Origin of the sequence: Robertmurraya kyonggiensis (assembly GCF_005116465.1) — a bacterium.
Taxonomy (GTDB): domain Bacteria; phylum Bacillota; class Bacilli; order Bacillales; family Cytobacillaceae; genus Robertmurraya; species Robertmurraya kyonggiensis.
Window position 1 is genome coordinate 1 of the sequence record NZ_SWBM01000009.1, and the last position, 115,343, is coordinate 115,343.

Annotated in this window: 94 protein-coding genes, 1 tRNA gene, 1 rRNA gene, 2 pseudogenes and 3 riboswitches (1 of these 101 running past the window's edge); of the genes and pseudogenes, 23 read left to right on the forward strand and 75 right to left on the reverse strand. The window is 37.2% G+C overall.

Features of this window, described 5'->3' with window-relative positions; translation table 11 throughout:
- From FA727_RS21525 to FA727_RS21570, 10 genes are all read right to left on the reverse strand, one after another.
- A 16S ribosomal RNA gene (locus FA727_RS21525) occupies positions 1-196 on the reverse strand; the annotation flags it as partial.
- 410 nt (positions 197-606) lie between these two features.
- Positions 607-2,634, reverse strand: a complete 2,028-nt coding sequence (gene ptsG, locus FA727_RS21530) for a glucose-specific PTS transporter subunit IIBC (RefSeq protein ID WP_136833548.1) — start codon at positions 2,632-2,634, stop codon at positions 607-609.
- A gap of 222 nt (positions 2,635-2,856) precedes the next feature.
- Positions 2,857-3,699 (reverse strand): glucose PTS transporter transcription antiterminator GlcT, encoded by an 843-nt coding sequence (gene glcT / locus FA727_RS21535; RefSeq protein WP_136833549.1) that lies wholly within the window; start codon positions 3,697-3,699, stop codon positions 2,857-2,859.
- Between the two features lie 108 nt (positions 3,700-3,807).
- Positions 3,808-5,112, reverse strand: a complete 1,305-nt coding sequence (locus FA727_RS21540) for an NCS2 family permease (protein WP_136833550.1) — start codon at positions 5,110-5,112, stop codon at positions 3,808-3,810.
- A gap of 147 nt (positions 5,113-5,259) precedes the next feature.
- Positions 5,260-5,361: riboswitch (purine riboswitch) on the reverse strand.
- Positions 5,362-5,642: 281 nt separating this feature from the next.
- Entirely contained in the window at positions 5,643-6,881 is a 1,239-nt protein-coding gene (locus tag FA727_RS21545) for a helix-turn-helix domain-containing protein (RefSeq protein ID WP_136833551.1), read from the reverse strand.
- A gap of 196 nt (positions 6,882-7,077) precedes the next feature.
- Positions 7,078-8,274, reverse strand: coding sequence for a S8 family peptidase (locus FA727_RS21550; protein ID WP_136833552.1), 1,197 nt, complete (start codon positions 8,272-8,274; stop codon positions 7,078-7,080).
- 302 nt (positions 8,275-8,576) lie between these two features.
- Positions 8,577-10,127 carry a glutamine-hydrolyzing GMP synthase gene (gene guaA / locus FA727_RS21555; RefSeq protein ID WP_136833553.1) on the reverse strand — a complete coding sequence of 517 codons (1,551 nt, stop codon included), beginning with the start codon at positions 10,125-10,127 and terminating at the stop codon, positions 8,577-8,579.
- Positions 10,128-10,276: 149 nt separating this feature from the next.
- Positions 10,277-10,378: riboswitch (purine riboswitch) on the reverse strand.
- A gap of 58 nt (positions 10,379-10,436) precedes the next feature.
- Positions 10,437-12,647, reverse strand: coding sequence for a DUF4129 domain-containing transglutaminase family protein (locus tag FA727_RS21560; protein WP_136833554.1), 2,211 nt, complete (start codon positions 12,645-12,647; stop codon positions 10,437-10,439).
- The gene (locus FA727_RS21565) at positions 12,644-13,861 is read right to left on the reverse strand and encodes a DUF58 domain-containing protein (protein ID WP_136833555.1); all 1,218 of its coding nucleotides are present in this window, start codon (positions 13,859-13,861) and stop codon (positions 12,644-12,646) included. The genes FA727_RS21560 and FA727_RS21565 overlap by 4 nt, the downstream gene beginning before the upstream one ends.
- A gap of 1 nt (position 13,862) precedes the next feature.
- On the reverse strand, positions 13,863-14,819 hold the full coding sequence (locus FA727_RS21570; protein ID WP_136833556.1) for an AAA family ATPase: 957 nt from the start codon (positions 14,817-14,819) through the stop codon (positions 13,863-13,865).
- A gap of 485 nt (positions 14,820-15,304) precedes the next feature.
- Between FA727_RS21570 and FA727_RS21575 the strand changes: the two genes are divergently transcribed.
- A tRNA-Arg gene (locus tag FA727_RS21575) sits at positions 15,305-15,378 on the forward strand.
- 674 nt (positions 15,379-16,052) lie between these two features.
- Here FA727_RS21575 and FA727_RS21580 read toward each other — a convergent pair.
- From FA727_RS21580 to FA727_RS21595, 4 genes and pseudogenes are all read right to left on the reverse strand, one after another.
- The gene (locus tag FA727_RS21580; RefSeq protein WP_136833557.1) at positions 16,053-16,361 is read right to left on the reverse strand and encodes a hypothetical protein; all 309 of its coding nucleotides are present in this window, start codon (positions 16,359-16,361) and stop codon (positions 16,053-16,055) included.
- 136 nt (positions 16,362-16,497) lie between these two features.
- Positions 16,498-16,842 carry a DUF6173 family protein gene (locus FA727_RS21585; RefSeq protein WP_136833558.1) on the reverse strand — a complete coding sequence of 115 codons (345 nt, stop codon included), beginning with the start codon at positions 16,840-16,842 and terminating at the stop codon, positions 16,498-16,500.
- 179 nt (positions 16,843-17,021) lie between these two features.
- Entirely contained in the window at positions 17,022-18,071 is a 1,050-nt protein-coding gene (locus FA727_RS21590; protein WP_136833559.1) for an RES family NAD+ phosphorylase, read from the reverse strand.
- A gap of 477 nt (positions 18,072-18,548) precedes the next feature.
- Positions 18,549-19,356, reverse strand: a pseudogene (locus tag FA727_RS21595) (DNA adenine methylase).
- 97 nt (positions 19,357-19,453) lie between these two features.
- Between FA727_RS21595 and FA727_RS21600 the strand changes: the two are divergent.
- From FA727_RS21600 to FA727_RS21620, 5 genes are all read left to right on the forward strand, one after another.
- On the forward strand, positions 19,454-19,669 hold the full coding sequence (locus FA727_RS21600; RefSeq protein ID WP_136833560.1) for a hypothetical protein: 216 nt from the start codon (positions 19,454-19,456) through the stop codon (positions 19,667-19,669).
- Positions 19,670-20,003: 334 nt separating this feature from the next.
- Positions 20,004-21,230: a type I restriction endonuclease gene (locus FA727_RS21605; RefSeq protein WP_136833561.1), complete on the forward strand. Its 1,227-nt coding sequence runs from the start codon at positions 20,004-20,006 to the stop codon at positions 21,228-21,230.
- A 249-nt stretch (positions 21,231-21,479) separates the two neighbouring features.
- Positions 21,480-21,941: a YrvL family regulatory protein gene (locus FA727_RS21610; RefSeq protein WP_136833562.1), complete on the forward strand. Its 462-nt coding sequence runs from the start codon at positions 21,480-21,482 to the stop codon at positions 21,939-21,941.
- Positions 21,942-22,101: 160 nt separating this feature from the next.
- Positions 22,102-22,431, forward strand: a complete 330-nt coding sequence (locus FA727_RS21615; protein WP_136833563.1) for a hypothetical protein — start codon at positions 22,102-22,104, stop codon at positions 22,429-22,431.
- A gap of 347 nt (positions 22,432-22,778) precedes the next feature.
- On the forward strand, positions 22,779-23,636 hold the full coding sequence (locus tag FA727_RS21620) for a manganese catalase family protein (RefSeq protein ID WP_136833564.1): 858 nt from the start codon (positions 22,779-22,781) through the stop codon (positions 23,634-23,636).
- A gap of 190 nt (positions 23,637-23,826) precedes the next feature.
- On the opposite strand, the gene FA727_RS21625 is transcribed toward FA727_RS21620, so the two are convergent.
- Positions 23,827-24,798, reverse strand: a complete 972-nt coding sequence (locus FA727_RS21625; RefSeq protein ID WP_136833565.1) for an N-acetylmuramoyl-L-alanine amidase — start codon at positions 24,796-24,798, stop codon at positions 23,827-23,829.
- Between the two features lie 325 nt (positions 24,799-25,123).
- Here FA727_RS21625 and FA727_RS21630 point away from each other — a divergent pair, with 325 nt between their 5' ends.
- The 5 genes from FA727_RS21630 (at position 25,124) to FA727_RS21650 (ending at position 32,786) form a co-directional block, all read left to right on the forward strand.
- The gene (locus FA727_RS21630; protein ID WP_136833566.1) at positions 25,124-25,630 is read left to right on the forward strand and encodes a hypothetical protein; all 507 of its coding nucleotides are present in this window, start codon (positions 25,124-25,126) and stop codon (positions 25,628-25,630) included.
- A gap of 296 nt (positions 25,631-25,926) precedes the next feature.
- Positions 25,927-27,090, forward strand: coding sequence for a site-specific integrase (locus tag FA727_RS21635; RefSeq protein ID WP_246042010.1), 1,164 nt, complete (start codon positions 25,927-25,929; stop codon positions 27,088-27,090).
- A 9-nt stretch (positions 27,091-27,099) separates the two neighbouring features.
- Entirely contained in the window at positions 27,100-30,453 is a 3,354-nt protein-coding gene (locus FA727_RS21640) for a helix-turn-helix domain-containing protein (protein ID WP_136833568.1), read from the forward strand.
- A gap of 19 nt (positions 30,454-30,472) precedes the next feature.
- Complete coding sequence (locus FA727_RS21645) at positions 30,473-32,092, forward strand: site-specific integrase (protein WP_136833569.1); 1,620 nt, start codon at positions 30,473-30,475, stop codon at positions 32,090-32,092.
- Positions 32,085-32,786: a hypothetical protein gene (locus FA727_RS21650; RefSeq protein WP_136833570.1), complete on the forward strand. Its 702-nt coding sequence runs from the start codon at positions 32,085-32,087 to the stop codon at positions 32,784-32,786. Before FA727_RS21645 ends, FA727_RS21650 begins: the two co-directional genes overlap by 8 nt.
- Positions 32,787-33,023: 237 nt before the next feature.
- Here the strand turns inward: FA727_RS21650 and FA727_RS21655 are convergent, their stop codons facing one another.
- Positions 33,024-33,380 (reverse strand): helix-turn-helix domain-containing protein, encoded by a 357-nt coding sequence (locus tag FA727_RS21655; protein WP_136833571.1) that lies wholly within the window; start codon positions 33,378-33,380, stop codon positions 33,024-33,026.
- A gap of 143 nt (positions 33,381-33,523) precedes the next feature.
- On the opposite strand from FA727_RS21655, the gene FA727_RS21660 reads away from it, so the two are divergent.
- A complete protein-coding gene (locus FA727_RS21660) occupies positions 33,524-34,516 on the forward strand; it encodes a DGQHR domain-containing protein (RefSeq protein ID WP_136833572.1) in 993 nt (330 codons plus the stop codon).
- 159 nt (positions 34,517-34,675) lie between these two features.
- Positions 34,676-34,948: a hypothetical protein gene (locus tag FA727_RS21665; RefSeq protein ID WP_136833573.1), complete on the forward strand. Its 273-nt coding sequence runs from the start codon at positions 34,676-34,678 to the stop codon at positions 34,946-34,948.
- A gap of 213 nt (positions 34,949-35,161) precedes the next feature.
- Here FA727_RS21665 and FA727_RS21670 read toward each other — a convergent pair whose 3' ends face one another.
- The 7 genes from FA727_RS21670 to FA727_RS21700 form a co-directional block, all read right to left on the reverse strand.
- A complete protein-coding gene (locus FA727_RS21670; RefSeq protein ID WP_246042011.1) occupies positions 35,162-36,643 on the reverse strand; it encodes an ATP-binding protein in 1,482 nt (493 codons plus the stop codon).
- 272 nt (positions 36,644-36,915) lie between these two features.
- Positions 36,916-37,362: a hypothetical protein gene (locus FA727_RS21675; RefSeq protein ID WP_136833575.1), complete on the reverse strand. Its 447-nt coding sequence runs from the start codon at positions 37,360-37,362 to the stop codon at positions 36,916-36,918.
- On the reverse strand, positions 37,337-37,987 hold the full coding sequence (locus tag FA727_RS21680) for a helix-turn-helix domain-containing protein (protein ID WP_158318946.1): 651 nt from the start codon (positions 37,985-37,987) through the stop codon (positions 37,337-37,339). The genes FA727_RS21675 and FA727_RS21680 overlap by 26 nt, the downstream gene beginning before the upstream one ends.
- 555 nt (positions 37,988-38,542) lie before the next feature.
- Complete coding sequence (locus tag FA727_RS21685) at positions 38,543-39,430, reverse strand: bacteriophage abortive infection AbiH family protein (RefSeq protein WP_281280937.1); 888 nt, start codon at positions 39,428-39,430, stop codon at positions 38,543-38,545.
- Positions 39,431-39,518: 88 nt separating this feature from the next.
- Entirely contained in the window at positions 39,519-40,124 is a 606-nt protein-coding gene (locus tag FA727_RS21690) for a hypothetical protein (RefSeq protein WP_136833578.1), read from the reverse strand.
- A gap of 164 nt (positions 40,125-40,288) precedes the next feature.
- Positions 40,289-40,858 (reverse strand): nucleotidyltransferase domain-containing protein, encoded by a 570-nt coding sequence (locus tag FA727_RS21695; protein ID WP_136833579.1) that lies wholly within the window; start codon positions 40,856-40,858, stop codon positions 40,289-40,291.
- A gap of 300 nt (positions 40,859-41,158) precedes the next feature.
- Entirely contained in the window at positions 41,159-42,097 is a 939-nt protein-coding gene (locus FA727_RS21700; RefSeq protein WP_194138557.1) for a DNA/RNA non-specific endonuclease, read from the reverse strand.
- A 571-nt stretch (positions 42,098-42,668) separates the two neighbouring features.
- Between FA727_RS21700 and FA727_RS21705 the strand changes: the two genes are divergently transcribed.
- From FA727_RS21705 to FA727_RS21715, 3 genes are all read left to right on the forward strand, one after another.
- A complete protein-coding gene (locus tag FA727_RS21705) occupies positions 42,669-43,721 on the forward strand; it encodes a three-Cys-motif partner protein TcmP (RefSeq protein ID WP_158318948.1) in 1,053 nt (350 codons plus the stop codon).
- 65 nt (positions 43,722-43,786) lie between these two features.
- Positions 43,787-44,512: a DUF5131 family protein gene (locus FA727_RS21710; RefSeq protein ID WP_136833581.1), complete on the forward strand. Its 726-nt coding sequence runs from the start codon at positions 43,787-43,789 to the stop codon at positions 44,510-44,512.
- A 252-nt stretch (positions 44,513-44,764) separates the two neighbouring features.
- Positions 44,765-45,373, forward strand: a complete 609-nt coding sequence (locus FA727_RS21715; RefSeq protein WP_246042016.1) for a thermonuclease family protein — start codon at positions 44,765-44,767, stop codon at positions 45,371-45,373.
- 193 nt (positions 45,374-45,566) lie between these two features.
- Here FA727_RS21715 and FA727_RS21720 read toward each other — a convergent pair whose 3' ends face one another.
- From FA727_RS21720 to FA727_RS21730, 3 genes are all read right to left on the reverse strand, one after another.
- A complete protein-coding gene (locus tag FA727_RS21720) occupies positions 45,567-45,977 on the reverse strand; it encodes an RbsD/FucU family protein (protein WP_136833583.1) in 411 nt (136 codons plus the stop codon).
- Between the two features lie 155 nt (positions 45,978-46,132).
- Positions 46,133-46,705 (reverse strand): CBO0543 family protein, encoded by a 573-nt coding sequence (locus tag FA727_RS21725; protein WP_136833584.1) that lies wholly within the window; start codon positions 46,703-46,705, stop codon positions 46,133-46,135.
- 109 nt (positions 46,706-46,814) lie between these two features.
- Positions 46,815-47,432: a nitroreductase family protein gene (locus FA727_RS21730; protein WP_136833585.1), complete on the reverse strand. Its 618-nt coding sequence runs from the start codon at positions 47,430-47,432 to the stop codon at positions 46,815-46,817.
- Positions 47,433-47,548: 116 nt separating this feature from the next.
- Here FA727_RS21730 and FA727_RS21735 point away from each other — a divergent pair, with 116 nt between their 5' ends.
- Entirely contained in the window at positions 47,549-47,914 is a 366-nt protein-coding gene (locus tag FA727_RS21735) for a winged helix-turn-helix transcriptional regulator (protein WP_136833586.1), read from the forward strand.
- 64 nt (positions 47,915-47,978) lie between these two features.
- Here FA727_RS21735 and FA727_RS21740 read toward each other — a convergent pair whose 3' ends face one another.
- Complete coding sequence (locus tag FA727_RS21740) at positions 47,979-48,368, reverse strand: hypothetical protein (RefSeq protein WP_246042012.1); 390 nt, start codon at positions 48,366-48,368, stop codon at positions 47,979-47,981.
- 176 nt (positions 48,369-48,544) lie between these two features.
- Between FA727_RS21740 and FA727_RS21745 the strand changes: the two genes are divergently transcribed.
- On the forward strand, positions 48,545-49,252 hold the full coding sequence (locus FA727_RS21745) for an Rv1352/Rv1906c domain-containing protein (protein ID WP_136833587.1): 708 nt from the start codon (positions 48,545-48,547) through the stop codon (positions 49,250-49,252).
- Positions 49,253-49,293: 41 nt separating this feature from the next.
- On the opposite strand, the gene FA727_RS21750 is transcribed toward FA727_RS21745, so the two are convergent.
- On the reverse strand, positions 49,294-51,117 hold the full coding sequence (locus tag FA727_RS21750; RefSeq protein WP_136833588.1) for a methyl-accepting chemotaxis protein: 1,824 nt from the start codon (positions 51,115-51,117) through the stop codon (positions 49,294-49,296).
- Positions 51,118-51,405: 288 nt separating this feature from the next.
- Between FA727_RS21750 and FA727_RS21755 the strand changes: the two genes are divergently transcribed.
- Both FA727_RS21755 and clpP read left to right on the forward strand, forming a co-directional pair.
- Entirely contained in the window at positions 51,406-52,044 is a 639-nt protein-coding gene (locus tag FA727_RS21755; protein WP_136833589.1) for a sigma-70 family RNA polymerase sigma factor, read from the forward strand.
- A 17-nt stretch (positions 52,045-52,061) separates the two neighbouring features.
- Complete coding sequence (gene clpP, locus FA727_RS21760) at positions 52,062-52,643, forward strand: ATP-dependent Clp endopeptidase proteolytic subunit ClpP (RefSeq protein WP_136833590.1); 582 nt, start codon at positions 52,062-52,064, stop codon at positions 52,641-52,643.
- Between the two features lie 548 nt (positions 52,644-53,191).
- Here the strand turns inward: clpP and FA727_RS21765 are convergent.
- The 46 genes and pseudogenes from FA727_RS21765 to FA727_RS21990 all read right to left on the reverse strand — a co-directional run bounded on the left by FA727_RS21765 (position 53,192) and on the right by FA727_RS21990 (position 110,049).
- On the reverse strand, positions 53,192-53,386 hold the full coding sequence (locus FA727_RS21765; protein ID WP_136833591.1) for a hypothetical protein: 195 nt from the start codon (positions 53,384-53,386) through the stop codon (positions 53,192-53,194).
- A 152-nt stretch (positions 53,387-53,538) separates the two neighbouring features.
- Entirely contained in the window at positions 53,539-54,531 is a 993-nt protein-coding gene (locus tag FA727_RS21770) for a tripartite tricarboxylate transporter substrate binding protein (protein WP_246042013.1), read from the reverse strand.
- Positions 54,532-54,554: 23 nt separating this feature from the next.
- On the reverse strand, positions 54,555-56,069 hold the full coding sequence (locus tag FA727_RS21775; RefSeq protein ID WP_136833592.1) for a tripartite tricarboxylate transporter permease: 1,515 nt from the start codon (positions 56,067-56,069) through the stop codon (positions 54,555-54,557).
- Between the two features lie 17 nt (positions 56,070-56,086).
- Positions 56,087-56,536 (reverse strand): tripartite tricarboxylate transporter TctB family protein, encoded by a 450-nt coding sequence (locus FA727_RS21780; RefSeq protein ID WP_136833593.1) that lies wholly within the window; start codon positions 56,534-56,536, stop codon positions 56,087-56,089.
- Positions 56,537-57,169: 633 nt separating this feature from the next.
- Entirely contained in the window at positions 57,170-57,607 is a 438-nt protein-coding gene (locus FA727_RS21785) for a CotD family spore coat protein (RefSeq protein ID WP_246042014.1), read from the reverse strand.
- Positions 57,608-57,734: 127 nt separating this feature from the next.
- Positions 57,735-58,277 carry a cupin domain-containing protein gene (locus FA727_RS21790; protein ID WP_136833594.1) on the reverse strand — a complete coding sequence of 181 codons (543 nt, stop codon included), beginning with the start codon at positions 58,275-58,277 and terminating at the stop codon, positions 57,735-57,737.
- A 227-nt stretch (positions 58,278-58,504) separates the two neighbouring features.
- A complete protein-coding gene (locus tag FA727_RS21795; RefSeq protein WP_136833595.1) occupies positions 58,505-59,728 on the reverse strand; it encodes a threonine synthase in 1,224 nt (407 codons plus the stop codon).
- A 184-nt stretch (positions 59,729-59,912) separates the two neighbouring features.
- Complete coding sequence (locus FA727_RS21800) at positions 59,913-60,257, reverse strand: hypothetical protein (protein WP_136833596.1); 345 nt, start codon at positions 60,255-60,257, stop codon at positions 59,913-59,915.
- A 296-nt stretch (positions 60,258-60,553) separates the two neighbouring features.
- A pseudogene (locus tag FA727_RS21805) lies at positions 60,554-60,625 on the reverse strand (AbrB/MazE/SpoVT family DNA-binding domain-containing protein); the annotation flags it as partial.
- Positions 60,626-61,593: 968 nt separating this feature from the next.
- Positions 61,594-62,925: a 6-phospho-beta-glucosidase gene (locus tag FA727_RS21810; RefSeq protein WP_136833597.1), complete on the reverse strand. Its 1,332-nt coding sequence runs from the start codon at positions 62,923-62,925 to the stop codon at positions 61,594-61,596.
- A gap of 33 nt (positions 62,926-62,958) precedes the next feature.
- Entirely contained in the window at positions 62,959-64,392 is a 1,434-nt protein-coding gene (locus FA727_RS21815) for a glycoside hydrolase family 1 protein (RefSeq protein WP_136833598.1), read from the reverse strand.
- 5 nt (positions 64,393-64,397) lie between these two features.
- A complete protein-coding gene (locus tag FA727_RS21820) occupies positions 64,398-65,303 on the reverse strand; it encodes an ROK family protein (RefSeq protein ID WP_136833599.1) in 906 nt (301 codons plus the stop codon).
- Between the two features lie 270 nt (positions 65,304-65,573).
- Positions 65,574-65,807, reverse strand: a complete 234-nt coding sequence (locus tag FA727_RS21825) for a hypothetical protein (RefSeq protein ID WP_136833600.1) — start codon at positions 65,805-65,807, stop codon at positions 65,574-65,576.
- Between the two features lie 15 nt (positions 65,808-65,822).
- A complete protein-coding gene (locus FA727_RS21830; protein ID WP_136833601.1) occupies positions 65,823-67,175 on the reverse strand; it encodes a PTS sugar transporter subunit IIC in 1,353 nt (450 codons plus the stop codon).
- Between the two features lie 36 nt (positions 67,176-67,211).
- Positions 67,212-67,517, reverse strand: a complete 306-nt coding sequence (locus tag FA727_RS21835) for a PTS sugar transporter subunit IIB (protein WP_126410343.1) — start codon at positions 67,515-67,517, stop codon at positions 67,212-67,214.
- Between the two features lie 116 nt (positions 67,518-67,633).
- Positions 67,634-67,963: a PTS sugar transporter subunit IIA gene (locus FA727_RS21840; protein ID WP_438646641.1), complete on the reverse strand. Its 330-nt coding sequence runs from the start codon at positions 67,961-67,963 to the stop codon at positions 67,634-67,636.
- Positions 67,956-68,720, reverse strand: a complete 765-nt coding sequence (gene chbG / locus FA727_RS21845) for a chitin disaccharide deacetylase (protein WP_438646642.1) — start codon at positions 68,718-68,720, stop codon at positions 67,956-67,958. The genes FA727_RS21840 and chbG overlap by 8 nt, the downstream gene beginning before the upstream one ends.
- A gap of 181 nt (positions 68,721-68,901) precedes the next feature.
- Positions 68,902-70,821 (reverse strand): BglG family transcription antiterminator, encoded by a 1,920-nt coding sequence (locus FA727_RS21850; RefSeq protein WP_136833604.1) that lies wholly within the window; start codon positions 70,819-70,821, stop codon positions 68,902-68,904.
- 67 nt (positions 70,822-70,888) lie between these two features.
- Positions 70,889-72,355, reverse strand: coding sequence for a 6-phospho-beta-glucosidase (locus tag FA727_RS21855; protein WP_136833605.1), 1,467 nt, complete (start codon positions 72,353-72,355; stop codon positions 70,889-70,891).
- A 137-nt stretch (positions 72,356-72,492) separates the two neighbouring features.
- Positions 72,493-73,236, reverse strand: coding sequence for a MurR/RpiR family transcriptional regulator (locus tag FA727_RS21860; RefSeq protein WP_136833606.1), 744 nt, complete (start codon positions 73,234-73,236; stop codon positions 72,493-72,495).
- 563 nt (positions 73,237-73,799) lie between these two features.
- Positions 73,800-75,545 (reverse strand): methyl-accepting chemotaxis protein, encoded by a 1,746-nt coding sequence (locus tag FA727_RS21865; protein WP_136833607.1) that lies wholly within the window; start codon positions 75,543-75,545, stop codon positions 73,800-73,802.
- A gap of 34 nt (positions 75,546-75,579) precedes the next feature.
- On the reverse strand, positions 75,580-77,217 hold the full coding sequence (locus FA727_RS21870) for a pyridoxal phosphate-dependent decarboxylase family protein (protein WP_136833648.1): 1,638 nt from the start codon (positions 77,215-77,217) through the stop codon (positions 75,580-75,582).
- 21 nt (positions 77,218-77,238) lie between these two features.
- Positions 77,239-78,609, reverse strand: a complete 1,371-nt coding sequence (locus tag FA727_RS21875) for a sodium-dependent transporter (protein ID WP_136833608.1) — start codon at positions 78,607-78,609, stop codon at positions 77,239-77,241.
- A 124-nt stretch (positions 78,610-78,733) separates the two neighbouring features.
- A riboswitch (cyclic di-GMP riboswitch) is annotated at positions 78,734-78,818 on the reverse strand.
- A gap of 481 nt (positions 78,819-79,299) precedes the next feature.
- On the reverse strand, positions 79,300-80,721 hold the full coding sequence (locus FA727_RS21880) for an aldehyde dehydrogenase family protein (RefSeq protein WP_136833609.1): 1,422 nt from the start codon (positions 80,719-80,721) through the stop codon (positions 79,300-79,302).
- Positions 80,722-80,928: 207 nt separating this feature from the next.
- Complete coding sequence (locus FA727_RS21885) at positions 80,929-81,420, reverse strand: PTS sugar transporter subunit IIA (protein ID WP_136833610.1); 492 nt, start codon at positions 81,418-81,420, stop codon at positions 80,929-80,931.
- A gap of 265 nt (positions 81,421-81,685) precedes the next feature.
- Positions 81,686-83,011 (reverse strand): 6-phospho-alpha-glucosidase, encoded by a 1,326-nt coding sequence (locus FA727_RS21890; protein ID WP_170209301.1) that lies wholly within the window; start codon positions 83,009-83,011, stop codon positions 81,686-81,688.
- A 32-nt stretch (positions 83,012-83,043) separates the two neighbouring features.
- Positions 83,044-84,636, reverse strand: a complete 1,593-nt coding sequence (locus FA727_RS21895; protein WP_136833612.1) for a PTS transporter subunit EIIC — start codon at positions 84,634-84,636, stop codon at positions 83,044-83,046.
- Between the two features lie 121 nt (positions 84,637-84,757).
- Positions 84,758-85,522 (reverse strand): MurR/RpiR family transcriptional regulator, encoded by a 765-nt coding sequence (locus FA727_RS21900; protein WP_136833613.1) that lies wholly within the window; start codon positions 85,520-85,522, stop codon positions 84,758-84,760.
- A 144-nt stretch (positions 85,523-85,666) separates the two neighbouring features.
- Positions 85,667-86,242: a signal peptidase I SipW gene (sipW, locus tag FA727_RS21905; RefSeq protein WP_136833614.1), complete on the reverse strand. Its 576-nt coding sequence runs from the start codon at positions 86,240-86,242 to the stop codon at positions 85,667-85,669.
- Between the two features lie 63 nt (positions 86,243-86,305).
- On the reverse strand, positions 86,306-87,025 hold the full coding sequence (tapA, locus tag FA727_RS21910; RefSeq protein WP_158318949.1) for an amyloid fiber anchoring/assembly protein TapA: 720 nt from the start codon (positions 87,023-87,025) through the stop codon (positions 86,306-86,308).
- A 126-nt stretch (positions 87,026-87,151) separates the two neighbouring features.
- The gene (locus tag FA727_RS21915) at positions 87,152-87,754 is read right to left on the reverse strand and encodes a TasA family protein (protein ID WP_136833616.1); all 603 of its coding nucleotides are present in this window, start codon (positions 87,752-87,754) and stop codon (positions 87,152-87,154) included.
- Positions 87,755-87,930: 176 nt separating this feature from the next.
- Positions 87,931-88,251, reverse strand: coding sequence for a hypothetical protein (locus tag FA727_RS21920; RefSeq protein ID WP_136833617.1), 321 nt, complete (start codon positions 88,249-88,251; stop codon positions 87,931-87,933).
- A 78-nt stretch (positions 88,252-88,329) separates the two neighbouring features.
- The gene (locus tag FA727_RS21925; RefSeq protein WP_136833618.1) at positions 88,330-92,667 is read right to left on the reverse strand and encodes a S8 family peptidase; all 4,338 of its coding nucleotides are present in this window, start codon (positions 92,665-92,667) and stop codon (positions 88,330-88,332) included.
- A 496-nt stretch (positions 92,668-93,163) separates the two neighbouring features.
- Positions 93,164-93,985, reverse strand: coding sequence for a carbohydrate ABC transporter permease (locus tag FA727_RS21930; RefSeq protein WP_136833619.1), 822 nt, complete (start codon positions 93,983-93,985; stop codon positions 93,164-93,166).
- Positions 93,986-94,870 carry a carbohydrate ABC transporter permease gene (locus FA727_RS21935; protein ID WP_438646643.1) on the reverse strand — a complete coding sequence of 295 codons (885 nt, stop codon included), beginning with the start codon at positions 94,868-94,870 and terminating at the stop codon, positions 93,986-93,988.
- Positions 94,871-95,058: 188 nt separating this feature from the next.
- Entirely contained in the window at positions 95,059-96,354 is a 1,296-nt protein-coding gene (locus FA727_RS21940) for an ABC transporter substrate-binding protein (protein WP_136833621.1), read from the reverse strand.
- Positions 96,355-96,468: 114 nt separating this feature from the next.
- The gene (locus tag FA727_RS21945) at positions 96,469-97,881 is read right to left on the reverse strand and encodes a response regulator (protein ID WP_136833622.1); all 1,413 of its coding nucleotides are present in this window, start codon (positions 97,879-97,881) and stop codon (positions 96,469-96,471) included.
- Positions 97,856-99,301 carry a sensor histidine kinase gene (locus FA727_RS21950; RefSeq protein WP_136833623.1) on the reverse strand — a complete coding sequence of 482 codons (1,446 nt, stop codon included), beginning with the start codon at positions 99,299-99,301 and terminating at the stop codon, positions 97,856-97,858. Before FA727_RS21950 ends, FA727_RS21945 begins: the two co-directional genes overlap by 26 nt.
- Complete coding sequence (locus FA727_RS21955) at positions 99,282-100,184, reverse strand: sugar-binding protein (RefSeq protein WP_246042015.1); 903 nt, start codon at positions 100,182-100,184, stop codon at positions 99,282-99,284. Before FA727_RS21955 ends, FA727_RS21950 begins: the two co-directional genes overlap by 20 nt.
- Before the next feature lie 264 nt (positions 100,185-100,448).
- Complete coding sequence (locus FA727_RS21960; RefSeq protein WP_136833625.1) at positions 100,449-101,573, reverse strand: 3D domain-containing protein; 1,125 nt, start codon at positions 101,571-101,573, stop codon at positions 100,449-100,451.
- A gap of 486 nt (positions 101,574-102,059) precedes the next feature.
- Positions 102,060-103,079, reverse strand: a complete 1,020-nt coding sequence (locus tag FA727_RS21965) for a LacI family DNA-binding transcriptional regulator (RefSeq protein ID WP_136833626.1) — start codon at positions 103,077-103,079, stop codon at positions 102,060-102,062.
- A gap of 30 nt (positions 103,080-103,109) precedes the next feature.
- Positions 103,110-105,440, reverse strand: a complete 2,331-nt coding sequence (locus FA727_RS21970) for a glycoside hydrolase family 31 protein (protein WP_136833627.1) — start codon at positions 105,438-105,440, stop codon at positions 103,110-103,112.
- Between the two features lie 53 nt (positions 105,441-105,493).
- Positions 105,494-106,336 (reverse strand): DUF1189 family protein, encoded by an 843-nt coding sequence (locus tag FA727_RS21975; RefSeq protein WP_136833628.1) that lies wholly within the window; start codon positions 106,334-106,336, stop codon positions 105,494-105,496.
- A gap of 39 nt (positions 106,337-106,375) precedes the next feature.
- Positions 106,376-107,227, reverse strand: coding sequence for a sugar ABC transporter permease (locus tag FA727_RS21980; RefSeq protein WP_136833629.1), 852 nt, complete (start codon positions 107,225-107,227; stop codon positions 106,376-106,378).
- Between the two features lie 2 nt (positions 107,228-107,229).
- On the reverse strand, positions 107,230-108,504 hold the full coding sequence (locus FA727_RS21985; RefSeq protein WP_136833649.1) for a sugar ABC transporter permease: 1,275 nt from the start codon (positions 108,502-108,504) through the stop codon (positions 107,230-107,232).
- A gap of 285 nt (positions 108,505-108,789) precedes the next feature.
- Positions 108,790-110,049 (reverse strand): extracellular solute-binding protein, encoded by a 1,260-nt coding sequence (locus FA727_RS21990; RefSeq protein ID WP_136833630.1) that lies wholly within the window; start codon positions 110,047-110,049, stop codon positions 108,790-108,792.
- Positions 110,050-110,537: 488 nt separating this feature from the next.
- On the opposite strand from FA727_RS21990, the gene FA727_RS21995 reads away from it, so the two are divergent.
- The 3 genes from FA727_RS21995 (at position 110,538) to FA727_RS22005 (ending at position 114,013) form a co-directional block, all read left to right on the forward strand.
- On the forward strand, positions 110,538-112,313 hold the full coding sequence (locus FA727_RS21995; protein ID WP_136833631.1) for a glycoside hydrolase family 13 protein: 1,776 nt from the start codon (positions 110,538-110,540) through the stop codon (positions 112,311-112,313).
- Between the two features lie 339 nt (positions 112,314-112,652).
- Complete coding sequence (locus tag FA727_RS22000) at positions 112,653-113,171, forward strand: RNA polymerase sigma factor (protein WP_136833632.1); 519 nt, start codon at positions 112,653-112,655, stop codon at positions 113,169-113,171.
- Positions 113,168-114,013, forward strand: coding sequence for a hypothetical protein (locus tag FA727_RS22005; RefSeq protein WP_136833633.1), 846 nt, complete (start codon positions 113,168-113,170; stop codon positions 114,011-114,013). Before FA727_RS22000 ends, FA727_RS22005 begins: the two co-directional genes overlap by 4 nt.
- Positions 114,014-114,105: 92 nt before the next feature.
- On the opposite strand, the gene groL is transcribed toward FA727_RS22005, so the two are convergent.
- Positions 114,106-115,343, reverse strand: partial view of a chaperonin GroEL gene (groL, locus tag FA727_RS22010; protein WP_136833634.1) — the 3' portion only. 394 nt of this gene lie beyond the right edge of the window; the window shows 1,238 of its 1,632 coding nt (coding positions 395-1,632); its start codon lies off the right edge, out of view; it ends in the stop codon at positions 114,106-114,108.

Below are 115,343 nucleotides of genomic sequence, written 5' to 3' on the forward strand. Positions count from 1 at the left end.
ACATGAGTTCAAAAGCATTATCCGGTATTAGCTCCGGTTTCCCGAAGTTATCCCAGTCTTACAGGCAGGTTGCCCACGTGTTACTCACCCGTCCGCCGCTAATCTTTGGGAGCAAGCTCCCTCAGATTCGCTCGACTTGCATGTATTAGGCACGCCGCCAGCGTTCGTCCTGAGCCAGGATCAAACTCTCCAATAAAGAGTAAGAATTAGCTCTAAAATTTTTCGCGTTAGCGAAAATATTTTTCATTAAAATAAAACTAACGTTGACGTATGATTTGTTTAGTTTTCAAAGTACAATAGTGATTTTTCTCAAAGAGAAAATATCATTCATTTGATTTCCTTATTTAGAAATTCTTCGTTATCGCTTCAGCAGCAACTATATTAGAATAACATTCTGTTGAAACAATGTCAACAACTATTTTTGAAAATCTTTTTTCTAAAACGTTGTTGGCTTATCTTGTCATCTGCTCGAGACGACTTCCTTATAGTATCACCTATACAACCGAAGATCAACACCTTTTATGCAGGTAAAATTATACAATTGCACACAAAAAGAAATCGACCTCCAAAATACATGGAGGTCGACCGAGTTTCTTCTTATATATATTACGCTTTTGTAATAGCTACGATATTTTCTTCACCTTTATCTACATTTCCCTGTTTTTGAATCACAACTTGCTCACCTTCAGCAAGATTTGTGAAAACAACCGGAGTCATAATAGAAGGAACTTTTGTTTTGATTGCTTCAAGATCCACTTTTAATAAAGGTTGTCCCTTTTTAACAGTGTCGTTCTCACTTACAAGAGCTTCAAAACCTTCACCCTTAAGGTTAACTGTATCGATACCTACGTGAATTAGAATTTCACGACCAGAGTCAGATAAAATACCTACAGCGTGCTTAGTTGGGAAGAAGTTTACGATTTTACCATCAACAGGAGATACAATTGTTCCATCAACAGGAAGAATCGCAAAACCGTCACCCATCATTTTTCCAGAGAACACTGCATCTGGAACTTCAGTAATTGGCTTGATTTCCCCTTTAATAGGAGAAACAAAATCATCTGCACCTTGAACTGCAGTTGGTTGTGCTACAGCTTTTTCAGCTACAACACGTGGTCTTTTACCTTCCATAATATCCTTCATTTGACCCTTAATTGTTTCTGAACGAGGACCAAAGATCGCTTGGATACTATTCCCTACTTCAAGAACACCTGATGCACCAAGCTTTTTCAAGCGGTTTTTGTCGACGTTTTTCGCATCATTTACCGATACACGTAGACGAGTAATACAAGCATCTAAATGAGAGATGTTTTCTTTTCCGCCCATTGCTTCAAGAATTTCGTATGGAAGGTCAGAAGTTTTACCTTGAACAGCACCTTCTTCTTCGTCCACTTCAACTTCACGACCGGGAGTTTTAAGATTGAACTTACGGATTGCAAAACGGAATCCGAAGTAGTAAATAACCGCAAATACTAGACCAACCGGAATGACTAACCAAGCATTTGTTTGTGGGTTAATTAGACCGAAAAGAATGTAGTCAATTAGACCACCAGAGAATGTCATACCGATTTTTACATTTAAAATATGCATTGTCATAAATGAAAGACCTGCGAAAATCGCATGAATTCCGAATAACACTGGAGCTACGAATAAGAATGAGAATTCGATTGGCTCAGTGATACCTGTTAAGAAAGAAGTAAGGGCAGCAGATGCCATTAATCCCCCAACGAAAACTTTTCTTTCAGGACGAGCTTCATGATAAATCGCTAATGCCGCAGCCGGTAAACCGAACATCATGAATGGGAATTTACCAGTCATGAACGTACCTGCAGTTAAGTTCTGTACGTTATCTAAAATTTGTGCCATGAAAATACGTTGGTCACCACGAACTGTATCTCCAGCAGCAGTTACATATTCTCCAAACTCATACCAGAATGGAGAGTAGAAAATGTGATGTAAACCGAAAGGAATTAATGCACGTTCAATTACACCGAAAATGAACGCTGAAACTGTTAAGTTTGCATGTACCATGTTTTGAGAGAAGGCATTCAATCCATCTTGAATTGGAGGCCAGATGATTAACATTAATAGACCTAAAAGAACTGAAACACCTGCTGTAATGATTGGAACGAAACGCTTACCTGCAAAGAATCCTAAGTAAGAAGGTAATTCAATTTCATAAAACTTGTTATAAAGAGCAGAAGCAATAATACCGACGATAATACCACCAAATACCCCTGTTTGAAGCGTTGGAACACCTAAAATGCTAGCGTAGTTTAAGCCGTTAACATCTTCTGCTGTAATTCCAAGAGCTGTACCCATTGTTACATTCATGATTAAGTAACCGATGATAGCAGCCAGTCCAGCAACTCCATCTCCACCTGCTAATCCAACTGCAACACCAACCGCAAAGAGAACCGGCAAGTTCCCGAAGACAATGTCTCCAGCTTTTTGCATAATGGATGCAACCATTTCAACACCAGAATTGTCTAAGAACGGAGCAATTTCTAGTAATGTTGGGTTAAGAAGCGCAGCACCCAATGCTAATAGAATCCCCGCGGCTGGTAATAAAGCAACCGGTAACATTAAAGCTTTACCGACTTTTTGTAAAACACCAAATGCTTTTTTAAACATAAGGAAAACCTCCTGAAAATATTATTGAACTCATTAAGCGTTTTCAAAAGAACAACAAAAAAGGCATGAGGAAAATAACTGAATAGAGCTATTTGGGTATAGACTACCCCTAATAGGTCATTTCAATTAATTTTTCACTCATGCCTGATCGAATCAGTAACACGTGAACGCTTCAAAGAATTCGTTTTCATTTGAAGCAAAAAATATATTATAATAACTTTTTTATTTAACTTTATTTTGAAGTCTTTGTAAATGCATCGTTAGATAAACGGCTTCTGCATTGTACACAGGCTTCTTTAATTCTTGTTGCATAACCTTAATGAGTTTCCACGACAAATTGTAGCATACAGGATATTCTTCTTTCAAGAGTAAAGTTATTTTTTTTGGTTCTTCTACTTTTTCCCCTGTACGCACGCGCTCAATTGTAAATCGAATATGACGAACAAGCCTCATGTAGTCAATACTTTCTTTGTCTAGAATAATTTCTAATCGTTCTTCAATCATATTGACTAGCTTTGTAACGAGTTGGGAATGCTGATTTACCTCAGATAAGCTTTTATTCATAACCGCACTATGAATGTGAAGTGCAACAAATCCTACTTCCCCTTCCGGAAGTTCGATATCCGTTTTTTCTTTTATCAGCCCTACAACCTCGCGTGCAATTTCGTATTCAAATGGATAAAGCGCCTTTGTTTCGATCAAAAAAGGATTTCTCATTTCCATTCCTTTTGAAAGACGTGTGATCGCAAACATCAAGTGATCGGTCAAAGCCACATGAATATGTTCATTCAACACGGCATTGCTTCTTGTTTTGATTAGCTCAATGCAAGAAATGATTAATTCTTGAAGATCATTGTCCAAAAAGGGAAGAAGCTTCAAATAGTTCTCTTTCTCCTTATTGTCTTTTAGCACGAAAAATTTTTCCGCTAATGAAGGATCAACCACTTCCCCTTGTTTTCGATTGAAGCTAATCCCTTTCCCAATCAAGACTACTTCCCCGTACTCGTCATGCTCCCCAATTAAAACATTATTATTAAGCGTTTTCTTTATCTGCAATTGCCCCATAACTTGCTCCTCTTTCAACAAACCCTAATATTGTCTTATCATATAAATTCTTTTATGAGAAGTCAAAAGAAAAAGGAGCCACACCTAAGTGTGACTCTTCGAAAATGATTAGTTTAAGAAAATGAAATAGAGAACAAAGATGGCGAATAGAACATACATGATTGGGTGTATTTCTTTTGCACGACCCTTTGTCATCATGGAGATTGGATAGAAAATGAAGCCAATCGCAATCCCTGTTGCAATGCTATATGTGAGTGGCATCATAAGTACTGTGAAAAATGCTGGTACTGCCACTTCGAATTTATCCCACTCAATAAATTTAAGCTGAACCGCCATTAATACCCCAACAATAATTAACGCAGGTGCTGTTACTTGGTTTGTTACAATCGCAAGTAACGGCGAGAAGAAAAGAGCTAACAAGAAACAAATTGATGTTACAACTGCTGTAAAACCAGAGCGTCCACCTGCTCCAACCCCTGCGGAAGATTCCACATAAGAAGTTGTGCTTGATGTTCCAAGAATCGCACCAATGACTGTACCTGATGAATCCGATGCTAATGCTCTTCCTGCACGTGGTAACTTACCATCCTTCATGATTCCAGCTTGAGAAGCAACAGCCACAAGTGTACCTGCTGTATCAAAGAAATCGACAAACATGAATGTAAGAATAACAACAAGCATATCAAGAGTAAAGATATCCCCTAAGTGAAGGAATGCTTTTCCGAAAGTCGGTTCAATGCTCGGTACTGAACCTACGATATCGCTAAGACCAGTCGGTACTGGAACTTGGTTAAAAATCATTCCCACAACTGCTGTAATAATCATTCCGTAGAAAACGCCCGCTTTTACACCGCGAGTTAGTAAAATAACTGTTACAATCAAACCAAAAATCGCTAATAATACAGGACCTGATAAGATATCACCGATTGCTACAGTCGTAGCTTCGCTTGGCACTACAATACCAGCATTAATTAGGCCGATAAAAGCAATGAATAATCCGATACCAGCACCAACTGCATTTTTCAAGTTTGCTGGAATCGCGTTAATGATGATTTCGCGAATACCTGTTAATGTTAATAAAACAAGGATTAGACCTGAAACTAATACACCTGCTAAAGCTGTTTCCCATGCAATTCCATAACCAAGAACTACAGTATAGGTAAAGAATGCGTTCAATCCCATACCCGGCGCAAGTGCTACTGGATATTTTGCGATAACACCCATAACCATTGTTCCAAGAGCAGCTGCTAGAGCAGTAGCTGTAAAGACAGCACCCTTGTCCATTCCAGCTCCTTCTAAAACTGTTGGATTGACGAATAGGATGTAAGCCATCGCTAAGAAAGTTGTAACACCTGCAATAATTTCCGTTCTGAAGTTAGTCTTTAATTCTGCGAACTGAAAATAATTCTTCATTCTTTTTTCCCCCTAAAAAAATTTTCTATTCGTAAGACGACTTTTGCCGAGAAAAATAAAAAACACTCCTGCATGCATACCAGGAGCGTTGACAACAAGTTCGTGAAATAAACGAGGAAAGAGAATGAAAAATGATAGCAAGATCCGTTCGTTTATCACTTACTTCGTAGTCAAGCTATTTACGGTAGCCTGGTAGAAACTTTTGGGCCCTATTCCCAACGTTATACGACGTAATACGACAATATTTAATTCCTTTCTCATTTTAACAAGCACATAGTGGTTCGTCAATAAAAAACGAACATTTTTTTAATTATACATTTTATTGTTCGTATATTGTATGTTTTTAGAACATAAAAAGATGGCTATTAAGCAAGCCACCTTTAAATAATGAACTCTTCAAATTGGAGGTCTTATAGGGTCAGGCGTTCCTGTTACACCCTCTGCAGTACTAATTTCTTTCGTCTCATAAAAGCTAACCACAGACCCAAATGATAAAAACGAGACAACAGTAAAGAGAACAAATAATTTTTTCACAGAAATCTTTCCTCCTTCTTATTAAGTAATCCGTAAAAAAATAATGCCTTTTCTTTATTTTTATCAGAGTAATACTCTGCTAAATACCTAACATATTTAATAAAATCTTTCATAAGATTTTTCTTCTCTAAATAGGGTATCACCTGATTCTCTAACCATTTAATTGCCTTCTTTTCTTTTTGCTCCAATTTAAGGAGATGGAATGTGAAAATTAAATTATATTTCTTTAAAGGTTCAGTTCCTGTATTGCTAATGATCTCTCTGATATGATTCAACGCTTCTCGTTTCTCATCTAAAATTAAAAGAATTTCAGTATAACTAGACAAGCTTACATAATATTTCTCACTAGATTGAAATCCTTCCATCGCCATACGAAAATAGTTCATAGCCTGATCATATTCCTTCATATTGGATAGAAGAATGGCGTAATTATGGTAAATAGTTGGAAGAAGTTGTACTTCGCCTATAAGAGGCGCATTCCTTAACATATGTTCAAAATGTTGCTCTGCATCTGAATACAATCCTATCTCAGTTTTATGTATCGATAACAAAAGCTGTGTATGTATTTGTCTTATATAGTTACATGCTTTGCTATATTCCTGGAATGCTTTCTCTGCATAAACTACACACATACTACTGTTCTCTAGATAGCTATAGGTGAGAGAAAGATAATAAAATACTTCTCCTTGCATTTTTATCGACAGAGAATTGTCTTCAGCATAACACGTTAATATTTCTAAAGAATCAGAATATTTAGCTTGATATAAATATAATAGCGCATTCAAATATTTAAATAAATTACTTTCATGTTGGGAAAAAACACTTGTAAATTGACTTAAAAAGGTCTTTATTTGCTGCGCTCTCTCTAAATCTTCGATAAGTAGGTAATATCGATATTTATATAAATGATAAGAAAATGTTAAATCCGTACTAGTAAGTAATGGCTCAAGCTCTAATAATTCAGTATAAATTCGATTAGCTTTATTCTTTTCATAATAAATCATTGATTGTAAAAACTTTTCAAGTAATTTCAAGTAAGAATCATAGGATTCCTCTATGTATAATTTACTCAGTTCCAATCTTTCAAGTAGTAATTCTAGTGTATGTCCGTCCACTTCTTTATTATTATTCTCGATCTTACTTAAATGAGAAACTGAGCAGATGCCATTACATAACTCTGACTGGGTCATTGATCGTAGTGTTCTATGGTATTTAATAATGCTGCCAATATTCAAATTATTACCCCCAAAACAATAGCACCATTAATATATATTAGGTTCCTAAGTAGCCTAAGCTAGAGTATTTATTGTAAGCATTCCATCTTGCTAATCCTAAGTAGAAAAATTGATCAAATAAGAGGCTGTCGAAAAGGTTTTCGACAGCCTAAACGGCAGATAAAACCGGTCTCTCTCAATCTATTTATCTATTAATTTAGTATCTAACAGCGTCATTTGAATTAATTCTTCCATATCGTGAATAACTTCCAGTTCCTTGGACTGAATCAGCCGTTAGTTCGATCGCTTGGCGAACCTGTGCATTGGTGCGCCCTTGACCTTTTAAAAGAGCCGCGAGTCCTGCCACATAAGGAGAGGCCATCGAAGTCCCATCCATATAAACGTATTGGTTACCTGGATAAGTAGATGCAATGCTCACTCCTGGAGCTACCACATCTACCCACGTACCATAATTAGAGAAACTAGCTTTTCGATCACTATTGTTCACTGCTCCAACAGCAATGACATTTGTATAGGAAGCAGGTTCGAATGTAACACTCGTATTATCATTTCCTGCAGCAGCAACTACAACTACACCCTTGTTCCATGCATAATTAACAGCGTTCTCAAGTGCAACAGTATTACAATCACAACCAAGAGACATATTAATTACCTCTGCACCAGAGTCAGCAGCATATCTTATACCTGCAGCAATATCGTCTAAAGTACCGCTTCCCTCTGCATCAAGAACACGAACAGCTAAAACCTTTGTATTAGGAGCAGTACCAGAAATTCCAGCTCCATTATTTGTTTCCGCGGCAGCAATACCGGCTACATGAGTACCATGACCATTTGCATCCATTGGAGCATTATCATTATCAACAAAATCGTAGCCTAAAATGACTTTCCCATCTAAATCAGGATGTGTATAATCAACACCCGTATCAAGAACCGCAATCTCCTGGCTACTGCTGCCTCTTGCGACATCCCAGGCTAAGTTGGTTTGGGTCGTTTGCAGACCATATTGATAACCACTATAATACGTATCGTTTGGTGTCCATTGGGCAGTAAATATATAATTCGGTTCAGCATATTCTATGTTTGAGTTATTTTCTAACTTTTGAATAGCCTTTTCTACATCCTTAACCTTCAATACCTTAAATTCAGATTTCACATGACCTTCAGGCTGAACGGCAGCACCAATACTATTTAATGTTTGTTCTTCTACAGATGAATCTACACTATCTTTAAATTTAATGATAAGTTCCCCACTTTTATACTTGTTTTTTTCCATTTTCACCTTCTCAATAGAAACTGTTTTAGGTTTCTCGAACGGAGCTGCAGATACATTAAATACCGGCAGGAACATAAGAGATAAGGCAATTGCGATTGCGAGAATTTTTTTAACCTTCATGAAAGAACCCTCCTTATTTTTTATCACCTTAATATATCAGTGAAATAGAATTAAAATGATTGGGAAAATTCGCAGAAACAACGGTGGTTAAACAGGAGTTATAAAACAAAAAGATTAAGGTTAAAACGAAGTGGATATTCATTTGAATGTTGGGAAAAAAATGATAAAAGGTATTCATAAACTTCATGAAAGTTTATAAAAATCTAATTGAAATGAGCAGAACCTTCAGTAATCCAGGATATCTTTAACAACAAAAAAATCCTAGAAACCTTATTATCTAAAGGTTTCTAGGATTAAAATATCTATTCCCATTCAATCGTAGCAGGTGGCTTGCTTGTAATATCATACACCACGCGATTGACATGGCTTACTTCGTTCACGATACGTGTTGAAATGACTTCTAATACATCCCAAGGGATTCTTGCCCAGTCAGATGTCATCCCGTCAATGGATGTTACCGCACGGATTCCGATCGTGTAATCATACGTACGAGCATCTCCCATTACCCCAACACTGCGAATGTCAGGTAATACCGTGAAATACTGCCAAATGTCGCGATCCAATCCAGCATTTTTGATTTCTTCTCGTAAAATCCAATCTGATTCACGAACGATCTCTAGCTTGTCCTCAGAAATTTCACCAAGTACGCGGATTCCTAGTCCAGGACCTGGGAATGGCTGTCTCCAAACGATCTCATCCGGAATGCCAAGCTCCGTTCCTACTGCACGAACCTCATCCTTGAATAAAGTATTTAACGGTTCAATCAGTTGGAATTGCATATCCTCTGGTAATCCACCAACATTGTGGTGAGATTTGATGGTTTGCGCTGTCGCTGTACCACTCTCGATAATATCTGTGTAAAGCGTTCCTTGAGCTAGATAGTCAATACCCTTAAGCTTCGTTGCTTCATCATCGAACACATAGATAAACTCATTCCCGATGATTTTACGTTTTTGTTCAGGGTCACTCACCCCTTTTAGCTTGCTTAAGAAACGTTCCTTCGCATCCACTTTGATAACATTCATGTTGAAGCCGTCAGCAAAGGTCTTCATAACACTGTCCGCTTCCCCTTTGCGCAATAGACCGTGATCAACGAAAATACATGTTAATTGATCGCCAATCGCTTTATGGATAAGAACCGCAACAACGGATGAATCCACTCCACCACTTAGCGCACAAAGCACTTGTTTATCGCCAACAGTCTGACGGATTTTTTCCATTTCAATTTCAATGAAGTTCTCCATCGACCAACTATTTTCACATTCACAAACGTTGAAAACAAAGTTCTTCAATAGGTCATTCCCGTATTCAGAATGACGAACCTCTGGATGGAATTGAACAGCATAAAGATTACGAGACTCATCGCTCATCGCGGAAATCGGACAAGACGGACTTGTTGCATCAATCGTGAAGCCTTCAGGCGCCTCAACAACTAAGTCACCATGGCTCATCCACACGATTTGCTCTTGTGGAAGCTGACCAAACAATCTTGTCTCATTTTGAACATTTAGAGCTGCTTTTCCATACTCACGGTGTGTAGCAGGCTCTACTTTTCCTTTAAAATGAGTCGTCATCAGCTGCATGCCGTAGCAAATTCCTAAAATCGGAAGGCCCAATTCAAAAATCGCTTCGTCTGCACGGAAAGAATTTTCATCGTAAACACTATTTGGGCCACCAGAAAAAATGATCCCTTTCGCATTCATATTTTTAATTTCTTCAGCTGTAATCGTATGTGGATGAAGTTCACTATAAACCCCGAACTCACGAATTCTTCTTGTAATTAATTGATTATATTGACTCCCAAAATCCAAAACAACAATCTTTTCTTGACCTTGTAAACCTTCGCTCGTCATTGCCTTCACCTCGTCAAAGTAGTGGATAAAAATAGTTTGTGTATTAAATACTGGAAATATAAGAAAAGCGTACTAAAGCTAACAAAAAAACTAGAACTCCCCTTCAAAAAAATCTTTGAAGGCAGAATTCTAGTTTCATAGATAGAAAGATAGACTGATCCTGCCTTCATAGTCAGGTCGTTTAAGGTGACCCGGTAGAGACTCTCGGTCCATATTACCGAGGATATATGAAGGTTCATGTATGTAATTGTCTAAGCTTATTTAATTTACTCAAGCTAGACATATTGTAACAACATGATGATCAACCGGTCAAGATGTAGTCTTTTTGATTAAATTTTCCCACAATTCCCTTGTCTGCTCCCAGCTACCTTCTTCCAGCTTTCCTTTATATAAAAATCGTTCGTAATTCGCTGTTAAGGCACCCATTTCTTTTGAAGAGAAGTACTCGTCGATATATTCGGAGTAATCTCTCAGCGTCTGCGCTTCCTTTCTCTTTAATCCATAGCGATTCAACTGATTCAACAAGGCAAAGTACGCGTCAGGAAAATCTTCGTCCTTCTTCCTCCATCTAAATCGGAACACAAGGTAATGCGGTAACCATTTGATCCGCGTTTCATATAACAAATAAGCAATTGCCACAAGACTTAAAAACGCCCCGAGAATCCAACCCCAATGCTTATTAAAGAAATCCTTCGTTCCTTCCCAAAGCTTTTTCCAAGTGAACTCCGATTTCTTCGGTTGCGTTGTAGCTTCTTTTGCTTCTGGTTTTTCAGGTTTTGGTGCTACCGGTGCTTCCAACTCATCCTTTTTATCAGTTTCCGTTGAAACATCATCATACGTGAATTGAGCATTATTCGAATAACCCTTTGTCGGCTCAAATGGTACCCAACCTACCTCTGGGAAAAATACTTCGACCCAAGAGTGAGCATTGTTATTTGTAATCACATAAGTACGTTGGTCATTCTCGCTCAAACCACGAAAGGCTCCTTCTGTATAACCCTTAACCCATCTCGCCGGGATGCCTAATGAACGCATCAGCACAACCATCGAAGTTGAGAAGTTATCACAATACCCTCTTTGCGTATCAAACAAAAACTGATCGACATAATCTTCTGTACGTCCTGGAGTCGCAACATTTTTTTGATCATACTGAAAATCGGTCCGGTCGAAGTAATTTTCAACAGCTTTCGCTTTGTCGTACCAATTCGTTTGATCCTTTGTAATTTCTACCGCTAAATCTTTTACACGTTGCGGCAATGACTCTGGCAGTTGCGTGTACTGCGCCAGAAATTCTTCAGTCAATACTGGATTCGAGGTATCCACAGTGTTCTTCATCGCTTGCACGCTAAACTTCGGTGTATCGTACTCAACAACGTACTCTCCCATTCCAGAAGCAGCGTTATCCACAAGGTAAATTTTTTCTAAATTCTCTTCAATCTCAAACGTACTAGCTGAATTATCTTTCACGGAAGTTAATCCTAATGGGTAAATCAAATGAGGATAATCAACCTGTGGTTTGATAATGCCCGTACGTTTGGTCACTTCCATTTCAGGATCCAAATAATTTGTAAACGGGTACGTATCTTCTTGCGTGAAAGGAGTCCGTAAACCATTCTCGACTGAAGCAACCCAGCCTTTTCCCGTATACTCATCCTTCGTTTCAACCTTCCAGTATTGTCGCGCGTCCACTTCCGTCTCGTAGACAACTGTGTCATCTGGATTGAAAGGTCCGCCAAGCTTCGTATCATCCGTTCCATAACCGACTGTACTCCGCCCACCAGGTCCATTGTTATCCACTTTTTCCGAATAGGAAGTGATGTACGGAACCGGGTCCGGCCAGATTGGGCTTGCTTTTGGGGCAGCATATCCAATCAACACACTGGCGCAGACCATAACCACTAAAGGCGTGAGCCATTTTCGCACAAATCCAGGTTGCCTTTGCCATTTTTCCCGATCCATAATCCGATAGAATGTCAAAATCCCCATCAAGGCAAAGCCAAGGATAATGATTCGAACAATCGCATAGGTCGCATCATATGGTGTAAATGTATCTAACACCGTGATATAGACAAGGGTCATGAAAAAGAATATAAAAATCTGTTTTCGATGAACGAGCCAGTACCGCAGCAAATACGTCATCAGCACAAGTAATAAGTAGAAAAGAAGACTTCTGAACGAATCCGATAAAGCCGTCCACTCTCCACCAAATACTAGTTTCATATTTTCAACTAAATCACTAGTCAAAATGCCCATCCATTTGAATTGAAAAAACGGTCCCACGTAATACAAGAAATTAATCGTATATATCACATATAACAAGCGAATCCCTGAGCGTGCGAGGATGTGCACTTGAAAATAGCTCAAAACAAGTGAAAGGACCAAAAAACCAATAAAGACACCAACATTGTTTGTATCTGTGAGCTGTTTTAACGGCCTCAACCATTCCCACAAAAGAAGGAATCCACATAAATATAACCATAGTGTTAACGCGTCTGACTTCATTTTTTCCTTTCTCGTCATCTCGTCACCCCCGAGAAGGCTTCTGAAAAGCGGCCATCATGAACCATAACTACTTGTATTCCTCGTGCTTGCGCCTCTGCTTTTAAGGCTAATTCCTCTGCACTTGCAGCCTCTTTTTCTTCTTTTATGAGAAAAATGGTGATGACTCCTTTTTTAGAAGAATAATAGCCTGCTTTTTCCACTAATTTTTTCGTTAACTGGGCGGTCACGAGCATCAACGTCGCATTCTGCCAAGCCGCAAAACCTTCTCCCTCTAACACCAAATCCAATTTAACCGGACATTTATCCTTCACCTTTACTAGGTGATAAAAGATTTGCTGCTGGTGGGTCTCCCCACTCCGAATTGGAATCGCTATCCGATCATCGCTTGCAGAAAGAAAACCGACTTGGGCTCCTTTTCGCAGAATCGCTCTGACTAATGAAGCAGAAAAGGAGACGACTGCCTCAAATCGTTTTTCCGGCGCACAGTCCATACAAATGAATACATCATGCGATTTGCGTTGTTCGAATTCCTTCGTCATAATGTCATTTCTTTTCGCCGTAGCTTTCCAGTTAATCCAAGAAAAACGGTCCCCTGGCTGATATTCTCTAATCCCAATGGCCATCGAAGTATCACGTTGGACCCGCTCTTTCGATGCCGTCATCCCTTGTTCGTAATGATTATCCATCGTTCGATAAATGATATCTTCATAGGCAGGATATACAACGATTTTGTCGTCTACCGTTGGAAAATGAAATTGCTTTTCGATCAGGCCTAGTGGGTCCCCGAGACGAATTTCAATCCCGCTAAAATGATGCTCTCCACGAGGGAGTTTCTCAATTTCATATTCGAATTCTAGGGTCTTGCGAAAATGAGGATAGACAAACGTTTTCGCGATATTTTTTTGCGTTGACTGGCCTAATTCGTCGCCAATCCGGTCTTCCATAATCATATAAAAAAGTGGAAAGGAAGAAGGTCTAGTCAATCGGATCTTCACTTTGAGCTTTTCTCCAGCATTGAATTCAGTTTTAGCGAACTCCCGCTGTAGCTCTATGTCTTTTACTTTATATAGCCCTAACGCCAGGCTGTATAAGGCAAACGGAAGGAAACTATAAAACAAGAACCAGCTTACAAAGCCACCTTGGAACATGGCATAGGAAAAGGTCAATAGAATCAAAAAGATGAGTACGACCAGCTTCCATATTGGTTTGATTCGAGCAAAAAAACGTCTCATCTTACTTCACTAACCTTTGAACAGGAACAGGCACCCGATCTAATACGCGAAGCACGACATCTTCTGCGGTAATCCCCTCAAATTTCGCCTCAGATTTTAAAATAATTCGATGAGCAAACACATTTGGAGCCAAGTATTTCACGTCATCTGGCAACACATAATCTCTTCCATACATGTAAGCATAGGCTTGAGCTGCTTTCATGAGAGCAATTGATCCACGTGGACTAGCACCAAGATAGACACTTGTGCTAGTTCTCGTCCAGTTGGCAATGTCGACGATATAACGTTTAATTGTGTCGTCTACAGTTACCCTTTTGATTGCCTGCTGTAATTCTCGAAGTTCCGCAAGGTCAATGACTGCTTCAAGTTCTTCAATCGGCGCAAGTACTTGAGCACGGTTTAAAACTTCCATTTCTTCTTCAATTTCAGGGTAGCCCATTTTCATTTTTAAAAGGAAACGGTCTAACTGAGCTTCAGGTAGAGGATAGGTTCCTTCATATTCAATTGGGTTTTGTGTTGCCATAACGAAAAATGGTTTTTCTAATTTGTGTGTGACACCATCAATCGTGACGCTGCTTTCTTCCATACCTTCTAGTAGAGCAGATTGAGTTTTCGGAGAAGTACGATTGATTTCGTCTGCTAAAATAATGTTGCCCATGATTGGTCCTGGTCTGAATTGGAATTCCATTTCTCTTGGATTGTAGATGGAAACGCCTGTTACGTCAGATGGTAGGAGATCTGGGGTAAATTGAATGCGGCGGAAGTTGGCATTGACGGATTTCGCGAGTGCTCTAACCATCATGGTTTTTCCGACGCCAGGTACGTCTTCAAGAAGAACATGTCCTTCTGCTAATAGTGCGACTAGGCTTAATTCGGCAACATTTCGTTTGCCGATCATAACTCTTTCTATATTTTGTAGAATTTTTTCAATGGTTGGATTCATTTTTTCTTGTACCATGTTTTCCCTCCCGGTTTTTACGTTCGAAGTTTTTCTGTTTCTTTATATTTCGATACTTTTCAGCAATATTCCTGTTATTAGGATAAATTTTACACAGAAATTAAAATCTGGCGATTCTTTACCTTTTGGTGTCTCTACCCTTAAAAAGTGTCCTAATAACATGGATAAGGGTTGGAGCTTTGATTGTTGATTTCCGCTCCAGGCCAATCATCAATCTGGATCAGGGCTATCCTTGGTAATAAAATGAATGTAGTTTCTCCCAAAAGAATTCTCTAACTTCCACAATCTCACTTATTTTTGGAATTTATCCTTTTTAAAAGCAAAAAATCTCCCTCTCAAATGGACGTTTCACTTTGGGAAAAGTTTCATTTGAGAGGGAGATTTCAGGAATGTTATCATAGAACCTGTAATACTTGAATTTTTTCGAGAATAAACTATAATAATGTATGCTTGTATTCTGGTGGGATTTACTAATTTAAAATCATGTCCCAGTAGCTCAGCAGGATAGAGCAACAGTTTCCTAAACTGTAGGTCGGGGGTTCGAATCCCTTCTGGGACGCTTAAAGAAATCCTTTATATCAAGGGTTTCTTTTTATTTTTCAAATTATTGTTTTTGTGATTGTTTGGACCTATGGGGCAGGATTGGGGCAGAATTGAATTTTATCCTATTCTTATCTTTATTTTTTTGCTATTTTCCTGTGTACTTTCTAATCTTTTGATAGAATTTAGAAATTTAGTAAAGGACTCAGATTGAAAAACTTGTGCTCTGACAAAATTAATACATGCGGAAATGGTTTACTCATTATCTCGCTCTCATATAATTCCACATACCTATCCATCTTCTCTTTCATCTGCTTCTCAGAATAAATGCTTTTCTGGACCTCTAGATAAAAATTGTGGTTCTAAGCTTCTAATACGCATCAGGTTCAGCCACTCCCTTCTTCCCGTATTTAGGCTTAACTTTGAAAGTTTCAATATGGCCGTGTTTTCTTATTTCTCTATATGTGCTGAGAATCGCAAGGAAATGATTTATTTTTTGTGACTTCTTATTTAATTGAGATTCTGCCCCAAAATATACATATGGAACAAATGAAGTAGACCTTTGGATAAAAGAAAAAAGCACCCAAAAGTATGGTGCTTTCTTAAACCTATTAATTAATAATGAACTCTACCTTGCTAATTCTAATGGATTATTTTGTTATAAAAGCATTCCCTAAGGAATGCCATATAACATTAATAATTGGCCGTTGCATTCTTACTTCCCTTAGCTGCATCCACCATGAGAATAATTGCAGATATAATATGTAGTATCATACCAACGAAAGGAATCCATGCAATTAGTGACGTCACTAAACCAAGGATACTTCCATGTTTGTTCTCATTCTCTTTAGCTGAAAAAACAATAGTAACAATATGTAAGATTGCCATTATAATTAAAGGTGTCCAAGCAAGACCAAGTACAATTGTTCCGCCCAAAACCGGAATACCAAGAAGTGCTTCAAGTCCACCGGATACCCATTTTAGTATAGTTGATACTTTCATAATAACCCCTCCTTTCATTTTTATAAGTCTATAATACTACAAATATCGATATTTTTTTACAATTTTTCATGATAATGTAAATTTATCAGATTTTAATATATTTGAAGCACTCCCGAAGGAATACTTTCTTTATTAGTTAACTCGTAATAAAGCCTATATTCTTTTTTGGTTCTTCTGGGTTCTCTCTAGGCAATGAAATCAACAAGAAATTTAATTGACTGACATGTTGTAGTAATTCAACAGGAGATCCACCATCAACTAGAAATCCTGTAAACTTTATTAGTTTACTTCCCTGATACCCAATTCCAGTAATATTTACAGTGATTGTTTGCCCAAATGAAGCCAACATTACACCAACTTCATGATTATCATCCAATTCTAAATTGAATTTGGTAACCGCAATAATTAAATCTTCTGCAATTGTATTTGCATCGTCTTTAAATTTAATGTTTGCAAGTTGCTTACCTACATCCATATACATAACTTCATCCCTCCTTTTATCTACTAATTTCGACAAAAGGAGATAATTTCCTGCAGAGAAAAGAGCACCTCATATGGGATGCCCTTCAAAGGAGGGAATGCTAGTGCTTACCAATTCACCGCATACTATCATATTAACTTCAATAATCGATTATGCTCTGCCAAAATTCTCCCGTCTTTTTAAAGTATTGATACAGGGTTCATATTATAATCTATGCCTTCTATATTGAATAAAAACGATTCTACGAAATCTATATTATATTGATTAAATAAAACCATGTTATTTCCTGTACTCATGGAACTTTTATATCTAATACCCGCAAAAGCATTATTCCTGATAAATTCACTAAGATATTGTGTTGGTAGATATTCTAAATCTGATTCATTTGGATCAATAGGTTTTGAAAGTTCATAACTTAACCACTTTCCTAATTCATTCATACCAATTCTTGTCTCAAAATTTATAATGGAATCAAAAAAAGAATGGAATATTGAACTATTAAGATCAACAACTCTTATCGGATCATTAATTTTAAACTTACCTACACTTACTTTTGCACCCACCCAAGGGCGAACCTCAGCAACTGCTGTATCATATTTATCTGCCAAATAGAGATATGGTATCCCTCGTGGATTAGCTCTACCAATACTAGCTATTTTATGCGGTGGCATTCCAAGGTTTTCTATATTTTTGAATGGTGCGATCACATTATTATACTTATCTGTTTCCCCACCTATTCTTGCTCTATAAAAGACGGCATCTCTATTTATTAATGTTGACCTATTTGAAATTAGTTGTTCCATTATTGCTTTAAGCTCATCTTGCATTTCTAAATTGAATCTTCTTTTATACGATATTTCAAAACTAAAATCCCAAAACATTTGCCTAAATTTTTCATATTTTGGTTGTAAAGTATAGTACGCATCAACATCTAATCCTGGAGTATTTTTGATTATGTCTTGAGCTAAATCCAAAACTTTTGGACTCTCCTTTGAAAAGATAGACCATTCAATTAGTAATAAATCTAATATTTTTGCACTATGTCTGACTGGATTCACTGAGTAGATTTCATTAAAGAATGAAAAAATAGTTTTAAATTCATCGTGATTCACTTCTATGCATTTTAATTCCCTACTACCGCAATAGTCACAGTTATTAACTTCCCCTAAATCTTCAAATAGAAATTTGATAATTGAATCCTCAAAGCAGTTAGAACAACACTTTTTCAAGCCCAAGACCTCCGATTCATATAAATTTAACAGTATTACTTTTATTTTAAATTAAGAAAATTAAGATTTAAATATCAATTACACATATCTTGTAGTGCGTACATCAATCCATTCAAAACAAAAAGAGCACCTCATAAGAGATGTCCTTTCAATCTTCTGGAACTTCATTTATTGAATCAACATCTTCGAGACCCGCAACAGAAGCATTGTATGCCAATTTCGCGTCTTCCTTGTCCTCTGCTTTTATCGGTGAGATTTTAAAAACTCCCTTGTACTCTAATCTAAAGTAAATAGTATAGACAATGTTAAAACCTTAAAAATAAACTGAGTTTTGGCGGGTTCTGCAACTTTTGAAGGATGCAGGGCTCGCTAAAATAAATTAAGTTAATGTAGTGTAAGCGCAGTATCTCTGAGAAGAGAACTGCATTTTTTATTATTGTATCAACGCTTTGTGACATAATAAAAATTAATCAAATACTAGAACAGTGACTCTTGATAAAAACCTGTTTCAGCTGTCATCGGGTTAATCCAAAGAACTTCTTGCCGTTTTGCTCCTACTTCTGCTGCTACATCCATCGTTTCCCTACGCCAGTGCTTTAGTAAATCGTCATATATTGGATGTGCATATCTGGAAAGAAGCACTGGGCCCGAGTGCTGTTCTAAGGCTTCGAGCAATTCCACATGGTCATCAATTGTCATTTCGTGCTTGTAATGTCTTTTAGTCCGTGAAACTCGATGATATAAGGTGGATCAGCATATACAAGAACCTCTTTTCTTTTGTACCGTTCCAAAAGTTTCACAGCTGGTTGATGTTCTATCTGTGCTTCTTATAAGCGTTCTGCATCCTTCATAATTTTTCTAGGAAGCGTACCCCATTCCTTTGCTTTATCAGGATCACTTGAAGTTATTAAGCTTCTCCATCCAGTTCTATCACTTGTTTTTGCTCCAATTGCTTACCAACATCGAGCTAAATATCTGAGAGCGTCTCAATTTCATTTCCTGTCTCAAATTCATAGGAAGTGTAATATTCTTCTCTGGATAAGGGAGTCCAATGAATACCAGCTGCCAGTTCTGTTGGGTTATCTCTAATTACCTTGAATAAATTAACTACGCTACTATCCAAATCATTTATAGTCTCAATTTGGGAAGGCCCTTTATTGAAAAAGACTGCTCCGGATCCAAAGAATGGTTCAAGATATGTTTTATGTTCTGGTATATGGCCGATAATCCAACTGGCCATGCTCCATTTACTACCGGGATAATGTAAAATTCGTGGTATTGCCAGTTCGGGATCCTCCAATCTAGTAAACTTAATAATTCTTTTATTAACCCTATACTTTCTAAATCCGAAATTGTAAAATATTACAAAAGGGGTGAATTATTTGAGTAAAATACTTGGTTTTTCTTTATTAGCTCTTATGGCTATTTTTTTCTTCATTGGTAAAAAAGATCTAGGATTAATAATTTGCTATGCTGCCATTTTTATTTATAACGCTGACAAGGCTGTTATTTATTTTAAAGATAAAAAACGGTTATTTACTGTAATGCACCTGGTGTTGTCTATTGGATTTCTTGATTTATTTGTTACAGCATTTTAAGAAACATATTAATAATTTTTTCATATACAATCTTATCCTCAAATTTCAAATAATAGATATGCCTTAATTTTTTCTATCCTATATTTGAGATTCTATTCTTTTTTTAACTTTTTTCAAAAAACAGGAGTTATTTCTTTTTTCTCGTATAATGTAAGTGCAAGTGCGGGAGGCTACTCCCTTTTTAACTTCGATACTCCAATTAGCTCTCATAGTTCAAAGCCAATAATTTACCTCTTGTATCAACTTTAATAAGAATTCTTCTAAGAGCTCTTTTTCAACAAAGCTGTTATCATTTTTACTTTGTATGAAATAAATAATAGAGGAGTGTTTCTAGATGAATCTCAAAGAGACTTTGGAGATGTTGAATAAAGTTCTCGGTGATAATGCTGATCTGATCAGAAATGAAGAGTCTACTAAACAATTTTTGATTTTGCCGCTGCTAAGAGGACTTGGATATGATACATACAGCCCCCAAGAAGTTACCCCTGAATTTACTGCCGATTTCCACAAAAAGAATGAAAAAGTCGATTACGCTATTTCGATTAATGGAGATCCTAAAATCTTTGTTGAAGCAAAAACGATGAACAAACCAATCAATAAGAGTGCTCCTCAATTAAGTCGATATTTTAGTACATTCCCAAGTGTTAGATTAGGAATTTTAACAAATGGTATTGAGTATCATTTCTTTACTGATTTAAAAGATGCCAACATCATGGACTCAAAACCCTTTTTCATTTTTAACATAACCAATTACAATGAAGAAGATTTTAACTATTTGATAAAATTCTCTAAAAATCTATATGACTACGATAGTATCAAAGCTCTTGCAGAATCATTAATGTACTACCAATCATTTAAAACAGTTATTAAAGAAATATTTGAAAACCCTAGCGATGACTTCATTAGATTCGTTGTAAAAGAACGTTTCAAATTCAAAGTCACCCAACAGTTTATCAATACATCCCGGCCACTCATTCAAAAAAGCATCCAAGAAGCTTTAACTGATATCATCAGCGAAAATTTCGACATCTCCATGCGAGATCAACCTATTCAAGAAGCAGCTCCAACTGTTGAAAAACAACCAGAAGAGAAAAAGGTTTATTACACTCAAGCAGAAATCGATTCATTAGGTACATTTGAAGAGTTTGAAGGCGTCAAAGTAGTCCTTCCTAAGGCAGAATCCTATCAGAAATTACTAAAGTGTTCCTCTGACGATTACTCTGTAGAAAAAGGAAATCCATTAAGTGATTTCTTTGTTTCATCCGTTCTTATGCAAGGAAGTTCCATCGTTGGATATTTGATTGGACAATATTACAACAATCAAAACGACACGACACTATACACAGTAAAAGCTAATGAAATAGCCGAATTCTTAAAAAAGAATCCAATTGTTGAGACAACTGGTTTCATCAATGCCCGTCTCGGATACCGTTCTAATAAGACATCAAACGAAAAGATATTTTACTTAAAAAGCTGCATCCCAAATCTTTCATTCAAAGACATTCCGAACCTTGTGTCTAAAATTAATGATGTGGATGAATTTTTTAAGAGCATCCAGTGATATCCCGAAGAAATAACCTTACCTTTTTTATAAGAGTGAGTGATTTTTTCTCTCATATGAATATTTATCTCCACCCCAGGTTATCTTATTTAGCCCGAGCAACCTCCTCCATTTTGCACACCACGCCCCTTGCTCGGGGAGCATTGCTCATTGTATTGCTCAATTTACACGATTAAAATGACTTGCCTGAATCTTATTTCAGCCTGTGGCGTATATATATAAAAGGCGCTGAGAGCTGGGGTGGTCCAAATGAATGAAAAAGAGGATAAACCATTCAAAGAAGAACCAATTGGTACAAAAATATTTATCATAACCACGATATCTTTACTTTTAATTGGCGCAATTGCCTTCGCTATAGCCATTTATTACTTTGGCATCCTCGGTTTATTCAACCTTTTAGGTGTTAGATACGACTCGTTTGGCTCATTATTATGGTTCGTTCTTTTATATTTTCTGGTAGGAATTATTTTTGAGATCATTGTAAAAGCGATGCATAAGCTGATGATCCTTGCCAAAATATTTCGCAAAGATCAATTAAAGATAGGAATTTTCGCTTTATCCTTCTTAGGCAACTGGGCAGTCATCTCTTTATTAAGTAACCTCATGCATACAATCGAAATCAAAGCATTAACCCAAATTGTTATCTCCGTAATTTTGGCGATAATAGAAATAGCGATTGATGACGATCCAAAAGGCAATTCAACTGACTGATTTTTCCTTATAGTTAATACATTCATAACTACTCTACCCCCGCCATTCGCAAAGCAGTACTTCATAACAATTTGTAATAATATGTCATAAACAATTTATTTTACAACATATGAAACTGGTTTATAATTGTATCTATACTCAAAAAGGAGGCGGTCAATCTTTGAATAGGCTCTTTGCGTTCTTTTTGATATTACTAATCTCGATTTTTTCGTATTATCAATTTGACGGTCATATCGACGGCTTGAAAGTCTATACTGAACAAGAAAAGGTTACGTTTAAGTTCTCCTCTGAAAATAATGAGTTGCCTCTTGATGATTCAGACAAACAGACCTCCTATGATACTTTCTCATATGTTCCATTTGTCGCATCTTTAGTCATTACCATCGCATGTTTAAGTTACATGTTCATAGTATTTTTAAGGTGCTTAGCGTTACTTACACCTGTTCGTTTCAAATCGAATTATGTGGATTTCCCTCTTTTGAATAATTAGCAATACATTCAAAGGAGGAAAATAGTTATGTGGATTCGTTTTTTATTGATAGGCTTTTTCTCGTTAACATCATTAACATTGATTGCTTATCAAGGAATTGAAATTTTCCAAGCTTATATGGAATATTTCAAAGAAAAGTAGTCTTTAGCCCATCCTTTTTAAGGATGGGTTTTTTTAGGGTATGAAATCTGCTCTAGGCTTTTTTCAGTTTTACCAAATTCAAACCTATGCATATAGAAAAATCCATTGCTCTTGATACGTTTACACTTCAAATTGCTACCTCATTAAGAATATTAAGAACTAGGTTGGATAATCTAAAAACAGCTTAAGCGAAATGAGGATGAAAAATGTATTTTTACAAAGAAGATCTAATAAACATGATCGTTCCTGATAAACCCGATCCAGTAGCAGCCAAAGTTCTTCAAGAAGCACTTGGAGGGCAATTCGGAGAAATGCGTACACTAATGCAATTTTCTTTCCAAAGTGCTAATTTCAGAGGAAAAGCTAAAAAGTACCGAGACTTAATTAGAGGTGTATTCATTGAAGAACTTAGTCATGTAGAACTCGTTCAAACAACAATTAACCAACTTTTAAATGGATCTGGTGGTGACATGCCTGGCAACCAAGCAAGTGACAGTGCACCTTTAAATGATGTGATCGAAAACGGTGTAAATCCTCATCATTACATCATGGGAGCAAAGGCTTCTCTACCTGTTGACGCTGCAGGAAATCCGTGGAATGGCTCATGGGTATACGACCATGGGAATTTGGCTGCTAATTTACTAAATAACGTTATTTTAGAATCAACCGGGGTCCTTCAAAAATCAAGGATCTATGAAATGAGTAACAATAAGACCCTTCGCGAAACCATTGCCTTTCTAATTGTAAGAGATAACGCTCATCAAAATGCATTTGCAAAAGCACTTGAGACATTAGGGGTAGATTGGGGAAAGATTTTTCCTATTCCTAACTATGATTTAAATAAGTACCCTGAATGTCGAAAATATGTTGATATGGGATTCCACAATGCACAATTCAATTTTAGACTTGACGAAACTTTAATAGGGGAAGTATTTACAGGTACAACTCCTAGTCGTAATGGTGGAGAGCTTTCTGTAATCGAACCACCTAAAGGATATCCAGTACCAGAAATGCCAGATATGCCAAATGAACATGCACCTGGACTATATGATTTAAACAATTAAGCCTACAATGGATCTTTTCATTTGAATAGGAATCAAATACGCGTGATATAAAATAATAAGAGTGAACGCTATGTATGAATAGAAGTTTTTATCAATCCCACATTATGCAAAAAACCGCCAAATGAATCTAACATCTGGCGGTCTATTTTAGTTAGTGAGCAATTGTTTAGAGGAAATGTAAGGAGGATATTTATTGTGCAACTAGTTTTTCCATTGTATTCTTACCAACAATGCCATCTTGCGTGAGTTTTCTGTCCTTTTGAAAAGCAAGCACAGCATCTCTTGTGTTTTCTCCAAAAATCCCATCAAGACCATCAGGACTATATCCAAAACCGTACAGCAATCCTTGAATGATATAGGGAAGATTTCCTCGGTCACCTTTATCTACCGACCGGAAAGCTGCTTCCGTTTTCGGCCCCCATTCTCCATCCACAGCTAAACCAGCTTTATATTGCTTGTTAAGTTCAGTTTGAATTCCCTTTACAGCCGCAGCTCTTGTTTTAGGTCCCGCAAGTCCATCCACTGCTAAACCTGTTCTGTAGGTGTCATTTAGCCATTGCTGGAAAGTAGCAATTGGATTTGTTGGTCTGGAAGCTGATTTAGGCGGAGTTGGCTGTGTTGCTGTTTTTTTCTTCAATCCAAACGCCTTAACAAGACCGTCAACGTGTCCCTTTGCCACATTATTTAAAAAGGCATCTGACTTTAGTCTACTTGCATCTGATGCATTATCTATAAACCCGTTTTCTGTTAAAATTGCAGGCATCGTAGTTTCTCGTAAAACTGCATAGTTTGCACTCTTCTGACCCCGATCTCTTAGGTCAATGGAGCTTACAATAGCAGGATGAATGACGTCTTGATAGCTAACGGATGCACTGCTGGCACGGGTATGAATATATGTTTCAAAGCCCGTTCCCCCACTCGCATTAATGTGGATAGACATAAAGTAATCGGCTCCCCAATCATTTGCCATCTCCGCACGTCCATTGAGTGATATAAATATATCTGTATCGCGACTTAATCGTACTTGAGTATTTTCATAGTTTGCTAACAGGTCGCGTACTTTCTTAGCAATCGTCAAGGTAAGGTCCTTCTCCCTTAAGCCATTACCCACAGCACCAGAGTCTGAACCGCCATGACCTGGATCAATAAATAATTTCACCATTTTAAATTCACCTCTGATCATTTTATGCCTATAACCGCCAATCGCATGGGCATGTTATTATTTACCAATATCATTCATGAGTCACAGCTGAAGATCAACCATTCATGAGACTATACACGATTTGACGCTGAATTATACCTCCAATATAGAAAAAATCCGCCATAATCCCTTTGAACATTGCAGAGCATAAAGAGAGCTTTGCTAATTTTCCCAGAACAAAGCGTCTATGATTCTTTCAAAAACAATTGTAAAATAATTGGAAAACACTATTTCTATTGTTACAATCTATGTTAGAGCTTTTTTCAAATAGAGGGGGAAATTAGAAGTGAAAAAGATCGGATTGTTTCTCATAATCCTTATAACGATTGCACTAATATTCAATATTATAACTACACAAGTTGCATGGATTGGAATTCTAATCACCCTATACGGTGTCTTTCAATTACGTCAGCAAAAAAGAGGAAAAGGTTCCTTCATAAAACCAAAAACTACTATTACCATCGGTATTATCTTAAGCATCTTTTTAGGAATAGCTTTTTCCGAGCCCACTGAAACGGCTACTCCAGATGAAAAGGTTGCCTCTGAAAAGGAAGAAACAGCTGCTGAAAAAGAGAAGGCTGAAGCAGAGCAAAAGAAAAAAGAAGAAGCTGAAAGAAAGGCGCAGGAAGAAGCTACAGCCGCAGCAAAATTAAAAGCCGAAGAAGAAGCGGCGGCACAAAAGGCAGCTGAAGAAGCCGCACAAAAAGCGGAGGAAGAAAAACAAGCTACCGCTCAAACACTAGGGTTAATCGCCGCTACTGTTTCTCGAGTCGTTGACGGGTTATCACCATAAATATGCATATAATAATATTGTACATAATTAAATAAGGGTTTTGTTGATATAGAGCTATCAGGCTCTTTTTTTTATTGGAAATACTTGTACATAATTATTCACAATAGTAATATAGAACTTAGTTATATCAGAAAATTTAAAATTATTTTTTTGTACATATTTACTGATTTAAGGGGGAGATAACGATTAATCATTCTAACAAAAATAATATTGTAAATATCAATGCGAAAAACAACTATGAGTTCATCACTGTCCCCATATGGATTGATTGGGGAAAAACAAAGGACAATAAGATATTGAAAAAGCAAACAATGGCTATTGGACTTCGTGATAAGAATACAGGAATACATATTATACATCCAATCAGTAGCTTTATTCTTAGCTGGAGATGGAGGGCAAGTGAATATAATACAAAAAGAAAACATGCCACCAACATCGTTAAGTTTCTTAATTATTTGTCGCAAGAGAAAATGCATAAAATAAAAAGTCTGGCTGATCTTGATATAGAAACAGGAACTGATTACCTCAATAGTCTAACAAATGATTATAGAAAAAGAGACACCATTACAGATGCTGCAAGAACCTTAACTTCCTTTTATGTATGGCTTAGTCAAAATGACTGTTTGCCCAATGTAGGTGATAACTATATTGAGAGTAAAAAGAAAAAGAATCCTCACAATGATCGTACATATTATGAGTCTCTCTTTAATCCAACACTACCTCAGCGTACTAGATCAAATCGTAAGCATTTATTCCCAATTAAATATATTCCTTTATTAATAGAAATTAGTATATTAGTTGCTCACCCAATAGCATTAGGCCTTTATTTGCAAATTTTCGGGGGGGTGCGGGCCGGAGAAGTCGTTAATTTAAAACGAACTCAATTTAGAAAAAGACTTAATAGTGCTGACTTCTTGTTAAACATAAAAGAGCAACAGCTCAGGACTGATATAAAAGATAGCTCTGGTTCTAACTATGTTAAAAAAATCAGAAAACAACAAATCCTTCAAATTAAGGATTGGGGAAATATCATGTTTAAAGACCATGTTGAGTTTTATAAAGACAAAGACATAAATGGTACAGGAGCGTTGTTTATTAATAGAGATGGATTGCCTATGTCAGGGAAAAGCTATAGTCAGTATTTTTTTAAAGTTAAAGATAAATTCCTAAAATTTTTAATAGATTATGGAACTGTAGAAGATAAAGTCATAGCTACTGATTTACGTCTTGCTGATTGGGGGACGCATATTGGGCGTGGAACTTTTACAAATTTAATAGCGGAGGAAATCGAAAATCCCGCTGAATTGATGTTTCTTCGTGGTGATAGTCATTTATTATCCTGTCTCCCCTACTTAGAAAAAACAGAACGTGTTCGAAAGAAAGTTGAAGAAAGAATGAATCATATGCATACGGATTATATCCCCCGTCTTATCAATCGACAAAATGAAATTGAAGAGTAGGTGAAACAATTGCCTGAGAATCAAGATCAAGAAAAAATGTTATCGATTAAGGAAACTGCAGAATTTTTAGGAATGGGAGAAAGTACCTTATCAAAAAAACTACATTCATTTTCGGCAAAAGGAATTGTGAATGATAATAAGAGAGTTTGGATTCCTTTATCTTCAATACCAGAATTAAAAAAATCACTTAATTATAATGACGAATTTGACAAAGGAACATATTATTCTACTGCCGAAGTTGCAATAAAATTTAACGAAAATGGTCTTAAGGTAAAAAGAACTGATGTCAGTAATTGGATAAAAAAAAGAAAAGTAAAAACAATTATGCATATGGGTTACCGATATATTAATGAAAATGATTTAGACCAATTCATCGAAAATATTATAAGTGAACGAACTATTCCAGAAGGATTTTGTACTCTTGAAGAAGCAGCAAACATTTTAGAAATGCATCCTCAAACTATCAGAGATTGGGCTTTAAATGGAGACATTGAATCTATGCGTGTTATTGTAAATGATTACTGGCAAACACTTGTCAAAAGAGATTCATTGCAAGCAATTAAAAAGAAAAAGCGTATCAGTAGTCTTAAGAATTTTGCCCATGTTGATATTGCTTCATTATCCAAAAAAAATGAGACAAAAAATAACAATAAAAACCATAACCCCAATAATATAGAATCTTTAGAGGGATATCTTGATGTTAAGTTTGCATCCACAATACTTGGGATTAAAGCTAATTCTTTGGCAGTTTTCTTAAGAAATGGAAAATTCCCATCTGCTATTAAAGTAAAAAACAGATGGTATATCCCAATAGAAGATATTCAATCATATGAAAAAAAGATAAAAAACAGGAATAAAACCCCCTCAAAAGACACCAAAGAAATACCCCCACTTGATGGACATTTTACAACATCAGAAGTTTCTAATCGAATTAATTTAAGTATCTCTAGAGTTATCGGACTTATTAATCAAGGACTATTTCCTAATGCTATAAAAGCTAATAATAAGTGGTTTATTCCCAAAGAAGACATCTTAACTTTTCTATTAAATAAAAAGGTTGACCCGGGAATCTATTATTCATTGGATGGGTATCTAACGATAGCTGATGTGGTTAATCGATATAGTTTAAGCCATTCCCAAATTTTAATTCTAATAAAAAAAAATCTACTTCCAAATGCTATGAAAATTAATCAAGAATGGTTTATTCCTATAAAAGATATTTTATTTTACCAAGAAGAAATAACTCGACAAACGAAGCAAGATATTATGAAGAATCTATCATTAGACGGTCATTTGTCAGTTTCAGAAATAGTTAATCGCTTCAATTTAGGTCGTAACATAATCTACTATGATATTCATAATGGAGTATTTCCAAATGCTAAAAAAACTGGCGGGGAATGGTATATACCTGAAGAAGAACTCAACTATTATTTTGATAGGAAAAATAACCAGGCGCATGACAGTAATTTCATACCTCCTCAAGGATATTTAACTACGAAAGAAGTAGCAAAAAAGTTAGGTATTTCTGTTTCAAATGTTTTCGCTTTAAAAAACACAGGAAAATTTGATGGTATAAAAAAAATTAATAAATATTGGCTAATTCCAGAACCAAGTGTAGAAGATTATAAAAACCAAAAAGAAAAAAATCAAATTAGTATAACAAAGCCCGATATGATTAATGAACTAAAACAATATATCAATAACGTTCAAGATAAAAAACACCTTAAAGAAACAATTAGACTTTACTCTGATTTTTCAACAACGAGATTAAATGCAACAAATGGCAGAATCAATAATATCCGAAGAGTATTTAATCATCTTAAAAATCTCTTTTCTGAAATTATAAGCAATTTAGATACTGAAATTTACAAATTGCCAAATAAAGACATTGAAGCAGTAATGAAAAATAGATCCTATTCTAGTCCCATTAGAGAGTTATTCTTAAAATTTTTGAAAGATACGTTCTTAATTAAGGAGAAAAAGTTAGATATAGAATATGTTCTATCCAGGAAGGCTGTGAAAACTGATAAAGATATAGATTCAGAGAGATATTCTCCTGATGTTTATTATTTATTTGAGCTGCATTCCAAAGATATAGAAAAACATTTAGTCCCCGCTATTAACAGTAGACACTATGCAAATATGTGGGTCTTGACAGCAATGTTACTGACAAACGCTTGGAGGCCAAGCGATATAATCTTTGAAATGCCCCATATTGATATTGAGATTATCAATATATCGGAGCTTGATTGGTTTATAAAGAACCGATTATCTTTAGAGCAATGTCAGTTAGTAGTAAACCAGCTATATCTAAAACTTAATAATGCTGAGGTCAGTAAAACTAATGCTGATCTTCATTTCTTAGTGGCCCCTGATATGGTTAAATGCCTTGCTTATGCTTGCGTCATTTCTGAGCTGCATTGTCGAAAATTACATGATGATGAATTAAGTTTCGAAAAAGAAAGTTTATTATTAGGTTCATTTATTACCGGAATAACAGAAAATGCAGCAACTTCAGGTTCTAACACGCACAAAAAATTTTTTAAAGATGAGCCTAAATTAACCCCTTTTAGCAGCAAAAAGCTACACAACAGTACTATGACTTATTTATTTCTTGATATTTCAGAGGACGAAGATGAATCTGAATTAGCCCTTGAAGTAATAAAGTGGGCAAGATCTCATGAAGATATAAATGTTACCGCTGGATATATAAAACTTACGAATAGAGACGGTACTTTAGAGCGTGTTTCAATAAACTTATTTAAAAGGGGTCATTTTGGTTGGCTATATAACTTTATGGTACAACTTGCTCTTTCAGATACAGGCTCTCCCCAATCCCTTGAGGAAAGGACCCAAACTATAGAAGAATTAAAAAAGGAATATACACCGATACAACTTGAGGCGTGGGCTAAAACTTTATTAGATTACAAGAACCGGAAAGAGTCCATTGTTACGACACTATATAAAATGAGTACGGAACAATTAAAAAAAATTCTTATAAAAGTATACAAAGGGCAAATGCCATCCCGCGATGGGTGTGGTCAATGCTTGAGCTTTCCCAACTGCCACTTTCCAAACAGGAAACCCTGCATCGGATGTATTAATTTTATCCCTCAACTTCAACAGGTCTTGATTGAAGCCAAAGAAGAGTTTTATAGACTTATTGATTCTATTAAAAATTGCTATACCGATACAATTCTCAAAAGAGATTCAGTATTTCTATTTAATGTTTTGCTATTATTTAACGAGGCTGCGGAGACATTCGGAAACGATATTGTTGATGGATTTCTGTCATCCAAAGATAGAAAAAATGCGATATATAGTGTTGCAGATAAATTACAATTACCCGCAGTTAACAATTAGCATTTGGAGTTGAAAAAATTTGGAGTTAATAAGAAATATAGATAGCCGTGGAATAAGTAAAGTATACGTAAAAGAAAAGGTATTTTTTAATGAAAATGATTTGGAAAAATACATTGATATCTTCGAAGAACTAAAGGATGATGGATTCATTATTGCTTCATCATATGAAGATATAAAGTGGAGGCTTCCATGCACTTCAACCAATCAATATATCCCTTTAAAATTCGATATCGATATGTATAAAGAAATAAAACAAGCTTTAAAAATTTATTCTCTTATATTAATAGCAAAAGGAAAATCTGCTAGTTGGGTAAGAAATATTATAGAAATACTAAAAAAAGCTGTTTTAGTAACAAATGGCTTAAAACAAACCTTACAACTAGATAATTTTCTCCACAGCGAAAATAGATCGTATTTTGCCGCAAGAGCAGTACTAGGTTTTACTGATTTCTATTTTATTCCAAATGCAAATGAAATTAGAACAATATGTGAGGCTGTACAGTCAGAGGAACGTAGAAACAGAGAACTTCCACCATTCTTAGATATTTTCATTTTTGATGAAATCGTCAATGATTTCTTTAGAAAAGCGAGTACGGGAGAACTCCTTCGATATAAAGCGATTCAATTATGGTGGGCAATAACAAACATAATCCCTATGCGTCCGACTGATTTTTTAAAGTTGAAGAGTAATTGTGTTTGGAATGACGACAATGGTCGATATTGGATTACTCTTTCTCGTTCTAAAAAAGTAAAACAATCCGTTAGGGATACCCCTCCCCTGCAGACTATTCAGATTAATAAAGATATTTTCAATTTAGTTAATAACTTTAAACTACACTTATTTCAGATTGGGATAAAATCAGATTATCTTCTACCACAATCTTTATACCAAATTATTAACTGGGGAAAAGGTAGAAAAAAAAATGTAGTAGAAGATCGTTGGAGTATTGAACAGTTTAGTTCTCTTTTAAAGCACTTTCACCAAAAAATCATCAAAGATTTATATCAAGAAGATTATACCATGGAGCTCTTACCTTCACATACAAGACACTTGGCAATAACAAATTTATTCTTGCAAGGATTCAATATGCTATCAATTGCAAAAATGGCTGGTCATGATGAACTAAACTCACAAAGCAATTATTATAGTCACGCAGAAAACTTTATTGATTCATATGTATATACTCTCGTAAAATCCGGCCTTTCTAATAGAATCGGAAGTAAAATGGGCGATGGATTTATTGGTTGGAGACGTGAAACCATAGATAAAGGTAAAAGGTATTCATATGAGGAGGCTAAAGAACAATTCCTCAATGCTAAATATGGTTTTTGTAAAGATAAAGATAACTTTCCAATCAACTGTGGAAAAGATTGCCGACCTTGTTCCTTCTACATTTTTAAACCAAGCATAAACGAGTATGATAAAGGTATTAAATGGCTTGAAATGTATTCAGAAGATATTGGAACTGAAATTAAAAATGTAGTTCAAATAATGATTTCAACAAGTAAAGCATTATCTAGTTCATATCGCCCCGATTTAGATGAATCCTTAAAGTCAAGATCCCATCAATTACAACAATTAATGGATCATAAATCTATGGTGGAATATAAATTATTGGAGGATCATTTTAATGAGTAATAGAACTAATATGACACCAGTAGGCAAAAAACGTGGTCCAAAAGTAAAAGTTAGCGATGAGCAAATGAAAGAGCTTGCTTTAAAAGTCAAAAAAAAGTACAAACAACAACAACTAACTTATTTAATGCTCGAAAAAGATACAGGTATTGGACGTAATACTTGGAAAAGGAGAATAGAAGACTTTATTCATGAGTTAAATCGGCCAATATTAAGAGACTTTGGTTATACTGATAGTGATGAAATTTACTTCCCAAATATCGAAAGTATCTTTGAAGCATACGGAGATGATACACAAAAAATTATAAATGAACTGCATCATTTTGAGTTACTTTTTCAAGAATTATATGAGGAAAGAACCAACCTTAAAGAAAAGCTGGCCAGGCTAGAAAGTTTCAAGGATAAAATTGAAGAGTATACAATGGCAATATCTAATTTACAAAAAGAAGTCAAACACTATAAAACTTTATACGAGCAAATAGTCGTTTCAAGTACAGAAACTCATCTTAGGGATGAAATTGGTTTAAAAGATAATCTACTAGATTTCAATACCAATTTTAATAAAAACATTTCATTAAATAATCTTCAACATCATTTTCCTGAAATTCTGGAAGATGTTGTGGATAATGATGAAACTATTAGAGTTAAAAATATGGAAAAGTTAAAGAATCAATTTAATAACTTATTTAAAGAGTAAGAGGATTTAACTATTTGATAGAAATAAAATATTGCCCTTAATGATGTGTCATTATCCTTAGATTTTTTAATAAAAAAATGCTATTTTAAACCTAAATAAAAACATGTCTATGTTTCTATTTAGGTTTCTTTAATAAAATCAAAACTTTTTTCATAATCGTCCCACCAATTCAATATTTTTAAGAAAAGCGAGCGAAATATAACACCAAACCTAACAACTCTATATAAGGTTTCTCTATCATTTCTTATCAATCTTATAAGTCTCAAATATCTCCTTAGTTAATTTATATATAAGTTTGGTCTCTTCAATATTCCTTTCAACTAATAAATTCATTAACAACTCTATTACTTCTTTTTTACTAAAATGTTCTTCCGGATCTACATTATTAAAACTAAATACAGTTCGCGCATCTACTTCTAATCCTGATAAAATTTTCTCTAATGTCTCCAGAGTAATGTTTCTTTCACCTCGTTCAACACCTGCCAAATAGGAGGTTTGCAATCCAGACTTTTCTGATAATTCCTCTTGAGTTAATTTATGCATTTTTCTTATTTCACGAATGTTTATACCAACTAATTTTACTAAGTTTCCCATTTTCTCACCTCTACTTAAGAGTAGGTGAGAAAATAACCCTCATAAAGATACATATGATATAACTTCCATTGATTTTTGTACTTATAAGTACTATTATTTATTTTTAAATACTAATAATAAATTCATTCAAGAGGTGTATAGATATGCGGGATTTTTTACCATCAAATATAGTAATTGAAAATGTTCTTCAATTCAAAATGAGAGGGCGAGTTGCCTACCAAGGTTTCGTATCTTCTCAAGTTGCAATTAATTTTTCTTATTCAAAGCCATATAATGATCCTTCAGGAAAAGGGTATCAAAGACCAATCAATAAACGGAGAAGCATTGAGTTCGCAGATTACTTGTCTCAAGGAGAAGACTCTCTATATACTCCAATATTGTTAAACGCTGCAGGTAATTGGGAATTCCATGCTTACAATAAAGAACGCCCTTTGTTTGGTAGGCTAATATTAAAGAAAAAAGCTTCTCTTATGGATGGTCAACATAGATTGTCAGGAATAGAAGAATATGTAAAAAAAACTGATACAACCTTAAATGTTCCATTCTTGACTTTCCATTACTTAGATGAGGATGAAGAAATTAAGTTATTTGACATTATTAATACGAAAGCTAAAGGTATCGGTACCTCTCTGAGTAGATATCTTAATCGAAATAATGATGACATAAGTTGGGTTGCCACTAATTTAATCCTTAGACCTGAAAGTCCTTTTTTTAGCAAAGGAACGCTCATTGGTAAAAGAAATAAGGAAAAACATATAACCTTACAAAACCTTTATAACATTATACTTTTGCTCATAAAAAAATCCGACCTAGAAGACCTTTCTAAAGAAAAAATTCTGAGTATTGCTTTATTCTATTTTAATACTATAAAAGAAACACTCCCTAATGAATGGGAAGACTTTAAGTCTTATAGATTAACTCATATTATATCTTTAAATGCATTAGCAATTGCAGGTAATGAAATTATTAACGAAAATTTCTTATGCAAAAGCCAACAACCAAATTCAAGCAAAATACAATCCCTCCTCAAAAATTTAAAACAAATTGATTGGTCTTCTAATGGTGATTTAAGATATTTAAAAGGGGTCAGTGGTTCTAGATTTCTGGCACAAGATATTATCAATTGTATGAGTTAGTATTGAAGGAATGACATGTTAAAACTGTCGAATTAAGAATACTTTTCCCAATTATTGAATCTTAATTAAAGCATCTGTGATATTGTCACAGTTTGTTCAAAAGGAAATACCATTTTTAAATCGAATTATTATACCAAACGATAATAGGGGTTGATATAGATGAAATACTTTGTATTATATTACTCCACAGGCGATTGCGTTAAAGGTGAAATTTATTTAAAGGGGAAATCAAAAAGACATATGGAGGAGCGTATTGAACATTACTCAAACGGTGCCTTAAGTACAAGTAAGAATTCTTTAATAACTTCCAATCTTAGTTCAGCTTTTCTTAGAGAAATAGATTTAATAGAATATCCTCATCTAAAGAAGACAGATTTTGCTCAAATAAATGAATTCCGAAGTTGGAGCACTACTGATATTATAACTAAATGACTTATCTTAATTAAACTTTGGACTCTGATAATGTGGAGAAAACATAAAATCACAGCCCAAATAACATACGTTTTCGTAACATAAATAACAATTGAATTAACAACATAATTCAATAACAAGAAACTCGAGATATCCCAAGCTTCTTGTTATTGAATATGTTGTTCTTATTGAATTAAAGTACATCTTTTAGTTGAAGAAAACTCTGTAATTATACTAAGACAATTGCTTTTTTTTGTTATTCAATGCATCAATGAGTTTAGTCATGAATTCTGGATTATTTACAATAAGCAACATGATTTGTTTTCTTGCACGGGTAACAGATTGATAAAACATGCGTTCTGGATCATAGTGATTTTTTCCTCTCACAGCAAGACCTCCATCTTCACCATAGTAAAAAGTAGAGCCTACTAAAACAAGAACCTTATCAAACTCTTGCCCCAGAACACCATGCGCATTTAATCCTCTGTATAGTCTCATCTTTTCGATTAAATGCCCATTCCAATTTTCTCCTGTATAGTCGATAACTTGCCATCCTTCTATTTCCAAGCCTTCTGCAAATCCTCTAGCTCGATTAATATCATTAAAGTAGTGAATAGATATATTATCGGTATTATTGCAATACTTCATATGATTTAAGTTAAATAAACCTTTAATAAAAGCACCAAGCTCTTTATTTGTTCTAATCTTTTTACTTAATTTATATACTTCAATGTCTTCCAAGGTCATGAGTTTACGTTTATTATCGTAATTCCATTCTTGAAGAGAGAGAATTTGCCTTGGATCAATCGAGAAAATACAGAAGATATCATTTTCTATTACATATCTAATAAGATAATCAAGTTGTGAAGGTCTCATTCTTTGAGTCTCATCAACAAAAATAAGTTGTGGTTTTATTTGCTCAATCCTTTTACACTCTTTAATAGGAATGATGTTCCATTTATATTGTTGATTCAATATCAAATGCCCCGTATTCAAGGTTCCTGTGTGAATAATTACAATATCATGACTCTTATTGAATTCTTTTGCTAAATCGTAGAGCAATAATGTCTTTCCGGTTCCAGGCAGACCCTCTATAATTGTAAATGTTGCGGAACTACTTATTATAGCATCCTTAAACTCCTGTTGTTGCTTAGTCAAAAAGTAAGAACCACTATTGAACCTTTCACTGTCATTGAAGGGGGAGACTAGATAATCAGATGGATTAAATAAGTCATCTAAATTCGAATGGTGCTCCAACTTTTGACTAGTCAAAAGTTTTTCAAATACATCAAATTCTATTTGTTCAAAGTTTTCATCATCATCTAGTTGATAAAGACTGTTATGTTCTGCGACATAGGTAAATGACTTTATTTTCTTGCCTAATGAAGCTAAATAATATCTATTCTTAATAAGTTGTTCCTTTGCAGTATCTACTTTTAAGATAGATTTTATTTCGACGTTTAAGATATAGTTTTTTCCAAATCTAAGTAAATCAAATTCTTTGTCTATTTGAGGTATCTTGTAACCCAAATAAAAGTACCCAAAATATTTATTATCAATTGTTAAATTATCTATAAACTTTGAAATCTGTTCAATTTCATCTTTTCTTAAATCAAAATCGAAAAATCTCAGAAGTTCATTAAAAGTCTCTTTTGATAAAAAGTTATAACTGCTTACTAAAGAGTTTAAATCCATTGGTTTTTTCAAAAATCTCACCCGCACATTTTTTAATTTAATAAGTAAATATTACCATATAACTATATAATTAATAGTGCGGCTTATGTAATTTATACTAAAGTGTTGGAGAAGTACACTTTGTAGAACTCACTCTTGTGGATAATAAAAAAAGCTTTCCTGAAAGAGAAAGCTTTTCTTCAACTAAATAATTGATTTTCTTGCTCCTTGTTCAACTAAAGCCCCCGTTAAAATTGTAAAAAATATACAAGACAAATAAAAAAGAAAGTTGGTTTTGTTCCTTAACCAACTTTCTACTTTTTAGAGCGTTTCAATCGAAGTATGTGTGGTAGCACATGTTCTTCAAGAACATCGTCAATGGTGTAGCCTACCTTGCCTGGTACTCGTTGACCATCTTTCTCTTTTTCATCTTTAGGCACATGCCAATGCCAAGGATCAAACTTTTTTACTTCCTCGGGTGTATCATTTGGATGATAATGTGCGTGAAATTTTTGAAGTATGGTATCGTTGCCGGCATACCAATCATAATAATATTCCACCAAATCATTTTTATCGAAGATTTCTCTACATTGTAGATAACAAGTATCATCAAAAAATTTAATCTTTGCTAGTACTTCTCTACCCTTTTTATGATCTAATTGTCCTTGCGGTGTTTCAGAAAATGATACGCTATAAATTTGTTCATAACGTACTTCAAGGTTGCTAAAGATTGTTTTAGTTATTCCTAGCATTTTTGGCACTTTCCAACCTCACTTTATACGACAACCAAACCGAAGCATCTGTATCTTCTTCGGTTAATTCCAAAATAGTTTTATCGCCAAAAACTTCTTCGAAAGTTTTACCATCGTATTTTTCTTCTAATTCTTTTATTGAGTGCTCTAAATAAGTTATTTCATTTACTTCAGGTTCTTGGTTTTCAGCTTCCCAATTAGCTTTTAAAGTAGCAATTGTAAATCGTTTTCCGTTCGATAGAATAACTTCAGCATCTTCAGGTATTTTAGACCACTTACTTCCATCCTTTTCAACACCTTTAATTTTCCCATCACGTATCCAAGCATTAATTGTTTGTTGTGATACACCAATAAACTTAGCAACTTCACTTGTTGAGTATGTTACTGTACTTTCTTCTATAGACTCCGTTGAAATGTGTACTAATAACTGATTTAAATATTCAACAAGCTTCTCCCTATTAGATAAGTTAGCCTCATTCCATTCGTTTCGATACTGCTCAGCACCTTTTACTGTGAATAATAAGTGCTTAACCAATGTAGCAGTAACTATTAGGTCTGTCTCGACCATCTTTTTCGTATAATCGTGAGCAGCAGATCCAGTTAAAATCTCTCTTTCAATTACTGTAGGACGCATAATCATCTCACCTCTCACCTCCATTATACCGTTGGACTTTCAGTTCGTCAATAAACTGAAAGTAAACTGAAAGTACTTTTAAAGTTTATTGTTGACATTTTTCTATACAAATTATACAAGTCAACGCAAAAAAAGAACCTTCCTAGTACAGGAAGGTTCTTTTTCTTTTATTTTTCATTTTCACTGTTACTTATCATATTTAAATCAGAGCCATCCTGAGGTCCTTCTGGCTCGTCTAGGAAAGTGATCTCACTTTCCGTACTTTTGAATAGGAAGAGCTATCTTCTATCGTACTCTAGTGCATTCTTAACTTAAACTGCTCCATTAGTACAATAACTTCAACAAAATAGGGCACTTCTCCTTCTTAAAGGATAGCCCCGTTAGCCATCCATGAAGCAGAACTTCACCACAGAAAATGTAAGAAAATTGCGTTCTTACATGGTAGTTTAAGTAATAACATTCAAAATTTTTCAAAGAAATTCCATTCCATAGCTTACTCATCTTACTAACGCTACAAAACAAGCATATGTATTCTAGAAAATTTATTTTATATATTTATAAATCAGAGAGCCTAAAGAAAGAAACTTTGTGATCAGAGATTGAGCATTTTTCTAGATTCCTTCTATGACTTGCTATCTCACCTGCACTATAGTAACTCACATACCAGCGTGTATTTTTATGACACAGATTTGTCGTTATCTGTTGAAAATATGGTAAATCAACATCCGACAAGCTATGTCCCATAATAATAATCTCATTGTATTTATCAGGTGAGTTAAAAAAAGACTGATTTTTTGCAATCACAGAAGCTGTTGACTTGTGTGTAGTTGCATAATACTGCCTAATCAAATCATACGCCTCGTCAAGCCTAACATCTCCATAACCCAAATCCAAATCACTTGGTGGCTTTCCTACAGCATGACCAAGAATGATTTCAGAACCTTCATGAACAACTCTATTGTGTATATGAAGAACCTTCTCATCATCAATTCCATACAAGCTTTGTAAAGTTGCTGTATAGTTGAAATTCAAGTAATGAGAATCCTTAATCTCGGAAAAACATTTAGCAATCCCTTCACTCATTTTAGTTGGCATATCAATACTGCATATCCAATTAACAAATTGCGATATTAACTCATAGCTCATATTTGAAGTATCTTGTTCGATAAAATACTGAAATTCATGATGATACATGTCGCTCCAATTGTCATCTGCATACGAGACTAAACTGTCAGAGTAATAATCATACATTAATTGAACATCGATATTTGCCAGATTTGCTTCAAAATCCGACCATAAATCCTCTTGGAACATATTGAACATCTCCATCGTACTTAATATTTCTGTCCCAGTTTCCAAGAGGTAATTCCTGAAATTCCAGTAACTTGTTTTCATACCATGGTGAAGATCAAACCCATTTCCAATTATAAAAAGTCTTTTCATAATATACCTACTTTTCACACGTTAGTGGTACTTCTATTAACCACATGCTTAAAGCTCATTTCAATATAAATACATACTTATTTTAATTTCACTTAAGGTTTAACATTTGGTTTTTAAAAGTAGAATGGTCACTCCATTGTAAAACCTTAAAAACAACAGTTTCCCCTTGGTTTTTTGTTAAGTCAAAGGTAATAGAAAGGTCTTTCTCCAATAATTGAAAACACTTTTTTATCTGCTCACTTGGTTTTCCATCTTCATAGTGCAATGATTGATTCCTAGCTATGCGTATAACTTTACTTAGTGCCTGGGTCCCAACTAACTGAGAAGATGGCCATACTGAAGGATCCCCATAAGCATATGACAGTCCTTGTTTCGCTACTTGTAAAATCGATCCAGATAATTGATTGACACTTTCTTTTTGGATATCTAATTTTTCCTTAATGGCTTTAGTTTCTAGGCTGTCACTGTACCCCTTTGCTTTCATTCCATGGAAATGGTCGATATAACCATAAGGTAAGTTATCATATGGATCCCAATCTCCTAGAGATAGGTGCTGTTCGGCAACCAATACCTTACGAATTGCCTCACTTAACTGTTGATTGGTTTTTGTAATTTCTAATTTATAGTGTTGTATACTGTCGTAATAACTTCGTAATGCGAAATCAACACTTTCTAAGTAATCAATCATTTTCATAACCAGTTTCCCCTTAGCTTAAATAGTTATAATTACCATTTAGTTTTGATTATATTACTTATCCAATTATCCTTCTTACACTAAACTCCTCGTTAGTTTAATAACTTCAACAATAATAAGCGATAATCCTTCTTGGACTATCGCCCCCGTTAGTTAAACAAACTTTAGATTAAAAATTGAAGCCACTTATGTTTTGGTTCGTGTATTTCTAAAGCATTTCGAAGCCATTTTTTCTTCCTTTTATCAAGATAATCCTTTATGGCGATAAAGTCTTGATGGTCTTTTTCTCTCGTGGTTTTCGCCTTATATAAAAGTACAATTTCTGGATTTAGGTATGGAATACCTGTTTTAGTAATACTCCAAATAGAATTGAGTGGATAAGAAATCCTTAAATCTCTTCTAAATATCCAATCATTTTCTTTCGTTTCATTAAGAAGAATTTCTATTTTGTCACCGTTTAACATATTCGAAGCGTGTATTTCGTGAATTGGTAACTCTAAAAACTCATTTCCCCAAATATGGAACTTACCTTTAATAACCTTTTTAAACTCCCATTCTTTGAGATAATCCTTTAGATATAATTGGTCTTTTCGAAAAACAGCAAGCTCTATATCTTTATGCTCCCTTGTTTCTTTACCAATAAAAAGGTCAATTGCCCATCCTCCAGCAAAAAACCACGTTCTATCAAAGCCTGACATTAATGAATTAATACTCTGACATTCTTCAAATGACATATAAATCCCCCGAAGAAAAAATTTTCTAATATCTATTCTCTTTTTGAACTCTAATTTCCTTTGCATTCTTCAACTCTCCTGCTCCGTTAGTACAATATCTTCAACAAATATAAGCGATAATCCTTCTTGGATTATCGCTACCCGTTAGTAAAAAATAATATATTTTCACCATACAAATTTAATGATATGACCATTAACTTCAGTTGTTCCTATACAGACAACATTTTTCCTAATTTTTATCAATCGTCCAACGAAGTAAATGTTCTTTCATTTATTTATTTTGCCTCAAAGTCTAGGCGATTACTCACCTACCATACCGTCATTATCATTATCGCGCATATAGGGGTATAACCAATGATCGCTCGTTATTGGCATACTGAAACCTGCTTCTTTTGCTTCTTTAATCGTCACCTCTCCATTACCGTTTGTATCAACACTAGAAATGTCACCGTTAGAGTTTGAACTAGTCGAATAGGAAGACTCGCTGCCTGTTAAACCGATTGATGCGTTTACTTCATCAGGGTTCACATTGTCAAATGTATCAACTACCTCGCTACCCATTAAAGTATAGGTATATTGATAACTTGAAGGAATCTGAGTTTCCGTATTCGGATATGTGATAATTGCTTCAAAATTAGTAGCTCCACCTGCCTTGCGGATCACTTCCTCCATGTAAGCTTGATCACCATGTCGGTTGAGCGTACTATCTTGTGGGGTAATATTATAAGCATTCGATACCCCTCCGAGAGAATCAGCAATGATATGTCCTTCATCTAAAACGTCACTTTCAACACCAGGAACCTTTGCCTCATCAGAGTAGTATCTGCCAGATGATAATACAGGTTCATTAAGGTCATCTTGTATAATGATTTCGTCAGCAATAACACGTACTAGTTGCCCGTATTCATTAGTAAATGCCCAATATTCACGGTCCCCATAACCAATGTCAACGACGACGTTAGGTTCACGATATCCAGACAAATCACCACCATCAACTTTAATAAGTTTGTATCCTAAGAACAGTTCATTATTTGGTTGAGTTGATGTTTCCTCTACTACTGTTTCATCAACAACCTCAGTAATTGTTGCCTCTTTTTCACTATTTTTATTTGTATTAATTGTGGTTTCTTCTTGTGAATCTGTTTCTCCATCTGTAATGGATACATCTTCTACGTTGGTACAACCAACTATAAAGATGGTCGTTAAAAGTAAGATAAAATAGTTCATTTTCTTTTTCACTTTAGGACGCTCCTATAATAGTTTCATATTGTTTATTCTAATTTTATAAAGTACTTTGATACAAGTTCATAAGCCGTCAATTCTGTTAGTAAATTTATATCATAGGCACGAAGATCAAGTACTAATGAGGCTTCTTTTTAATTCCCTTTTGATAAATACTTGTTTTCAAATCCCTTTACGATTTCTTTTACTTTATCAATTATTATTGGTTCTACTGATATTGTAATAACATTATCTCCACACGCTATTTTATTACTTATTCAATTCTATCACTTAAATGATCCTTCCTGAAATATTATTTCCAAAAAATAGATAACGCTTTTCTTTTGATTTTCTTCTGAGATTCAAAAATTGCGGGAAATTGAGCATACATTATGTAATCTAACTTCAAACAAATCCAGTTAGAAGGTTTGAGATAAATCTATCAATTTCTACTTTGTTTGGATATTTTGCTTAGTATGGATTTAAGAAATTCACTCCGCAAAAATATGAAAATAAAAACAATTCAATCTATTTATCACGAGAATGTAATATAATAGAAGAAAAACAAAGTCCTATAGGGGTGAAAAAATTGAGTTGGGAAATAAAGGAGCATACAAAAGCAAAACACAAAATTTTAAAAAATTATTTAGGGGCATGGTTTCCAATAATGGCTTTTACGAATCCAAAAATTATATATATTGATGGTTTTGCAGGTCCTGGCCGTTATAAAAATGGAGAAGATGGATCACCAATATATGCTCTAAAAATAGCAAAAGAAATATATGAAGCTCATTTAAATAGACTTGAAAATAAAGAGTTCGTATTTTTCTTTATTGAGGCAAATAAATCTAACTATAAATCCCTCCAACATGAAATTAGCCAATTAAGTCTCCCCAAAAACTTTAAAATCATCACAAAAAACGAAGAATTTAGTGAAACAATGGAAAAACTTTTCTCTTTCTTTGACACAACAGGGAAAGGCTTAGCACCTACTTTTGCATTTATAGATCCATTCGGAACCAAGTACGTTCCTTTCGAGATAGTTAAAAAAATAATGTCATATACCAAATGTGAAGTTTTCTTTAATCATATGTACTCAGGAGTTTTAAGATCAAAAGATGTAACTGACCACACTCAACTTTATGGTACAGATAAGTGGAAATATTGCTTAAACAAACCTGAAAAGTTAACAGAACTATATGCTTTTCAACTTCAAGATCAAGCGGGCGTTTTATATACAAGGAGCTTTAACGTTAGGAATAGAAAGAATGCCCATATTTTCGATCTTATATATGCTACAAACAATACATTAGGTTTGGAAAAAATGAAAGAAGCCATGTGGAAAGCCGATCCATTAGGAAACTTTCAATTTAGAGATATCACAATACCTGGTCAAATAGTGTTATTTGAATTAGAACCCGATCTTTCATTATTAAAAAAGTTTTTATTAAATGAATTTAAAGGGAAACAAGTATCTATTTCAGAAATAGAAAATTTCGTCTTACTAAAAACTCCCTATTTAAAAGGTCACATAAAAAATAAAACTTTAGTTCCTATGCTTAAAGATGATTTGATTTCTGTGCTTAGACCAACTGGTAGCAAGTCTGGATTTAAGGAAGGTACATTAATAACTTTCCATTAAAAAGGAACATTTGTTCCATTCGGGTTATTATGGTATAATTTGGTGAAAAAGGTGGTGAAACTATAATGACTGGTAATTCAAGTATTGAGTGGACAGAAATTACTTGGAACCCTGTAACTGGTTGCAATAAAGTGTCCGATGGCTGCAAACACTGTTATGCTGAAAGAATGGCTAAACGATTGAAAGCGATGGGAAATCCTAGATACGAAAATGGATTTGAAGTTACTTTACATCCAGATTTAATAAATGCACCAAAAAAATGGAAATCTCCAAGAAAGATTTTTGTGAATTCTATGTCAGATTTATTTCACGAAAAAGTTCCTCTCGATTTTATTAAATCTGTATTTGAAACCATGAATGAAACACCTCATCATACATACCAAATTTTGACCAAAAGGCCCGAAAGAGTAGCACAATTATCTGAAAGCTTAAATTTCACTCCAAATATATGGATGGGGACCAGTATTGAAAGTATTAAAGTAATTAATAGACTTGATTCTTTAAAAAAGATACCTGCTCAAATAAGATTTTTATCTTGTGAGCCTTTACTTGGACCTCTTCAAAATCTTGAGTTAGATGATATACATTGGGTAATTGTTGGTGGTGAGTCAGGACCAGGAGCAAGACCCATGGATCCTAATTGGGTCCGTTCAATAAGAGACCAATGTCATAATCAAAATGTAGCCTTTTTCTTTAAACAATGGGGCGGAGTTCAAAAACATCGCTTTGGAAGAGAGTTAGACAATAAAACTTATGATGAATATCCAAATAAAGCCTTTGCAAAAATGTAAAGGTTTTCTGTTTTTTTCCGACAGGAGTCTATATAAAATATCGTAAAATATACAAATTTCTTTGAATTATGTACATAGGGTTACTCCAGGTTACATAAATATGTACAGTAATTTAAATGTGTACAACATTAAATCAACCCTTTTTCTATAATTATCAACTAATATGATAATTTTATTAAATATGTACACCATAATTTATAGCGATAAGACGGTGATACCATCGAATTATCAGATGGTAGCAAAGTTCGTCTAATCGGGGTCAACACGCCCGAATCTACAACTAGAACCGAGGAATATGGGAAGCAAGCAAGTAGTTACACTAAATCCATTTTAGAAGGAAAAAACGTTTGGCTTCAAAAAGATGTATCCGAGGCCGATCGATATGGACGCTTACTTAGAATTGTTTGGTTAGACATCCCGACAAATGATATGGATGACAAAGAAATCAGAACAAAAATGTTTAATGCTCACCTTGTCCTAAATGGTTATGCTGAGCCTTCAACTTACAATCCGGACGTGAAATACAGCGAGTACTTTGTGAAATATGCTCGTGAAGCTAGAGAAGCAAACACTGGATTATGGGCTTATGGAGAAAATGGAACTACAAAGGGTGACTTAGATCCGAAAACGACTGCCTCCATCAACTCAAGCTCTAGCACGTCAAAATCTAGTACCAGTTCCAGCAGCAATAGCAATTCGAATAACGAAAGCTCTAATAACACTTCCTCTTCTGGCACAAGTGAATTTTTCCAGAATTGTACGGAGTTACGTACGAAATATCCAAATGGCGTACCATCCGATCATCCAGCTTATCAAGCCAAGATGGACAGAGACAAAGACAACTACGCTTGCGAACGATAAAAAATGGTCTGCAAAACTTGATTTCCATAAGGCAAAAAGAAAGGCTGTTAGTATGTTCACCCATACTAACAGCCTTCTTTTTTATAGGTTCTTTTCTCAAATAAAAAAATAAATTAACCTGTTTTTTCAATGAGAAAAGAGCAAGTCTTTCTCAAATCCTCTATTAATCATCCTTTTCCAATCATCTTGATTACTACCTCACGCCAACCGTGAGCATGATGTTTGCAAAAGTCCGAGTTTCTCCTGTATTAATACCAAGAATAATATTTTTAGCTTGAGCAGCTTCATAAAACTCATAACGACCTAACTTTTGCAATTCATTAATATCTAGTATACGAAGGAATTCTTTATATATCTCAGGTTCTGCTCCACTCTCTGGATCCATTACTTCCGCCTTTTCGAAATTCATCGCACTGTTTAACGATTTTAGAACGTCCGTTACAGTCGGTAAATCCGGGCTCAAACCTAGAAAAACCTTCGCTGTATTCTCGTTTGTTGCTGAATTTAGAGGGTAATTCCCATCTGCTATTAAAATCTTGTCTCCATGTCCACATGAAGCAATTACTTCTAATATTTTTGGATGTATGCAATCGATGGTTAACACGACAATATTCCTCCTCTTAAATGAAAATCGCGCTTATAGTAATCATTTACTATTAGACGATAAAACGTTTTTACACTGGTGTCAATCAAACTTTTTAAAATATACTGAAAAAAGTAATCGTTTGCTTTTTCCTTATTAAAAAAACAAAAAGAGCCCTAATAGGACTCCTTACCTTTCTGCATTCGAAGAAAAATATTCGTAATCACCTTCGAAACGATGAATAGGCCCACATAAAATAAGAATAGATAAAAATAATTCCATCCCTTATACATATGAAAAAGGTCATTTGCGACGAGAATAGGTTTCATGATAAAAGCAAGGACCGCTGACAACAGAAATGAATAGAGATAGTAGTTCCTGTTCCTATTAAGAGTCCATTGATATACCAAAATATAGCAGACTGGAACTAATGATGCATCTAAGGCGAAGCTAGGAAGGACGGGCAAAATTTCATAAGGATATTCGCAATACCCCATGCGAATGGCAATGGAATTCGTGTATGCAAACCAAATATGATAATTTAATCCGTAAAAGCCTAATAGCAACATTTTATCCCGATCAATTTTCCACCACAATATAATTAACGGAATGACCAACATTAAGATCACTACCCAAAATTTCAGGTCATTAAAACTTGAAAATTCCTTCCAATATTCCGTGCTTAATTTTGAAAGACTTGCATTCATATCCCGCATTTTTTCTAATAGTTCTAGTTGTTTTTCACTCACTAAACTCACACCTTTTGTTTAATCCTGTACCCCCTATTTTGTCTTTAATTGAAAAGTTTATCCAAATTAAAAAAAGCCAACACGAATGTTGACTTTTTTCTAAACTATTCTATTCATAAAAAGTAGTGAAAGCTTCAATCGGCAAACGTGATGTACCGAATGCTGGAGCAAGCGCTTTTCCTAGTGCAATTAATGTAATAGGGAAAACATTTTCTGGGAGCTCAAAACGTTCTGCAAATTTCTCCTTGTCAAAGCCACCCATTGTAACCGTATCGTAGCCACGGTCTTTTGCAAGCAACGCGAATTGCATCGCAAATGCACCAGCATCATAAGCAGCACCTTGTTTACGTTTTTCAATTGGCATAGATGGGTAATAGGATAATGTTCTTTCAATCGAGAGGTTCGCAATTTCTTGTGAAACATGGCCTTCCTCTACATTTTGATTGAAGATTCTCTCGACATTTTTGTGTGCTTCAGTATCACCTAAAATGGCAATAATAGCAGACGATTCTTCAATTTGTGCTTGATTGTTTCCGATTGCACGTAGTTCTTTTTGCAACTCTTTATTTTGAATCACGATTACACGCCATGGTTGTAAATTATTTCCTGATGGAGCTCTTGAAGCAAGGCTTAATAAATTTTCAATTTCCTCTTTTGGAATCGTAAAGTTCGGGTCATAAACACGAACAGCTTTACGTTGTTGTACAATTTGCTCAAGATGTGACATAGAGATTCCTCCTAAACTTACTAAAAGTTAGTTTCTTACGATAACTTATCATTCGTAAGTTAATTAGTCAAGAAAAATGGTATAATGGGATTATCATGTCGATGGGAGGATGATGGATGACAACATCTCCAAACAGTGGTCAACCGCAACCTCGTTGTGGAGCCCCTAACAGTATCTGTATCAATTACCAAAAAACAATTGAATTTATTGGCCAAAAATGGGTTGGGATTATCATCTTTTCTTTGCTCGATGGACCAAAAAGATATTACGAATTGATGGAAATGATTGAAGGAATTTCAGACAGGCTCCTTGCTGAGAGATTAAATGAGTTAGTAAAAGAAGGACTTGTAAAAAAGATCTACTTAGAAGGTTCCTTAAAAAAAGTACAATATGAATTAACACCACGAGGAGAAGGTTTGAAGGATATTATTTTTGCTATCCGCAATTGGGTCGAGCAGAAAGCTCAGGTAGAGAAAGAGTGAGGTTAGTGGCTGCCGAATGTGGCAGCCGTTTTTTTGAATTCCTATTAATTAGGACTCTTCTCTATTAACCATTGATCACTTTCATACCAGACAAAATCGTTTTCGCATCACTATTCAGATAGGCAACAGCTTCTTCTTTTAAAAATAACTGCGCATGATCTCTTAATACAACTTTGATTCCTCGTAAATCAAATTGATATGCGTATGCATTGATTGAATTGATGACGGCTAAATCTGCTCTGGAAATGGGCAGTACTCCAGACTTTACTTGCTCCGATAAAAACTTAAGGATTTCGCGGGCATTACTCTTTAAATAAAGCCTTTTTGCCTCTAAAACCTCTAGATTTTCTTCAATAAACTTACTAGCTCTAACATAATCGAATTCGTCTACACTACGATTAATTTTTTCAATCAGATCTTCGACCTTCATCCGTTCTTCACATCCTACCTTCATCTGAACTCTCATAATTCTATAAATAACTATAAACAATTGTGAAGAAACTTGTAAACAGCATTCGTCGATTTTTGTCGAAAAAAGAGAGCATAGTTTTCGACGCAATGGGTAATTTGGCGTAGTTTTGACCATAATAGGTGATGCTAATTTAATTCAACACCTAAGGAGGACAAAAAATGACGCATGAACGGGTGAAGAAACCTTTTTATAAAAGATGGTGGGTTTGGCTACTAGCTCTTATTGTCATTATTGCTTTAACACAATGTGGCGATGACGAAACGATTGAACCGGCTAATGAAACGAAAACAGAAGATACAACCTTGAGCAATCAGACCGAGGAACAAGACGAGGCAACAAATGAGACCTCCGATGAAGAGGAACAGCAAGTTGAGGAAGAGGACGAAGACACACAAATCAAGGCTGGTACTTATAAAATAGGAACGGACCTTCCGGCTGGGGAGTACCTCGTATTTGCCGATTCGACTGCGTATATCGAAAGTGCTTCCGATAGCACCGGAGAATTAGATAGCATCCTATTTAATGATAATTTACCGAATGGGGCTCATTCCTATGTGACCTTAAATGAAGGAGAATATTTCAAATTACAGGGTGGCCATATGTATCCAGTGGATTCTGCTCCATCTGTCGTTCCTGATGATGGCTTATATGAGAATGGCATGTACAAGGTAGGACAGGATATTCCTGCAGGTGAATACAAGGTTATTTTAGACAGCACGGTAGGAATGGGTTATTTAGAAGTGGCAAAAGACAGCCGCCATCAAATCGATAGCATCGTCACCAATGAAAATGTCCAAGCAGACATGTACATCACCATCAGCGAAGGGCAATACATCAAACTCCAAGATGTTAAGATTCAAAAATGAACAAGTCCCAAAAGCATTTGCTTTTGGGACTCCGTTTTGTATTAGATCTTAAATTTCGCAATTTCTTTTTGTAACGCTTCAGACACTTCGCTTAGAGACTTAGCAGAAGCAGAAATCTCTTCCATAGAAGCAAGCTGCTCATGAGAAGCCGTAGCAATCGTGTTAGCTCCCTCAGAACTTTCCGTTGAAATCGTTTGAACCTCTTGAACGGATGCCGAAACTTCTTCAGAGTTCGCAGACATTTGCTCAGAAATAGCAGATACCTCATGAATTTGTTCTGCAACGCGAATTTCAGCTTCTAAAATCTGTTTAAATGCTTCACCCGCTTCGTTTACATCGAGCGTACCCGCTTGTACTTCAGCCACTACATTGACCATAGCTTGAATAGAATGCTCAGTATCAGCCTGAATGTTGCGGATAATTTCAGAAATTTTACCTGCAGAGTTCTGTGACTGTTCAGCTAGTTTTCTAACTTCATCTGCCACAACCGCAAATCCTTTTCCATGCTCACCAGCTCTAGCTGCTTCGATCGCTGCATTGAGCGCTAATAAGTTCGTTTGGCTTGAAATCTCCGTAATCGCTGTAACAATCGCACCGATTTCTTTTGATCTTTCGCCTAATTGCTTGATTACCGTAGATGTTGATTCCACAGATTCAGAAATCTTATTCATTTGCCCTACAGCTCTCTCAATCTTTTCATTACCACTTTTCGCAATTTCAGTAGATTGTTGTGCCATACTCGCTACTTCCGATGAAGATTCGGCAATGCGCTGAACACCAACGCTCACTTCATCCATCGCTTGAGCACTATGAGTGGCAACCTCTGCAGAAACCTCTGCACCCTTCGCCACTTCATTAATAAGATTGACGACATGCTCGGTTGCTTCCGTCGTTTGTTCAGCACTAGCAGATAATTCTTCAGAAGAAGCCGCTACCTGCTCTGCCACATGTTGAACACTTTCAACCAAGCCTTTTAGACTTGATGTCATGGCGTTAACGGAATTGCTCAATTGACCAATTTCGTCCTTGGACTTCGTCGTTAACTCTTCTCCTGTAAAATCACCCTCAGCGATTTTGTCCATTTTTGCCACAACTCTGTGTACAGGCTTGACGATATAATTCGCTAGTATAAATGCAACCACAACACCAATCGCTATCGCCGCAATCGTTAAAATGATAACGATACTGTTAACTGCCATTCCTCGTTTCACCAGTTCGCTGCCACTTTGCTCAACCATTTTTTCCTTCTCGTCTACCCGTTTATTAAAGGATTCCATCAATTGTTCGCCGATAGGACCTACTTGATCATTGACAATTTTTAAAGCTAGCTCCTTGTCCCCTTTATCATAGGAACCAAAAACGCGTTCTTGAATGAGTTTTCCCCAGTTCTTACTAGCAAAAATCATTTGTTCAAGCTCGTTCGAATTATCCAACTTCACAAGCTTCTCTTCAATTTCTTTGCTACTCTTTGTATATTCATCAAAACGTTCCTTCTGTGCTGCATCGCCGAATAATAAATATGCGCGCGTAGCTGAGATTCTTTCAGCTAGGCTAAAGCTCAATTCAGATTCATATGTAAGCTGTTCCACATCTTTTTGAATCGTTTTTTCAATTTGATTATTCAGACTTTGGATGTTAAAAATAACACTGATCCCTAAAATGATAAGCAGTAATAGTACTACTCCATAACCCATTAAGATCTTCGTGCGCAGGCTTTGCATATTTAGGCCCTTTTTATCAGACCCCTTTAATTTAAACCCTTTTAGTTTAAATCCTTTGAAATTAAAACTTTTCAAACGAAAGTTTTTGACCCTGGAATTCTGTTTATTTACATCTTTTAGATTCAAGCGTAAACGTTTCTTCATTAGGCATCCTCCTCTTAGTTAGTCCTATGTTTACTTTATCGGCAAGCTAATTCTAATTTTTCAATTAGTTTGCTTTTTCACAATAATGAAGCATATGAGTAAATTCTACCGTTTAATAAGAACTATTTCCATAAAATATTTCGCTCTCCTTAAATTCGGAATATTTTAATTTTATTTCGAGCAGCTATTCGCATAAAATAAGATCAAATAAAAATATTTTTAACCAGTATCTTTTTCCTCCCCTATTTCCGTTATAGAGGGTGAGAGGTATAAAGGAGTTGAACACAGATGTCATCAAACAGTAGGCCAAAAGAGGAGACGCTTGAAAAATTAGAGGAGTTTTATCACGGCTTGCAGCAATATTGCCGATTCCTAGCTCGAAACCAATGGGATGGTGATGATCTAGCACAGGAATCATTTTTTCGGGCTGTTCAGCGTTATCCTGAATCCGATATTAGTCCTGCCTTGCTTAAAAAAATCGCCTACCACTATTGGATTGATACGTTGCGCAAGAAGAAGGATGAATGCACCGGCATGCCATTCGAATTGCTTTCAGCAGAAAAGCAATTGTCACCTGATGAATTGATGAATACTGTTCAAAAATTAATGGAGTTGACGCCGAAACAAGCAGTAATCTTTTTACTAAAAGAAGCATTTTCATATCGTTCAAAGGAAATTGCGGAAGTGCTTGGTACGACGGAAATGGCTGTGAAAGCCACTCTACACAGAGCAAGAAAACGACTCGATAAGGGGGATTCTTTTACTATAGAAGATACTTGGACGGAAGAAAGCGATCATGAGTTGCTTTCCCAACTGATGTATCAATCGGTGCAGGAAGAAGACCCGAAGGTACTGATTGATCGGCTCACAGAAATTTTCTCCAAAACTCCTGGTACACCTCTCAACATGTACAGCATAGCAGCTTAAAAAAGGGAGGAAATAAGATGGCCACTATACCTTACGTCATTGAACAATCAAGTCGCGGAGAACGTTCCTATGATATTTATTCGAGATTATTGAAGGACCGAATCATTATGATTGGTGATGAAATTGACGACCAGCTCGCCAATAGTGTTATTGCTCAGTTACTTTTTTTAGAATCGGAAAATCCAGATAAGGATATTTCCATTTATATTAACAGTCCGGGAGGTTCGATCACAGCAGGCTTCGCCATATTTGATACAATGCAGTTGATTAAGCCTGATATCAGCACGATTTGCATTGGGATGGCGGCATCTTTTGGTGCGATGCTCCTTCTCGCTGGGACAAAAGGAAAACGCTATGCACTGCCGAACAGCGAAGTGATGATTCATCAACCACTTGGCGGGGCAAAAGGGCAAGCCACAGAACTCGAAATTTCCGCTCGTAGAATTCTAAAACTTCGAGAACACATCAATTCGATTGTCGCTGAACGCACAGGCCAGCCAATTGAAAAAGTAGCAAAGGATTCCGACCGGGATTATTTCATGAATGCCCAGGAGGCTCTGGATTACGGGATTATAGATAAAATCATTAGCAAGAAGTAGTGAATTGAATTTACTCCCTGAATAGGGAGTTTTTTTGTGATTTCGTCTTCATGAAGACAATCTTTCTTTGTTTCTTGTGAATAGTGTCTTTATGAATGGGACATGCGGACACTGTTTGCGGAATCCTTGCAATAGTTGTCTTCATGAGCCTTTCATGCGGACACTATTCGTAAGATCCTAGCAATAGTTGTCTTCATGGGCACTCCATGCGGACACTATTCGTGGGCTCCTTGCAATAGTTGTCTTCATGAGCCTTTCATGCGGACACTATTCGTTGAATCCTTGCAATAGTCGTCTTCATGAGCCTTTCATGCGGACACTATTCGTGGGATCCTTGCAATAGTTGTCTTCATGAGCCTTTCATGCGGACACTATTCGTGGGATCCTTGCAATAGTTGTCTTCATGAGCCTTTCATGCGGACACTATGACCTTCTTTCCCTAAAATAATGTCTTCATGCACTCCTCAAAAAAGAAAAAAGCCCTCCCAAGTGCGTAAAATACACGCTCTTGGAACAGCTCCCTTAACTTACTCTTTCATCCCCAACCCTTAACTCGATTTTGCCCGAATAAAGGTCGAGGAGGAGTAGTCCTTTACTAATTTTTGTAGACTTCGATGGCTTTCTCGAAGCTTAATAGACTCTTCAAGGATTCTTTGAAATCCTTCAATATCCTTATCATTGGCATTGAGAATCGACTTCGTAATATTTTCGGCAATTTGCTGCAAGGTTATCTCGGAACTCATCAACGATCACACCTTTCACTATTGTCTACTAATACTATTTTAGATAGAGATGTTGATTTCCTGCCCCGAGCGAGAAAAACAAATCTACAATTCTCCCCACGATCCTCAAAGAATGGGAAAAATCCTTCCCAATCAAACAAGAGCCGACAGCTTTATTTGCGGATTCCCGTCGTTTCCGCTAATTTTGTATATCGTTCCGTTTCTTCTTTTACGGCCTGTGTAAAATCTTCAGAATTTAAATAGGATGGTTCTAGTTTAATTTTCTCCAACTCTTTTATAAAAGCTTTATCCTGCTCCATTTCGGCGATAGCCTCATCCCATTTTTCCACAATCTCATCGGGAACATCTGCGGCAAAGGATAATCCAGTCCACCACTTCACCGTTAAGCCCGTAAAACCTTCCTCTTCAACTGTTGGCACATCTGGATATAGCGGGCTCCGTTCGGATGATTGCACTGCAAGGATTTTGATTTTTCCAGACTCCGCTAAAGAATACACTTCTCCAACATTGTGTACAGCGAGAATAACATGGCCTCCCGCAACCTTGGCCGTCGAATCACTCGCTCCTTCTGATGAAACCATACTCGTATTTTTATAATCGACTCCAATGGAATCAAGCCATTCAGCAACACCAAAGGAAGAAAATCCCGCTGGTCCAACACTGGCCCATGTCAGTTCTTCAGGGTTTGCCTTGACCCAATCACTGAACTCTTTGAAGCTCTCCCACTCCGCATCTTCTTTAACAGCATAAGTCAAAGATGCTTCTGCAATTCGAGAAACGAATTTATTGTCTTTTGACGTAATGGTAGGATTCGACGTACCTGCTTCATACATTGTTGTCGAGGAGTTATTATTTACTAAAACGGTGTAGCCATCTGGCTTCGCTTCCTTTAAAGCATACTGAGCCCCAACAATTCCGCCTCCACCCGTTTTGTTCGTGACAACGATGGATTGCCCCCATTCCTTGCTCAAATATTCAGCCACTGCTCGCGCGGCCAAATCAACTCCACCACCAGCCGCAAAGGGAACGACGAGTTCAATTTGCCTTTCCGGATAAGAAGCATTGTCCGACGAACCTGAATCATTCGAACAGCCGGCAATCAGCATCCCCAAGAGAATCAACACAGCTAAACAGAACTTTTTCACCTGAATACCCCCAATTTAAGTTGTCAAAATTCCATGTGCTCCCCTGTCTCCTGTTTGATTCTTTTTTTCGTTCGATTAGTTAGAAAGATAGAAACGATGATTAAGACAGCAGCTAATAGGAGAAGGGTTAACGAAATCGGCCTTTGGAAAAAAATCAACCAGTTACCTGACGATATTTCTAACGATTGAATAAAGGAGCTTTCCATTTTAGGACCAAGAACGAGACACAAGACAAAAGGAATAATCGGCCATTGATATTTATGAAAAAAATAACCGAATATACCAAAAATAATCGCAACAACGACATCGAACATACTGTTACGGACCGAATAGGCACCTAATATACTCACCATTAAAATGATTGGTCCTAGAATTCCAAACGGCACTTCCGTCAGCTTTGCCCATAGTCCGATTAAAGGAAGATTTAAGATTAGGAGAATAATATTGCCTATAAACATACTCGCAATGACGGTCCACACCATTTGGCTATTTTGTTCAAATAGAACTGGCCCTGGAGTTAATCCATAAATCATTAAAGCCGCTAGTAAAATAGCGAGTGGCGGTGATGCCGGTATTCCTAAGGCCAATAAAGGAATGAAACCGCCTGAGCTTGTTGCGTTATTTGCCGACTCTGGACCTGCCACCCCTTCAATAGCTCCTTTCCCAAATTGCTCAGGGGTCTTTGAGATCTTTTTTTCCACATCATAGGAAAGGAATGACGTAATCGTGGCCGATACGCCTGGTAAAATGCCGAGAAAAAAACCAAGTAGGCTTCCTCTTAAAATCGGAAACATACTTTTTTTCATATCTTTTTTATCGGGATAGACATTTTTAATTTTCTCATGCTTGATACGAACCCGATTTTCTTCGAGTCCTTTTAATACTTCGGTGATGGCAAATAAACCGATAATGATGCTGATCATTTCAAATCCACCAAGTAGCGCATCAAATCCAAAATGAAACCTCGGAGATCCACTTGAAATCCCAATTCCCACAAGCGAAATTAGGAATCCAAACAAGCCCATAATAATCGACTTTGCCAGCGAGTAGCCGGTTAAATTGAATAATATCAGCAAGGCAATCAGCATTAACGTAAAGTATTCGGGTGGCCCGAACTTCAATGCTTGGTCAGCGAGAATCGGTGCGAAGAGAACAAGGCCAATCAATCCAATAATTCCTGCGAGAAAGGATCCAATCGCTGCAACGCCAAGAGCCGCTCCACCCTTCCCCATTTTGGCCAATGGATAACCATCTAATGTCGTCGGCACAGACGAGGACTCACCAGGAATATTCATTAATATTGCTGTCGTGGAGCCTCCATACATCGAGCCATAATAGATGCCCGCCATCATCATAATCCCTTGAGTTGGATCGAGAATCGTCGTCATTGGTAAAAGAATTGCTATCGCGGAAGTTGGACCAAGCCCTGGAAGTACTCCAACAACAGTTCCAAGAAGCGAGCCCAATAGGACAATTAATAGATTGAAAGGGGTCAGAACTTCACTAAAACCCTGTAAAAGGTAGAGGATTGATTCCATTTGTTTGCTTCCCCCTTTTAAAATAGTAGACTGGGAAACGGTGTTTTCAGTAGGACAATGAATAATAAATAGAGAGCTGTTGTGAGGACGGTCGCTATCACGATAGAAAAAATCCAGCTATAGTTTCCAATAATCTTAATTAAGAAGAGAAATGCAAGGACGGTACTGAAAAAATAACCGATATATTTGATTGAAAGGCTATAGATTATGAGACTCCCGATAGAAGCAATCATCATAAAAGCTGTTCTACCCTTGGGGAGGACCACCTCATCCTTTTTTCGCTCGAATAAAAGCATGCCGCCTGCAAGGATTAAAAGGACTCCGATCATTCCCGGAAACGTGTGGTCTCCAGTCAGGAGGTTATTGCCATAAGGATAAAGTCTAATCGCTTCAAAAATGGACAACCCACCTAAAATAATCGCAACGAACGCGCCGATACGGTTAGGAGAAATAACCTTGATCCCCAATTAGTCCTCTCCTTTCTTAATGCTCGATTTGCCAGGGATGCCCCTTCGTGTTGAGTAGATATAATCTGTAATTACTGCACTGTTTCGGTGGAACATGAATCCCTATTTCTAATCTTTCTTAGAACGCCCCAGTTACCTAGGAAAAAAACTACGACTCATTTGTTCGGCTACCCTTGATTTCTGATAGCAAAAGCCTTGCACGCTTAAAAGCAGAGCAAGGCCTATGATTATCAGTTAAGAAGAATCTTATGAAATCAATTATTGGGTTATGTTTGAACAAGGTAATACATTTATAAGTATATGATCACGCGATGCAAAAAATGAAAAAAGGTCTCCTGACGAATCGGAGACCAAATTATATATAAGTGGAATGGACGTGCTGTGGAACTAGCCTTTTTCGACATAAGGAGAAAATAGGCAAGCCTTTTTCGACATAAGGAGAAAATAGGCAAGGCTTTTTCGACATAAGGAGAAAATAGGCAAGGCTTTTTCGACATAAGGAGAAAATAGGCAAGGCTTTTTCGACGTAAGGCGAAAAAGACAATGGTTAACGCAAGAAGCTTATTGTTTAATGTGACATCTATGCTACTTCGGATCATGCCTCATCGACATTAGGAGGAAAATTATTCACTATTAAAGACTAAATAAACCTCCTCCACCGCCATTTCTTCGGCAGTTTGGATTGTTCAAATCACTACCACAATCAAAGTTTTCTTCGACTGTTTCATTCACGGTCCTTTGTGTTACCGGATAAAAGTTTTCATTTCTGACAACCGTTCTGTTTACATTAATCACTTCAACTGGATGAATGCGTCTGACTGTGCGTGTTTTTGTTCTTGTATTCACGACTGTTCGAGTAGGGCTTACAATTTCTTCAACTCGATTGTTTTTGCAGCAACGGCCCCTATTATTGTTGCTCACTCCCATTACATCGTTATTGCTAGATCTATTTGAATTTCTTGCACCCATGACATTGTTACAGTCGTGGTTATCACTCACACCCATGACGTTGTTGTTATTACCCTTGTTATAACCAGCTCCCCTCACTTCGTTATTATTTCTATATCCCATTAAGCTCACCCCCTTATCATGAGATGATATATTTTATGCAAAGGGACATTGCTTGTCCTAGACCAAGCCACCAGTTCGACAAAAACGATCGCATAACTACGAAAAGCACCCCGAAGGATGCTTTTCTTTAGTACCATTGATAGCTTCGTTCTGCAGTCAGAGCGTCTTTTTTCGTTTTATGCACTGTACCAAATGGATGATGGGGAGGTGCATATATGGAGTAAAGCCTCAATGGCATTCTCCCTGTATTCGTTACATTATGCCAAGTACCCGCTGGGATCATAATAGCAGAATCTTCATGAACTCTAGCTGCAAAGGTCAAATTATTTCTGCTATTCCCCATTTGCACAATGCCATCGCCTTGTTCCACACGTAGAAATTGGTCTGTGTCTGGATGAATTTCTAATCCAATATCCTCACCTGGCCGAATACTCATCAAAGTCACCTGCAAATGGTTTCCTGTCCATAAAGCAGTACGATAAGTAGTATTTTGTTCCGTTGCCTCTTCTATATCCACAACATATGGATACGGTCCATAATCTTTTATTTCAATCCTTCTTTGTAGTTGGCGATTTTCATTTGGTCCATAATATGGATGTATTCCATAAGGATACATTGGGACATTCGTATAATATGGAAATTGCGGGTACATCTTAGGAAACTGATACATTGGCTCAACACCTTCCTATATTTGCTAAATTATCCTATGCTCTTAGCAAGGTGGATGTACTCGGTTCTCCTATAAAATCCCATTCCAAAAATCTATGTTCAACTTATTCATACAGACTTTAGCTTAGTAAAAATTATTCTGTGCGAACATTTGAATACGTGCAAAATAAAAAACCTACCACAAGTCACAGCGAACTTGCGAGAGGCTCTAACAATTTTCCACAGCAACTAACCATTCAAGATTTCTTGCCCAGGTTGAAGAATATCTACATTTTCAATTTCAACTGTTTCAGGATACTTAATCCCTGCTCCTGTATTAAGACACACAACATGCTCATTTTCTTGAATCCAACCTTGCTCTCGCAGGATTCTAGCCGCTGCAAAGGTTGCTGCTCCTTCTGGACAAATGAAGTTTCCTTCGAAGGTAGCTACCTGCTTTTGCGCCTGTAATAAATCCTCTTCGGAAATAGCAATTGCACAGCCATCTGTTGCATAAAGGCTTTCTAAAACCAAGAAATCACCCAAAGCTTTCGGGACATTAATCCCAAACGCAGATGTCGTAGAATTTTCAAAGAATGTTGATTCCTTGTCACCCTTTTTCCAAGCTTCAACAATCGGCGCACACCCTTCTGCTTGTACGGCTACTAATCGTGGGAGCTTTCCTTCCTCAATCCAGCCTAATTGCTGCAGTTCAAGTAATGCTTTATAAATCCCGATGATTCCTACACCGCCACCGGTTGGATACAAGATTACATCCGGAACCTTCCATCCGAATTGCTCGACAATCTCGTAGCCCATGGTTTTTTTACCCTCAATCCGATAAGGTTCTTTCAGCGTAGAGGCATCGTATACACCATGGTTTTGAACTAGACTAGCCACGACCTTTCCTGCATCACTAATCAAGCCGTTAATTAAATGCAAATCTCCTCCAGCGACACAGACTTCTTTTCGAGTAATTTTCGGAGCATCCAAAGGCATTACAATCGTCGCTTTAATTTTTGCCTTTGCTGCATAGAGCGCCCAAGCAGCTCCAGCATTCCCGTTCGTCGGCATCGCTAACTGCTGCACACCTAGCTCTTTTGCCTTTGAAATTCCTACACTCGCTCCTCTTGTTTTAAAAGAACCAGTTGGAATAATCCCCTCATCTTTCATATATAAATGTTGCAGTCCATATTCCGCTCCGAGCGATGGAAGTTTTTCCAACGGTGTCATTCCTTCCCCCAGCGTTACAACATTTTCCTCTTTTTGCACAGGAAGTAATTCATGATAGCGCCATAAACTATTTGTTCGATTAGAAATATCCTCACGTGATACATTTTCTTTTACTTTCTTTAAATCATATCGAACCAATAACGGAGAGCCACATTTACATAATTGCTGCACATTATTCTCTTCATATTTTTCACTGCACTTCGGACACTCTAAATGTGAGATATAACTGTAATTTGTCATTTTACTCCCCCTAAAAAAATGAAGACCACAATTAAACTCGTTACGAAACATGAGCAAAATCGTAGTCTTTGGTTGTCCAATCGACTGATACGCTATTAAGCTATTAATATGGTAATCTTATTTTTCAGATTATTCAACTATGAACTAAAGGTATTGAAATAACAATTGATTGGAAGATCCTTTTTTATAAGGTAAAATTCTTTGTGATGTCCAATAGAAATCTGCCGTCTTTTTGTTTGGACTGTACCTCGACCAAAATCGTACCCATTGTGCCTAAGAACGTACTATCCAATCCTTCAAAAATAACTTGTCTCTCTGTAATTCTTAATTTTTCATTATAATATTTCATATACACATCTCTTTTACCAACGAATTTATTGTATAAAGACATCGAGACTCTATCCCCACTCTTTATTTTTTTGAAAGTTGGTTCTTTCGCCTCGTATCCATCAAATGTGATTGTAATATTCTCTAACGTCACTCCTGAATTATTATCCACATAAACAGTTGGTAAAGTTTGTATCATCACTTTTACTTCCCCCTTTTTTATGTAACAGGTTTACTTCTTATTACCACCTTATCATTTTCTACCAAAATGTTCCATATATACAATTATGAATAAACCAAACCTTATTCAACTAAGCTGCCAATTAATTAAAAAAAAGAAGCCTCCCAAATTCATAGACTTGTAGAAAGCTTCTTAGTATATTTCAGTTATTATTTGTGTTAGCGCTTAGCAAGATTCCTTAATGTATTATCGTATCTTTCAATTAAGTCCTCTATTCCCTTTATAAAGTCCGGGTCTAATTCTTTTCCTACCAGCTCGCCAAAATCAATCTCATCATGACGATTTTCAGGTGTTATCCTTTTTAATAATTCCTCTAAAGTTGGCTTTTTAACTTGGGAGTCTTTACTATCCATGTGATGCACCACCGATGTGTTTTCTTCATCATACCAAGGAACCGATCTAGTTTCAAAGATATATTTCGTGTCACTCAGCATAAATCCACTCAAGTAATATGGTACATCCCCATTCGAACCCTTCAGAACCCCTATTCGGAACCGAATTATTTTAGAAAAGGATAAATAGTTACGTCAATCAAACGTTTGATCTAATTTACTACGCCAGTTATGGGCTCGCTCGTTCAACTCCAAAGTTAATTTTTCTAATTATTATCGTAAGATAGGATCTTGGTAAAAATAGCTGTTACAGCATCCTTGTTATTGTAAGAAAGCAAAATTGCTCCTGCCAATCAAACGTTTGATCTAATACGGCACGTCACTTATGGGCTGGCTCGTTCAACTCTAAAGTTAATTTTTTGAGTTACTTTCGTGAGATAGAAATTAAGGGAGAAATGACCAAAATCAGCCCTTTTAGCTATCTCATTATTGCAGGAAAACAAAAACTGACCTGTCAATCAAACGTTTGATCTAATTTGTCACGCCACTTATGGGCCCACTCGTTCAACTCCAAAGTTAATTTTTTGAGTTGTTATTGCGAGATAGGAATAATAGCGAATTTGAGGAAAAACACCTTAAATAACGTCACATTATCCTAGGAAAGCAAAAATCGATCTGCCAATCAAACGTTTGATCTAATTTGCCACGCCACTTATGGGCTGGCTAGTTCAACTCCAAAGTTAATTTTTTGAGTTGTTTTCGTGAGATAGGTTTTCGGGTGTTTTTCGTAGAAAAATCGGACAATATGCAAAAAATCCACAATTTTTAAAGCGAAATTCCTTGTAGGGGGTTCCGAAAGAATTATCATTCTCGTGTATGTTTGCCCCATTCATGATTCCTTACAAAAAGCAAAAGCCATCCCATTGCGCAGTTAAACGCTTCTGGGACAGCTCCTCTAATAAACTCTATTTTCCTTGCACTAATTCACCTTTAAAAAACTGTGGCAAATATTCTTTGTGGGCTTCCATCATTTCATCCACAATTTCTTTTGCCAATTTATCTGATGCAACCAACGGATTAATCGTTAATGCTAGTACAGCTAAGTCGTAGTCACCGGTGACAGCCGCTTCAGCAGCAACTCGTTCAAATGATTTGATTTGCTGCACAAGTCCTCTCACAGCTACAGGCAGGTCTCCAATCGCGATTGGCTTTGGACCCTCTTTAGTAATCACACAGCTGATTTCAACGGCCGAATCATTAGGAATGCTTGCAATAGCGCCATTATTAATGGTGTTTACCGGTTGAATATCTCGCTTATCATTATGAATACTTGAGATTAAACGGACAGCAGCATCAGAGTAATAAGCCCCTCCCCTTTTCTCTAGTTGTGGAGGCTTAATATCCAATTCTGGAGCCTTGTAGAGCTCGAATAAATCTGTTTCTAATGCTTTTACTACTTCTGCACGAGTACCTTTTGTTTCCGCATCATGCTTTGTCTTTTCAAACAATTCTCGTGTTTTGTAATAGTAATTATGGTAAGGACATGGAATCGCATTTAAGGCTTTCAAAAATGCCGGTTCCCATGCAATCCCTTGAATGTTTTTAACAAAGCTACTGTCATCAAGCTCTGTAACCATTTTAATGACTTTGTCCTTGACACTCTTACCATCTAAATACACTTCTAAACCATAGACCATATGATTTAGACCTGCAAAGTCGATACGAATGCGAGAGTGTTCAACTTCTAATAAATGAGCAACAGCCATTTCCATTCCAATTGGTACATTACAGAGCCCAACCACTTTTTTGATATTGGAATAACGGAGCACAGCTTCTGTAATCATACCAGCAGGATTTGCAAAGTTAATGAGCCAAGCATCTGGGCATAACTCCTCCATGTCTTTACAAATATCTAGAATCACTGGTATTGTTCTTAAGCCTTTGAATAATCCCCCTGGTCCATTTGTTTCCTGACCTAATACGCCATATTTCAATGGAATGCTTTCATCTTTTGCTCGTGCATCGAGCAAACCAACACGGAATTGTGTTGTGACAAAATCAGCATCCTTTAACGCTTCTTTTCGATCTAACGTTAAACGAACCTCAATTGGAAGACCTGCTTTTTCGACCATCCGTTTCGCAAGATTCCCGACAATTTCTAGCTTTTCTTTTCCTGCTTCAACATCTACTAGCCAAATTTCCGATACAGGCAATTCTTCATACCGTTTAATAAATCCTTCAATCAATTCTGGAGTATAGCTTGAACCTCCACCAATCGTTGCAATTTTTAATCCCATTACAAACGCCTCCTCGATATTTTAAAATAGGTATTACACATTGCCATTCTTACTAATTAAATCCTGATACCAATAGAAACTTTTCTTCTTCATTCTACGTAAATCCTTATCTCCATCTTCATCCTGATTCACGTAGACTAGGCCATAGCGTTTTTGGAATCCATTAAGCCAGCTAAGCAGATCAGTAAATGACCAGACACAGTACCCTACAACATCCACACCATCCGTTACAGCTTCTCTGATTGCTCGAATATGAGCATGAATATACTCGATTCGGTAATCGTCGTTAATCTCGCCATCTTCTACGGTGTCGTATTCCCCTAAACCATTCTCTGAGATTAAAATCGGCAAGCGATATCTGCTTTCAATTCTGCGCAGAGCAACTCTTAATCCAGTTGGATCAATCGCCCAGTCCCAATTCGTCGTTTCTACATATGGGTTTTTAATAGATTTATAGAGACCTGGAATGCCTCGAGCTTCCGTCGTTCCTTTTTTACCCGTAGTATTAAAATGACCTGACTCGGTAACGCCATCCAACGGGTTATGCTCCACTGCACCTGTTTGATAGTAGTTCAAGCCCATAAAATCTGGCTTACCCTCTTTTAACAAATCCAGATCTCCAGCTTCTAACTTTGGCGCGAGGCCTTTTCCCTCAAGATAGTTCCAGGCAGCCTTTGGATATTCTCCCCAAGCATATACATCCATCCACCAATGCGCATTAAACGCTTCGATGTTTTCAAATGCCAATATATCCTCGGGCTTGGACGAATACGGATAGGCAGGACCATACGCGAAACTTGGACCGATTTTTCCATCAGGAACATAATTGCGGAAGGCTTTAATCGCACTTGCATTCGCTAAATTAGCATGATGGTTCACCTGATAGAATAATTTATCATCCTTCACACCTGGTGGATGGGACGCCAGCTTGTAGCCATGTGAAGTAAACACGTTTTGCTCATTTAAGGAGACCCAATATTTCACCCGATCGCCAAACCTTTTGTATAAAAGTACACCGTAATTTGTAAAGTCTTCGACGATTTGACGTGATTCCCAACCGCCATATTCATCCTGTAGTGCTTGTGGCAAATCCCAATGGTAGATTGTTAAAATCGGCTCAATTTGATTCTTAATGAGTTCATTGATGAGCTTGTCGTAAAACTCTAGACCCGCTTCATTGACTTCTCCTTTGCCATTTGGCAAAACACGAGCCCACGCAACCGAAAAACGATAAGCTTTCAGGCCCATTTCTTTCATTAATTGAACGTCTTCTTCAAATCGGTGATAATGGTCAACCGCTACATCCCCATTTGTGCCTTTGAAGGTTTTCCCTGGAATGCGAACAAATTGATCCCAGTTGGATAATCCCTTTCCATCTTCATTCCATGCCCCTTCAACTTGATAGGCTGCGGATGCTGCTCCCCATAAAAAATCATTCGAGAAATTTGCTAGTTTCGTATGAATCATCTTTTTCAACTCCTTCTATTCGCTGGATCTTCTGCATGTATGTTTATGAAATGATAAAATGCTCCTAACATCCCCGCGTCATTACGAAACTTACATGGTTCAACAGGAATCTTGAAATACGGCCAAAGAGCATGCTCTTCTAGCTGTCGATGAATTTCTTCAAATAAGTAGCTTTGAGTACTAACGCCACCGCCAATTACGATTTTTTCCGGATTAAAGGTGGTCGCAAGATTATAGATCCCTCTACTAATCTGGTTAATCCAATCGTCTAAGATTTCCTTAACAGCTGGGTCCGACTCTGCTTCTGTAAAAATGTCTTTCCCATCTATTTGGCCGTCTAACTTTTTATAATCCTCGTATGCCTTAATAAGGGCAGACATTGAAGCTGTTTCATGCATATCCTTACGCTCACCATTCTCAAAGACAGTGAACATCCCACCATACTCTCCGGCACGATAGCTATGGCCACGATAAATATCACCGTTTAAAAAAATGCCACCACCTACACCAGTACCAATCGTCATACAGATAAAATGCTCACACCCTTGGGCATTCCCACTAACACGTTCAGCTAGCGCCGCACAATTTCCGTCATTTTCTATTTCAACCGGAAGACCAATACTCTCTTCCAATAGGATTTTTAAATTCTGTCCATGAAGTGCCGATATTGCCCCTGCCAACTCTGAATATCCGGTCATAACATCGATATAACCAGGCAAACTTATCGCAATCCCGCTTACTTCACCGTTTTCTCTATAATCGTTTATTGTGTCTAACATATCTTTTAGAAAAATATCTAAAGAATTTCTTTCGGTTGGATATTCGGACTTTGTAACAAACTCTCCATTCTTTTTGATGAGAGCATGCTTCACTTTCATGCCACCTACGTCGAAGGTAATATATTTTTCCATACGATTCTCCTTCTCAAACGATTAATCGAGATGATAAGAAAAGCGCAAGGCGCCCGACTATCGGCGACAAGCACAAGACGAGCCGGCAGAAAGGTTGCTTTTTAACCTTTTGGACGGATTGGCTTGTGACCAAGGAAAAAGTGTATTGTCTTTTTCACTCGAGCCGATGGCGCCTGGAGCTAGACAATTCTCAAAGTAGAAAGCGATGCTTTCTTATTTTTTAACAAGGATGGGAGGCCTGATAATCAGGACTCCCATTCTCCAAAATCATTATTGTAATTTCACGGAAAAATGCAGTGCACTTCCCATTGGAGAATTTTTCAACAGATCTTTCAAATACTTGACCGTTTCTTCTCCCGATAATTCTGTTTCTACAGTGACGTTCATGTCAATTTTATTCAATTGCTCAACATTTACTTTCACTGTTTCATCACTAAAATTGTCGATAAATTCATGTAAAAATTTGATTTGCCCACAAAAAACGTTTACTCTATGTTGATTCATTGTAAATCATCCCTTTCAGGCGTTTAGCTCTGAACTTTTTGTAGTCGTAATATTATCAGATTCAATTGCAGCAGCTTTATTTGCCGCCATAACAAATGGCATATAGATGATTGTAGAGACAGCTAAACAAACAAACCCAAGAATCAAGGCCCACCAGTTCCCACCTGTTCCTAAGAAGGCTAATATTGGTCCAGGTGTTGTCCATGGTACAGAATAAGCAATTGGTGGAATCCACTCAAAGTGAATCGCTGTCCATCCAATGATAATGTTTATTGCTGGAACTAAGATAAATGGAATAATCAAGATTGGATTTAATACAACCGGCAAGCCGAAAATGATTGGTTCATTGATATTGAATAAACCTGGTGCGATTGATAGTTTACCGATATCTCGGTAATCCTTTCTTTTTGAAACTAGGAAAATCGCGATTAGCAAACCTAATGTCATCCCTGATCCACCATAGTTCGCAAATGCATCGTTGATTGCCCATGTTGTTGGATAAGGAGCTCCCCAAGCTGTACCATTCGCTGCAACAAAGTTTAAGTTTTCAATACCAGCTTCAGCAAACATCCCTTCACGAATCGCAGCAATTGTGTTTGGACCATGGATACCGAAGATCCATAATAAGTTTGAAACAACGGCTAAAATGACTAATGAAATAACACTATCACCTATGTTTTTCAACGGAGTCTGTAACACCGTATAAATGAATTGGTGCAAACCATCTTCATAAAGTGCATTGATGATCGCGTTACCAATCGCAAAAATCAAAGTAATGATAATGATCGGGAATAATACCTTAAATGTTCTTGCTACTGCCGGCGGTACAGATGCAGGCATTTTAACTTGAAGTTTTTCAGATTTGGATAGTCTACTAAAGAGCTCTCCAACTAATAAACCGACGATAATGGCAACGAATAACCCTTGTGCGCCTACCCATTGTGTAGAAAGATAGTTTGCACCTTCCACGTTTAAATATTGAGGATAGATAATAAAGAAAGTAGATAGACCGGTAATCCCACTCAATAATTCATCCGCTTTTAATGCAATGGCTATATTCCTGGCAATCAGGAACACGATAAACATCGAGAGAATATTTGTCGAACCATTTAGTACTGGAGTGAATACTTGTTGATAATCAGCTAAATTAGGAAACAGTTTATGCAAGAATAATATTTTTGCAAGGAAACCGTCTGGTGCTAAAATCGCAAAGTTTAATAGTAAAACTAATGAACCCGCCATAGTGATTGGAAATGCTAAAATGAATGCATCACGAATGGCAACAACATGTCTTTGTGAATTTAATTTTGCTGCAATAGGAACAAGAACTTTTTCCATTCCTCTTTCAAAGCCAGCCATAAACCCCATAGTTTTTCGCTCCTTTTTATCTAGGTTTTTACCTAATTATTCTCCAATGAGTTCAAATGCTCTGTTTAGAACCTTTTCTCCATCCATCGTTCCATAGGCACGCATTTCGATTACTTCTACAGGAACACGTCCTTTTACCATAGAATCAACCTGTGCTTTTTGAAATCTCACTTGTGGTCCTAATAGTACGACATCTACTTCGTCAATCACTGAGCTTGATTCTGAAATTGGAAGTGCAAAAATATCGATTTCTTCTCCTCGTTTGTTTGCAGCATCCTTCATTTTGTTAACCAGTAGGCTCGTTGACATTCCTGCAGCACATACTAATAGAATTTTTTTCATCGTTAACTCCCCCTTGATAATTTCTACGGCGTAAGAAAGCGGTTACAAAACAGATAAATTTTTTTCACTTTTTTTTAGGTGAACCACTCCTTTCAAAAGTTTTCTTTAATACTCTATCAACCTTGTTTCGAAATAGCTTTATACATATCTACAAATTCTCGAGCTAAGTCTTTTACTGTAATTGAAGTCATCAAATGATCTTGTGCATGCACCATCAGTAGGGATACTGTCGCATTGTTCCCCCTAACTTCTTCCTGGATAAGAGAAGTTTGAATGTGATGTGCCTGGTTAATGGCTGCTTCAGCGTCTTTTAATTTGGCTTCAGCACCTTCAATATCTCCGCTTTTGGCTAACGCAATTGCTTCCATGGCATGACTCTTTCCATCGCCACCGTGAAGAATGATTTGGAAAATAGTCTCTTCAGAAATTGTTGTCATTTTATTCATTCCTTCCACTCTTAATCTGATTTGCGAAATCTTTGTAGTTGATGAGCTGAATGTTTTTTTCTTCAAAAAATGAAGCAATTGACGGGTCTGTTAATATATCTAGTTCATTAAGGCGTTCCTTACTATACGAACTACCCGCTGATAAAGCATTATCAATAAATGCCGGATGACTCATAATTTCGACAGTCTCAAAATCTAATAAACTTTCAAAAAGAGTTAAAGTGTTTTCTACAGTTAAATGACTTCCATAGAAATCTGCACACATATACTCAATTGGATGTAACTTCCGATCTGCATTCCCTGCACTTCTAATCGGCAGTTGATATTTTTCGGCTAACTCTTTCACAATTGGATAAAATGATTTCATTGTATGAATATGATGATGTGAATCAAGATGAGTAGGTGTCAAACCAAGAGAATAAAATAATTCGATTTGACTGGTCAGTTCTTTTTTCACATCCTCAAGAGATGCATGCTTCTCGATATCCGATAAATTGTGGAAGGTTCCTTCACTATTCACCAAAGATGGGACATCATCTCTTACTGGACTTCCGCAGGTTAATACTAAATGAATACCCACACCTAGCTCTTTACACTCTTTTGCAAGTTGAGCTGCGTGAAAGGCTCCCGGCATATTTGCCATTAAAGTCGCTGATGTAACGATTCCGTATTTATGGGCATCCAGAATTCCATAATTAACTGCCTTTGAATAACCAAAATCATCAGCGTTTACTACCCATTTTCTCAAGCGTATCATCCCCGGTTCGTGAACTGTAGTTGCGATTTGAACTGAAATATTATAAAGGATCCTATAATATTAGTTTAACATGTAAGCGCTTCACTTTAAGTTTTTGTTTTTCCGTTGCTCAACGGAAAAACTTAGGACAATTTTCTCATTATTTATTTTATTCAGAACACAAGTGTGGAAGAACTCACTTCTATTTCTCTTTTAACAAGCTTATTACTTCGTTCTGGTTTTTGCTTTCGATCAGTCTTTGAATCAGCATTCGATTGTCTAAAATGGCAATCATGTTTTGATACATTTGATCAAGGTCACTGTTTGGACCTTTTCTAATATTAAGTAAGCAAACAAATTGGACCATTTGATCGTCGTGCCATTGAATTGGCTTTTTTAATGTACAAATTGTCCAGAATGTTTCCTCTGTGACAGGCGTCATAGGATGTGGAATGGCTACTAGATCCCCAAAACAAGTTGGTGCCAAAGATTCCCTTTCTAACACAAGGTTTACGTAATCAGCGGGAACAAGCCCCTGGTTATATAGCTCATTACATAGAAACTCGATAACACTTTCCTTATCCTGCAAATCCTGCTGTAAAAAGATTCTTGATGAATTCAAATAAGATTCGACTTGATATGAACTCTTCTTTAAAAAACCATTGATTTTTTGTATATCCTTATCGTCTAAAAATGGATTTACGACTAGTACTGGAATCCGCAAAGTTTCTAGAATTGGAATGGTGCTAATGATTAAATCAACGGATGCAAGATTATAGGAAACTAAATTATAGTAATTAATCGTATCCACGATTTCGATACAATGATCAAAATGGTTTTTCAAACGATAGTAAAGAAGCCTTGCGCTTCCTACGCCAGAAGCGCAAACCACAAGCACTTTTTTCAGCTCGCTTTTTCTTGTTTTCATTCTTTCTAGGGCAACACCGATATGAAGGGCAATATAAGCAATCTCATGCTCAACAATTTCTAGCTTTAAGTACTCTTCAATACACTTACTGGCAATTACTGCCCCGTCAAAAGCAATCGGATATTTTGTTTTAATATCATTGAGCAATGGATTTCTAATATTCATTTTGTATTTCAAGCGATTCATAGCAGGGCGAATATGAAGCGTTAGGGCTTGAATAAACTCGATATCATCCCTAAAATCCCAATTCAATTCTACTTTGAGCCTTTCGAGAATGAGATTGACAATTTTTCCAACCTCATCGTGATCATTGATCTCCTGTAATTCTTTTTCATTAAGTAATTTCGTTCCTAATAAATGAATAATGATGTAGTCTATCTCTGATGTAGGAAACGTAAGTCCAGTAAAACGCTCCACCTCCGCAATGATTTCCTTTGCTACCATCTGTTCAAATGGATATTGTTGAATAATCCAATCTTCAAGATGCTCAATGATCCAGCCTTCCTCAATCCTTTTACAAGCAATCGTGATATGGGTAACCAAATTGGTTAAGGAAATATCCGAAATATCAATTTTGTAGGTGATCAGTTTATCTATCAAAATCTTTTTTACGTTTTCATATACTTCTTGATCCAGTAGTTGAAAAGAATCACTGTCCACAAAAGGGTCTTGCTTACGATTCAAGACAGAATTGGACAGGCATTGCCTTTTCATATACTCGTCACCTTCTACTTTTGTTCCATAGTAAGGTCGAGTCGTCAATGTTAAATTGTATTTCTTTAAAATCGAGCGCACGATTTTCAGATCGTTTTGAACGGTTGAAATCGATACAAACAGTTCATCGGAGAACTTTTCAATCTTTATAAAATCTTTTACTAACAATAACCTCGTCAGCATATAGAGAACACGGTTTTCCTGATCAGCATAGTTCACTGTGACCGTATCCGTTTCATCTGACACTTGGCCAACGGCTGATGCAAACAGCTGTTGGTCCAATACTTTCATCGAGTACCCCTTACCCCTATAGGATTCTATTATGATCCCAAATGAGGCAGATTTTTGCTGGATTAGCTTAATCTCATTTCGAACAGTCCGATCACTGACACCTATTTCTTTTGCAATCCATTCTGAGGTAATCGATTCATTTACCTTCGATAATACTGAAAATATATCCTTTTGACGTTTGGAAAACATAGAATGTATTCCTCCTTCTTCGGATGCCCTTCAAAATAAACTGAAAGACTGTCGACACGCATTTATTTCAGTAATTTATTAACGAGAAAAGACTTTGTCTTTTAAGACATAATTCTTTGCCATTGGTTGCAATTACCTGTTTGTACCATTCAAATGATTTTTTCCTTTTTCTCTCTAAGCTCCCATGTCCATTGTTATCTTTATCCACATAGATGAAACCATAGCGCTTTTCCATTTCACCTGTTCCAAAGCTGACGATATCTATACATCCCCAAGGGGTGTACCCGAGTAACTCTACACCATCAATATTTATCGCCTTTTCCATCTCTACAATATGCTGTTTTAAATATTGGATACGATAGTCATCTTGAATCGAACCGTCTGCTTCAATCACATCTCTTGCCCCAAAACCATTTTCAACGATGAATAATGGTTTTTGATATCTTTCATAGACGACACTTAATGTGTATCTGAGCCCAACCGGATCGATTTGCCAGCCCCATTCACTAGCCTGAACATGTGGATTTCGAACGAGATGCTTGAACTCACCCGAACGACTGCCCTCGATTTTTCGAGAACTGACAACACCCGACATATAATAACTAAAGCCAATATAATCAACAGTTCCTTCTTTTAGAGCAGCTTCATCTGCCTCTGTATATTCGATATCGTAGCCATTACGCTCCCAATATTTCTTAATATACGAAGGGATTTCTCCTCGTGCATGAATATCACTAAAGAACCATCTGTTTCGCATCGCGATCACCGATTCCATCATATCTTCAGGATGACAAGAATAAGGGTATATCGGAACGTAAGCCATCATGCAGCCAATTTGAAAATCCGGGTTAATTTCGTGACCAAGCTTCACTACTTTTGCACTTGCGATTAACTCATATAGTGCTGCTTGATACATCGTTTCTTCCCTGTTCTCCCCTTCTTGAAAAAGAATTCCGGAGTTCGTGAAAATATGTAAATCATGTGTTGTATCCGATTGATTATTAATTTCGTTAAACGTCATCCAATACTTCACTTTATGTTTGTATCGTTTCATCACTGTTTCAGCATATGTAACAAAGAAATCGATTAACTTTCGATTTCTGAACCCGCCATATTTTTTTACAAGATGATACGGCATTTCAAAATGAGAAAGCGTAATAACGGGTTCGATATCATATTTTAATAGTTCATCAAATAAGTCATCATAGAATTGCAAGCCCGCTTCATTCGGCTGGTCATCATCCCCATTCGGGAAAATTCTTGACCAAGCTATGGAAGTACGAAAACTCTTAAATCCCATTTCTGCAAATAGTTTAATATCTTCTTTATATCTAGAATAAAAGTCGATTGCTTCATGATTGGGATAATTGTAGCCTTCCACTACTCCATCTGTGATTTGGCGTGGAACACCATGTCTACCTGCAGTCATCACATCCGCAATACTTGCACCTTTTCCATCCTTATTCCAACCGCCTTCAAGTTGATGAGCTGCTACCGCTCCACCCCATAAGAAATCTTTTGGAAAACCTACCATTTATGTTTCCTCCTACATGCTCGATTGCGAAACCGCTTTCGTATATTGTAGAAAGAAAAAATACAAGAGTCACTAGGCTGTATGGCGAAAAAAACTTGTTACGGCGTTTAAAAAATGTTACATAAAAAAAACAAGCGTTATTTGGTGCTTCCTTGTTCTAATAACCTTTGAACCTTTCTTCCGATCATTTCTAAAATGAACACTACCGGGACCTGGGAAGTAATATTGTATTCATTTTTCACTTTCATAAATTGCATATAATAGGCAATGTTCAAATCAGATAGCTTTGCTAATGTACATGTTTCATAATTGGTAATGCTAATAATGGCTGAAGACATACTTTTAAAGCGACTTACTTGCTTTAACGTCTCCTCGGTTTCTCCGGATACAGACAGGACAATTGTAACGGAGGAATCATAATAACCATCAGGTACTGGATAAAAAGGGTCATCCAAATGCTGGGCAAACTTGCCGACGTTGGATAGAAATCTTGCCCCGTATTTGCCGAGGGCTCCACTCGAACCGATCCCTAAAAAAATCACTTTGTTATTTTTGACGATCATTTCAGCAGCCTGATTTAACAGACTGTCGAATTCTTCATTGTTAATCTTCTTAAAGAAATCGATCATGTGGGAAGCATCTTCAGTCGGAAAAGATTGCTCTTGGCTTTCTTTATACATTTTGAGTTTGAATTTAAATTCCGTAAATCCATCCGTATTCATCTTTTTACAAAAACGGAGAATCGTCGTAGTCGAGACATGCGTTGCCTCGGATAATTCACGAATGCTCATATGATTGACTTTTTCAATATTGGAGATGACGTAATTATAAACAGCCAGTTCAAGCTCATTTAAACTACGAATTTCTTGTAGAGAAAACATGCGATCAATCCCTTTTCGTTTTTTGCTTTTAAGGTATTATCTCATTTTTTTGACGACTTGTAATTTCCTAGCTAATTACACTAGAATTTGTCATGGAATGTCGGAGAAATGAGAGGTGGTTTTATGATGAAATTGGGGCTTGTGGACAATAATCGTGGGATTTTAAGAAAGATGTCCTCATGCATCGAGCATGAGGACATAGATTACAGGGTTCATATAATAATGTCTCTATGAACTGGTCATGAAGACATTGATTAGTGGATTAATAGGAATAGTGTCCGCATGAAGTAGGCATGAAGACACTATTCCTTGGATTCTTAGTCATAGCGTTCTCATGAAGCGTCCATGAAGACACTATTCTCCGGATTCCAGTCAATAACATCCTCATGAAGCAATCATGAAGACACTATTCACCGGATTCTTATAAATAGCGTCCTCATGAAGCAGTCATGAAGACACTATTCACTGGATCCATATAAATAGTGTCCCCATGAAACAACCATAGGGACACCAAGTCCTAGATTCATAATAAAGTCGTCTCTATGAACCAGTCTGCCAAAATATTAAGCTTTAAATCTCGTCACCATTGACTGTAGCTCGTTTGCTAGTTTGTTTAACTCTTGAGCTGCATCAGACAATTGGCTAATGGATTCCATTTGTTCCTGCGTGCTTGCTTCAATCTCTAGTGTGAACTCAGAGTTGTTGCTTGCAATCGCCGTTAATTCCTTAGAAGTCGCAGAAACTTCTTCTGCCCCAGCTGAGATTTCCTGTGAAGAAGCAGAAATACTTTCGATTTTAGAAGAGATTTGGTCCGTGTACGCTTTAATCTTCTCAAAAAGTTGACCAGTAGCATGTGCGTACTCTGTTCCTTTTTGTGTTTCCTTCGTACCGACTACCATTGCGGATACCGCTTTGCTTGTCTCTACTTGAATCTCCTCAATAATCTTAGAAATTCTTTCCGTTGATTTGGATGATTCCTCAGCCAACTTTCGAACCTCTTGCGCGACAACTGCAAATCCTTTTCCATGCTCACCTGCGCGAGCTGCTTCAATCGCTGCATTTAGAGCAAGTAGGTTGGTCTGAGCTGAAATTCCTGTAATAACATCTAGAATGCTACTAATTTCATCAGAACGCTCTTGTAATGAGCTTACAACCTGACTTGATTTTTCAACCGTCTCGTTAATCGTGTCCATTTGCGTAACTACATTGCGAATGGACGATAAACCATCATAAGCAAATGATTCCATATCCTTTGATACTTGAGCAATATCTTGAGAGAAACTTGCGATTTCACCAATTCCAATTGCCATTTGTTCAATCGCTGCAGATGATTCCATGACAGACGTTTCAAGGACCTGAGTTTCATTTGTCATTTGCTTAATGTTATCACTCACTTGAGTGGATGCATCCATCGATTGATCTGTTACTTGTTTTACAAGACCTGATGATTGTAAAACAGTTGTAGATGTTTCACTAATTTTGCTAATCATTCTTTTCAAATCTAAAGCCATATCGTTGAAGGCTTGATTCATTTTACCAAGATCATCTTCACGAGTTGGCAATTGGATATCCAAGTTTCCATTGCTCATTTCCGTAATCCCAGCACTCAAATGCTTTAGCGGCTGTGCATTTTTACGAATCACAAAAATTTGCACTAACACAAACACAATCAGTAAAGGAATCAAGATTAAAAGGGAATTCATTAAGAATCGACTTGTTCCTTCCGTTACCATGCTTGCATCCACATCAACACCAAAATAAGCATACACTTCACCTGATTTATTGGTAATCGGATAAAGTACGGTAATCCACGTTCCAAAATCATCCTCATATACTTCTGTTGATGTTGGTTTCTTTGTTTCAATAAGCTTTTGGATTTCATCCACAATTAACGGTGGCTGTTCATAAAGATCCCCAATATGTATATCGAATTCAGCTAACGCATCAATCATATGACGCGGTGTTGAAATAATGACCGATTGGTTGCCTTCTTGAAGATCAGTTCCAAGGACATACCCTTGTGCAACCATTGGGTTATTTTCAGAAATAGAATCAAAAAACTCGATTAGTTTCTTCTGATCAGGGCCATTCGTATTCGGGTTTGCAGCTGATTTTTCGACTAGATCAAACTTAATCTTTTCTCCCCATTGATTCGCGATAGTCATCGCTTGCTTTTCCATTTCATTCTCTAATACGCTTTTTTGAATCTCGATACTGCTAACAAGTAGAATCACGCCAATAAGTAGCATTAATATGGACGTTAAAAGAATCGTTTTTAGCGTAAAAGATAGCTGTTTTAACTTTTTCATCACTTATCCCTCTTCCCTTTCTAGTCTTTAGTCCTTATACAAGCACTTGTTCTCGAGTTTTCAGGAAAAATTCTAGATGTTCTCTTAAGAAACCAACGTAGCGGTCGACTTCTTCCATTGTTGTGTATGGCGAAATCGAGAAAAATTTGTGCGCATAAACAGATATTTGTTGGCTCGAATTTGCTGCTGCGACAATACGTTGTTTTTTTGTATTTCCAAAAAAGACAGTATCGCGCTCAGCACCAATGACTTCTGCAAAGTCATCATTAAATTGGTTAATCTCCATTATTTCTTCAGCTGTTATAAGGCCATTCAATTCGTCATTCCATTTCACCGTTTCCGGATAAAAACGGAATGTGGTAATCGGAGAAACTTCGTTCGTGATGGCTACACTCGGCACAGCTTCAGTTAACTTCTCTCTAAAGGCCATATTAACGCGAATGTAGTTCGCTAAAAGTTCTTGATAACCTTCCACACCAAATGCCAATAGTGAAGCATAAATCGACATAGCACTACCCATTCGAGAACACTCAAGTGTGTAGCCCGTATGATAGCTACCATAGCCACGATTTCCAACATACGGCGTTTCATCCGCATCTAAATCCACATACTTCAGGTTTTCTCTATTTTTGATTAAAAATAGACTTGTAATATAAGGAGTCTGTCCAAGCTTATGGAAATCGAATACCATACTATCTGCAAGATTTATATATTTGAACTTCTGCTGATACGTTTTTAATACGTCGAAAACGCTGCCCTCTAGACTTAAAGGATTTCTTTCAAAATCATACTCATTAAAGAAGGTATACATCCCACCCATAGCCGTGTCAGCATGGATATAGACTGGATCTAAGCCGTGTTTTCGTTCCAGTTCCTCCGTTAAGTGCTTGATACCCGCAAGATCATCAATTCCAAAGGTATCAGTTGTCCCCATTGTCGCAAGGACATAGAGTGGCACACCGCCTTTAGCAATAACAAGCTCCATTTTTTCCTTCAAATCTTCTAGATTCATCGAATGATCGTCATTGACCTTGACGCGAATCATATGGTCGACACCAATTCCAGTCGCCTCAACAGATTTATACAGACTGTAGTGTGAAAGCTCTGAGCAGAAGCAATAGAGATTTTCAGGCACACCCGTTTGATTAGAAGATGGCGCATATCGAGCAATCGCAAGGCGTAAAGAGTTAAAGACAGCCCCTTGTCCACCCCAAGTTGTGTAACCTGTGCTGATATTCTCGTCGTAGCCGATCATTTTAGAAAGCATACTTGTTACTTCGACTTCTGCTGTTGCAGCAGCTGGGCCTTCTACATCCCATAGTCCATTCCCGTTAACGAGCACCATTACTAGATTTCCAATAATACTTGCAATATTCGGTAGTGGAGCTGCATTCGCTACATAGTTTCGATTGACATAACGATGTCCTTCTACTAATTTAAGAAGCTCTTCAATGACTTCCTCCATTGGCACGCCCATTTTCGGGACATTCGCTTTTTGAATCACACGATCATAGTAATCTTCCGTGTACTCCGGCATTTTTCCTAACGTTAATTTATTCGGATCCTTCAATTCATCGATTTTCGTTAAAATCGTTTTAAAGTGGGACAATACGTCCGCTCTTTGATCGTCATTTCCGTCCATGCTAGGAAACAATTTTTGTATATCATTCATTGATGTCATGTTTATTCCCTCCTAGATGTTAAATAGAGCTAAAATCCAATCGGATACTCCTGCTGCGTCGATAAAGACAACGATGATCGCAATTGGTACGATGTATTTTAAGGAAAAGTAACAGATTGAAAAGAACGCGTATCCGACGTTCGAGCCTTTTTTTAATTCTGCAAATAGTTCTGCTTTTGGTATTTTTCTTGATACAAAAATTGAAATTAATAATGCACCTAATGGCATTAGAATATTACTTACTGCATAATCCATTAGATCAAATATCGTCTTATCAAATAGTTTGGCATCTGATAACAGACCATAAGATAGACATGACGGGATTCCGACGATGAAAATAAGAATTCCAATTATCCAAGTTGTTTTTTTACGCTTACTCACATCATTTTTCGTAACAGCTGCCACTATGATTTCGATCATCGAGAATGCCGATGTTAAGGCAGCAAATAAGAATAAGATTAAGAATGCTAAGAAGAACAGCATCCCAAAAGGCATTTGGCTAAATACTGCTGGTAAAACTGAGAAAATTAACACAGGTCCTGCATTTGGTTCGAGTCCAAACGAGAATACACCTGGAAAAATGGCCAAACCTGCTAATAAAGCAATAACAACATTTAAGATAATGATAGAAATACCAGATTGAGGTAGGTTTTGCGTCTTTGGTAAGTAAGATGCATATGTAAGCATGACCGAAACCCCTAGTGATAAGGTAAAAAATGCTTGTCCTAGAGCAAATAAAATACTCTCAGATGTCAGTTTTGAAAAATCAGGCACAAGCAGGAATTTCACACCCTCCATCGCACCATCTAAGCTTAACGAGCGAATCACTAATGCAATAAAGAGAATAAGTAATGCTGGCATCATCACTTTGCTTGCAAGCTCGATTCCTTTTTGAACCCCTTGGGCAACGACAAAAATCGTAATAAGCATGAATGCAAGCTGTGCAAGAATCGTTGAATATGGTTCAGAAATTATTTCACCAAATAGCTGTCCATACTGGTCTTGCGATAATCCCGCTAACCCACCGCTCAAAATTTTGATGATATAGAGAATAATCCAACCGCCGACGACACTATAAAATGATAAGAGCACAAAGCTAGTAAACACACCGATTTTACCGATAAAGTTCCATTTCGGATTCGATGCTAGTTTGCTATAGGTTTGAATCGGATCGCTTTGACCCATTCTTCCAATCATGAATTCTCCTAATAATAAAGGCATCCCTAAAACGAGAGTAAATACTAAGAAAATAAGGAAGAAAGCTCCTCCTCCACCCGTTCCAGCTACATAAGGGAATTTCCAGATGGCTCCTAAGCCAATTGCTGACCCCGCTGCTGCTAACACGAAGCCGATTTTTGATTTCCATTGTTCTTGCTGTGACATTTCTACTTCCTTTCCTTTTGAATACCGCTCCTTCTAGTTGCTAGACAATTTTCGACAAAAAAAGCCCACACTAGGTGGACATAAAAAGGCAAAAAACAGCCTCATCAAGTAACTATCCAACCTTTTCGGCAACCCGGCTGCCATAGAATGGTCTCTTTAGGCCCGCAGCTTTGCGTCCCCATCTTTCAATGGGTTTGCTATTATCGAAGGAGTATTACAAAAATATAATTATTATTCGATTTTCATCCCTACAGAATTCACCTATCCGGGTAAAACATAGGAATAAAGTGTTATAAAAAGATGTTTACTTTTTCTACAACAGTATTATTTTACCATTATTATTATACTAATAAAAGAGTGAATATTTTCCTATATAATTTTTGATGGTTTCAATTAATTGTTTTTATGCTTTCACGCTACAGAACAAAAGCGCAAGCGCCTTGCTCAGCCCCGACAAGCGCTGGAGGACCAGATGATGAAGTTTGTTCTTCAACTTCATCATCTGGTCTGAAGCGACCTCGAGGGGCTAGGCGCTGGAGCTAAACGTAGATACACTTTATAACAAACTTATCCACAACAGCGAAATCCTAATTTACTATAAAAAAAAAACTTGGAGGGTATCCAAGTCTTAATTCGAATTTATTTTATAGAGAATCCAATTGTTTACCCTTAAATAACTTGAGGCACTTCTTAGTTTTGATTCCAAACAACGAGCTTTGTTTCGGTCATTTCATGGATCGCATATTTAAGTCCTTCTTTACCTGTTCCGCTCTCTTTCACGCCGCCATATGGCATTTGGTCGACTCGATAAGTTGGAATATCATTAATCATGACACCGCCGACTTCTAACTCTTTTGAAGCTTTGAAGGCTGTTTGAATATCATTCGTGAAGATCCCTGCTTGGAGGCCATAATTGGAATCATTAATGGCTGCAATTCCTTCTTCTACAGAAGAAATTCTGTTGACGACTACAATCGGAGCAAAAACTTCCTGACATGAAACCTTTAACGTCGCATCTACATTTGTTAAAATCGTTGGCATAAAGACGCCAGCGGCGATATTGCCACCTGCTACAACCTCAGCACCATTTTCAATTGCCTCTTGGACCCAGCTAAGCGCTCGATCTTGTTCATCACGATTAATCATCGCTGAGATATCTGTAGCTTCATCAAGTGGACTACCAACGACTAACTGCTTAGTGGCAGCGGTAAATTGTTCAACGAATGCATCAAAAAGTTCGTCCATGACATAGGTACGTTGTAACGAAATGCAGACTTGCCCTTGATTTGAAAAAGCCCCTGTCACACATTTCGGAACGATTTGTGCTAAATCTACATTTTTATCAATAATTAAGCCAGCGTTTGATCCAAGCTCAAGAGCCACTTTTTTCAAACCAGCCTTGTTGCGAATATCAATTCCTACACCAGGGCTACCTGTAAATGTAATCATTTTGACTTTGTCACTTGTCACCAACGCATCCCCAACTATTCGACCACTACCTGTAACGACGTTAAAAGCTCCTTTCGGCAAGGCAGTTTGGTCAATTAATTCAGCTAAAAATAGAGCTGAAAGTGGCGTTTGGGAAGCAGGCTTCAGAACGATAGTATTCCCAGCTGCAATAGCAGGTCCTACTTTATGCGCTACTAAGTTTTGCGGGAAATTAAATGGCGTAATCGCTCCAATCACTCCGAGTGGTTGCTCAATTGTGTATCCAAAGCGATTTGCTCCGTTTTTCGCAGCGTCCATCGGAATCATTTCACCGGTTAAACGTTTTGCTTCTTCCGCAGCAAATTTATACGTTTCAATTGTACGATCGATTTCTCCTAATGCGAATTTCATTGGTTTCGCTGCTTCTAACGAGATAATTTCAGCTGCTTTTTGACGGTTTTCCATGAATAGTTGTGCAATATTTTCTAAAATCGCAGCACGTTCATAGGCAGTCAGTTCTGCCATTTGCTTTCTTGCCTTGTAGGCAATGTCAATTACTTGGCCAACTTCTTCAAGAGTTGCTTGTGGAATTTGAGCGATGACTTCTTTAGAATAAGGGGAGTAGAGATCTGCATATTTCTCCGCAGCCTTCCATTCACCATTTACATAATATTGCTTTTTCATATTCATACCCTCTTTTGCATTTTAGGTGGTTTCTTTTCATCTATATTTTAACAAAGTATTCTTAATCAATAAAATCTTTCGACTTTTATTCCTTATGCACGGTGCAGGTCCAGTATTTCCGTTCAAGATAACTCACTTAACTCTTCATTAATAATAAAGGCTTTCCACAAGTTTTTGAATAACTCATGAGAAGCCTCTTTAATTAATCTATTTCACTTTCACCTGTAGCAAAACGGATTTGCCGAATGTTACTAGGTTTGCTTCTGTTTTGGTTAAGGATTCTACCGATTCAGAGTTGGTGATGACAATTGGTGATATTGTGCTTTCTGCTTTTTCTTTCACAAGGTCCAAATCAAAGGTAACAAGTGTGTCGCCTGCTTTCACTATGTCACCTTGTTTCACATGGCCTGTGAATCCTTCTCCACCCATGGCGACCGTTTCCATCCCAATATGAATTAAGACTTCTAACCCATCTTTGGTGCGAATCCCAACAGCATGATTCGTCGGAAAGATTTGTGCAATCTCTCCATCTACAGGAGCAACGACTACCCCTTCAACAGGTTCAATCGCGATGCCATCCCCAATCATTTTTTGACTAAACACTTGGTCTGGAACATCTTCAATTTTAACTACATTTCCCGTAATAGGTGCAACCAGATCCACTAAAATCTCTTTTTTTCCAAACAGTTTCTTAAACATACTATTATTCTCCCTTTGATTAAGGCTGTTTCCTTATATTTATTTTTTTCGTAAAAACCCAACTGCCGGTTTTTACTTCTAAAATACGAGATAGCGATACTTATATCGTATACAAGGACCCTTTTTTCTTTCTATTTAGGGTGCCTTCCATGCGACAATTATTTAGTTATGTTTAGTTCTATTCAAAAGAAAATACTTTGAAAAAAGAGCCTTGAAAAAGGCGAAAAAGCACTATGCATTTTTCGCCCTTTCTCTCTATCTACTATTATTTTAATTCTGGCCAGTACCCTTTGTTTGCTTCGATTAAATCATCTAATAGATCTTTCGCCACTTTTGCACTTGACACTGTTTTAGATAATGTTAATGCCTGCCATAGCTTTTGGTAACTGCCTTCAATATACGCTTGAACAACTAGTTTCTCAACCGTAACCTGCTGGTACATGAGGGCACGTTGGAATTCAGGAATCTTGCCTTGACTTAATGGTTCTGGACCGTCAGTACCAACGATACAAGGAACTTCTACCATTGCATCATCATCAAAGTTCGCAATCGCTCCATTGTTTTCAACAATCAACAGCATTCTTTCATGTGTGTTAAAAGCAATCGCGCGTGCTAGGTCGACAACAAAGGTAGCATGTGCGCCCATTTCGAATTCAGAGCCTTCTGCTGTTCCTTTTTCCACAATCGCTTTTGCAGTTGAGAAAACTGTTTTTTCACGACCATCGATGACCTCATTAGCTCTTGAATAGCTCGGATTTGAATGTTCAACTACATAATCAGGATACAAATAGTATTTTAAATACGTATTTGGTAAGAATCTTGGATCAACTGCAAGTAAATCCTTCGCCTTTTTATGCGTTTCTTGCCAGCTAGCATCCATATGCTGCGTATCTACTTCTTTTTGTGTTAGGTAGCCATTTTCTGCTACATAGTCACGAATTTGTGGAAGATATTCGTTTCCTTCCTTGTCCTTAACACTTGTCCACCAACCAAAATGGTTTAATCCGAAGTATCGTACTTCTAAATCCTTTGGCTCTTTACCAATGATATGAGACATTCTGCGTAATGTTCCAACAGGCATATCACAAATGTTCAATACCTTTGAATTTGGACGAAGAACGCGGCATGCTTCAGCAACGATTGCTGCAGGGTTTGAATAGTTCAACATCCAGCAGTCCGGTGAATATTTTTCCATTAGGTCAATCATTTCAATCATGTCACCGATGCTTCGCATTCCATACGCGATTCCGCCAGGTCCACAAGTTTCTTGGCCAACTACTCCATATTTCAAAGGAATCTTTTCATCCTTCTCACGCATTTCATATTTTCCAGTACGGATATGAGCGAAACAGAAATCAACGTCTGTGAACGCTTCCTCTGGATTTGTTGTAAAAGTGTACTCAATATCTGGTGCTTTTTCTTTTAAAACGATATCAAGTGCTTCACCTAATACAGCTTGTCTTTGTTCGTCATTATCATATAATTTTAATTTGCGAAGTGGAAAACGATCCAAGTTATCCAGTAACATCATCACGATTCCTGGTGTGTAAGTACTTCCTCCGCCTGCAATAACTACTGAGAATTTTTTCATGTTCTCCATTCCCTTCTACTATTTTATATTTTCTATTCGTTTGCTGAAAATCCTAAATAACTGTCTACTGCTTTTCGAATGCTTGTTACTTGTAATCCGTATACAACCTGAACATTTTTATCTCGAATGATGACTCCACTAGCACCTGTTTGTTGCTTCAACACATCTTCATCAACAGCCTCTGGGTTATCTAGGGTTAATCGAAGTCTTGTGTAGCAGTTTGTGACTGTATTAATATTGCTTGCTCCACCTAGTGCGCCAACAATAACTCCAGCAATGTCATCTTCTGCTTCTGGATTTGCTGATGCACCAGCTTTTTTCTCGTTGTAATCTTTCTTTGAATATAATTTTGTTTCTTCGCCCGCATCTTCTCTTCCGACTGTTTTAAAGTTGAACTTCGTAATTAAGAAACGGAATACGAGATAGTAGATAGCGAAGTACATTAATCCTACTAAGATGTACATTGGCCAATGTGTTTTTTCGATTCCTAACGGTAAGTTGAATAATAGGAAGTCAATCATTCCGTTTGGACCAATCGCTCTAACATCTAATAAATTCAATGTCACCATACTCAAACCACTTAAAGCAGCGTGAACTACGAATAACAATGGAGCGACGAACATGAATGAGAATTCGATTGGTTCTGTTACACCTGCAATCATAGAAGTAACTGCAGCTGGAATTAAAATCGCTTTTACCTTACGCTTGTTCTCTGGCTTCGCACAATGGTACATGGCCAAACATGCTCCGATTAGACCGAACATTTTTGAAATACCACGAGCATCCCAGATAACACTTTCAGAAAGAACCTTTACTGCTGGGTCTGCGATTTCCGCATAGTAAATGTTTCTTGCACCTTCATACACTTGCCCGCCAACATCTACAACACCACCCAATGATGTGTATAAGAACGGTGTATAAACTAAGTGATGTAGTCCAGTTGGAATTAACAGACGCTCTAATGCACCATATAAGAAAACTCCAAAGTTTCCACTGTGATTAATTAGTGTTCCTAGTTGATTGATTCCACTCTGGAAGAATGGCCAAATATAAGTAAGTGCAATTGATAGTAAAACCACGACCGGAATCAGTACGATGAAAACGAATCGTGAGCCGCCATAAATTTGAAAAGCACCTTTGAATTCTTTATCAATGAACTTGTTATGAACCATGGCTGTGATTGCTCCAAGAATCAGCCCTAGAAACACACCCATGTCAAGAATTTGTACACCTAATACTAGAGTTTGTCCGGTACCCTGCAAGGATTCTCCTTCAAAAAGCACCCCGCTGAGACCCATGAATTTATTCATTGCATTTACAAACACTAAATATCCTAATAAGGCAGTGAATCCAGCAAACGCTTTCTCTTTATTCGCCAAACCAACCGCGATACCAACACAGAATATAAGTCCTAAGTTACCAAGAATAGATACGAGTGATCCGGTTAAAATGGTTCCGAATCCTGTCGTAATCGGATTATCTAAAAATGGCATGACTTCCATTAATCTTGCGTTCGTTAATAAATTTCCTAAGGCAATTAATATACCAGCAATTGGTAGAATAAGTACTGGAATGAACATTGCTTTTGAAAAGCGCTGCATGCCATCCATGATTTTTGTTTTCATATTGCCTTCCCCCTATGCATTTTTTCTAACACGTTTAGATTACAATGTAACCGCTTTACTGTCGATAGATTCAGCAAGTTAAAAAACGTGTTTCACTCATAGAAACACGTTTCATGTATCGCTATTCTTTTTTCGAAAGAAACCCTTCAATATACTGTTTGAAAATGAATTCAAACATAAGAAGTAGACTTGGAAAGAAGCTATTGGGTAACATATTTCGGTCGTCGAGCTTATTATGGTCAATTATTTTAAAGTTTAAATCAGAAATCTGAGCAACCCGATTATCCGTTTCTTTTGTAAAAGAAACCGTAAAAATTCGATGTTCCTTAGCTGCGAGTAATTTATCAATGACCACTTGTGTTTCCCCTGATTTTGAGATGACAACGAGTGCACCAATATCTTCAAGATTATTTTCGAATACGCCAATCGAATCGGTTCCACTGGCAAAAATCGTTTTTCTCCCTAGAACCAATAGCTTTTTGTATAGATATTCTGCTGCAATCGCTGAAAAGCCAGTTGCATACACAAAAATATACTTTTGGTTAAGCTTCAGAACTTTTTCAATAAACATTTCGATTTCTGCCATCGTATTATGGGTCAAGAGGTCTTGTTGGCTGCTTCCTAAAAAGTCCTCGTTCATCTCGTTGTTCGGAGTATCCACTTGTTTCACGAGTGGCAAAAGCTGATAATACATATCGACAAATCCGCTATAGCCCAATTTTTTAGACAGACGAATTACAGTCGCTGGGGAAGTGAAATTCTCCTTCGCGATCGTACGCACTCCTTTTTGCAGAACATTATCAATATTCGTGACAATATATTGGACAAGTTGGACGTCTAGTTCCGTTAAATTTTTCCCTTGAATCAATTTGCTAATATCAATCATCTAATCACCCTCAATCTCGGGAGCATACTCCTGTTACTATTCAATTTATATTATCGGATTCACAATTTATCTACAATGCTTTTATGAATATTATGTACAAAGAACAAATAAGACTGAACAGCCATCTGTTCAGTCTTTCTATCATTATTTGGTACCCGCGACACTCTCAGGTGAACTTTCCTTTTTATGTTGTATAAAGGTCCTCCAAATGGCTACTAATGAATAGCCGAACAGTAGTAAGCCAGGGATTAAAAAAAGTAGCAAGCTTCCACCCTTTGACTTTGTAAATTCAATGAAATACCCGATGTATGGAATGGTGATATTCGTATATTCTCCGATGACATTCTGTGGCAAAACAAGGTTCATATCTTTCGTTTTATTACTATCACCCTTCATCCGATACATTGTTCTTCCGTTTTTTTGCACCACATCAACGATACGATGTGTAACAATTCTGTTTTCAGTTGCTTTAAAAGTGATGATGTCGTTTTCTTTAAGAGTTGTCGGGTCTCCACCTGTCTTTACGATAATAATGGAGCCCGTTTTAATATTTGGCTCCATGGAACCAGAAAGAACTGTTTTGATTTGATAGCCAAATAGGTTTGGTTCTCCACCTGAAAAAATGGCTGAACCAATGACAAAAAACGTAAACAGAAGGGCAACATAAAATAGAAAAGCTAAGCTTTTGCTAAGAAACCTAGTTATAGATTTAAGAATCATTAATATTCTCTCCTATTCCCTATCTAATCTGGCTATAAAACAGACCTACTCTTCTAGTTCATCCTACTCCTCATGAATATGCTGTCCGTGATCACCTACCTGTTCCTCTTGTACTACTTCAGCTTCTTGTACTTCTTGTACTTCTTCTGCTTCTTGTTCTTCTACTATTTCTTGTTGTTCTTGGGCAATCTCTTCAACTTCTTGTTCTTTTTGTTCTTCATTTGTAGGAGTCTGTTGTTCAGTACCTTTTTGCACCTCTTTTTCTGGTGTTGCCTCTTCCTCAGTTGATTTATCAATACAAGTAACTTGAATTTTTTCACTCCAAACGACTGAGCGTGATTCATAGTTTTCTTGATAGCCAGGTCTCTGAATAATTTTGAAGGTGTAAAATCCAGGTTTATCAGCTTGATAGGTTAGATTCAATGTACTGTTTGACTTCATTTTCTCAATTATGCCCTCAGCTATTTTTTGATTTGGCTGCAAGGAATCAGCGTAGTGTACTTCATATTCTGTGGTTCCTATCATAGAAAATCCTTTATTCACGATTCCAGCTGTGATGGTAACAGGAGTACATGAAACCACACTTTTTTGGTAATTCGTTGTGAATTGCAAATCGCTTTTATCCCACCAGGTGCCCACTTGGATGACAGAGTCCCATTGCTCACTATCACTATAGTAAGCTTTAGTGCTAGAGGTAACCAATGAACTAGTTAATAGAAAGACATACACAAATACAAATATGGTGAGTAAAAATCTTTTACGAGCAGTAAATAAGGATTTCATTCGTACCTCCCTTTCTTTAATTGTTATCTTAAATGTACACATAGGTGTTGTAGACTTAAGATAGCAATCAAAAATTAGTAAACGAGATTGAGAATCTGATCAATCTCGTTTACTCGATATCTCATATTACTCTTTATGTTCCCCTTCACCTTGTTTCGCTTCTAATGCAAAAGTTAGATTTAAGGAATCACCTTGGAATTGATTTTGATCCTCGCCATTGTCGACAAATTCAAATTGGACAAACATCAAGTCGCTAGTACCTGCTTCAAGCCCGCTTTGCTCGAATCCTTCAAGAATTTTCAACTCTACTAGGTCTGGAGTCAAATTTTGCAGATCGTACAAAGTAGTTGAATAAACAATGTCGTTATATTCAAATGGGCTTTGCTTGTCCACATTCTCAAGGAAATTCACACGGATGTGCTTTCCGAAGTCATCCACGTTATTTCCATTTGCATCATTCACTGTATATGAGGTGTTCAGCACAACTTCAGAAATATCGATAGAACCCAAGTTATCAAGATAAAATACTCGATTCATCCAATCTCCTGGTTTGATTCCGTCCACATCAATGACGACTTCAGGGTCAACAGCTAAATCTAGCGTTCCTGCTACAAACGAACCAGATGCTTCTGCCGTATCACTAAAATATGAATAAGTACCTCCGGCCAATAGTGCCAATCCTAGTGCAGCTGATGCTAGACTTAGTCCAATTCTCTTTTTTGCATTCATTCGTCCATCCTCCTTTTTTTCCTTTAAAATAATGGATTCAACCCTCTAAATTTCATACTCTAGTATTCCAAGTTCGTTCTTATTAGAGAATTGTTACTGATATATATGACAAGCTTTCTCGTAAAATACTAAAATATTTTAATATTATTCAAAAATTTACTAGAAAATAGAATTACTTATTTTCCGCTTGAGTGAACCCTTTTTAACTTCCCTTGAAAGCCTGATACTTTTTCTAGTTCAGGTCTACCTAGGGCAGGTCTTTCAGGTCTCTCTTTTTGTTGTAGGATTGGCCTATTTTCGACAATAGGAGCCGTGCTACCTACAGCTTCTTTTCTAGGAGATACCGTCTTCTCTATTTCCTTTGCTTCACGCTCATAGGCTTGTCCTCTGGATGTGTTTTCTTTTGAAAAAGCTGAGATCGAAAAATAAGTTAGGGTAGAAACAAAAGTGACCGATATGATAATTGAAAGTAGAGTAGTCTTTCCTTTTCGTTTCAATTACTTCTCTTCCTTTCGGGAAAAAACAATTATTTTAGGAAGGATGTAAGTTGCCTTACATCCTCCCCACACTCATTTTTATCTTGGTAAATTTGGAAGATCTGGTCTGCCAGGTCTAGGTGCTACCGGTCTATCTTTATCACCAGGGCTCCAAACGTTAATATAAAGTTTACCTGCAGCTGTTGCGCGAGATACGTTACCATATGCATCTCTTGCAATGACTTCGATTTCTACTCCAGATGCACTAATGCTAGCAGGTGCAGTCCAAGTCGCTTCATAGTGACCTGGCTCCACTTCTGTGAATGGAAGCTCTGTTTCACTACTTTGAGTAGCGTTGTTTGCAACTGGCAAACGTAGCGCAAAGCTTGCATCTAAATCTTCTTCACTTGTGAAAGAAATAGTGACCGTATCATTTTCACCAGTTCTTAGCGTTACGTCTTGAGCTGGTTGAATATTCGCAATCTCAATTTCATCATATTTAGCATCAATGACTACTTCTTGAGTTGTCGAGTTGCCAGCCTTATCCGTTGCAACGACGGCAATTGTATTCTCCCCATTATCAAGGATAATTCGTTTAGAGTATGAACCATCAGTTACAATCGCATTTTGTCCATTAACCGTTACTTTATCGATATTAGCATCCGCAACTGTACCTTCTACTGTGACTGTTTCTTTATTTGTTTTCGTTCCATTTGCTGGACTTGTAATTGTTAGTTCAGGCGCAGCTTGATCCAGTACAACAGTAACAGCTTCCGATGCATCCGTCATACCAGTGTCTGTTGCAGCCTTAGCTGTAAGGCTATTAGCTCCATCACTTAGTGTGATAGGAAGAGAATACGTACCGTCATCTGATGTAGCAACCGAGCCAGCTTCTTCACCACTATTGAAAACATGAACTGTAGTTGAAGGAGCAGCGCTACCTTCTACCGTTACTTCTGCGTCATTTGTAAATAAACCATCTACTGGAGAAGTAATTGTTGGTGCAGTAACTTCATAATTTACCGTAGCACGAATCATGTAGTTTCCTTCTTCTTCAGGAGCTGGATCCCACACTCCACCTACTAATTGGTAGCTACGTCCTGCATACTCACCATCTTCGTCTGTAGCAAGACCTGGAGTATTTGGATTAGCATGATTTTGAATATATACCATGTAGAAGTCACCTTCAACGATGATACCTTCTTCACTTAAGTCTACATTCGTCCAGTTTCCATCCCGAAGTGTCGTTGCATTAAACGGACCTGCAAGCTTCGTACCAGGTTTTCCATCCGCTCCATCTGCTGCATATACAGCTACCTGGAACTCATTTCCACCAGGAACTGGCCATTCAGTATCCCATGTACGGAATAATCCACCTGTAACTAATGCTTTTTCATGACCTTCAGCAAGTGACATCTTCACTGCCCAGCCATTACCCGCATCATAGAACGCTCTTGCATTTTCAGCAGTGCCATCATCATAACCGATTTCGCCAGGGAAACCGATGAATGGCTTTAATTCGAAGTTCTGCTCAACATTTCCTTCTAAGGAAATAGAAACTTCTTGGCTATAATAACTTGGTGCAACAATTTTAAGTGTATAGTCGCCTTCATATCCAGTTAAGGAATACTGACCGTCAGCACCCGTTGTTACTGGGGTAACTGCAGCATCCTCTAGTAAATAAAGGGTAGCACCTTCAACTGGATCGCCTGTTTGTTCGTTAACGACTGTTCCAGTTACAGTACCTTCAGGTAATTCTTCTAAATTAAAGTTTGCAGTTGTTTCACTGTCTTGTGAAATCGATACAGTTTGTGCCTGCGAAGCATATCCATAGCTTTCAGCGATGACTGTATACTCACCAGCTGCATGTGACAATACGTAGCTTCCAGTTGAAGGATCTGTATTAACAGATCTTCCTGTTTCCACTACAGAAACCTTTGCTTGTAATGGCAATGCCATCGGAACAGCAGCTTCATCTTTGACTGACTCTGTTTCTTTTGAAGCTTGAGCCATTTTTTGTTTCAATTGAGCAATATCAATTTTCTCGCCTTTCTTTGTCGTTGCACTCTCTTTTTCTGGCTTAGCTGTTTGAAGCTGGTCTAGCTGAGTGCCTGAGATTCTGACATCATCAATGTACCAGCCATCACGCACAACACTTCCATCTGTTGCAATGTCAAATGAGAAGATAACTGTTTCGCCTGCATAGGCACTTAAATCAAACTCAGCATCGACCCAACCACCGGTCGTGTTAGTATATTCAGCAAGTTGATCCCACGTGGAGCCGCCATCTGCAGTAACAAACACGCCACCGAAGTCCCAGTTATTTTCGAGGTTATACCATTGTTTAAATTGTAGATAAGCATTTCCATCTTCAGGGATGCTAATTGGTGGTGTCTCTAAAGATTCATACGCATTGTTTGTATATGTTCCATCTAGATTTGTAGCAACAACTTTTTCACCAGAGAACGCTGCACCTGGACCACTTGTCGGAACGCCCCATTCCCAAGCTTCTCCCATAGCAACTCTCCAGCCGCTAAAATTGCTTTCAAAGTCTTGGAAATACCCAACTGTTGGTGATGCATTCACAGTAATGCTGAATTCGTCCGTTACTGTTTCATTTCCACCAAAGTCTACAGCTTTCCAACGATATTGGAACGAACCTTCAGTAAGCTCTTCGCCAGGAATCGCTGCAGAATAGGTTCCGTTTTTGTAATCACCCGAAGTTCTTTGAGCGGCTACTGTTGCCCAAGAACCATCCTCTTTTTGATATTCTAAGGAAACACTTGTTACACTGATGTTGTCAGTTACTGAAGCTTCTAGTGTTACATCCAATCCAGCATAGACTTCAGCAGGTCCGGCATGTTCGATTGCTGCTGCTTCAGTGTCTTCACCATCAATCGTAACTTGACCTTTGAGAACTCCTAACCCAGAAACAACAGAAGAAACAGCATCAAACACGTTAATAATGCCGTGACCGAAACCGTTGTTTGGAGCCGTAGGATATTGAGCGTTTGTTCTCGGTGTTGCTGTATCTTTCAAAATTTGTTCAACTTCATCAACTGTTAAACTGCTGTCTGCTTGAAGGATCAAGGCAGCCGCTCCTGCCACGTGCGGAGCAGACATCGAAGTTCCACTATTTCCACCATATGAACTTCCTGGCATGGACGAACGAACTCCCACACCTGGAGCTGATACTTCGGGTTTCATTTCACCAGTTGGTGATGGACCTTGTAGTGAGAAGCTTGCTAATGCATCATTAATATCAGTTGCACCTACTGCAATAGCCTCAGGGTAATTCCCTGGTGAGGATACAGAACCTGGTCCACCTGGATTTGTATCACGAACATTCCCTGCAGAGAAAATAGGTACAATACCTGCATTTCTCCACGCTGTAACAGCTGGACGATACCATTCATCTAATCCTGCCACAGTTGAGCCCCAAGAATTGTTAATGACATCTGGTGCCATTTCTGGATGTGGATTACCTGCTTCATCCGTTGGAGCTAACATCCACTCTGCGATTTCTAAGAAGATAGCATCAGTTGCTCCTAAAGGACCAAACGCTCTTGCTGCGATCCACTGCGCACCTGGTGCAACACCCACTTGGTTATTACCACTCGGGTCAGAACCTACCATTGTACCCATCGTATGAGTACCATGACCATCTGTATCAACCGGAGTAGAAGAGCCATGAGGATCAAACCAACTAAAGGTATGATCGACTTCTCCAGTTGCCGCGTTATAACCACGGTATTTTGCCATTAATGCTGGATGGTCCCATTGAACGCCTGTGTCGATATTGGCCACAACGACACCAGCACCATCAATTCCTAAGTTCCAAGTTGCAGGAGCACCGACACGGTCCACGCCCCACTCAATCGCGTTTAGGACTTGTTCTTCAGTAGCTGTATCTGTATGAAGTTCATTTCTAACTTCATTCAGATTAATAGATTCTACTTCTGGAAAAGAAGCTAGTTTTTCCATGACCTCTTTCGTAGCAGTCACAGCAAGACCGTTAACAATATAGAAAGATTTAATATCCTTCGCATTTTCTTCATTTTCCAAATAAGATAGGACATTTGCTTGTGTTTCTTTTGCAGTTGCTCTTAATTCATTGACGATTGTAGAACGTTTTGCAATTTCTGTTTTAGCAGCTGTAAGTTTTTGAGAAGCTGCCTTCTTTTCAGCTTGCTTTGCTACACTTGCAGTATCCACTTGCTCTTTAAATTTGACGAGGAATGACACCGTGTCACTTTTATCAAATTTCTCTATTACTTTTTTGTTAATCTTGTTTGCTGCTACTTCTTTGCTCCCATTGTAAGAAACTGAAGTACCCTTCTCTGCTGCAAAAGCAGAATTAATTGTAAAACTTGGGATCACTAAGAGCGCGCACATGATCATGCTGAAAACTCTAGTAAATTTTCTTTTTCCTTTCAATTAAGCTTCCCCCTCTACATTTTTTATAACGAACATTGACCTCCTTTCTTAGATTCCTATATTCCATAGAAATTGAGCCACTAGGTGCTACTTTTTCGCCGATAAAGTAGCAAATTAGTAAACTATCTATGTAGGCATGTAGGAATACAGGTATAATTAATATTTATTACGCACATGGGAAAAAGATAATAAAAAGTGGACAGATTTTCCAAAGAAGGTGAAAAAGGGTAGATTAGACCCATACTATTCACCGATTTTTTGATAATAGCTAGGTCAATTAGCCAGATTTGTTGTAAGGAAATCTACTCTTAAAATGGGAAAAAAGCTATCCCAAGATACTTGGAATAGCTTCGCAATATTATTTCAATCCTCTTTAAAGTTTTTTAATACAAAAAAACTTACTATTTTCTCATTTGATTTAAAACTAGATATTTTGAAACGCAGATTAATTCCTTGATTTTCCATTCCAAAATCAACAAAATTTGAGAAAAAAGCCTTATCCTTTTACCGACCCAGCAAGTAACCCGCGCACGAAGAACTTACCTAGAATAATATAAACTAGCAATGTCGGGAGAGCTGCTAATAACGCACCTGCCATTTGCACGTTCCACTGGACAATTTGACTACCCGATAAGTTTTGTAAAGCTACCATAATCGGGTGATTATCTGAATTCGTAATCGTCACGGCAAACAAAAATTCATTCCAGATGTTCGTAAACTGCCAGATGGCTACGACCACAAATCCTGATATCGACAACGGCAACATGATATGCCGAAAAACACCTAAGAAATTCGCACCATCAATCTGTGCCGACTCGATCATGGAATCTGGAATATTGGCATAAAAGTTTCGAAACATCAGTGTCGTGATCGGCAAACCATACACCACATGAGTTATGATGAGCCCCCAAATTGTATTGTAGAGTCCGACCTTACTCAAAAACTGGATTAAAGGTATCAGAATGCTTTGATAAGGAATAAACATGCCGAATAGCATAACTGTAAAAATGAATTCTGACCCTTTAAAACGCCATTTAGATAGTACATAGCCGTTCATCGCACCTAATACCGCTGATAGCAAGGTTGCCGGAACAACTAAGTAAATACTATTCATAAAATTTGGTGCCAGCTCTTGAAAAGCATGTGTATAGCTACTAAAGTCGAGAGAAGTTGGGAGGGACCACATTGTATTTAGTGATACTTCATCTAAAGGCTTTAAGCTCGTCACTAACATGACATAGACAGGTGTTAAAAAGAAGATTGCTAACACCACTAAAATGAAATATTTTGCTATTGTACTAAATCTGAGCTGTGCCATCTATTGGTCCCCCCTTCTGCTCGAAATTAAATATGGAACGATAAACACCGCTACTAACAACAACATGATAATGGCAATGGCTGCACCGTTGGCATAATAGTTCCCTCTAAATGTCGTTTCAAACATATACACACCAGGAACATCCGTCACAAAATTCGCACCCGAGCCTGTCATAGCATAAATCAAGTCAAAGATTTTCAATGATATATGCGCCATAATGATGACGACACTTACGGTAATCGGCATGAGTATTGGCAAAATTACCTTTCGATAAATCTGAAACTCACTGGCCCCATCGATTCTCGCTGCTTCTCGCAATTCCTCTGGAATTCCACGTAATCCAGCAAGGTACATTGCTAACGAAAATCCTGTCATTTGCCAGACAGCTGCAATCACAACAGCAAATATAGCTACAGGTAATCCAAATTCAATTTGGCCCCATTCAAAACCAGCTAAAATTTTTGTATCGGTATACCATTTCGGTTGGATATTGAAGACTTGAAGAAATTTGTTATATCCAGTGGATGGATTTAATAACCATTGCCACACCACACCTGTAACAACAAATGATAAGGCCATCGGAAATAAGAAGATGTTCCTAAAAATCGATTCACCCTTTAGCTTTTGGTCAATCAAAATCGACAATCCTAATCCTAAAATAATAACTAATCCAATAAACAAAATGGTAAAAAACACAGTATTACGCAAATCTGCTTGAAAACGATAATCTCCAAATAAGTAAATATAATTTTTTAGCCCTGCAAATGAAAAATCTGGTACAAGCGTATTCCAATTACTAACTGAAACCCATCCTGTCCAGCCAATAAACCCATAAATAAAAATAAGGATCAGAATAAAAGAAGGCGCAAGAAAAGCAACTGCCATCGCTCGATCCTTACTTAACCGAGTCTTCCTTTTTAGCTCCGTCTGTTGTTTCACCTCTAATTGCGGCTCCATTGCCATGTCCTCCTAACGAAAGAGGGAGTTCCTCTAAAACTTTTTAACAATTTAGCCCCGTATCCAATGAAAGATACGGGGCATAATCTTGTTCACACCCCTGTTAGTTGAACAACTTACAGGTCAGATGCAGCATTTTTCAAAGCATTGATGAAATTGTCTACATCTTGTTGGGTAACAAAAATATTAACCGCTTGATTCACTTTTGTTAAAAAGCCTTCGGCTGCTGCTGAACCGTGAGCTAAGCTTGCAGATAATTTTGCTGCCTTAAAGTCTTCCATCGTGTCTTTTCCATACTGATCATATTTTGATACATCTGCATCAACACGAGCAGGAATAGAACCTTTTAATGGGTTAAACGCATCTTGACCCTCAACAGAACCTAGTACTGCTAAAAATTCTTTTACATCATCTGGATTTTCAATTCCTTTTGGTAAACCAAATGTATCGGTAATAACCATGAAATGTCCATTGGTTTCAGGAGTTGTCGTATAACCGAAGTCCACATTTGTTTCTAATTTCATGTCATTAGAGAAGTATCCCTTTGCCCAGTCACCCATAATCGTCATGGCTGCCTCACCATTCCCAACTAGTTGAGCTGCATCCTGCCAGTTACGAGAAGCATGATCCTCATTGACATAGCCTAAAGTCTTTTTAAACAACTCAGCTGCTTCAATCACACGTTCATCATCGAAAGCAACATCTCCACTAAATAAGCCTTTATAATCGTCTTGCCCTAATACACCTAGAAGAATATTTTCAAAAATTTGTGTAGCTGTCCAAGCTTCTTTATCTCCAAGTGCTAGAGGTGTAACACCAGCAGCTTTGAGTTTATCTGCTGCAGCAAAAAATTCATCAAACGTCACTGGAACCTCAACACCGTTTTCTTCAAATACATGCTTGTTGTAGAAGATTACATTTCCACGGTGGATGTTCACAGGAACAGAGTAAATATTCCCGTCTTTACTAACCATATCGATTAAATCCTGCGGAAACTTATCCATCCATCCTTGTTCTTCGTAAAAATCATTTAAAGTATCCATTTTGTCCGCTGCAACCCAGCCTTCATTCAACTCTGCACCGCCATGTACTTGGAATGTAGATGGTGGTTCATTACCTTGCATGCGAGTTGCTAGAACCGCTTTTGCATTTGTACCCGCTCCACCAGCTACTGCTGCATTTTCTACTTTAATATCTGGATGCTTATTCTCAAATAAATCAATTAACGCAAGTAATCCATCCTCTTCACCAGCACCCGTCCACCAGCTGAAAATCTCGACAGCTCCACCGTTCTTTTCACCTGAAGTACCCTCATCAGAATCAGATGGCGTATCATTTGCAGAATCTGATGAGCATGCTCCAAGAAAAATGGCTAAAAACAGTACAAAAATTAGACTGAACAATTTCTTCACTTGCCAAAACCCCCTTTTATTCGCTATCTAATGATAACGCTTTCATATCAATTGTATGGGATTCTTATACCTATTCCGATCATGAATATCTTCATTTTTTTACTAATTTCTTCACTATTTTACGATCGACTGTTTATATTGCTTAGGAGAGACTTGAAACTGCTTTTTAAATACACGACTAAAATAATTCGGATCCTTATACCCAACGAGAAAGCATATCTCTTTTAAACTAATATTTTGATCGACCAACAATTCCTTTGCCTTATTCATTCGAATCGTCGTTAGGTAATCGATAAATGTTTCCCCACAGCTTTCTTTAAATAGTGCCGAAAAATAGTTGGGACTTAGCTGAACCATTTGTGCAACTTCCTCTAATGCAATCGGTTCTTGATAATGCACATGGATATATCTCTTTGCCCGCTCAATCTTATCTTTTGATTTATAGTAAAGCTGGATGTTAAAACAACATAATTTGATAAAATCAGTCCACTCTTGCTCTGAGTGCATATGCACAAATGATCGGGACGGCATATTCACTTGCTTGTCATCCATCAGATGTTTCACTCTATAAAATAGCTCGTGTAAAAAGTGTTCCTGTGGTTCCGTTTTAAAAAGTTCACTCAAAGCGTGTATCGCCTTTTCCTCGTTTCCTTCAGCGACACCTTGGAAGATTTGTTCCATACTTCGCTCCCATTCGCGGTCCACTTCTCCCTCGAATCCATACTGTCGATGAACGACATGCTTTAAATCCTGAATCGCTGTTAAGGCTTCATGAAACGAACGGGGCAAATCTGTGATTTTCAAATAGGGCTGACCAATTCCAATGAGTGTACGACTATCTAAAAGGTTATGAATATTTCTAGCAACCTTTAATAATTCTGTTTTCCTCCGTTTCACCTTTGCTATAAATAATAGAACAAGATGATGGTCATCTTCCTTTGTGATAACCGTATCCCCAGAAAAATGGCTCGCTTTTTCCACAAGGAACTCCACATCCTCTACTTTTTCACTCAAAATGAAAAAGTAACCAGACTGCATCTCTGGATATAATGTTCTTTGCAGTGCTGCTAAACTCTCGCTAGATTCATGCTTCATCAACTTGGTCATCCATAGTTCACTTGCGATTGAATGGGAACTTCTCTTATTCTCCTGTTCTGTCCGTATCTCACTCATAATCCTCGTAAAAACTTCGAGCATCTCTGCCTTTTTACTTGGTTTAAGAATATAGTCTTTCACCCCTAGCCCTATCGCCTGCTTGGCATAATGAAAAGAATCATAGGCTGAAATAATAATAAACTTACTATCTGGGTGGTTCTTTTTAATGATTTCGATGGCCTCTAAACCATTAATCCCTGGCATCTTAATATCCATCAAAATAATATCTGGCTCGATTTTTGCGGTGAGTTCAATCGCTTCACGGCCATTCACCGCTTCACCAATAACAGAGGTGTCTTCAAAATTCTCCTCAATAAATTTCTTCATAGCTTTCCGTTCTAAAAATTCATCTTCGGCAATCAAGACTCTCATTCTCTGCCCTCCTCGTAGGTAACAGTAAGCGAATCACTGTTCCTACCTCAATCTCTGATTCTATTTCAACGATTTCATTTTCATGATAAAAAAGTTGTAACCGACGAATGACATTGTTTAATCCTAGACCAGTAGAGTGACCGATATGTGTTTTTGTGTCGGAAGACGATAAAACTTGCTTTACTTGTTCATCTGACATTCCGACCCCGTCGTCTGCAACTTCAACTACAATATGTTGTTCAGAAGCATACACCGATAGTCGAACCGTACCACCTTTTTCATTCGACTCGATCCCATGGATAAAGACATTCTCGATGAGTGGCTGTAAGGTTAATCTAGGAATAGGGATATCTAAGCATCGCTCATCCAAATCGATCACAAACTTAATCCGCTCAAAAAAACGGCTTCTCTGGATATTCAAATATTCACAGGCTATTTTCACCTCATCTCTTAATAACACTTCTTTATCAATATCACCTAAACTATGTCGCAAAATCGCCCCAACAGAATCTATCAAATCGGATGTAGACTTCGCGTCTTCTAAATACGCCATTTTTGAGACTGTATTCAAGGTATTGAATAGAAAGTGTGGATTGATTTGATTCTGTAAATGCTTTAATTCTAGCTCCTTCATCAATCGTTCCTGCTCAGACTTCTCTTTCATTTCCTCAATCAATTCGCGAATACTAAACTTCATTTTATTAAAAGAATCCCCTAATAGCTTTAGCTCATCATTGGTCTTAATGTTAATAGGCTCACTATGAAAATTCCCCAGCGACACTTCCTTCGCTTCTTTAGAGAGAATCTGAATCGGCTTATTTATCCCTTGGGCAAAACGAATGGCCATAAAGGCTCCTAAAATAACGGTGGTCAAAAATAAAAATAAGATAAATAACTGAAACGAGCTATTCCGATGCTGTAGATCATTATAAAAAGATTGATAGTCTGATAACTTCGTATTTATCAATTGAAGTGTGGTTTCTTGTATGTATGCAGCCATGCGCTGTTCTTCTTTCAAGTGCGCAGTAGAGCTTTGAATATCATCTAGTAGAACAAAACCGACAGCTAACTCCGTTTCCATCACAAACGCATCGATTAGGTTCAAATAATTTTTTGTTTGAATTTGCTCTCTTTCTCTACTATTTTCCTCCAGCTCTACTTTTTGTTTTCTTAATTCAGCTAAGTGCTGAAAGTATAGCTCTAAGTCTTCGTCTTTTCTTTCGACCACATAATCTCTCGTTGACTCAGAGAGACTCGTTGTTGTCTGTGATACTTCATTTAAAACAAGGAAATGGTTGAAACTGTTGTGATATTCATTCATTAGTCTACTAGAACTGAAATAGATCGAAATGGTCACAATCGTGAATAGGGCAGCGAATACGAAAAAGTATACAATTAACTTATCTCTTATCGACTTCATGATTCTCCTCTACTGGAATAATTTCTCCGTTTTTAATATCACCCTTATGAACCACACTCATATCCGTATAATGTAAGCGGTTAACTTTCTCCTTATTCAAAACCCTAATTAGACTAGACACCGCTTGTCTCCCCATTTCAGTTGGATTTTGCGCAATCGTTGCATGTATTTTTCCTTGTTCGATTAAATCTAGTGTTTGTGGAAGTGTATCAAATGCGATTATATAGGGAGCATTTTTCGGCATCATTTCCTCGATTCCTTGAACAATCCCAACTCCATCTAATGCAGTAGCCCCAAAGAAAGCATTCATTTGCGGGTATTTCTTCATTAAAGAATAGGTCGCGTCAATCGCACCGATTTCGGTAATATTGGATTCAACGACTTCTACCAAGTGAATCCTCGTCTCTTTTTCGATAGCATCCTTAAAGCCCTCTAAGCGGAGTTTCTGATTAGGTGCATCAAATGTCCCCACAACCACTCCTACATATTGCTCTCCCTTTGTTTCCGCCACTAAGGTTTGCCCTGCTAGAACGCCTGCCAAATAATTATCTGTACCAACATAGACATCTCGTTCACTAGTAGGTGAATCCCCATCAATCGTAATGATTGGTATGCCAATATCAACCGCTTTTTTCACCAATTTATTAAATTGATCACCAGGTATTCCAGGTACAATAATGCCATCTACATGTGCCGAGATCATGCGGTCTAATATTTCTATCTTTTCTTCATTATTCGATCTAGTTGGTCCTACGTATTCTAAGTATACATTTTGTAATTCGGCTTCTTCCTGTGCTCCATTTTCAATGAGATGCCAATAATCATTCCCAACCTCTTCGGTTATGAGGACAAAATGATATTGATACGAAAATGTAGATTCCATTTCACTTTTTACATAGAAGGTCTCTTTCCCGTAATAAATCATGACTGAAAAACAAAGTAGAAATGTTATGATGGAAAACCCGTAAATAACGGCTCTTTTTATATCTGTTCCCCCTTTATCTGGAAATACCTAATATTTATTATATAATAAAAAAATTTGTTATATATTTTATTTTTAGAATTTTTCATATAGAAGGGTTGAGGAGTGTCATTTATAGATATGAAAAAGAACGCTTAAGAATAAGCGCCCTCGGAATCATTTATATTAATTTAGAATAGAAATTTTAACGACTTTACGTCCCCATTGTTTGGCTTGAGCAGCATTTGGCATTAATACATCGATTTTGTGACCTTTAATGGCACTTCCTGTATCACCCGCGATTGCTTCACCATAACCTTCTACCCATACCTTGGAACCTAATGGAATAACGGAAGGGTCTACCGCAATGATCTTCATGTTTGGATTCTTCTTGATATTATAACCCATATAAGTTAATCCAGTTTTTGAAGTCTCATGGCTATAAGCAGTGGCTGTTACATACATTTCTTGTTTAACACTGCTGTTTTCTTTCGCCACCGTAGTGGCTTGTTGTGTTTTGTTCTCATTGACGACATTGCGTGTCTTAGCCGCATTTTCTTGCTCTTGTTTTAATTTTACTTGAGCTTGATTTAACTGATTCTGAATAGATGCCTTTTCTTTTTCAGCTAAATTTATTTCCTTACTAATCGAATCATATTTTGCTTGAACTGTAGCTAACTCTTCTTGTCTTTTATGTAGACTATTTTCCAAGTTTGCTTGATTCGTTGCTAATTCAGTATATTGAACTTGTAATGCTTGCTCTTGCTCATCAATAAGTCTTTTTTCTTCTTCAATCTGTGCTAAATCGGCTTTCTGCTGTTCAAGTAAATCTTTATCTGCTCCTAGAATTGTAGAAACAGCTGTTACTCGTTCAAATAAATCGGTAATACTGTCCGAATTAATTAGAATGGATACGATTAAGTTCACTTGATCGTTATGCTGTAAAGAAACCAAACGTTCCTCCATCACACTTTTTCGGTTATAGACCTTATCTTCAAGGATGACGATTTCTTCTTTTTTATCTTCTATTATTTGTTTTGTTTCATTTATCTTTGCTTGAATCGCATTTATCGTTTCAGTCGTTGCAACGATTTCGTTTTCAATTGCCGCTAAATCCTTTTGTACATTTTGAAGTTCAGCCGCTACTTGTTGTTTCTCGGCTGTTTTCTCCTGAAGGATTTCAGCTTTTTGCTGAAGCTTATTTTGACTTGAATTGATAATTTCTTGACTTGTTTCTGCATTTGCCACGATACTTGTTGAAAGTAAAAATATACTCGTAAAAGCGATGGCTACCCTTTTGAAGGAATGCATAAGACAACCCCTTTCTTATAGTACATTTATAACATAGGAAGGAGTCACCCTGATTACATTTATATTAAAATAGTAATACAAAACATTTCATTTGTTACAATTGGGGAAATAAGCCAATAAAAAAGCTATCTCAAATCATTTCATACACTACATTTACAAGTCCATAAAAATAGACTCTGTTATTGTTCATTATCGATTTTTTGATTTTCGACAGAGCTCCAACTTAACCGGAGAAATTCCTTTTATATTGAAAAATGAATAAATCTTAGGTGAAATAGGCGGAATTTTTCCGCTTCAATTACCTAAAAATCCTTAAAATCATGAAAATATATAGCTTAACCGGAAAAATTCCGTTTATTTGTTGAGGAAATAAGTGAATTTCTTGAGTTAGACGGAATTTTTTCTCCTATTTTTCAATGTAATAAAATCAATGCTCGCCTTTAACAGAACTCATAAATAAAAAAGCTATCTCGGGAGAAAATCCCCCTAAGATAGCTTATTAACAGAATCCCGATAAACAATTTGATACGGAATAATAATCCGTTTGGCGGGTTCGTTTTTATTCTTTGTTTTTTCAATCAGAACTTTAGCAGATTGTGCACCAAGTTCATAGATTTGAATATCAACCGTTGTCAGTGCTGGTTTAGTAATCTCAGAAAGATAGACATTGTTAAAGCTTACTAAAGAAATATCCTGTGGCACCCGAATGCCATAGCTCTCTAACATACTTAAAATCCCGAGGCTAATTAGGTCATCACTGACTACTAAGCCGGTTGGTTTTGTATCTAAAGACATGAGATGTTCTACAGCCTCTCGCCCACCTGATTTGAGAAATTCCGTATGAATTCTGTACGCATCGCACTCTTCTATGCCTGCCTCGTTTAACGCAGCCACATAACCACTTTCACGATCACGTGTAACAAACAATTCCCTTGAGCCACCAATAAAAGCAATTTTCTCATGTCCCATATCAATTAAATGCTTCGTTATTTCTTTCCCAGCTCTGAAGTTATCATTATCTACATGATTGATTTCTGTATCAAAATCATAGGGCTTCCCAACAATGACAAATGGAAAACCTTGTTCTCTCAAGAAATTGGTAACCTTATCATTTATTCGTGAATAAAGAAGAATGACACCATCCACATAGCTTCCATATACGATGCGTTGCACTTCACTTAAAATCTCTTTTTCCGTTTCCCCTGTTGATAGATACATGGAATACTCAGCATCATGTAGAACCGAACCGATTCCTCGTAAAATTTCTGGAAAGAATGGATTTTGTAAAGCCACATTCGTAGATGATGGCATAATGACACCAATTGCTTTTGTCGACTTGGCAACAAGATTACGGGCATTAATATTCGGATGGTACCCTAAATCTTTCATTGCTTTCCTTACTTTCTTCTTCGTATCTTCACTTATTCTTGGGTTATCAGCAATAACACGAGAAACAGTAGAGGGGGAAACCCCACTGATTTTTGCTACATCTTTAATTGTTACCATCTTCCCACCTCTACCTTTTTTCTCCAATATTTATAGACTAATTATACTACTATTTTTTCCATTGACTAGAACATCTTTGTTTAAACAAATTAGTTCAATCTTAATTTCCTTATATGCAGGCTGATAGTTTCCTTCTTTTGATACGACATTGATTTCTACTTGATCAGCAGAAGATTGTATATCAAAAACCATTTTGAGATATTCCCCGTTCTCATAAGCAAAGGTTTCTCCATCATCATCGTAGAACGTAAATGAGTAGTTCGCATCGTCAGAAGCAAAAACTTTCATCGTAAGACTTTTTGTTTCTTTATCTTGATTGGATTGCCACTCGGTTTGCATAAGCGCTGTGCCTTTGCGAACAAAAATTGGTAAATCTTCTAATTCCGCATGGATAAGATGCACTTTTTCTCCTTCATAGCTTGCACCCGTTGTATATTCCACCCAATCTCCTTTAGGTAAATACACCGCTCGATCAGTAACAGAAGGATTCAAAATTGGCGCGAAGATGACGTTATCTCCAAGCATAAATTGATCATTTAAGTTATACGTTTTAGCATCATCTGGATACTCCATTAGTAATGGACGCATAACTGGCAGACCTTGTTCACTAGCTTGATAAAATAGTGAATAAAGCTGAGGCATCCATTGATAACGCATTTGGATATATTTTTTCATAATCGCTTCATATTTTTCACCAAACTGCCATGGCTCTTGGTAACGGAAACCAATCGCAGAATGGTTTCGGAAAAATGGTGTAAAAGCTCCGACCTGAATCCAACGTGTTAATAGTTCTGCATTTGTATCATGCGCAAAACCACCCACATCTGGACCGGTAAAAGGAACGCCCGATAAACCTAAGTTCATCACCATTGGCAGAGACATTTGCAAATGCTCCCAGAAGCTACGGTTATCCCCTGTCCATACTGATCCATAACGTTGCACACCGGCATAACCCGCTCTTGTCAGTAAAAATGGACGTTTCCCTTGAAGGTTTTCTTTCATTCCTTCATAAGTGGCTTTTCCCATTAATAAACCGTACACATTATGCAATTCGCGATGCGTCGCCCGATTGCCATCATTTCGGTGGATGACATCTAAATCCATTGTTTTCGATTCATTGAATACAGCTGGCTCATTCATATCATTCCAGATTCCTTCAATTCCCATCGAAGTATAGAATTCATGTTTTTTGCCCCACCATTTGCGAACCTTTTCCTCTGTAAAATCAGGGAAAGCACTCACACCCGGCCAAACTTCTCCGTAGTAAATATTCCCCTCAATATATTTACAGAAATGATCCTCAAGGACACCTTCTTGATAAATCGGATATTCCGCATCCTTTTTCACACCAGGATCTACAATCGGTACAACACGGATGCCCATTTCTTTCAAATCAGCAATTAGCTGTTCTGGATTCGGGAATCGTTCTTTATCAAAAGTAAATACACGATAGCCATTCATATAGTGAATATCTAAATGAATCACATCAACTGGGATATCTTTTTTGATAAAATTCTTTGCTAACTCTCTTACTTCCGCTTCCGTCTCATAGCTATAACGAGATTGATGGTAGCCTATCGACCATTTTGGCGGGAGTGGCATTCTACCAGTTAGATATGTGTATTGCTCTAACACCAATTTCGGATGAGGTCCAGCCAATACATAATAATCTAACTGTCCGCCCTCTGCCGAAAAGGAATAATACTCTTCGGATGATTGCAGATCAAAGTACGTTTTATACGTATTATCGAAAAAGATTCCGTGCACTTTGCCATCACGCAATGTCATGAAATAAGGAATTGACTCATACAGCGCTTTTGTTTCTGGGTTATGGGGCGCATACACATCGGTATTCCACATTTCTAATTTCTCGCCACGTTTATCTAAATGACCAGATTTTTCACCAAAGCCATAGAAGTGATCCTGAGCGTCCATCTGTTTGAATGCAATGACCTCGCCGTTTTCACGGTAAGCCATTCCGCGCGAGTCCTCATTTACAAGGACTCTCCCATGCGTATCTGCAACCGTCACACGGAATGGTGCTTTTTGCAAAGTCACAACAAGCTCCTTCGTTTTTAGGGTTAGCTCATGCTCTGTGTTAATTTCTTCTATCTCTACATGCTCCGGACGAACCATCACTGCTTGAGAGTTATCCAACAACGGTTTTTTCGTCGCATTCATTGTTACTCGAACGATCGAATCTGTAAATACCTGTAAGGTAACAAATCCGTTTGTACAGTTAAACGTATAACCAGCTGCATCCTTTTCATAGCCAACTAGATTACCAATATCAGTATAAGAAAAAGCTCCATCCTTTTTTTCTTTTCCTGGGTGTATAGCAAAGCTTGTATCTTCAAGCATTGGTGTACCTCCTGTTAAACAAAAAATGTACAACTGTGCGTACCAAATTCCATTTATTTTTTATTATTGTTAATTTGATTAACCACATCATCGCTAAAACGAGTTTTTGTAAATACCAACAGAAGTAAGATAACGAAACCAAACGTTTGTGTCATGAGCATCGTAATAATATCAAATTGAATAAAACCTAATACACTAGCGATAATCGTTGGTAACCCAAGTGTATTAACAACTAAATTGACCGATTCCTTATACGTACGAATCGTTGATAGTTGTCCCTTCTTGCTCAAGTATACAAATAGAGATGAACCCAAAGTTATCAAAACAATACTAACGAGCAATAATATAAATAGAGATACTAGTAAACTTCCTACAATGAAAGTTTTATTTTGGATAAACCATTGTCTAGATAGCTCCGACTTCAGTTCCTCTATAGACGATACACCTTCTATTGAAAAATCTTTCGTATAGGTGACTGAAGTGACCGGATTTTCGCCATCTTTAATAATCAATTCATTTTCTTGAAATAAAAGTGTATTAGGAGCTTCTAAAGCTTTTTCCTCTTGTGCTGTGGATACATTTCCCCCAACAATTCCATTATCATATTCTTCAAAAAAGGGCTCTGATAATGTCAGAGTCCCTTCTGAAAACTCCGCGCCATCCAAGAATTCAATTACGGATTCATCTAGCAAGTCAAACGCATTGGGATACGTTTCTTCTACCGGATAAGAATCCATTTTTGCCATACTCAAAGATAATGGAATCATCATTAATCCATTTATAAATAACAGCACAATAACAATTTGAAACCAATTTAATTGTTTTCTACCTGTAAACACACGTTTTGGTGTTATTATGCTCTTGAAAAAATTGAGTGGAAATATATCCGTTTTCATGTTGTTCACTTCATTTCTTTAAGAATAAGAATTCATGTATTAGCCTTTAGTACCACCAGAAGTTAAGCCTGCAACAAAGTGTTTTTGAAGCATAAAGAATAACAACGTGATTGGTATTGCGATTAAAATGGCACCCGCAGAGAATAATGCCACCTTTTGGTTTTGTGGGTTATTGATAAATGTTTGTAATCCTATGGCAACCGTATATTTTTCCGGTGTACGTAATAGGAATTTTGCTAGCATATACTCGCCGAATGGTGTCATAAATGCCCATAAGGATTGTACGGCAATCATAGGCTTTACTAATGGTAGTACAATCTGAATAAAAATTCGGAAATGGCCAGCACCATCAAGTTTAGCCGATTCATCCAAATCATATGGCACTGTATCGAAATATCCCTTCATTAGCCATGTATTCATAGGAATACCACCACCAATGTATAGGAACATTAGGAACCAAGTTTGATTTAGAGCTCCCATTAATAATGCCATAACATAGAATGCTGTTAATGCAGCAGTAGTGGGTACCATTTGGACAATTAGGAAAAACATTAAGCTTTTCTTACGACCAACAAAACGATAACGACTATACGTATAACCCGCTAGTGTAATAACTGTTACTTGGACAACCATCGTAACTAAAGCAATAATAAGTGTATTCCAATACCACTCCCCAAATAAGGTTTCGGAAAATAGTCTCTTAAAATTATCTAAAGTCCACTCTGTATCGAAGCTCAAGTCAAACGCTGCTACGTTTCCTGCTTTAAATGCCGAACTCGCTGTAATCAGCAGCGGGTAGATGATGATAACTGCCAATATCAATAGATAGAAATACGTAAAAAATTTGCCAACGAACTGGGAGGTCTTTTGGGATTTCATTATTCTGTTCATCATTAATCCTCCATTTCAAATGCTTTCGTTTTCTTAAAGACAATCAACGAAATGCCTATGATAAATAAGGAAATAAATAATGTCACGGCAGATGCTACTGAATACTGTGGTGACGTTCCTGTTGTCAATTTATAAATCCATGAGATTAGGATATCAGTTGAACCTGCTCCTGCCCCAATACTTCCTGGACCACCTTCATTAAATAGGTAAATCATCGAGAAGTTATTGAAGTTCCCCGTATATTGTGTAATGAAAATTGGTGCAGCAATCGTGAAGATTGCAGGCATCGTCACGTGTCTAAAACGTTGTAAGACCCCAGCACCATCAATGCGCGCAGCTTCATATTGTTCCTCTGGAATAGATTGCAGGATACCCGATACAAGGACATAAATGAACGGAAATCCTAACCATCCTTGAATTAAAATAATCGCTATCTTTGTAAATGTCGGATCTGTCTTCCACGGCAGACTTCCAATATCAACGAACGGTATTAACGCATCAATTAACGGAATGACCTGTGTGTTAATCGCACCAATACTATCATTAAACATATTAGAGAAACTCATAATCGTAATAAAAGCTGGTACTGCCCATGGTAAAAGGAAGATAATACCGAATACTCGCTTAAACTTAATAAACTTTTGGTTTAATACGATAGCAGTAAAAATACCAATTGTAATTTGAAGTGTTGTTGCTGCTACAGTCCAAATCACCGTCCAACCAAAAACAGCTAAGAACGTATCACGATAAGAACTTAAGAAAAATATATTTGTAAAGTTTTCAAATCCTACCCAGTCAATAAGCTTTGCTGGTGGAATATGATAAAAATCATAGTTGGTGAATGCAATAAATATGGTTACTAATACTGGGAATACAATTGCAAAGACCATTGCTACATATGCTGGAATTGTAAACAAATATGGGAATCCATTATCAACCATATTCAATAGAATGGACTTGATAGAGGTATTTACTTTTTTACCTTCCGCCCATAATTTAGCAACTTTTCTAGCGTCATTAAAATTAATCGCGTAAAAAAGTATAAATAATAGAAGAATTAGTAGTTGTAAGGAACCTTCAATTAGAATGAAAAGTGAATGGTCCATACCAGGGGTACTTCCAAGTGTGATTAAACCAATCAATGCTTCCGCTCCAAAGTTAATCATTTCGATTACAAATAAAGCGAAAATAATTAGAAATGCAATACCCTTAAATAGTTGCTTATTATAAATTTGACCTAAACCCGGAACTATAGAGAGCAATGTTGCTGTTCTCATACGTTTTTTGTCTGTTTCTATATATTCCACATTATCTCACTCCCTTATAAGAAAAGCTGAAGGCGCCCGACTATCGGCGACAAGCATAAGACAAGCCAGCGTGAAGGTTGTTTTTTAACCTTCTCGATGGATTGGCTTATGACCAAGGAAAAAGTGTACTATCTTTTTCACTCGAGCCGATGGCGCCTGAAGCTGGACAATTCTCAAAATCAAAAATTATGCTTTCTTATCTATAAACAAACTGAGGCAGAGAAAAAATCTCTGCCAAAGTCTATTATCCCATTATTAGTATTTTTGATCGATATTTTCACTAATAACGACAACTGCATCATTTGCTGATTGTTCTGGAGTTTTATTTCCAGAAGCCGCATCAAACATTAATGTAGCAGCACCTGTCCAAACTTCAGCCATTTGAGGAATATTTGGCATAGGAATTGCATTATTATATTGGTTGATAACCGCAGTTGTTAACTCGTCACCCGCTTCAGCAACTGTTACTCTTGTCATTTGGTTAGCAGGTACTTCTCCTTTTGCTTCATACAATTTTTGTTGGTTTGCTTCGTTTGTTACAAAGTCTAACCATTTGTTTGCAGCTTCTTTATCTTTTGCATAGTTACTGGCAATCCAAGCTTTACCACCAGCAAATGGTTGATATTCTTCACCATTTGGTAGTGTAGGAATCATTGCTACGCCATAGTTAATGCCAGCTTCTTTGTAATTAGAAGCAGACCATGGTCCACCAATGATAGCTGCTGCTTTACCAGATGTAAATTGCTCATCAATGAAGCTTCCAGCAGTAGTTGAATCTAACATACCTTGTGGCCATTTACCAAACCATTCAGTAGCATATTTAATACCTTCAATAGCACCTTCAGTATTTAAACCGATTTCTGATGGGTTCGTACCATTTTCACCAAATACATAACCACCGTAAGCAGATAGTAATCCATATGTGCTATAGAAATCTAACCAGTTAGCAAGGAATGCTGTGCTTCTTCCTTTTTCTGATTCAAATGCAAAACGCTCATCTTTTGTTAACGCATCTAAATCTGCGAAAGTAGCAGGAGCTTGATCAATTAAATCTTTATTATAGTAAAGAATTAGAGATTCAATAACAAATGGAGCACCATAAATTTTGCCATCAATTGTTACTTGTTGTTTATCTAAATCATCATAACGACCATCATCTGGTAAAGCATATTCAGCAAGATGTCCTTGTTGACCTAAGTTACCAACTCTGTCATAAGGAGCAATCATAACGTCTGGAGCAATTCCAGCAGGTCCATCTAATGGAAGTGCTTCTAAAGTTTCGAATAAGTCTCTTTCCGTTACTGTTACGTCAATGCCTGTTTCTTCTTCAAAAGCAGGTACAATAGAATTTACATAATCAATATAACCAGCTTCAACACCGATTTCTAAAGTTCCAGCATTTTTTGCTCCATCTTCAGTGGATTTTCCGCCTTCTTCTTTGTCTCCGCATGCTGTTAATGCTAGTAAGCTAGTTACCATTGCTACTGAAGCGAATTTTTTCCAAGTAAATTTCATACTTGTTTTTCCCCTCTTTCTTTTTTTGGTTATTACCTAACAAAAAACTTTTTATTTTGTAAGGCTTCATCAAATAGCTTCATGCTTAATGACAATCTTATACATTCGAAAATGTCTCTTTCTATTTCTCGACTGTATTTTAATGTTTGTCACAAACCATTTGGCCCTCATTTAGTTTCCTCACAATTTCTGCGAAAACGTTTGCGCAACCTTACAAAATCATTGTACCTTGTTTTATTTTTTTGTGCAACCGTTTTCATTATTTTTTATCTATAAAAATATTTGGTTGTTGAATAGTTGACAACTTAAAACGCTTACAGTAGATTAAGATTATAAAAATTTGAGGGCAATGCATTGTTTAACAACAACCCCGTTTACATTTGTAAACGGGGTTGTTTTCATTTAAAGGCGGGTTCTTTTAAGGTAACAATTACCCCTACTAAAGCTTGCATTCCCTTTCTATAAGACAAAATAAAAGGAGAATTTCTATGATAAAAGAAGCAATTTTTCACCGACCAAAAAATAACTTTGCCTATGCCTATGACAAAGACACCTTGCACATTATGTTACAAACGAAGAAAGACGACGTTGTTGATGTTCAGCTTATTGCTGGGGATCCCTATGATTGGGTTGGCAGCACTTGGCAAACGACAGCAAGTCCTATGAGGAAATCTGGTACTACGTCACTTTATGATTATTGGTTTATTGAAGTAGAACCCACATTCCATCGTATGCGCTATGGCTTTAAATGCTCAGATGGAGAGGAAACATTCTATTATACGGAGGGCGGTTTCTTCCCCACAAAACCAACTGAAATTGCAAACTATTTTTGCTTCCCATATCTCAATAATATCGATGTTTTTCAAGCACCAGATTGGGTAAAGGACACAGTTTGGTATCAAATTTTCCCAGAGCGTTTTGGGAATGGAGATCCTTCTATTAATCCAGAGGGTACGCTTGAATGGGGAAGCACTGATCCTACTCCTAGTAACTTTTTCGGTGGGGATTTTCAAGGTGTCATCGATCACTTAGATCACCTTGTTGAATTAGGAATAAGCGGGATCTATTTCACTCCTATTTTTAAAGCTTATTCGAATCACAAATATGACACGATTGACTATATGGAAATCGACCCACAGTTTGGGGATAAAGAAACATTTCGCCGACTAGTCCAAGAATGTCATAAACGTGGAATTCGTGTCATGCTAGATGCAGTGTTTAACCATAGTGGCTTTTATTTCCCTGCATTTCAGGATGTATTAGAAAACCAGGAAAAATCAACGTACAAGGATTGGTTCCATTTATGGGAGTTTCCTGTCGTCACAGAGCCAAAGCCTAATTTTGATACATTTGCCTTTACTTCACAAATGCCGAAGCTCAATACAGAGAATCCGGAAGTTAAGGAATATTTATTAAATGTGGCTCGTTATTGGGTAGAGGAATTTGATATTGATGGCTGGCGTTTGGATGTTGCCAATGAAGTTGATCATGCGTTTTGGAGAGATTTTCGTAAAGTAGTTAAAGCTGCTAAATCTGATGCCTATATATTGGGAGAAATTTGGCATGACTCCATGCCTTGGTTACAAGGAGATCAATTTGATGCTGTCATGAACTATCCATTTACCAATAGTGCAATCGATTTCCTTGCAAAAGACACGATCACAGCACAAGATTTCACTGATTCCATTGTTAAGGTCCTTCATATGTATCCGAAAAATGTGAATGAAGTTGCCTTTAACCTATTGGATAGTCATGATACACCTCGTATCTTAACACTCGCTAACGATAATCCTGAACGAGTTAAGCTGTTATATCTTTTCCAATTAAGCTTTATTGGGTCACCTTGTATTTACTATGGCGATGAAATTGGAATGGCAGGCGGTCAGGATCCGGGTTGCCGAGCTTGTATGGAATGGGATGAAAGTAAGCAGGACCGAGAGCTATTTAACTATGTGAAGACACTTATCGCATGGCGTAAGGAAGATCCACTCGTAGGGAATGGTGGAGATTTCCGCTTTATCCATGCGGATGTGGAAAAGAGCTATGTCGTCTATGAAAAAGCAGATGGGCAACGTAGATTATTGTTCGTGCTGAATAATAGCGAGGAACTGGTAGAAGTGACGAAAGAGCAGCTATCTTGCGGGGAAACGATTCATGAGTTAGCGATGGAAGATGGTTCGGTTAAAAAGACATCTATAAATCTAGATAACCCTATTCAAGTGGATGGATTGAGATTCCGGGTGTTTGAGGAAATAATAGGATAAATGGGAAAGGGACTGAGAAAGCACATAGAAAGTGCTGAATCAGTCCCTTTTGTTTGCCGCTTCCTAGTGAGCACTTTTAAAATATCATAAGAAAATTATAAAACTAGTGAACATAGAAAAAGCAAATGCTCTGGAATGCACTTAAATTCCAGAACCAGTTGCTTTTTCTTTTATACGTTTTTTCCGCTTTAGATACAGATATATCAAAGAAGCTTCGATTAGAACCCTTAAGAACTACTCTATAACTGAATATTTTTAACCATTATCAATATCTTTGACACAAATTAAATTTTCACCCGTCTAATAAGGTGAATTCAAATATCGGGGGACCCTAACTTTATGACAAATGTTAGAGAGATCATTTCAGAGTGGTTTTACCTATATAGCAATGACGTTTACAACTTTTTGGTTTACTACACAGGTACAACAGATGTGGAGGATTTAGTACAAGAGGTTTTTATTAAAGCTGGGCGTGGCCTTAACTCATATAAAAATCTGGCCCCACCCAAGACTTGGCTCTTCACCATTGCACGAAATACAGCCATAGACGAAGCGAGAAAGATAGAAACAAAGACTAGCAAAAAGAGTGCACCACTCTATGAGCGATTGTTGAAGCAGCAAACAACAGCTAATCCAGAACATATCCTCCTAAAAAAGGAAGAACAGAGAGAACTTTACCTCTCAATCTCTAAACTGAAAAAGAAATTTCGAGAAGTGTTAATCCTGAGGGGAATTCAAGGATTATCCGTAAGGGAAACTGCCCAAATATTAAATTGGAGGGAAACCGAGGTACGCACAAATTACCATCGTGCGCTAAAGGCGTTGCGGCTGCATTTAAGTCAGGAGGATCGCAAGTGAAAGATAATCAAAATCATTTAGAAGAAAAGCTTAGTGAATTACCAAGACATAGTTTGAGTAAGTCAACACAAGACCATATGCATCAACAGGTGATGAATGCCCTAAACGATGTAGAGGTACAACAAAAAGGGAGCAGAATATTAATGAAAAAAATACAAATAGGAATTGCGTCATCAGCTGCAATTGTTTTATTTGGTATATTGAGTGTAAACTTTATCCTTAATAATGAAAATCACTCTGGAGAACAAGAAATAAAAGAACCAGAAGTAGAAGTAGAGCAAACTCCAACACCTAACAAGGATATACAGCAAGATTATCAGGAGCAAGACCAGAAGGATATAGAGACTACTGACGAAGAACAAGTAAGTGTGGAACAAAAAGCAACAGCAATATATAATGCCCTTCGTAACCGAGATATGGATTTACTATCAAGCTACGTACATTCGGAGAAAGGTCTATTTTTATCACTATCGTCTTACCTACAAGATTATGGAGTTGTTTTTGAAAAAAGTGAAGTCTCTTCACTACTGGAAGATGACAAGGAGTATACATGGGGCATCGGAGAAGCAAATATGGAACTAATCTATACTCCAAAGGATTACATGGATAGGTTCTTAAAACCAGATACTTTCCTCCACCCTGATAATGCATTTTTTGACTCTCAAACACCACGGAGCGACTTGCACAAACCAATAGAGGCAGCCTTCCCAGGGTCCAAAATCGTCGAGTTTTATAAAGAAACTAAATATGAAGATTGGAAAAGCGTCTACCTTGTATTTGAACCAAACGAACATTCAATCTGGGAGCTAGTCGCGATTATAAGTAACGAGTGGACACCTTAAATCATAAAACTTGTTCAAAACGTATTATGAAACTAAATAAAAAACCTCTCGAAATATGATCGAGAGGTTTTTTTGACACTTTAAATGGCAGATTACATCATGCCGCCCATTCCACCCATGCCGCTCATGTCAGGCATTGAAGCGGAACCAGCTGGTTCTGGCTTGTCAGCAACTACTGCTTCAGTTGTTAAGAACATAGCCGCTACAGATGCTGCGTTTTGAAGAGCTGAACGTGTAACCTTAGTTGGGTCCACGATACCAGCTTCGATCATGTTTACCCATTGGTTCGTTGCAGCGTTGAAGCCCATTCCGATTTCTTCGTGCTTTAAGCGCTCAACAACGACAGATCCTTCAAGACCAGCGTTTGCAGCGATTGTACGAACTGGCTCTTCGATTGCACGAAGTACGATGTTGATACCAGTTTGCTCGTCGCCTTCAGCTTGAAGAGCAGCCACTTTGTTATAAACGTTAAGTAGGGCAACTCCCCCACCAGAAACGATTCCTTCCTCAACAGCAGCGCGAGTTGAGTTAAGAGCGTCTTCGATACGAAGCTTGCGTTCTTTAAGTTCAGTTTCAGTAGCAGCACCAACTTTAACAACTGCCACACCACCAGCTAATTTAGCAAGGCGTTCTTGTAATTTTTCACGGTCAAATTCAGAAGAAGTCTCTTCCATTTGGCCACGGATTTGATTTACACGAGCTGCGATTTGATCAGCATCTCCAGCACCTTCAACGATTGTTGTATTTTCTTTTGTTACAACAATTTTTGCAGCGCGACCAAGATGTGATACGTTCGCAGACTTAAGCTCTAGACCTAGGTCTTCAGTGATTACTGTACCACCAGTAAGAACTGCGATATCTTCAAGCATTGCTTTACGACGGTCACCAAATCCAGGAGCTTTAACAGCAACTGCATTGAATGTTCCACGTAATTTGTTTAATACTAATGTTGGAAGAGCTTCCCCTTCAACATCTTCAGCAATGATTAATAGTGGCTTACCTTGTTGTACCACTTGCTCAAGAACTGGAAGAATTTCTTGAACACTGCTGATCTTCTTGTCAGTGATTAACACGTATGGGTTATCAAGGACAGCTTCCATTTTATCAGAATCCGTTACCATGTAAGGAGATGCATATCCACGGTCGAATTGCATACCTTCTACTACATCAAGTTCTGTAGTGAAGCCTTTAGATTCTTCAATTGTGATAACGCCATCGTTTCCAACGCGCTCCATAGCTTCAGCGATTAATTGACCAACTTCTTCGTCAGCAGAAGAGATTGCAGCAACTTGTGCAATTGATTCTTTGCTTTCAACTGGCTTAGAAATTG

What these genes read in the sequence shown, in the direction of transcription:
- FA727_RS21585 (WP_136833558.1), bottom strand. Translation starts at nt 16,842, where the DNA reads ATGTATATGGATGTAGGTAAGCAACTTGCAAACATTAAATTTAAAGAC.
- FA727_RS21840 (WP_438646641.1), bottom strand. Translation starts at nt 67,963, where the DNA reads ATGAATAAAATGACAACAATTTCTGAAGAGACTATTTTCCAAATCATT.
- FA727_RS21865 (WP_136833607.1), bottom strand. Translation starts at nt 75,545, where the DNA reads ATGAAAAAGTTAAAACAGCTATCTTTTACGCTAAAAACGATTCTTTTA.
- FA727_RS21710 (WP_136833581.1), top strand. Translation starts at nt 43,787, where the DNA reads ATGACTGGTAATTCAAGTATTGAGTGGACAGAAATTACTTGGAACCCT.
- FA727_RS21830 (WP_136833601.1), bottom strand. Translation starts at nt 67,175, where the DNA reads ATGGGGTTTATGGCTGGCTTTGAAAGAGGAATGGAAAAAGTTCTTGTT.
- FA727_RS21625 (WP_136833565.1), bottom strand. Translation starts at nt 24,798, where the DNA reads ATGGTGAAATTATTTATTGATCCAGGTCATGGCGGTTCAGACTCTGGT.
- FA727_RS21605 (WP_136833561.1), top strand. Translation starts at nt 20,004, where the DNA reads ATGAATCTCAAAGAGACTTTGGAGATGTTGAATAAAGTTCTCGGTGAT.
- FA727_RS21735 (WP_136833586.1), top strand. Translation starts at nt 47,549, where the DNA reads ATGACAACATCTCCAAACAGTGGTCAACCGCAACCTCGTTGTGGAGCC.
- FA727_RS21580 (WP_136833557.1), bottom strand. Translation starts at nt 16,361, where the DNA reads ATGAAAGTATCAACTATACTAAAATGGGTATCCGGTGGACTTGAAGCA.
- FA727_RS22000 (WP_136833632.1), top strand. Translation starts at nt 112,653, where the DNA reads ATGACAAATGTTAGAGAGATCATTTCAGAGTGGTTTTACCTATATAGC.
- FA727_RS21570 (WP_136833556.1), bottom strand. Translation starts at nt 14,819, where the DNA reads ATGGTACAAGAAAAAATGAATCCAACCATTGAAAAAATTCTACAAAAT.
- FA727_RS21965 (WP_136833626.1), bottom strand. Translation starts at nt 103,079, where the DNA reads ATGGTAACAATTAAAGATGTAGCAAAAATCAGTGGGGTTTCCCCCTCT.
- FA727_RS21900 (WP_136833613.1), bottom strand. Translation starts at nt 85,522, where the DNA reads ATGATTGATATTAGCAAATTGATTCAAGGGAAAAATTTAACGGAACTA.
- glcT (WP_136833549.1), bottom strand. Translation starts at nt 3,699, where the DNA reads ATGGGGCAATTGCAGATAAAGAAAACGCTTAATAATAATGTTTTAATT.
- sipW (WP_136833614.1), bottom strand. Translation starts at nt 86,242, where the DNA reads ATGATTCTTAAATCTATAACTAGGTTTCTTAGCAAAAGCTTAGCTTTT.
- FA727_RS21690 (WP_136833578.1), bottom strand. Translation starts at nt 40,124, where the DNA reads ATGAAAATGATTGATTACTTAGAAAGTGTTGATTTCGCATTACGAAGT.
- FA727_RS21680 (WP_158318946.1), bottom strand. Translation starts at nt 37,987, where the DNA reads ATGCGTCCTACAGTAATTGAAAGAGAGATTTTAACTGGATCTGCTGCT.
- FA727_RS21685 (WP_281280937.1), bottom strand. Translation starts at nt 39,430, where the DNA reads ATGAAAAGACTTTTTATAATTGGAAATGGGTTTGATCTTCACCATGGT.
- FA727_RS21740 (WP_246042012.1), bottom strand. Translation starts at nt 48,368, where the DNA reads ATGAAGGTAGGATGTGAAGAACGGATGAAGGTCGAAGATCTGATTGAA.
- FA727_RS21655 (WP_136833571.1), bottom strand. Translation starts at nt 33,380, where the DNA reads ATGGGAAACTTAGTAAAATTAGTTGGTATAAACATTCGTGAAATAAGA.
- FA727_RS21980 (WP_136833629.1), bottom strand. Translation starts at nt 107,227, where the DNA reads ATGAACAGAATAATGAAATCCCAAAAGACCTCCCAGTTCGTTGGCAAA.
- FA727_RS21745 (WP_136833587.1), top strand. Translation starts at nt 48,545, where the DNA reads ATGACGCATGAACGGGTGAAGAAACCTTTTTATAAAAGATGGTGGGTT.
- FA727_RS21945 (WP_136833622.1), bottom strand. Translation starts at nt 97,881, where the DNA reads ATGAGAGTCTTGATTGCCGAAGATGAATTTTTAGAACGGAAAGCTATG.
- ptsG (WP_136833548.1), bottom strand. Translation starts at nt 2,634, where the DNA reads ATGTTTAAAAAAGCATTTGGTGTTTTACAAAAAGTCGGTAAAGCTTTA.
- FA727_RS21750 (WP_136833588.1), bottom strand. Translation starts at nt 51,117, where the DNA reads ATGAAGAAACGTTTACGCTTGAATCTAAAAGATGTAAATAAACAGAAT.
- FA727_RS21825 (WP_136833600.1), bottom strand. Translation starts at nt 65,807, where the DNA reads ATGAATCAACATAGAGTAAACGTTTTTTGTGGGCAAATCAAATTTTTA.
- clpP (WP_136833590.1), top strand. Translation starts at nt 52,062, where the DNA reads ATGGCCACTATACCTTACGTCATTGAACAATCAAGTCGCGGAGAACGT.
- FA727_RS21935 (WP_438646643.1), bottom strand. Translation starts at nt 94,870, where the DNA reads ATGGCAGTTGCTTTTCTTGCGCCTTCTTTTATTCTGATCCTTATTTTT.
- FA727_RS21895 (WP_136833612.1), bottom strand. Translation starts at nt 84,636, where the DNA reads ATGAAAACAAAAATCATGGATGGCATGCAGCGCTTTTCAAAAGCAATG.
- FA727_RS21815 (WP_136833598.1), bottom strand. Translation starts at nt 64,392, where the DNA reads ATGATTCATACGAAACTAGCAAATTTCTCGAATGATTTTTTATGGGGA.
- FA727_RS21790 (WP_136833594.1), bottom strand. Translation starts at nt 58,277, where the DNA reads ATGTATCAGTTTCCTAAGATGTACCCGCAATTTCCATATTATACGAAT.
- FA727_RS21565 (WP_136833555.1), bottom strand. Translation starts at nt 13,861, where the DNA reads ATGAGACGTTTTTTTGCTCGAATCAAACCAATATGGAAGCTGGTCGTA.
- FA727_RS21860 (WP_136833606.1), bottom strand. Translation starts at nt 73,236, where the DNA reads ATGTTTTCTCTACAAGAAATTCGTAGTTTAAATGAGCTTGAACTGGCT.
- FA727_RS21820 (WP_136833599.1), bottom strand. Translation starts at nt 65,303, where the DNA reads ATGGAAAAATATATTACCTTCGACGTAGGTGGCATGAAAGTGAAGCAT.
- tapA (WP_158318949.1), bottom strand. Translation starts at nt 87,025, where the DNA reads ATGAAATCCTTATTTACTGCTCGTAAAAGATTTTTACTCACCATATTT.
- FA727_RS21960 (WP_136833625.1), bottom strand. Translation starts at nt 101,573, where the DNA reads ATGCATTCCTTCAAAAGGGTAGCCATCGCTTTTACGAGTATATTTTTA.
- FA727_RS21870 (WP_136833648.1), bottom strand. Translation starts at nt 77,217, where the DNA reads ATGAATGATATACAAAAATTGTTTCCTAGCATGGACGGAAATGACGAT.
- FA727_RS21810 (WP_136833597.1), bottom strand. Translation starts at nt 62,925, where the DNA reads ATGGGATTAAAAATTGCAACGATTGGTGGAGGTTCAAGCTATACTCCA.
- FA727_RS21930 (WP_136833619.1), bottom strand. Translation starts at nt 93,985, where the DNA reads ATGGCACAGCTCAGATTTAGTACAATAGCAAAATATTTCATTTTAGTG.
- FA727_RS21880 (WP_136833609.1), bottom strand. Translation starts at nt 80,721, where the DNA reads ATGAAAAAGCAATATTATGTAAATGGTGAATGGAAGGCTGCGGAGAAA.
- FA727_RS21970 (WP_136833627.1), bottom strand. Translation starts at nt 105,440, where the DNA reads ATGCTTGAAGATACAAGCTTTGCTATACACCCAGGAAAAGAAAAAAAG.
- FA727_RS21915 (WP_136833616.1), bottom strand. Translation starts at nt 87,754, where the DNA reads ATGAATGCAAAAAAGAGAATTGGACTAAGTCTAGCATCAGCTGCACTA.
- FA727_RS21850 (WP_136833604.1), bottom strand. Translation starts at nt 70,821, where the DNA reads ATGTTTTCCAAACGTCAAAAGGATATATTTTCAGTATTATCGAAGGTA.
- FA727_RS21990 (WP_136833630.1), bottom strand. Translation starts at nt 110,049, where the DNA reads ATGAAATTTACTTGGAAAAAATTCGCTTCAGTAGCAATGGTAACTAGC.
- FA727_RS21785 (WP_246042014.1), bottom strand. Translation starts at nt 57,607, where the DNA reads ATGGGATATAGAAATAATAACGAAGTGAGGGGAGCTGGTTATAACAAG.
- FA727_RS21695 (WP_136833579.1), bottom strand. Translation starts at nt 40,858, where the DNA reads ATGTCATTTGAAGAATGTCAGAGTATTAATTCATTAATGTCAGGCTTT.
- FA727_RS21775 (WP_136833592.1), bottom strand. Translation starts at nt 56,069, where the DNA reads ATGGAATCAATCCTCTACCTTTTACAGGGTTTTAGTGAAGTTCTGACC.
- FA727_RS21995 (WP_136833631.1), top strand. Translation starts at nt 110,538, where the DNA reads ATGATAAAAGAAGCAATTTTTCACCGACCAAAAAATAACTTTGCCTAT.
- FA727_RS21540 (WP_136833550.1), bottom strand. Translation starts at nt 5,112, where the DNA reads ATGAAGAATTATTTTCAGTTCGCAGAATTAAAGACTAACTTCAGAACG.
- FA727_RS21885 (WP_136833610.1), bottom strand. Translation starts at nt 81,420, where the DNA reads ATGTTTAAGAAACTGTTTGGAAAAAAAGAGATTTTAGTGGATCTGGTT.
- FA727_RS21835 (WP_126410343.1), bottom strand. Translation starts at nt 67,517, where the DNA reads ATGAAAAAAATTCTATTAGTATGTGCTGCAGGAATGTCAACGAGCCTA.
- FA727_RS21855 (WP_136833605.1), bottom strand. Translation starts at nt 72,355, where the DNA reads ATGGTAGGTTTTCCAAAAGATTTCTTATGGGGTGGAGCGGTAGCAGCT.
- chbG (WP_438646642.1), bottom strand. Translation starts at nt 68,720, where the DNA reads ATGATACGCTTGAGAAAATGGGTAGTAAACGCTGATGATTTTGGTTAT.
- FA727_RS21955 (WP_246042015.1), bottom strand. Translation starts at nt 100,184, where the DNA reads ATGGAATCTACATTTTCGTATCAATATCATTTTGTCCTCATAACCGAA.
- FA727_RS21875 (WP_136833608.1), bottom strand. Translation starts at nt 78,609, where the DNA reads ATGTCACAGCAAGAACAATGGAAATCAAAAATCGGCTTCGTGTTAGCA.
- FA727_RS21660 (WP_136833572.1), top strand. Translation starts at nt 33,524, where the DNA reads ATGCGGGATTTTTTACCATCAAATATAGTAATTGAAAATGTTCTTCAA.
- FA727_RS21650 (WP_136833570.1), top strand. Translation starts at nt 32,085, where the DNA reads ATGAGTAATAGAACTAATATGACACCAGTAGGCAAAAAACGTGGTCCA.
- FA727_RS21620 (WP_136833564.1), top strand. Translation starts at nt 22,779, where the DNA reads ATGTATTTTTACAAAGAAGATCTAATAAACATGATCGTTCCTGATAAA.
- FA727_RS21985 (WP_136833649.1), bottom strand. Translation starts at nt 108,504, where the DNA reads ATGAGAACAGCAACATTGCTCTCTATAGTTCCGGGTTTAGGTCAAATT.
- FA727_RS21560 (WP_136833554.1), bottom strand. Translation starts at nt 12,647, where the DNA reads ATGACGAGAAAGGAAAAAATGAAGTCAGACGCGTTAACACTATGGTTA.
- FA727_RS21765 (WP_136833591.1), bottom strand. Translation starts at nt 53,386, where the DNA reads ATGAGTTCCGAGATAACCTTGCAGCAAATTGCCGAAAATATTACGAAG.
- FA727_RS21890 (WP_170209301.1), bottom strand. Translation starts at nt 83,011, where the DNA reads ATGAAAAAATTCTCAGTAGTTATTGCAGGCGGAGGAAGTACTTACACA.
- FA727_RS21665 (WP_136833573.1), top strand. Translation starts at nt 34,676, where the DNA reads ATGAAATACTTTGTATTATATTACTCCACAGGCGATTGCGTTAAAGGT.
- FA727_RS21975 (WP_136833628.1), bottom strand. Translation starts at nt 106,336, where the DNA reads ATGAAAACGGATATATTTCCACTCAATTTTTTCAAGAGCATAATAACA.
- FA727_RS21755 (WP_136833589.1), top strand. Translation starts at nt 51,406, where the DNA reads ATGTCATCAAACAGTAGGCCAAAAGAGGAGACGCTTGAAAAATTAGAG.
- guaA (WP_136833553.1), bottom strand. Translation starts at nt 10,127, where the DNA reads ATGACGAGCGAAGGTTTACAAGGTCAAGAAAAGATTGTTGTTTTGGAT.
- FA727_RS21550 (WP_136833552.1), bottom strand. Translation starts at nt 8,274, where the DNA reads ATGAAGGTTAAAAAAATTCTCGCAATCGCAATTGCCTTATCTCTTATG.
- FA727_RS21730 (WP_136833585.1), bottom strand. Translation starts at nt 47,432, where the DNA reads ATGTCACATCTTGAGCAAATTGTACAACAACGTAAAGCTGTTCGTGTT.
- FA727_RS21610 (WP_136833562.1), top strand. Translation starts at nt 21,480, where the DNA reads ATGAATGAAAAAGAGGATAAACCATTCAAAGAAGAACCAATTGGTACA.
- FA727_RS21795 (WP_136833595.1), bottom strand. Translation starts at nt 59,728, where the DNA reads ATGACAAATTACAGTTATATCTCACATTTAGAGTGTCCGAAGTGCAGT.
- FA727_RS21950 (WP_136833623.1), bottom strand. Translation starts at nt 99,301, where the DNA reads ATGAAGTCGATAAGAGATAAGTTAATTGTATACTTTTTCGTATTCGCT.